This is a genomic window from Nocardia sp. NPDC059180 (genome assembly GCF_042754945.1).
Taxonomy (GTDB): Bacteria; Actinomycetota; Actinomycetes; order Mycobacteriales; family Mycobacteriaceae; genus Nocardia.
This window is the reverse complement of sequence record NZ_JBHZBU010000008.1, coordinates 114,082-226,705: the sequence shown is the minus strand read 5'-3', so window position 1 is coordinate 226,705 and position 112,624 is coordinate 114,082. Positions and strand designations below refer to the sequence as shown.

108 protein-coding genes, 1 tRNA gene and 5 pseudogenes (2 of these 114 running past the window's edge) are annotated in these 112,624 nt (G+C 65.5%); 60 read left to right on the top strand and 54 right to left on the bottom strand.

All coding sequences use genetic code 11. The features are described from left to right. A protein-coding gene (locus ACFXNW_RS23865; protein WP_379419989.1) for a DUF3556 domain-containing protein crosses the window boundary here: on the top strand, positions 1 to 1,716 show its 3' portion. Its footprint begins 90 nt before the window's first position; the window shows 1,716 of its 1,806 coding nt (coding positions 91-1,806); the start codon falls outside the window, past its left edge; the stop codon is at positions 1,714 to 1,716. Positions 1,717 to 1,927: 211 nt separating this feature from the next. Further along, entirely contained in the window at positions 1,928 to 3,343 is a 1,416-nt protein-coding gene (locus ACFXNW_RS23860; protein ID WP_379419988.1) for a phytoene desaturase family protein, read from the top strand. A gap of 122 nt (positions 3,344 to 3,465) precedes the next feature. On the opposite strand, the gene ACFXNW_RS23855 is transcribed toward ACFXNW_RS23860, so the two are convergent. Next, a complete protein-coding gene (locus tag ACFXNW_RS23855; RefSeq protein ID WP_379420104.1) occupies positions 3,466 to 4,662 on the bottom strand; it encodes a cytochrome P450 in 1,197 nt (398 codons plus the stop codon). A 356-nt stretch (positions 4,663 to 5,018) separates the two neighbouring features. Between ACFXNW_RS23855 and ACFXNW_RS23850 the strand changes: the two genes are divergently transcribed. Next, positions 5,019 to 5,999, top strand: a complete 981-nt coding sequence (locus ACFXNW_RS23850; protein WP_379419986.1) for an AraC family transcriptional regulator ligand-binding domain-containing protein — start codon at positions 5,019 to 5,021, stop codon at positions 5,997 to 5,999. 245 nt (positions 6,000 to 6,244) lie between these two features. Next, positions 6,245 to 7,429 carry a phosphotransferase gene (locus ACFXNW_RS23845; protein ID WP_379419985.1) on the top strand — a complete coding sequence of 395 codons (1,185 nt, stop codon included), beginning with the start codon at positions 6,245 to 6,247 and terminating at the stop codon, positions 7,427 to 7,429. Positions 7,430 to 7,813: 384 nt separating this feature from the next. On the opposite strand, the gene ACFXNW_RS23840 is transcribed toward ACFXNW_RS23845, so the two are convergent. After that, positions 7,814 to 8,446, bottom strand: coding sequence for a TetR/AcrR family transcriptional regulator (locus ACFXNW_RS23840; protein ID WP_379419984.1), 633 nt, complete (start codon positions 8,444 to 8,446; stop codon positions 7,814 to 7,816). Positions 8,447 to 8,474: 28 nt separating this feature from the next. Here ACFXNW_RS23840 and ACFXNW_RS23835 point away from each other — a divergent pair, with 28 nt between their 5' ends. The 6 genes from ACFXNW_RS23835 (at position 8,475) to ACFXNW_RS23810 (ending at position 16,580) form a co-directional block, all read left to right on the top strand. Next, positions 8,475 to 11,627 (top strand): carboxyl transferase domain-containing protein, encoded by a 3,153-nt coding sequence (locus ACFXNW_RS23835; RefSeq protein ID WP_379419983.1) that lies wholly within the window; start codon positions 8,475 to 8,477, stop codon positions 11,625 to 11,627. 46 nt (positions 11,628 to 11,673) lie between these two features. Further along, positions 11,674 to 12,180: a VOC family protein gene (locus ACFXNW_RS23830; protein WP_379419982.1), complete on the top strand. Its 507-nt coding sequence runs from the start codon at positions 11,674 to 11,676 to the stop codon at positions 12,178 to 12,180. Positions 12,181 to 12,186: 6 nt separating this feature from the next. Next, positions 12,187 to 13,020 (top strand): MerR family transcriptional regulator, encoded by an 834-nt coding sequence (locus ACFXNW_RS23825; protein ID WP_379419981.1) that lies wholly within the window; start codon positions 12,187 to 12,189, stop codon positions 13,018 to 13,020. Positions 13,021 to 13,168: 148 nt separating this feature from the next. After that, positions 13,169 to 13,663, top strand: a complete 495-nt coding sequence (locus tag ACFXNW_RS23820; RefSeq protein WP_379419980.1) for a hypothetical protein — start codon at positions 13,169 to 13,171, stop codon at positions 13,661 to 13,663. A 119-nt stretch (positions 13,664 to 13,782) separates the two neighbouring features. Further along, positions 13,783 to 14,268: a hypothetical protein gene (locus ACFXNW_RS23815; protein ID WP_379419979.1), complete on the top strand. Its 486-nt coding sequence runs from the start codon at positions 13,783 to 13,785 to the stop codon at positions 14,266 to 14,268. Between the two features lie 89 nt (positions 14,269 to 14,357). Beyond that, entirely contained in the window at positions 14,358 to 16,580 is a 2,223-nt protein-coding gene (locus tag ACFXNW_RS23810; RefSeq protein WP_379419977.1) for an MMPL family transporter, read from the top strand. On the opposite strand, the gene ACFXNW_RS23805 is transcribed toward ACFXNW_RS23810, so the two are convergent. The 3 genes from ACFXNW_RS23805 to ACFXNW_RS23795 all read right to left on the bottom strand — a co-directional run bounded on the left by ACFXNW_RS23805 (position 16,570) and on the right by ACFXNW_RS23795 (position 19,551). Beyond that, positions 16,570 to 17,205, bottom strand: a complete 636-nt coding sequence (locus ACFXNW_RS23805; RefSeq protein ID WP_379419976.1) for a DUF1345 domain-containing protein — start codon at positions 17,203 to 17,205, stop codon at positions 16,570 to 16,572. The two genes, ACFXNW_RS23810 and ACFXNW_RS23805, sit on opposite strands and share 11 nt — an antisense overlap. Before the next feature lie 151 nt (positions 17,206 to 17,356). Next, a complete protein-coding gene (locus ACFXNW_RS23800) occupies positions 17,357 to 18,283 on the bottom strand; it encodes a LysR family transcriptional regulator (protein ID WP_379419975.1) in 927 nt (308 codons plus the stop codon). 35 nt (positions 18,284 to 18,318) lie between these two features. Further along, positions 18,319 to 19,551: an FUSC family protein gene (locus ACFXNW_RS23795; RefSeq protein ID WP_379419974.1), complete on the bottom strand. Its 1,233-nt coding sequence runs from the start codon at positions 19,549 to 19,551 to the stop codon at positions 18,319 to 18,321. A 416-nt stretch (positions 19,552 to 19,967) separates the two neighbouring features. Between ACFXNW_RS23795 and ACFXNW_RS23790 the strand changes: the two genes are divergently transcribed. Together ACFXNW_RS23790 and ACFXNW_RS23785 are read left to right on the top strand one after the other, a co-directional pair. After that, positions 19,968 to 22,286: an FdhF/YdeP family oxidoreductase gene (locus ACFXNW_RS23790; RefSeq protein ID WP_379419973.1), complete on the top strand. Its 2,319-nt coding sequence runs from the start codon at positions 19,968 to 19,970 to the stop codon at positions 22,284 to 22,286. A gap of 513 nt (positions 22,287 to 22,799) precedes the next feature. Further along, a complete protein-coding gene (locus tag ACFXNW_RS23785; RefSeq protein WP_379419972.1) occupies positions 22,800 to 23,147 on the top strand; it encodes a hypothetical protein in 348 nt (115 codons plus the stop codon). Here the strand turns inward: ACFXNW_RS23785 and ACFXNW_RS23780 are convergent. The 4 genes from ACFXNW_RS23780 to ACFXNW_RS23765 form a co-directional block, all read right to left on the bottom strand. Beyond that, positions 23,133 to 23,669 carry a hypothetical protein gene (locus ACFXNW_RS23780; RefSeq protein ID WP_379419971.1) on the bottom strand — a complete coding sequence of 179 codons (537 nt, stop codon included), beginning with the start codon at positions 23,667 to 23,669 and terminating at the stop codon, positions 23,133 to 23,135. The two genes, ACFXNW_RS23785 and ACFXNW_RS23780, sit on opposite strands and share 15 nt — an antisense overlap. A 58-nt stretch (positions 23,670 to 23,727) precedes the next feature. Next, on the bottom strand, positions 23,728 to 25,074 hold the full coding sequence (locus ACFXNW_RS23775; RefSeq protein ID WP_379419970.1) for a diacylglycerol/lipid kinase family protein: 1,347 nt from the start codon (positions 25,072 to 25,074) through the stop codon (positions 23,728 to 23,730). Between the two features lie 109 nt (positions 25,075 to 25,183). Beyond that, positions 25,184 to 25,501, bottom strand: a complete 318-nt coding sequence (locus tag ACFXNW_RS23770) for an amphi-Trp domain-containing protein (RefSeq protein WP_379419969.1) — start codon at positions 25,499 to 25,501, stop codon at positions 25,184 to 25,186. A gap of 48 nt (positions 25,502 to 25,549) precedes the next feature. Further along, entirely contained in the window at positions 25,550 to 25,930 is a 381-nt protein-coding gene (locus ACFXNW_RS23765) for an SHOCT domain-containing protein (protein ID WP_379419968.1), read from the bottom strand. Positions 25,931 to 26,343: 413 nt separating this feature from the next. On the opposite strand from ACFXNW_RS23765, the gene ACFXNW_RS23760 reads away from it, so the two are divergent. The 4 genes from ACFXNW_RS23760 to ACFXNW_RS23745 all read left to right on the top strand — a co-directional run bounded on the left by ACFXNW_RS23760 (position 26,344) and on the right by ACFXNW_RS23745 (position 30,483). Continuing rightward, the gene (locus ACFXNW_RS23760; protein WP_379419967.1) at positions 26,344 to 27,948 is read left to right on the top strand and encodes an MFS transporter; all 1,605 of its coding nucleotides are present in this window, start codon (positions 26,344 to 26,346) and stop codon (positions 27,946 to 27,948) included. A 151-nt stretch (positions 27,949 to 28,099) separates the two neighbouring features. Further along, positions 28,100 to 28,969: an SDR family NAD(P)-dependent oxidoreductase gene (locus ACFXNW_RS23755; RefSeq protein ID WP_379419966.1), complete on the top strand. Its 870-nt coding sequence runs from the start codon at positions 28,100 to 28,102 to the stop codon at positions 28,967 to 28,969. 33 nt (positions 28,970 to 29,002) lie between these two features. After that, positions 29,003 to 29,854 (top strand): LLM class F420-dependent oxidoreductase, encoded by an 852-nt coding sequence (locus ACFXNW_RS23750; RefSeq protein ID WP_379419964.1) that lies wholly within the window; start codon positions 29,003 to 29,005, stop codon positions 29,852 to 29,854. Between the two features lie 188 nt (positions 29,855 to 30,042). Then, positions 30,043 to 30,483 (top strand): acyl-CoA thioesterase, encoded by a 441-nt coding sequence (locus ACFXNW_RS23745; RefSeq protein WP_379419963.1) that lies wholly within the window; start codon positions 30,043 to 30,045, stop codon positions 30,481 to 30,483. A gap of 49 nt (positions 30,484 to 30,532) precedes the next feature. Here ACFXNW_RS23745 and ACFXNW_RS23740 read toward each other — a convergent pair. The 4 genes and pseudogenes from ACFXNW_RS23740 to ACFXNW_RS23725 form a co-directional block, all read right to left on the bottom strand. Beyond that, positions 30,533 to 31,702: pseudogene (locus ACFXNW_RS23740) on the bottom strand (transcription termination factor Rho, short form); the annotation flags it as partial. A gap of 285 nt (positions 31,703 to 31,987) precedes the next feature. After that, positions 31,988 to 32,827 (bottom strand): helix-turn-helix domain-containing protein, encoded by an 840-nt coding sequence (locus ACFXNW_RS23735; RefSeq protein ID WP_379419962.1) that lies wholly within the window; start codon positions 32,825 to 32,827, stop codon positions 31,988 to 31,990. Further along, a complete protein-coding gene (locus tag ACFXNW_RS23730) occupies positions 32,824 to 33,339 on the bottom strand; it encodes a DUF6879 family protein (protein ID WP_379419961.1) in 516 nt (171 codons plus the stop codon). The genes ACFXNW_RS23735 and ACFXNW_RS23730 overlap by 4 nt, the downstream gene beginning before the upstream one ends. Further along, positions 33,317 to 33,646, bottom strand: coding sequence for a hypothetical protein (locus ACFXNW_RS23725; protein ID WP_379419960.1), 330 nt, complete (start codon positions 33,644 to 33,646; stop codon positions 33,317 to 33,319). The genes ACFXNW_RS23730 and ACFXNW_RS23725 overlap by 23 nt, the downstream gene beginning before the upstream one ends. Before the next feature lie 214 nt (positions 33,647 to 33,860). On the opposite strand from ACFXNW_RS23725, the gene ACFXNW_RS23720 reads away from it, so the two are divergent. Next, positions 33,861 to 34,187, top strand: coding sequence for a hypothetical protein (locus ACFXNW_RS23720; protein WP_379419959.1), 327 nt, complete (start codon positions 33,861 to 33,863; stop codon positions 34,185 to 34,187). A 143-nt stretch (positions 34,188 to 34,330) separates the two neighbouring features. Here ACFXNW_RS23720 and ACFXNW_RS23715 read toward each other — a convergent pair whose 3' ends face one another. Together ACFXNW_RS23715 and ACFXNW_RS23710 are read right to left on the bottom strand one after the other, a co-directional pair. After that, entirely contained in the window at positions 34,331 to 34,717 is a 387-nt protein-coding gene (locus ACFXNW_RS23715) for a VOC family protein (protein WP_379419958.1), read from the bottom strand. Beyond that, on the bottom strand, positions 34,714 to 35,001 hold the full coding sequence (locus tag ACFXNW_RS23710) for an ArsR/SmtB family transcription factor (protein WP_379419957.1): 288 nt from the start codon (positions 34,999 to 35,001) through the stop codon (positions 34,714 to 34,716). Before ACFXNW_RS23710 ends, ACFXNW_RS23715 begins: the two co-directional genes overlap by 4 nt. A 171-nt stretch (positions 35,002 to 35,172) precedes the next feature. Between ACFXNW_RS23710 and ACFXNW_RS23705 the strand changes: the two genes are divergently transcribed. Continuing rightward, entirely contained in the window at positions 35,173 to 35,835 is a 663-nt protein-coding gene (locus ACFXNW_RS23705) for a HEAT repeat domain-containing protein (RefSeq protein WP_379419956.1), read from the top strand. A gap of 15 nt (positions 35,836 to 35,850) precedes the next feature. Then, on the top strand, positions 35,851 to 36,825 hold the full coding sequence (locus ACFXNW_RS23700) for a MerR family transcriptional regulator (RefSeq protein ID WP_379419955.1): 975 nt from the start codon (positions 35,851 to 35,853) through the stop codon (positions 36,823 to 36,825). A gap of 204 nt (positions 36,826 to 37,029) precedes the next feature. Here the strand turns inward: ACFXNW_RS23700 and ACFXNW_RS23695 are convergent, their stop codons facing one another. After that, positions 37,030 to 38,211, bottom strand: coding sequence for an NADH:flavin oxidoreductase (locus ACFXNW_RS23695; protein WP_379419954.1), 1,182 nt, complete (start codon positions 38,209 to 38,211; stop codon positions 37,030 to 37,032). Next, positions 38,208 to 38,792: a TetR/AcrR family transcriptional regulator gene (locus ACFXNW_RS23690; protein WP_379419953.1), complete on the bottom strand. Its 585-nt coding sequence runs from the start codon at positions 38,790 to 38,792 to the stop codon at positions 38,208 to 38,210. Before ACFXNW_RS23690 ends, ACFXNW_RS23695 begins: the two co-directional genes overlap by 4 nt. An 87-nt stretch (positions 38,793 to 38,879) precedes the next feature. On the opposite strand from ACFXNW_RS23690, the gene ACFXNW_RS23685 reads away from it, so the two are divergent. Then, complete coding sequence (locus ACFXNW_RS23685; protein ID WP_379419952.1) at positions 38,880 to 39,176, top strand: YciI family protein; 297 nt, start codon at positions 38,880 to 38,882, stop codon at positions 39,174 to 39,176. Between the two features lie 45 nt (positions 39,177 to 39,221). On the opposite strand, the gene ACFXNW_RS23680 is transcribed toward ACFXNW_RS23685, so the two are convergent. The 3 genes from ACFXNW_RS23680 to ACFXNW_RS23670 form a co-directional block, all read right to left on the bottom strand. After that, positions 39,222 to 40,067, bottom strand: a complete 846-nt coding sequence (locus ACFXNW_RS23680; RefSeq protein WP_379419950.1) for a 3-hydroxybutyryl-CoA dehydrogenase — start codon at positions 40,065 to 40,067, stop codon at positions 39,222 to 39,224. A gap of 305 nt (positions 40,068 to 40,372) precedes the next feature. After that, positions 40,373 to 41,533, bottom strand: a complete 1,161-nt coding sequence (locus tag ACFXNW_RS23675) for a hypothetical protein (protein WP_379419949.1) — start codon at positions 41,531 to 41,533, stop codon at positions 40,373 to 40,375. Further along, entirely contained in the window at positions 41,533 to 42,471 is a 939-nt protein-coding gene (locus tag ACFXNW_RS23670) for a metal-dependent hydrolase (RefSeq protein WP_379419948.1), read from the bottom strand. The genes ACFXNW_RS23675 and ACFXNW_RS23670 overlap by 1 nt, the downstream gene beginning before the upstream one ends. Positions 42,472 to 42,617: 146 nt before the next feature. Here ACFXNW_RS23670 and ACFXNW_RS23665 point away from each other — a divergent pair, with 146 nt between their 5' ends. After that, positions 42,618 to 43,250, top strand: coding sequence for a TetR/AcrR family transcriptional regulator (locus ACFXNW_RS23665; protein ID WP_379420102.1), 633 nt, complete (start codon positions 42,618 to 42,620; stop codon positions 43,248 to 43,250). A gap of 25 nt (positions 43,251 to 43,275) precedes the next feature. Here the strand turns inward: ACFXNW_RS23665 and ACFXNW_RS23660 are convergent, their stop codons facing one another. Both ACFXNW_RS23660 and ACFXNW_RS23655 read right to left on the bottom strand, forming a co-directional pair. Then, entirely contained in the window at positions 43,276 to 44,421 is a 1,146-nt protein-coding gene (locus ACFXNW_RS23660; RefSeq protein ID WP_379419947.1) for an LLM class flavin-dependent oxidoreductase, read from the bottom strand. Positions 44,422 to 44,576: 155 nt separating this feature from the next. Beyond that, entirely contained in the window at positions 44,577 to 45,224 is a 648-nt protein-coding gene (locus ACFXNW_RS23655; protein WP_379420100.1) for a TetR/AcrR family transcriptional regulator, read from the bottom strand. 108 nt (positions 45,225 to 45,332) lie between these two features. Here ACFXNW_RS23655 and ACFXNW_RS23650 point away from each other — a divergent pair, with 108 nt between their 5' ends. From ACFXNW_RS23650 to ACFXNW_RS23625, 6 genes are all read left to right on the top strand, one after another. After that, on the top strand, positions 45,333 to 46,169 hold the full coding sequence (locus tag ACFXNW_RS23650; RefSeq protein WP_379419946.1) for an SDR family NAD(P)-dependent oxidoreductase: 837 nt from the start codon (positions 45,333 to 45,335) through the stop codon (positions 46,167 to 46,169). Positions 46,170 to 46,195: 26 nt separating this feature from the next. Continuing rightward, complete coding sequence (locus tag ACFXNW_RS23645; RefSeq protein WP_379419945.1) at positions 46,196 to 47,119, top strand: ferritin-like domain-containing protein; 924 nt, start codon at positions 46,196 to 46,198, stop codon at positions 47,117 to 47,119. Next, entirely contained in the window at positions 47,116 to 47,703 is a 588-nt protein-coding gene (locus tag ACFXNW_RS23640; RefSeq protein ID WP_379419944.1) for an NAD(P)/FAD-dependent oxidoreductase, read from the top strand. Before ACFXNW_RS23645 ends, ACFXNW_RS23640 begins: the two co-directional genes overlap by 4 nt. Continuing rightward, positions 47,700 to 49,184, top strand: coding sequence for a flavin-containing monooxygenase (locus tag ACFXNW_RS23635; protein WP_379419943.1), 1,485 nt, complete (start codon positions 47,700 to 47,702; stop codon positions 49,182 to 49,184). Before ACFXNW_RS23640 ends, ACFXNW_RS23635 begins: the two co-directional genes overlap by 4 nt. A 219-nt stretch (positions 49,185 to 49,403) precedes the next feature. Further along, on the top strand, positions 49,404 to 49,937 hold the full coding sequence (locus tag ACFXNW_RS23630) for a hypothetical protein (RefSeq protein ID WP_379419942.1): 534 nt from the start codon (positions 49,404 to 49,406) through the stop codon (positions 49,935 to 49,937). 209 nt (positions 49,938 to 50,146) lie between these two features. Next, entirely contained in the window at positions 50,147 to 51,100 is a 954-nt protein-coding gene (locus tag ACFXNW_RS23625; protein ID WP_379419941.1) for a DNA polymerase domain-containing protein, read from the top strand. A gap of 434 nt (positions 51,101 to 51,534) precedes the next feature. Here the strand turns inward: ACFXNW_RS23625 and ACFXNW_RS23620 are convergent, their stop codons facing one another. Both ACFXNW_RS23620 and ACFXNW_RS23615 read right to left on the bottom strand, forming a co-directional pair. Beyond that, positions 51,535 to 52,419: a phosphotransferase enzyme family protein gene (locus tag ACFXNW_RS23620; RefSeq protein WP_379419940.1), complete on the bottom strand. Its 885-nt coding sequence runs from the start codon at positions 52,417 to 52,419 to the stop codon at positions 51,535 to 51,537. Further along, positions 52,416 to 53,813: an XRE family transcriptional regulator gene (locus ACFXNW_RS23615; protein ID WP_379419939.1), complete on the bottom strand. Its 1,398-nt coding sequence runs from the start codon at positions 53,811 to 53,813 to the stop codon at positions 52,416 to 52,418. The genes ACFXNW_RS23620 and ACFXNW_RS23615 overlap by 4 nt, the downstream gene beginning before the upstream one ends. Before the next feature lie 189 nt (positions 53,814 to 54,002). Between ACFXNW_RS23615 and ACFXNW_RS23610 the strand changes: the two genes are divergently transcribed. Genes ACFXNW_RS23610 through ACFXNW_RS23600 form a run of 3 tightly spaced genes read left to right on the top strand, consistent with a single transcriptional unit; the run spans position 54,003 to position 56,470 of the window. Beyond that, on the top strand, positions 54,003 to 54,668 hold the full coding sequence (locus ACFXNW_RS23610; protein ID WP_379419938.1) for a hypothetical protein: 666 nt from the start codon (positions 54,003 to 54,005) through the stop codon (positions 54,666 to 54,668). Further along, a complete protein-coding gene (locus ACFXNW_RS23605) occupies positions 54,665 to 55,807 on the top strand; it encodes a radical SAM protein (protein WP_379419937.1) in 1,143 nt (380 codons plus the stop codon). Before ACFXNW_RS23610 ends, ACFXNW_RS23605 begins: the two co-directional genes overlap by 4 nt. Positions 55,808 to 55,816: 9 nt before the next feature. Next, complete coding sequence (locus tag ACFXNW_RS23600; RefSeq protein ID WP_379419936.1) at positions 55,817 to 56,470, top strand: hypothetical protein; 654 nt, start codon at positions 55,817 to 55,819, stop codon at positions 56,468 to 56,470. Positions 56,471 to 56,529: 59 nt separating this feature from the next. On the opposite strand, the gene ACFXNW_RS23595 is transcribed toward ACFXNW_RS23600, so the two are convergent. After that, entirely contained in the window at positions 56,530 to 56,967 is a 438-nt protein-coding gene (locus ACFXNW_RS23595; RefSeq protein ID WP_379420099.1) for an NUDIX domain-containing protein, read from the bottom strand. 322 nt (positions 56,968 to 57,289) lie between these two features. Between ACFXNW_RS23595 and ACFXNW_RS23590 the strand changes: the two genes are divergently transcribed. Next, positions 57,290 to 57,499, top strand: a complete 210-nt coding sequence (locus ACFXNW_RS23590; RefSeq protein WP_379419935.1) for a hypothetical protein — start codon at positions 57,290 to 57,292, stop codon at positions 57,497 to 57,499. A 222-nt stretch (positions 57,500 to 57,721) separates the two neighbouring features. Here ACFXNW_RS23590 and ACFXNW_RS23585 read toward each other — a convergent pair whose 3' ends face one another. The 3 genes from ACFXNW_RS23585 to ACFXNW_RS23575 all read right to left on the bottom strand — a co-directional run bounded on the left by ACFXNW_RS23585 (position 57,722) and on the right by ACFXNW_RS23575 (position 60,597). Next, positions 57,722 to 59,083: a DUF5933 domain-containing protein gene (locus ACFXNW_RS23585; RefSeq protein ID WP_379419933.1), complete on the bottom strand. Its 1,362-nt coding sequence runs from the start codon at positions 59,081 to 59,083 to the stop codon at positions 57,722 to 57,724. A gap of 170 nt (positions 59,084 to 59,253) precedes the next feature. Then, positions 59,254 to 59,844 carry a hypothetical protein gene (locus ACFXNW_RS23580; RefSeq protein WP_379419932.1) on the bottom strand — a complete coding sequence of 197 codons (591 nt, stop codon included), beginning with the start codon at positions 59,842 to 59,844 and terminating at the stop codon, positions 59,254 to 59,256. Between the two features lie 285 nt (positions 59,845 to 60,129). Next, positions 60,130 to 60,597, bottom strand: coding sequence for an NUDIX hydrolase (locus ACFXNW_RS23575; protein ID WP_379419931.1), 468 nt, complete (start codon positions 60,595 to 60,597; stop codon positions 60,130 to 60,132). A 31-nt stretch (positions 60,598 to 60,628) separates the two neighbouring features. Between ACFXNW_RS23575 and ACFXNW_RS23570 the strand changes: the two genes are divergently transcribed. Beyond that, entirely contained in the window at positions 60,629 to 60,751 is a 123-nt protein-coding gene (locus ACFXNW_RS23570) for a recombinase family protein (RefSeq protein ID WP_379419930.1), read from the top strand. Between the two features lie 102 nt (positions 60,752 to 60,853). Here ACFXNW_RS23570 and ACFXNW_RS23565 read toward each other — a convergent pair whose 3' ends face one another. From ACFXNW_RS23565 to ACFXNW_RS23555, 3 genes are all read right to left on the bottom strand, one after another. Beyond that, positions 60,854 to 61,756, bottom strand: a complete 903-nt coding sequence (locus ACFXNW_RS23565) for an MFS transporter (protein ID WP_379419929.1) — start codon at positions 61,754 to 61,756, stop codon at positions 60,854 to 60,856. A 117-nt stretch (positions 61,757 to 61,873) separates the two neighbouring features. Beyond that, positions 61,874 to 62,956 carry an acyl-CoA dehydrogenase family protein gene (locus ACFXNW_RS23560; protein WP_379419928.1) on the bottom strand — a complete coding sequence of 361 codons (1,083 nt, stop codon included), beginning with the start codon at positions 62,954 to 62,956 and terminating at the stop codon, positions 61,874 to 61,876. A gap of 16 nt (positions 62,957 to 62,972) precedes the next feature. Continuing rightward, positions 62,973 to 64,154: an acyl-CoA dehydrogenase family protein gene (locus ACFXNW_RS23555; protein ID WP_379419927.1), complete on the bottom strand. Its 1,182-nt coding sequence runs from the start codon at positions 64,152 to 64,154 to the stop codon at positions 62,973 to 62,975. 691 nt (positions 64,155 to 64,845) lie between these two features. Between ACFXNW_RS23555 and ACFXNW_RS23550 the strand changes: the two genes are divergently transcribed. The 4 genes from ACFXNW_RS23550 (at position 64,846) to ACFXNW_RS23535 (ending at position 69,308) form a co-directional block, all read left to right on the top strand. Further along, on the top strand, positions 64,846 to 65,544 hold the full coding sequence (locus tag ACFXNW_RS23550; protein ID WP_379419926.1) for a hypothetical protein: 699 nt from the start codon (positions 64,846 to 64,848) through the stop codon (positions 65,542 to 65,544). Between the two features lie 315 nt (positions 65,545 to 65,859). After that, entirely contained in the window at positions 65,860 to 66,930 is a 1,071-nt protein-coding gene (locus ACFXNW_RS23545) for an acyl-CoA dehydrogenase family protein (RefSeq protein ID WP_379419925.1), read from the top strand. Next, positions 66,915 to 68,075 (top strand): acyl-CoA dehydrogenase family protein, encoded by a 1,161-nt coding sequence (locus ACFXNW_RS23540; RefSeq protein ID WP_379419924.1) that lies wholly within the window; start codon positions 66,915 to 66,917, stop codon positions 68,073 to 68,075. The genes ACFXNW_RS23545 and ACFXNW_RS23540 overlap by 16 nt, the downstream gene beginning before the upstream one ends. 744 nt (positions 68,076 to 68,819) lie before the next feature. Continuing rightward, the gene (locus ACFXNW_RS23535) at positions 68,820 to 69,308 is read left to right on the top strand and encodes a DUF420 domain-containing protein (protein WP_379419923.1); all 489 of its coding nucleotides are present in this window, start codon (positions 68,820 to 68,822) and stop codon (positions 69,306 to 69,308) included. A 70-nt stretch (positions 69,309 to 69,378) separates the two neighbouring features. On the opposite strand, the gene ACFXNW_RS23530 is transcribed toward ACFXNW_RS23535, so the two are convergent. Next, positions 69,379 to 70,497, bottom strand: a complete 1,119-nt coding sequence (locus ACFXNW_RS23530) for a sensor histidine kinase (RefSeq protein ID WP_379419922.1) — start codon at positions 70,495 to 70,497, stop codon at positions 69,379 to 69,381. Further along, positions 70,490 to 71,194 carry a response regulator transcription factor gene (locus tag ACFXNW_RS23525; RefSeq protein ID WP_379419921.1) on the bottom strand — a complete coding sequence of 235 codons (705 nt, stop codon included), beginning with the start codon at positions 71,192 to 71,194 and terminating at the stop codon, positions 70,490 to 70,492. The genes ACFXNW_RS23530 and ACFXNW_RS23525 overlap by 8 nt, the downstream gene beginning before the upstream one ends. A 290-nt stretch (positions 71,195 to 71,484) precedes the next feature. On the opposite strand from ACFXNW_RS23525, the gene ACFXNW_RS23520 reads away from it, so the two are divergent. After that, the gene (locus ACFXNW_RS23520) at positions 71,485 to 72,555 is read left to right on the top strand and encodes a catalase family peroxidase (protein ID WP_379419920.1); all 1,071 of its coding nucleotides are present in this window, start codon (positions 71,485 to 71,487) and stop codon (positions 72,553 to 72,555) included. After that, positions 72,552 to 73,136, top strand: coding sequence for a cytochrome b (locus tag ACFXNW_RS23515; RefSeq protein ID WP_379419919.1), 585 nt, complete (start codon positions 72,552 to 72,554; stop codon positions 73,134 to 73,136). Before ACFXNW_RS23520 ends, ACFXNW_RS23515 begins: the two co-directional genes overlap by 4 nt. A gap of 178 nt (positions 73,137 to 73,314) precedes the next feature. Here the strand turns inward: ACFXNW_RS23515 and ACFXNW_RS23510 are convergent, their stop codons facing one another. After that, positions 73,315 to 73,914: a TetR/AcrR family transcriptional regulator gene (locus ACFXNW_RS23510; protein WP_379419918.1), complete on the bottom strand. Its 600-nt coding sequence runs from the start codon at positions 73,912 to 73,914 to the stop codon at positions 73,315 to 73,317. Positions 73,915 to 74,108: 194 nt separating this feature from the next. Between ACFXNW_RS23510 and ACFXNW_RS23505 the strand changes: the two genes are divergently transcribed. The 7 genes and pseudogenes from ACFXNW_RS23505 (at position 74,109) to ACFXNW_RS23475 (ending at position 80,890) form a co-directional block, all read left to right on the top strand. Then, entirely contained in the window at positions 74,109 to 74,957 is an 849-nt protein-coding gene (locus tag ACFXNW_RS23505; protein WP_379419917.1) for an SDR family oxidoreductase, read from the top strand. Further along, complete coding sequence (locus tag ACFXNW_RS23500; RefSeq protein WP_379419916.1) at positions 74,954 to 76,051, top strand: hypothetical protein; 1,098 nt, start codon at positions 74,954 to 74,956, stop codon at positions 76,049 to 76,051. Before ACFXNW_RS23505 ends, ACFXNW_RS23500 begins: the two co-directional genes overlap by 4 nt. A gap of 33 nt (positions 76,052 to 76,084) precedes the next feature. Then, positions 76,085 to 77,068, top strand: coding sequence for an alpha/beta hydrolase (locus ACFXNW_RS23495; protein ID WP_379419915.1), 984 nt, complete (start codon positions 76,085 to 76,087; stop codon positions 77,066 to 77,068). Positions 77,069 to 77,439: 371 nt separating this feature from the next. Continuing rightward, a pseudogene (locus tag ACFXNW_RS23490) lies at positions 77,440 to 78,708 on the top strand (NAD(P)/FAD-dependent oxidoreductase); the annotation flags it as partial. 34 nt (positions 78,709 to 78,742) lie between these two features. Further along, positions 78,743 to 79,387, top strand: a pseudogene (locus ACFXNW_RS23485) (DUF1295 domain-containing protein); the annotation flags it as partial. A gap of 128 nt (positions 79,388 to 79,515) precedes the next feature. Continuing rightward, the gene (sigK, locus tag ACFXNW_RS23480) at positions 79,516 to 80,166 is read left to right on the top strand and encodes an ECF RNA polymerase sigma factor SigK (protein ID WP_379419914.1); all 651 of its coding nucleotides are present in this window, start codon (positions 79,516 to 79,518) and stop codon (positions 80,164 to 80,166) included. Next, on the top strand, positions 80,159 to 80,890 hold the full coding sequence (locus tag ACFXNW_RS23475; RefSeq protein ID WP_379419913.1) for an anti-sigma factor domain-containing protein: 732 nt from the start codon (positions 80,159 to 80,161) through the stop codon (positions 80,888 to 80,890). The genes sigK (ACFXNW_RS23480) and ACFXNW_RS23475 overlap by 8 nt, the downstream gene beginning before the upstream one ends. A gap of 254 nt (positions 80,891 to 81,144) precedes the next feature. Here ACFXNW_RS23475 and ACFXNW_RS23470 read toward each other — a convergent pair whose 3' ends face one another. The 6 genes and pseudogenes from ACFXNW_RS23470 to ACFXNW_RS23445 all read right to left on the bottom strand — a co-directional run. Then, on the bottom strand, positions 81,145 to 82,719 hold the full coding sequence (locus ACFXNW_RS23470; protein WP_379419912.1) for a molybdopterin-dependent oxidoreductase: 1,575 nt from the start codon (positions 82,717 to 82,719) through the stop codon (positions 81,145 to 81,147). Positions 82,720 to 82,768: 49 nt separating this feature from the next. Continuing rightward, positions 82,769 to 83,548: an anti-sigma factor domain-containing protein gene (locus ACFXNW_RS23465; RefSeq protein WP_379419911.1), complete on the bottom strand. Its 780-nt coding sequence runs from the start codon at positions 83,546 to 83,548 to the stop codon at positions 82,769 to 82,771. Next, positions 83,541 to 84,227, bottom strand: coding sequence for an ECF RNA polymerase sigma factor SigK (gene sigK, locus ACFXNW_RS23460; RefSeq protein WP_379419910.1), 687 nt, complete (start codon positions 84,225 to 84,227; stop codon positions 83,541 to 83,543). Before sigK (ACFXNW_RS23460) ends, ACFXNW_RS23465 begins: the two co-directional genes overlap by 8 nt. A gap of 146 nt (positions 84,228 to 84,373) precedes the next feature. Further along, on the bottom strand, positions 84,374 to 85,027 hold the full coding sequence (locus tag ACFXNW_RS23455; protein ID WP_379419909.1) for a fasciclin domain-containing protein: 654 nt from the start codon (positions 85,025 to 85,027) through the stop codon (positions 84,374 to 84,376). A gap of 120 nt (positions 85,028 to 85,147) precedes the next feature. Then, positions 85,148 to 85,993 (bottom strand): alpha/beta hydrolase, encoded by an 846-nt coding sequence (locus ACFXNW_RS23450; protein WP_379420098.1) that lies wholly within the window; start codon positions 85,991 to 85,993, stop codon positions 85,148 to 85,150. Positions 85,994 to 86,273: 280 nt separating this feature from the next. Continuing rightward, positions 86,274 to 87,095 (bottom strand): annotated as a pseudogene (locus tag ACFXNW_RS23445) (FAD-dependent oxidoreductase); the annotation flags it as partial. A 241-nt stretch (positions 87,096 to 87,336) separates the two neighbouring features. On the opposite strand from ACFXNW_RS23445, the gene xerC reads away from it, so the two are divergent. Together xerC and tcmP are read left to right on the top strand one after the other, a co-directional pair. Then, on the top strand, positions 87,337 to 88,545 hold the full coding sequence (gene xerC / locus ACFXNW_RS23440) for a tyrosine recombinase XerC (RefSeq protein WP_379419908.1): 1,209 nt from the start codon (positions 87,337 to 87,339) through the stop codon (positions 88,543 to 88,545). 108 nt (positions 88,546 to 88,653) lie between these two features. After that, positions 88,654 to 89,574, top strand: a complete 921-nt coding sequence (gene tcmP, locus ACFXNW_RS23435) for a three-Cys-motif partner protein TcmP (protein ID WP_379419907.1) — start codon at positions 88,654 to 88,656, stop codon at positions 89,572 to 89,574. Positions 89,575 to 90,137: 563 nt separating this feature from the next. Here tcmP and ACFXNW_RS23430 read toward each other — a convergent pair. Both ACFXNW_RS23430 and ACFXNW_RS23425 read right to left on the bottom strand, forming a co-directional pair. Beyond that, positions 90,138 to 90,671: a hypothetical protein gene (locus ACFXNW_RS23430; protein WP_379419906.1), complete on the bottom strand. Its 534-nt coding sequence runs from the start codon at positions 90,669 to 90,671 to the stop codon at positions 90,138 to 90,140. A gap of 237 nt (positions 90,672 to 90,908) precedes the next feature. Next, positions 90,909 to 92,132: pseudogene (locus ACFXNW_RS23425) on the bottom strand (IS1380 family transposase); the annotation flags it as partial. 51 nt (positions 92,133 to 92,183) lie between these two features. Here ACFXNW_RS23425 and ACFXNW_RS23420 point away from each other — a divergent pair. The 3 genes from ACFXNW_RS23420 (at position 92,184) to ACFXNW_RS23410 (ending at position 93,980) form a co-directional block, all read left to right on the top strand. Further along, the gene (locus ACFXNW_RS23420; protein WP_379419904.1) at positions 92,184 to 93,488 is read left to right on the top strand and encodes an ISL3 family transposase; all 1,305 of its coding nucleotides are present in this window, start codon (positions 92,184 to 92,186) and stop codon (positions 93,486 to 93,488) included. Then, on the top strand, positions 93,445 to 93,570 hold the full coding sequence (locus ACFXNW_RS23415) for a hypothetical protein (RefSeq protein ID WP_379419903.1): 126 nt from the start codon (positions 93,445 to 93,447) through the stop codon (positions 93,568 to 93,570). Before ACFXNW_RS23420 ends, ACFXNW_RS23415 begins: the two co-directional genes overlap by 44 nt. A 77-nt stretch (positions 93,571 to 93,647) precedes the next feature. Further along, entirely contained in the window at positions 93,648 to 93,980 is a 333-nt protein-coding gene (locus ACFXNW_RS23410) for a tyrosine-type recombinase/integrase (RefSeq protein WP_379419902.1), read from the top strand. Between the two features lie 43 nt (positions 93,981 to 94,023). On the opposite strand, the gene ACFXNW_RS23405 is transcribed toward ACFXNW_RS23410, so the two are convergent. The 4 genes from ACFXNW_RS23405 to ACFXNW_RS23390 all read right to left on the bottom strand — a co-directional run bounded on the left by ACFXNW_RS23405 (position 94,024) and on the right by ACFXNW_RS23390 (position 97,847). After that, positions 94,024 to 94,097: transfer RNA gene (locus ACFXNW_RS23405), tRNA-Pro, on the bottom strand. 107 nt (positions 94,098 to 94,204) lie between these two features. Continuing rightward, positions 94,205 to 94,501, bottom strand: a complete 297-nt coding sequence (locus ACFXNW_RS23400) for a hypothetical protein (protein ID WP_379419901.1) — start codon at positions 94,499 to 94,501, stop codon at positions 94,205 to 94,207. A 94-nt stretch (positions 94,502 to 94,595) separates the two neighbouring features. Beyond that, positions 94,596 to 95,837 carry an oxygenase MpaB family protein gene (locus ACFXNW_RS23395; protein ID WP_379419900.1) on the bottom strand — a complete coding sequence of 414 codons (1,242 nt, stop codon included), beginning with the start codon at positions 95,835 to 95,837 and terminating at the stop codon, positions 94,596 to 94,598. A 336-nt stretch (positions 95,838 to 96,173) separates the two neighbouring features. Further along, positions 96,174 to 97,847 carry an acyl-CoA synthetase gene (locus ACFXNW_RS23390; protein ID WP_379419899.1) on the bottom strand — a complete coding sequence of 558 codons (1,674 nt, stop codon included), beginning with the start codon at positions 97,845 to 97,847 and terminating at the stop codon, positions 96,174 to 96,176. A 258-nt stretch (positions 97,848 to 98,105) separates the two neighbouring features. On the opposite strand from ACFXNW_RS23390, the gene ACFXNW_RS23385 reads away from it, so the two are divergent. The 5 genes from ACFXNW_RS23385 (at position 98,106) to ACFXNW_RS23365 (ending at position 101,470) form a co-directional block, all read left to right on the top strand. Next, a complete protein-coding gene (locus tag ACFXNW_RS23385; RefSeq protein ID WP_379419898.1) occupies positions 98,106 to 98,312 on the top strand; it encodes a hypothetical protein in 207 nt (68 codons plus the stop codon). A 130-nt stretch (positions 98,313 to 98,442) separates the two neighbouring features. Next, positions 98,443 to 99,264, top strand: coding sequence for a mycofactocin-coupled SDR family oxidoreductase (locus ACFXNW_RS23380; protein WP_379419897.1), 822 nt, complete (start codon positions 98,443 to 98,445; stop codon positions 99,262 to 99,264). 88 nt (positions 99,265 to 99,352) lie between these two features. Then, a complete protein-coding gene (locus tag ACFXNW_RS23375; RefSeq protein ID WP_379419896.1) occupies positions 99,353 to 99,982 on the top strand; it encodes a YitT family protein in 630 nt (209 codons plus the stop codon). A gap of 62 nt (positions 99,983 to 100,044) precedes the next feature. Next, on the top strand, positions 100,045 to 100,887 hold the full coding sequence (locus ACFXNW_RS23370) for an SAM-dependent methyltransferase (RefSeq protein WP_379419895.1): 843 nt from the start codon (positions 100,045 to 100,047) through the stop codon (positions 100,885 to 100,887). Between the two features lie 76 nt (positions 100,888 to 100,963). Continuing rightward, a complete protein-coding gene (locus ACFXNW_RS23365; RefSeq protein WP_379419893.1) occupies positions 100,964 to 101,470 on the top strand; it encodes a GNAT family N-acetyltransferase in 507 nt (168 codons plus the stop codon). 145 nt (positions 101,471 to 101,615) lie between these two features. On the opposite strand, the gene ACFXNW_RS23360 is transcribed toward ACFXNW_RS23365, so the two are convergent. Continuing rightward, positions 101,616 to 102,434, bottom strand: coding sequence for a helix-turn-helix domain-containing protein (locus ACFXNW_RS23360; RefSeq protein ID WP_379419892.1), 819 nt, complete (start codon positions 102,432 to 102,434; stop codon positions 101,616 to 101,618). 49 nt (positions 102,435 to 102,483) lie between these two features. Between ACFXNW_RS23360 and ACFXNW_RS23355 the strand changes: the two genes are divergently transcribed. Then, positions 102,484 to 102,864, top strand: coding sequence for a nuclear transport factor 2 family protein (locus ACFXNW_RS23355; RefSeq protein ID WP_379419891.1), 381 nt, complete (start codon positions 102,484 to 102,486; stop codon positions 102,862 to 102,864). A gap of 75 nt (positions 102,865 to 102,939) precedes the next feature. Here the strand turns inward: ACFXNW_RS23355 and ACFXNW_RS23350 are convergent, their stop codons facing one another. Next, positions 102,940 to 103,551 (bottom strand): TetR/AcrR family transcriptional regulator, encoded by a 612-nt coding sequence (locus tag ACFXNW_RS23350; protein ID WP_379419890.1) that lies wholly within the window; start codon positions 103,549 to 103,551, stop codon positions 102,940 to 102,942. Between the two features lie 160 nt (positions 103,552 to 103,711). Here ACFXNW_RS23350 and ACFXNW_RS23345 point away from each other — a divergent pair, with 160 nt between their 5' ends. Together ACFXNW_RS23345 and ACFXNW_RS23340 are read left to right on the top strand one after the other, a co-directional pair. Next, entirely contained in the window at positions 103,712 to 104,731 is a 1,020-nt protein-coding gene (locus tag ACFXNW_RS23345; RefSeq protein ID WP_379419889.1) for a crotonase/enoyl-CoA hydratase family protein, read from the top strand. A gap of 147 nt (positions 104,732 to 104,878) precedes the next feature. Then, positions 104,879 to 105,736, top strand: a complete 858-nt coding sequence (locus tag ACFXNW_RS23340) for an alpha/beta fold hydrolase (RefSeq protein WP_379419888.1) — start codon at positions 104,879 to 104,881, stop codon at positions 105,734 to 105,736. Positions 105,737 to 105,779: 43 nt separating this feature from the next. Here the strand turns inward: ACFXNW_RS23340 and ACFXNW_RS23335 are convergent, their stop codons facing one another. After that, on the bottom strand, positions 105,780 to 105,986 hold the full coding sequence (locus ACFXNW_RS23335) for a hypothetical protein (RefSeq protein ID WP_379419887.1): 207 nt from the start codon (positions 105,984 to 105,986) through the stop codon (positions 105,780 to 105,782). Between the two features lie 540 nt (positions 105,987 to 106,526). On the opposite strand from ACFXNW_RS23335, the gene ACFXNW_RS23330 reads away from it, so the two are divergent. Next, on the top strand, positions 106,527 to 106,919 hold the full coding sequence (locus tag ACFXNW_RS23330; RefSeq protein WP_379419886.1) for a hypothetical protein: 393 nt from the start codon (positions 106,527 to 106,529) through the stop codon (positions 106,917 to 106,919). 274 nt (positions 106,920 to 107,193) lie between these two features. On the opposite strand, the gene ACFXNW_RS23325 is transcribed toward ACFXNW_RS23330, so the two are convergent. Beyond that, on the bottom strand, positions 107,194 to 108,831 hold the full coding sequence (locus ACFXNW_RS23325) for an ABC-F family ATP-binding cassette domain-containing protein (protein ID WP_379419884.1): 1,638 nt from the start codon (positions 108,829 to 108,831) through the stop codon (positions 107,194 to 107,196). A gap of 167 nt (positions 108,832 to 108,998) precedes the next feature. After that, positions 108,999 to 109,736, bottom strand: coding sequence for a MerR family transcriptional regulator (locus ACFXNW_RS23320; RefSeq protein WP_379420097.1), 738 nt, complete (start codon positions 109,734 to 109,736; stop codon positions 108,999 to 109,001). A 94-nt stretch (positions 109,737 to 109,830) separates the two neighbouring features. Here ACFXNW_RS23320 and ACFXNW_RS23315 point away from each other — a divergent pair, with 94 nt between their 5' ends. Further along, entirely contained in the window at positions 109,831 to 110,295 is a 465-nt protein-coding gene (locus ACFXNW_RS23315) for a DUF6194 family protein (protein ID WP_379419882.1), read from the top strand. 8 nt (positions 110,296 to 110,303) lie between these two features. On the opposite strand, the gene ACFXNW_RS23310 is transcribed toward ACFXNW_RS23315, so the two are convergent. The 3 genes in view from ACFXNW_RS23310 to ACFXNW_RS23300 are tightly spaced (at most 29 nt apart) and all read right to left on the bottom strand, a layout consistent with a single transcriptional unit that may run on beyond the window. Then, the gene (locus ACFXNW_RS23310) at positions 110,304 to 110,834 is read right to left on the bottom strand and encodes a GNAT family N-acetyltransferase (protein WP_379419881.1); all 531 of its coding nucleotides are present in this window, start codon (positions 110,832 to 110,834) and stop codon (positions 110,304 to 110,306) included. Positions 110,835 to 110,863: 29 nt separating this feature from the next. Beyond that, positions 110,864 to 111,772, bottom strand: a complete 909-nt coding sequence (locus ACFXNW_RS23305) for a Ku protein (RefSeq protein WP_379419880.1) — start codon at positions 111,770 to 111,772, stop codon at positions 110,864 to 110,866. After that, positions 111,772 to 112,624, bottom strand: the 3' portion of a protein-coding gene (locus tag ACFXNW_RS23300; RefSeq protein WP_379419879.1) for a lycopene cyclase family protein. 257 nt of this gene lie beyond the right edge of the window; only the last 853 of its 1,110 coding nucleotides appear in the window; its start codon lies off the right edge, out of view — the gene reads right to left on this strand; it ends in the stop codon at positions 111,772 to 111,774. Before ACFXNW_RS23300 ends, ACFXNW_RS23305 begins: the two co-directional genes overlap by 1 nt.

Sequence of the window (112,624 nt, the reverse complement as noted above, 5' to 3'; positions counted from 1 at the left end):
GACTGGGCCGAAAACGGGTTCGGCTCACCGAAAATGGTGCACTGCGTCTATATCGCGAAACTGATCGTGCTCTACGCCATCGGCGGCATCACCTTGGCGACGGCGACCTCCGGACTTCCCGCGTTCTGGCATGTCATGGAATGGTGGAACCAGCCGATCGTCTACCAGAAGCTCATCATTTGGACGGTGCTGCTCGAGGCCATCGGTGTCGCGGGCTCCTGGGGGCCGCTGGCAGGCAAGGTGAAGCCGATGACGGGCGGAATCCTGTTCTGGGCGCGGCCTGGAACCATCCGGCTGCGGCCGTGGAAGTGGGTTCCCGGCACCAACGGTGACCGTCGTAGCCGGCTCGATGTGGTGCTCTACCTCGGCCTGCTGGTTAGCCTGTTCGTTGCGCTGGTGCGGCCCGGCGTGATCAGTGCGTCGTTGTCGGCGGCGCTGCCGGACAACACTTCCGGTCTGGTGTCTCCCGTCCTGTTGATCACTCCGATCGCGTTGCTGATCCTCAACGGCCTTCGCGACAAGACGATTTTCCTCGCCGCGCGGGGTGAGCAGTACCTGCCCGCCTTGGTCTTCTTCGCCGCGTTGCCGTTCGTGGACATGATCATCGCGCTGAAGCTGCTGATCGTGGTGGTGTGGCTCGGCGCAGGATTCTCCAAGTTCGGCAAGCATTTCTCGAATGTCGTTCCGCCGATGGTGAGCAACAGCCCCTCGACTCCGTTCAAGGCGGTCAAACGCGCGCACTATCGGAGCTTCCCCAACGATATGCGTCCGTCGCGGCTGGCCGATGTCATGGGACATGTCGGTGGTACGACCGTCGAGATCGTGACGCCGCTGATCCTGCTGTTCTCCACAAATGTGTATCTGACCATCGCCGCTGTCGCCATGATGGTGATCTTCCACCTGTTCATCTTGTCGACCTTCCCGCTGGCGGTGCCGCTGGAATGGAACCTTCTGTTCGCCTACGCGGCGGTGTTCCTGTTCCTCGGCTTCCCCAACGGAAGCGGCTACGCCCCCTGGAATATGTCGGCGCCGTGGCTACTCGCGGTGATCGTGGCGGCGCTGGTCTTCTTCCCGATCCTTGGCAACCTGCGCCCGGACAAGGTGTCGTTCCTGCCCTCGATGCGGCAGTACGCGGGCAACTGGGCATCGGCGATCTGGGCATTCCAACCGGGCGCTGAAGCGAAGCTCGATCGGGTGACCCGTTCGGCCAAGAACCAGATCGACCAGTTCATCGAGTTCGGGTACGAGCCCGAGTGGGCGGAGATCACCCTGCAGAAGACAGTCGCCTGGCGCAGTATGCACAGTCAGGCCCGCGGGTTGTTCTCCCTGCTGCTCTCGCGCCTGCCGGATGTCGACACCCGGACCGTGCGCGAGGCTGAGTTCTTGTGCAACTCGATCCTCGGGTTCAACTTCGGTGACGGCCATCTGCATGCCGAGGACATGATTCGTGCCGTGCAGGACGAGGCGCGTTTCGAGCCGGGCGAATGTGTCATCGCTTGGGTGGAGTCGGAGGCCTTCGGCAGCGGCGTCCAGCAGTACAAGCTGATCGATGCGGCACTCGGTGTGATCGAGCGCGGCACCTGGAAAGTTGCCGACGCGGTCGCCGAGCAGCCTTGGCTGCCCAACGGACCGATCCCATTGCAGGTCAGCTGGACTCGGGCGACCGCAGACGAATCGCAGCCCTCACATCAGGGCGACTTCGGGGTCGTGGCCTAGTGCGAGAGCGCCCGCCCTGCATCCGGGGCGGGCGCCGTCGACGGGCTCTGTGCAGCAGGGGACATGAACCATAGACGGTGACTGCGGCCGGAATCGCGGTCACGCCGCTGTCGGTCGAGGAGGCCGACGCGTGTGTGGTTCGCTGGGTGTGCACCGCGCGGCCGAGTTCCACAGCGGCGTATGCCTTCGGAAAGACACGAGAGGAACCAGCATGAGTACCGCAGTCGTGGTCGGTGGTGGACCGAATGGGCTCGCCGCAGCCGTCACCCTCGCCGCCGAAGGCGTGCAGGTGACGGTCCTCGAGGCCGCCGACGAGATCGGTGGCGGCGTCCGTTCCGGCGAGGCGATCGTGCCGGGCCTGCTGCACGATCACTGCGCCGCCATCCATCCGATGGCCGTCGGATCCCCGTTCTTGACCGGTCTCGGCCTCGACCGTTACGGGCTGCGCTGGCGGTGGCCGGACATCGACTGCGTACACCCGCTCGACAACGGCCGGGCCGGCGTACTGCACCGCTCGGTCGACGACACCGCGGCCGGTCTCGGTGCCGACGGTGGCAGGTGGCGCGCTGCGTTCGCTCGTCCCGCCGCTCGATTCGACGCCCTAGCCGAGGACATCATGGGACCGCTGCTGCGCCTGCCGCGGCATCCGCTGACGCTGGCCCGATTCGGGATGCCCACCGTGCTACCGGCGTCGACGGTGGCGCGGTGGTTCCGGACCGACGAGGGCCGGGCACTGTTCGGCGGTGTCGCCGCGCACACGTTCCGTCCGCTGCACTATCCGATGACAGCCGCGATCGGTATGGGCATCATCACCGCGGGGCACCGGCATGGGTGGCCGGTTGCCGAGGGAGGTTCGCAGGCGATCACGGATGCGCTCACCACATTGCTGAGCGATCTGGGCGGCAAGATCGAGACCGGTGTGCGGGTCCGCTCGGCATCACAGCTGCCTGCGGCGGACGTCACGATGTTCGACCTCGAACCCGGTGCGGTCGCAAGCATTCTCGGTGATCAGCTGCCGTCGCGCGTCGCCCGCGCGTACCGTCGATTCCGGCACGCACCCGGTGCGTTTAAGGTCGACTTCGCCGTGGACAGCGGAGTGCCGTGGACAAACCCGGCCGCACGGCAGGCGGGCACCGTGCACCTCGGTGGTGATTACGCCGAAGTGGCGGCCACCGAACGTGACGTCCACGCAGGCCGAATGCCGCAACGCCCATTCGTGCTCGTGGGCCAGCAGTACCTGGCCGACCCACAGCGCTCCGTGGGCGACATCCACCCGTTGTACGCCTACGCGCACGTGCCCCACGGCTACACCGGGGACGCCACCGAGGCGATCATCACCCAGATCGAGCGTTTCGCCCCCGGCTTCCGCGACCGAATCGTCGGCCACACACTCCGATCCACCACCGAGATGCAGTCTGACAACGCCAATTTCGTCGGTGGAGACATCATCACCGGCGCCAAGGACATCCGCCAGCTGGTCTTCGGCCCCCGGATCTCGCTGAACCCGTACCGGATGGGCATTCCCGGGCTGTACATCTGCTCGGCCGCGACAGCACCGGGGCCAGGCGCACACGGGATGTGCGGGTACAACGCGGCGCAGGACGCATTGGCCCATCTCGACCGCTGAACGCGGCGCACAAAACCGGCGGGCCGCACAGGTCAGTGCGGTAGGCGATGCACCGGGAAGGAACTCGGCAGTCGGTTCGCTCACCGTTGTGGCTGCGATATGGTCGCAACCATCGGATGGCCCTACTGCAGATTCAGCGTGGCCGAGGGTGGAAATGTGACCGGCAGCCCGGCCAGGGCTCTGTGAAAGGGGCCCGGCCGCCAGACCGGCGTCCCTCCGGTGAACGCAGGCTCCATCTCCGGTAAAGCGTCGAGCAGCTGATCGATCGCGTTCTGGGCGATCACGTAGGCCAGCGATTGCGCGGGGCAGGCGTGCTGACCGATGCCCCATGCCAGATGCGATCGGTTGCCTTGGTTACCCGCAGCTCGGATCGCGGGATCGTTGTTGCAGGCGGCCATACTGACGACAACCGGCTGATTCGCCGGCAACCAGACGTTGTCTACGAGGATCGGGCGGCGGGGGTAGGTACTGAGAAAGTTCGCCAGCGGGGGATCGTCGAACAACACCTCGTCCAGTGCGTCCAGGGTGGACAGGCTTCCGCCGAGGACGTTGCCGCCGAATCGATCGGCGGTCAGGATCAGCAGCAGGGTGTTGGCGATCAGGTTCTGCTGGAACTCGATTCCGGCACCATAGTGGCCGGCCACCTGGTGGACCATCTCCTGGTCGTCGAGCTTCGCCGGATGGTGCAGGAGCCTCGAGGTGATGTCATTGCCTGGTTCGGCCTGTTTGAGCGTCACCAGTTCCAGCATCGCCTCGCTGATCATCGTGTTGCCGCGCTCGGCCTCGACTCCCTCGACCAATGCGGCCATACCGGTCGCCACGCGCTGCCCGATCTGGGAGGGACAGCCGAGCAGCGCGTTGACCACCTGGAACGTCAGCGGATAGGTGTATTGGGCTATGAGATCGGCGGAGCCGGCTTCACAGAAGCTATTGATCAGCGGGATCGCGATCTGTTCCACCGTGCCATGTAGCGCATGCATATCGACCTGACGGATGCCGGCGGTGATGGCCTGTCGGTATCGCTGAAAGTCCGTGCCGTCATTCCGGCTTGCGGTGGGACGCCACTGCATGATCGGCAGGACCGGGCAGTCGCTGGGGATGTCCTTCTGCCACGGGCGCGGATCGGCGGGAAAACGCTCCGGATCGTTGAGGATCCGCAGAGCGGCGCTGTATCCGATCACCAATGTCGCCGGCACACCTGGTGCCAGGTCCACCGGGACCAGCGAGCCATAGCGAGCCCGCATGTCGCGGTAGCAATGGTGCGGATCCGCGGCGAACGCCGGTGAGTGCAGGGATACCCGGGCAGATTCGGAAGGCATCGGCAAGCGGTGGTCGCTCGGCCCGGCCGTGGATTGCTCGGGGTCCCGCTGCGTCACAACGCTTGTCCTCACCTCTTGCGTCCACCGGTTGTGCTCGTACCCGGCGGGTCGCGGTCGAGCGACACGGCGGGCCGGCCCGGACGATGTTGTCATCGACACAGGCGAAGCGGTAGTGCAGATCACGCCGCCGAGCGAGCAAATCGTGCCAACATCCTCAATCGCTCTCGATGGGGGGAGCCATATCAGTGCCTCCGTCCTATCTCCACCGGTGGTGAGCGGCCGGATCCGGCTATCGTCGTTGGTGCTGGTCATCGGGCGCGGGTAACGGCCCCCTGTTTTTGAATAGGTGTTCGCAAGTGCAAACGGTGGATCATATTTCGTTTTCGAATTTCATCCTGGACACCGCCGGTGTGACCGGGTCGCCGCGGCAACGGCTTGCGCGTGCGGCAGAATTACCGGACTGGGTGCTGGCCAGCGGTGACACCATGGTGCCGAGCACGCACCAGCTTCGGCTGTGGGAACTGGTCGAACACGAGGTGGGCGATCCGGACGTGGCGCTGCGGGTCGGTAAGACGAACACGATGGGGCGATTCGGAGTCCACGACTACCTGTTCAGCACCGCACCCACCCTCGGCGATGGTCTGGCGCTGTCGGAGCAGTACGCCGACCTGATCACCACCAATATCGGATTCGCCGTGTCGGGAGAGTCCGAAGAGGTCGCCAACGCGGATGTCCGGGTTCTGAACGGTCACGGACGTGGGCAGCAGCTGGCGATGCAATTCGCGCTCGCGGCAGTGGTGACGCGGGCACGAAACGCCACCGGTCGCGATGTTCATCCGGTCAGGATCCGCTTCCGCCAGCGTGCGCCGCGGCGCCATGACCGTTTCGTCGAGATGTTCGGCACCCGCCGGATCGAATTCGGCGCGCCGACCGATCAGATCACCTTCCGTGTCACGGATCTGGCTCTGCCGATGCGAACAGCCGACCCCGTCCTCGCCGATATCCTGTGCCGCTACGCCGCGATGCAGCCGCCGCCACTACGACTCGCTGTCACCTGGTCCGGTCAGGTGCATCAAGTACTGATCGCACTACTGGGCGATGGCCGGGTGACGATCGATCGGGCGGCCCGGATCATGGCCACCAGCACACGCAGTCTGCAACGACGGCTCGCCGACGAAGGAACCACCTGGACGCGTGAACTCGATCGTGCGCGAAGCGCCCTGGTGGAGCAGCGTATTCGCACCGGCCTGGACGGCACTCAGGCCTCACTGGCCAGGCGGGTGGGTTACTCGGATCCGGGGACGCTCCGCCGTGCGCGGCGCAGGTGGTCGAACTAGAAGACGTAGACCGCTTCCGTCGGTCGGTATCGCGCCACCCGCCGGGCAAACCACGCCATATTGTGCGACCCGATGGCATTCAGGAACAGGGCATTGCGGCACGTCAAGGCGGTGAACGGTCGAAATGACCGCATTCACCCGGCCTGTCGCATTTCCGCGGACCGACCGCCTGGGCCGAATTCGCTGCCGCATACTGCCTCCCGTCGAGCAGCCGCGAGACGCGAGGAGCCGAGGAGGGCGAGTGGATGGGCGAAACAACCAACGGTGCACCAGCGGATGGAGTGCTGGCCGGGGCGGTGAAACTCGGTGGACACGTGCTGGCGGAGAGGCTCTTCCGGCGCGCGGATCGCGAGATTCCGATGAAGACGAACGAGGTCGACGCCGCATGGCTCACCGCGGTGCTGGCATCCGGTCATCCCGGGGCGGAAGTGGAGTCCTACGACATTGCCGATGCCAGCAGCGGGACGACGAGCCGATGGAAGGCGACGGTCCGCTATAACGAGGCCGGCCGCCGTGCGCGGCTGCCTGAGCATCTGTTCGCCAAAACCACCCTGACCTTCACCCAGCGCCTGACGCAGTATCTCGCGCACGCGCTGCCGGGCGAGCCCGGATTCTTTCAACATTTGCGCCCGGAGCTCGATATCGAGGCGCCGTACGGATATCTCGGCACCGCCGATGTGCGCACCGGCCGATCGATCACGCTGCTCGAGGACGTCGCGGTGACCAGGCAGGCCCGATTCTGCACACCGTTGGAGCGTATTACCCGCGAGCAGATCCAGGACCTGCTGGCGAACATGGCTCGCTGGCACGGTCACTACTGGGAATCACCCGAACTGACGCGTGATTGGCTGAAAACTCCGGGCGCGCACTTCCGTAACTTCGATCGCCTCCTCGGTATGAAGAAGCGCGCAATTGTCGGGCTCAGGCGCGCCCCCGAACTCGTGCCCGAAAGCCTGCCGCCCGTGCAAGACGAACTCTACGAGGCATGCGCCAGGTCGCTACAGATCGCCGAGCAAGCTCCGCACACCCTGCTGCACGGGGATCCCCATATCGGAAACGCCTACGTGTGCTCCGACAACAGCATGGGTTTCACCGACTGGCAGCTGGTCATGCGCGGCAGCTGGGCCTTCGATGTGGCGTACACGATCACCTCCGGGCTGGAGGTCGACGATCGCCGGGCCTGGGAGATCGATCTCATCGCGTTCTATATCGACCGCCTGCATGCGGCGGGCGGGCCGGCACTGACTTTCGACAGCGCCTGGCTCGCCTACCGGCAACAGTGCCTCTACCCCTATTTCGCCTGGATGATCACCATCGGACGCGGTGCGCTCATGCCCGAATTCCAGCCCGCCGACATCTGCCGTGCCATCGTGCATCGCACCGCCACCGCGATCATGGATCTGGACGCGCTCGAGGCCGTCGACAGATAGCGGACCCGTGTCGACCGCGACCCGATCGCGGTCCGCCCGGACTTCGACGTCGACCCGGTCATCGTCGATTGCGCCCCGGCGCGCCGTCGGCGATCGCCGAAGCCGTGGTCGGCATCGAGGTCCGGGCTCCCGGTGTCCCGCAGCTCATTCGCGTTGTGCGCCCGCACTGTCAACGCGGTCGTGTGAGCCAGGAGCACCGAGTGTGCAGCGCCGGTACCTCGCGCTGTCGCCCGATGGCCTGACCCAACGGTGCCCCGGTGGAGAGGGCGAATCACGCGTAGCGGACTACTCGTTTGGGCGGACCACCCCACGCAGGTCGATTGGCCTCGGCTCTCAGCGCAGGTATCGGACAGGGTGCGACGCCGTCAGCGGTAAGCCGATCTCTCAGTCGAGACCGAGTAGCTTGTCCGCCATATTGCCCAGCTCATCCAGGTAAGTAGCCCGCGTACGCGGATCGCTCTCGCGCCGCGACAGCATCCCGTAGGTGATTGCGTAGCTGAGGGTTTCGGCGATCACGTGTGCCGACGCGACAGGCCGGACCCGCCCCGCGCGGGTTTCGCGGTCGAGGTAGCGGGTGAAGCGGCGGATGGGACGGTCGGTGATTTCGGCGGCGATGGTGGCTACGCGGGCGTCCACGGCGCCGCGTTCGTCGATGAGGCGCAGCAGGGGGCCTGCGGCGAGGACGGCGGCGGCGACCGATTCGAAGGTGGCGCGCAGCATCGTTCGGGGGTCGTCGTCGGGGAGTTCGGGCTCTTGGGCCGCGAGGAAGCTGTCGCGAGTGCGGATGGCCAGGGCGAGGAAGATCTCGTCCTTGGAGGCGAAGTAGACGTAGAGCGTAGCGCGGGAAACGCCTGCTTCGGCGGTGATGTCGGCGACGGTGGTGTTGTCGTAGCCGCGCGCGTCGAATACTCGCGCGGCGGCGTCGAGGAGCGCTCGGTGCCGGTCGGTATCGGATCGTTCGCGTGCTTCGCGCACCGACCAGCTGGACTGGGTCACGCCGCCGATTCTCGTTGACATTGACGTCAATGTCAACGACGATGGCGGCATGGATGTCGTCGTGGCGAACCGGGGCGAAGTCGCCGTCCGAATCGTTCGTGCCGCTCGTGAGCGCGGGTTTCGCACGCACGTGCTGCATACCGATGAGGAAGCCGAATCACTGGCGGTCCGGCTGGCCGATCACGCGGTGCAGCTACCCGGCGAAGGCGCCGCGGCCTACCTCGACGTCGCGGCGGTCGTGCAGGCGGCGCTGACTGCCGGACCGGGCGCCCTCATCCATCCCGGCTACGGATTCCTCAGCGAGAGCGCGGATCTGGCGAGTGCGTGTGCGGCATCTGGGTTGACCTTCGTCGGCCCGTCCCCAACAGTGCTGCGCATCTTCGGCGACAAAGTGGCGGCGCGGGCGGCGGCGGAAAGGGCAGGCGCGCCGGTGCTGCCCGCAACGAAGGTGGCGCGTCCTTCCGATATCGCGAACCTGCTGGAGCGCCACCCCGATGGCGTGATGGTGAAAGCCGCTGCGGGTGGCGGTGGCCGCGGCATGCGGATGGTGCACGAGCCGGACGAAGTCCACTCGGCCTACGAACGCTGCCGTGCCGAGGCCCTCAGCGCGTTCGGCGACGCCACCGTCTACGCGGAAGCGCTCATCGCGAATGCACGGCATGTGGAAGTGCAGATCGTCGCCGACGGTACACATGCGGTCGCGCTCGGTGATCGTGATTGCAGTGTGCAGCGGCGTCATCAGAAGCTCATCGAGATCGCCCCCGCCCCCGCACTCGACTCTGCCCTGCGTGAACAGCTGCATCGCCACGCGGTGCAGCTGGCCGAGTCGGTGGGTTGCCGCGGGGTGATCACGGTCGAATTCCTCGTTGCCGACGATGCGGGATGGTTCCTCGAGGTCAACCCCAGGCTCCAGGTCGAGCATACGATCACCGAGGAAGTCACCGGTGCCGACTTGGTAGATATCCAGTTCGACCTCGCGCTGGGCCGCGATCTCGCCGACCTGGATCTGGGCCATGAGCCGAGCGGCTACGCCGTCCAGGCCCGCGTCAATGCCGAACTCGTAGCGGCCGACGGAGAGCTGCTCCCGACCAGCGGCACCATTACGCAGTTCTCGGCGCCGACAGGCACCGGCGTCCGGGTCGACACCGCATGCCACCTCGGTATGCGGCACGGCACCCGATTCGATTCGCTGCTGGCGAAGGTGATCACGCGCGGCCCGTCGTTCGACACCGCGGTGCGCCGCTGTTCGGACGCACTCGCGGAAATGACGGTCTCCGGCGTCGACACCAATACCGCTGTGCTGCGTGCGGTGCTCGACGCACTCGGCGGCCCGGTGTCCACGTCGTGGTTCGAGCAGACCACCGGCGAACTTCTCACCCGGGCAGCGGATTACGCGTCACCGACTGCCGCCGATCAGCAGCAGGACTCTCTCGAGCTCGGCGCGGACGAATGGGTGGTGCGTTCGCCAATGGGCGCGACCGTGGTGACGTTGGCGGAGCCGGGGACGGTGCTGCCCGCCCGCGCCGAGGTGGCGGTGCTGGAAGCCATGAAGATGCAGCACGTGGTGCGCACCGAGCGCCCCCTTCTAGTGCTGCGTCACGCTGTTTCGGCCGGGGCGGTCGTCGACCCACACGCCGTGCTGCTGGTCGTCACCGACGCCGACCACGACGGTGCCGCCACCGAATCCACGGTGATCGACCTCGATGCGGTGCGCGCCGACCTTGCCGAAGTACGCCTGCGGCACGCAACGATCGACGACGATGCCCGCCCCGACGCCGTCGCGAAGCGCCGTCGACTGGGCCGCCGCACCGCCCGTGAGAACATCGCCGACCTCGTCGACGCCGAGAGTTTCGTCGAATACGGGGGATTGGCAGTCGCCGCGCAGAGCCGCCGCCGCAGCGCTGAGGACCTCATTGCGAACACCCCAGCGGACGGACTGGTCGCCGGTATAGCGACCATCAACGCCGACCGATTCGGTACGCAGAACTCTCGCGCCGTGGTGATGTCCTATGACTACACGGTGCTGGCCGGCACGCAAGGTATGCGCAATCACGCCAAGACCGATCGGATGCTCGAACTCGCGCAGGAGCGCACGCTGCCGGTGGTGTTCTTCACCGAAGGCGGCGGCGGACGGCCGGGCGACACCGATTATGCGGGCGTGTCCGGGCTCGACGTCACCACCTTCCGCGCCATGGGCGCATTGTCGGGCCGAGTCCCGTTGATCGGCATCGTGTCCGGTCGATGCTTCGCGGGCAATGCGGCCCTGCTGGGGATGTGTGATGTCGTCATCGCCACCCCGGACGCGAATATCGGTATGGGCGGTCCGGCCATGATCGAGGGTGGCGGTCTCGGCGTCTACAAGCCCGAGGACATCGGGCCCATCGACGTGCAGCGCCGCAACGGGGTCGTGCACGTCGTCGCGGCGGATGAGGCCGAGGCGGTCGCGATCGCCCGGGGCTACCTGGCCTACTTCCAGGGCACCACCGAGGAGTGGGAGGCGCCCGACCCGCGGCTCTCACGCCACGTCGTACCCGAGGACAGGTTGCGCGCCTTCGACATTCGTGCGGCGATCGGTGCGATCGCCGATATCGGTTCGGTCCTAGAGCTGCGCCGGGACTGGGGCGTCGGCATCGTCACCGCCCTGGTCCGCGTGGAGGGCAGGCCTTTCGGGCTGGTTGCCAACAACTGCCACCATCTCGGTGGCGCCATCGACGCACCCGCCGCCGATAAGCTCAGCGCGTTCCTCCGGCTCTGCGGCACTCACGGCCTCCCCATTGTCTCCCTCTGCGACACACCAGGTTTCATGGTCGGCCCCGACGTCGAGAAGGACGGGGTGGTCACGCGGTTCGCCAAGTTGTTCATCGACTCGGCCGCCCTCACCGTCCCCTTCGGCACGATCATTCTGCGCAAGGGTTACGGGCTCGGCGCGCAAGCGATGGCGGCAGGCTCGTTCCGCGCACCACGGTTCGTGATCGCCTGGCCGACCGGAGAAATCGGCGGCATGGGTTTGGAGGGAGCGGTGCGGCTCGGATTCGCCAAGGAACTCGCCGCGATCGACGATCCCGACCAGCGCCGCGAAGCCTTCGACAACCTGGTCGAACTCGCCTACGCCAACGGCAAGGCACTCAACGCCGCCACCCTGCTCGAGATCGACGACGTCATCGATCCCGCCGACACGCGCCGCTGGATCGGCACCCTCTGAGCCGACGACTTGACCCCGACGTTACGTGAGGCTCGACGATGACGTCATGACCGACACCTTCTCAGCTTTCGACATCAGCTCCGTTCCGCTTCCCGGGCCCGACGCCGTGGCACCGGAGCCGTACCGTGGCATCTACGCGATGCCGATGTACGTCACCGTGCCGACACCGGATTTGGCGGCATCGGCGGATTTCTGGGTCCGCGGCCTCGGATTCATCGACTTCTTCACCACTCCAGGACACGTCACCCACCTGCGCCGGTGGGCTTTCCAAGACGTACTGCTCGTGCCTGGCGTACGGCCTGCCGATGCGCCGATGATGACGGTCGGCTTTTCGTGCGTGCTGAACCAGATCGACCAGATCGCCGCGGCATGTGAGGCGCTCGTCCCCGGATCGACCACCGGACCGCGGCTGATGCCGTGGAACACGATCGAGTTGGAGGTCCGGACGCCGGAGAACCTCCGGGTCATCATGACAGCGGCGCGACCCTATGACCCGGACAGCACTGAGGCTGCCTTCCTGCGCGCGCAGGGAATCACTGCGCCCGAGGAGTGATCGAGTGTGAATGTCAGACTGGCCGGTGTGCCGAATCGAGTCGCTCACGATCCAGAGGACGGCGTCACCGTCGGTGCGGCCGCCGCGCGGGTGGGCGTGACGATCCGCACATTGCACCACTGGGAATCCGTCGGACTGGTGAGCCCCTCGGAACGCACCGACGCCGGATACCGGCTCTACACCGCAGCCGACCTCGCCCGCATCCACCGGGTGCTCGTCTACCGGGAGCTGGGCGTGCCGCTCAACGAGATCGGTGACCTGCTCGACGCGCCGTCGGCCGACGCGACTGCGTCGCTGCGCCGGCAACGCGACCAGGTGCGCGAACGTGTCGCGCACCTGGAACGGGTGGGTGCGGCGCTCGATCGCCTGATCGAAGCCAGACAGTCCGGCATTCTGCTCACGGCCGAAGAACAAGTGGCGATCTTCGGCAGCCAGTGGCAGCCGGACTGGGTCGCACAGGCTCACGAGCGTTGGGGCGACACGGCCGAATGGGCCCAATACGCCGAGCGGGCCGCCGATCGCACTCCCGAACAGTGGCAGCAGATCGCTGACACGGTCGACGCTCTCCATGCCGATCTGGCCACGGCTTTCCGCCGGGGCGTAGCGCCCGGCAGTTACGAGGCGGACGCACTCGCCGAGCGTCATCGGGCGTCGATCGGCGTCTACTTCGACTGCACCCACTCGATGCAGGTGTGCCTGGGTCGCCAGTATGTCTCCGACCCCGGGTACACCGCCTTCTTCGACGGGCTCGAGCCCGGCCTGGCCGTCTGGCTGCGCGACGTCATCGCCGAGAATGCGCGGGCCAATGGCGTCGACCCGGACACCGCGATCTGGGCTTGACGCATACGGCTCCGGACCGTCCAGCGGCTTGGCAGGCCTTCCCGCTCGCGGCTCTCGGGTTCACGCCAGGAGCCCGATCGACCGACGCCCGTTTTGTCCAGGTTTCGACCATCGGTAGGGTCCGAGGTGCATCGATACGGAGGATGACATGGACGCGAAGCAGCCGGTGGCGACACAGACGCCGTGGCTCGACCTGGAGCAGGTCGTGGATCGCGCAATGTCGCGGCGGATAGTGCAGACCTTCCTCCGGTCGGTGATCGGCTGGCCCGTCCTCGCCGCCCTCGTCGTGATCTGGCTCGGGATCTGGCTGGTCGTCGCGCCGGTGGGCGGGTTGTATCTGCCGGTCTTCCTGTCGGTGCTGATGACGTTCATGGCGGTCGCGTTGCCGTTGGGGCCCGCACTGCGCAGTACTACGCTGCGCGCCGAGTCGGGCGCCACCTACCGGGCGCGCTACTTCGAGGGCTACTTCACCACCGGTACCGAGGCAGAGGCGGACAGTCACCGCTACGACCAGATCGAATCCGTCGACGTGGGCGATGCGGTCGTAGTGGTTCGCTACACCGATCATCGCCGCGAGATGCTGCCGCGTGAGCTGGTACCGGATGCGGCGCTCACCATCCTGCGCACTGGAGCACCTGTCTGACCGGAGATCGACCGGTGACGCGTGCGGACGTGCGGCATCGACTGCTGATGTGCTGGTGCCGCGCGCTGGATGCGTGGGATCGTGGGACTCAGGTGAGTAGCCGATCGGCGGGAGGCAGGGTGAATCGATCCGGAGTGCCCGACCGCCGACGTGCCCGATACCGTCGAGCGGGCGTCATCGGCTGCTCGTTGCTGCTGATCGGGCTGCCCGCCTTGACCGGGTGCGGCGAGACAAAGGGTGAGGAACCTCCCTTGTCGGTGACCGCCGCGCTCGGGCAGCAATTCACGCTCGCGCCGGGCGCGACCGGCCATATCGACGATGACCGGATCCGGGTGACGTTCCACGAGGTGCGCGACGACAGCCGCTGCCCGACCGACGTCCAGTGCGTGTGGGCAGGCGACGCGATCGTCGTCGTCTCGGCAGCCACCGGCGGTGGCGATGCCGCTCGGTACGAACTGCACAGCAACGGCGGTCCCGACCGTCCCCGAACCGTCCGTGTCGCGGACTACGAGATCGAACTCATCGACCTGACACCGCGGCCGATCTCCACCGGTCAGATCGCCAAGGACGACTACCGTGCATCCCTTGTGGTCGATCGGCTTTGACCGAGCGGTGACCCGACGTAGTATCGGGACGGCGGTGCGCGCGGTCCCTTCGTCGAAATCTCGATGGGTGGTTCGGTGAGAAGGCACGCATGTCTCGATATCTGTTCGCTCTCGGTCAGGCGGTAGCCCGTCGCCGATGGTGGGTGCTGGCAGTGTGGATTGCGCTGCTGGCCTGCGCGATCGGCTTCGGTCTCGGCACCGGCGGTAAAACGAATGACAACTTCACGGTTCCGGGGACGGAATCGCAGGACGCCGTCACATTGCTGCAAGAGCGGATGCCCGCGTTCAGCGGCGCGCAGATGCAGGTCGTCTTCGCCGCACCAGGGATGGCGCAGGTCACCGACCCTCAGGTGAGTGGCGAGATCGAGCAGGTCATGGCCGGGCTACAGGGGCTGTCGCAGGTCGCCGCGGTCGTCGATCCGTTCCAGTCGCAGGCGGTATCACCGGATCAGAAGGTCGCGCTCGGCAGTGTGCAGTTCTCGGTGCCGGCGGGAGAAGTCACCGAGCAGACCCTCGACCAGGTGGATCAGATCGCGGAACCGGCACGCGCGGCCGGACTCGACGTGGAGTTCGCGGGCGGGGTCTATCCGGGATTCACGGCCGAGATCCCACACATGCCGGAGGTCATCGGTGTCATCGCGGCATTCATCGTTCTGCTGATCACGTTCGGGGCAGTGGTCGCCGCGGGTTTACCGATCGCCACCGCACTGGTGGGTGTCGGCATCGGGCTGACCGGAATACTCGGTATCGCCGCGTTCGTCGATGTGCCCTCTGCGGCGACGTCGCTGGCACTGATGCTCGGCTTGTCCTGCGGTATCGATTACGCGCTGTTCGTGCTCTCGCGGCATCGAAGCCAGATCGTGCTCGGCATGTCCGCCGCCGAGTCGATACCCCTCGCGGTCGGCACCGCGGGGAGTTCGGTGGTCTTCGCTGGAGTCACGGTGATCATCGCATTGTGCGGGCTGGCGGTCGCGGGCATACCTTTCCTCACGGTGATGGGCCTGACCGCCGCGGGAGCGGTACTGATCGCGATGCTCGTCGCCCTGACACTGCTGCCCGCGCTGCTCGGATTCGCGGGCGACACGGTCGCGAAGTTCATCTCCACACCGCTGCGTCCGGGGAAGGCAGAGGAGGTCGCACGCACCGCCGCGTACCAGCCGGAACGTACCTTCGGCCATGCCTGGGGACGATTCGTCACCCGGTTTCGGATCCCGCTACTGGTCCTGGGAATCGGGGTGCTTCTCACCCTGGCGATTCCGGCCACGCGGATGGAACTCGGGCTGCCCAGCGGTGCCACCCAGCCGGAGTCGAGCACAGCCCATAAGGCTTACGACCTGGTCGGCCAATCCTTCGGTCCCGGTTTCAGTGGCCCGCTGATGGTGGTGGCCGACCTGTCGCAGGCAACCAGCCCGGATGCCGCGCAAACGCTGATGGGCCGGATGCAGCAGGAACCGAATGTCGCCGCCGTGCAGCCCGCTGGCAGCGGAAACGGAATCCTGCTGATCCAGGTCGTTCCGAAGACCGGGCCCGATGATCCCGCGACCAAAGATCTGGTGAACTCGCTGCGCGAGGATCGCGACAGCATCGAAAGCGGCACCGGCGCTACGTACTTGGTCGGCGGCACCACGGCCGCCAATATCGATACCTCGGACCGACTGGCGGATGCCTTGCCTGTCTTCCTCGCGGTGGTGGTCGGCCTCGCGCTGGTCTTGCTGACGATCGCGTTCCGCACCGTGCTGGTTCCGCTGTCGTCGATCGCCGGCTTCATTCTCTCGGTCTTCGCTGCCCTCGGTGCACAGGTGGCGGTTTTCCAATGGGGTTGGGGTTCCGGGATTTTCGATGTGACCACCGCGCCGACGCTGAGCTTCCTGCCGATCATCGCCCTGGCCATCATCTTCGGGCTGTCCAGTGACTACCAGATCTTCGTCGTCTCCCGGATCAAAGAGGAACACACGCGCACCGGCGATGCCAGGGAGTCGGTGCGCAACGGCGTCGCCCACGCGGCCCGCGTGGTCACCGCCGCCGCGCTGATCATGTTCGCGGTCTTCGCCGCTTTCGCCACTGTCGACAACCCGATCGTCAAACCGCTGGCGTTCACCCTTGCCGTCGGCGTGCTGCTGGATGCCTTCATCGTCCGGCTGACGCTGATACCCGCCTTCATGGCACTCATCGGCAACCGCATCTGGTATCACCCACGCTGGTTCGGCCGGTATGTGCCCGATCTCGATGTCGAAGGCGCCGAACTGGAACGCCGATTCGCCCCGGTGACCGACACCGAACCGGCACCGCGGTCCGACCAGGTCAGCCGGTAGCGATTCCCATGACGAGGTTGATCGTCGTCGCGAGGATGACGGTGCCGAAGGCGTAGGAGAGCAGATTGTGGCGTAGGGCGATGGCCCGTATGCGACGGTCGGAGACATCGGTGTCGGAGACCTGGTAGGTCATGCCGAGGTTGTAGCTGAAGTAGAAGAAGTCGCGGTAGGCGGGCGCCTCATCGGAGTTGAAATCGATACCGCCCTTGGGGGAGTCGTAGAAGAGGTAGGCATAGCGCGCGGCGTACATGAGATGCAGCGCGGCCCAGGCCATGAAGACGCCGCCGAGGGCGACGGCGGCGGCCGCTTTTCGCGCTCCGGTGTCGCCGAGGACCAGGATCACCACGATGCCGATGAGCGCACTCGACGCCGCGGTGACCACGGAGAGTTCTTCGATGACCGGCCGGAAATCCTCGCGTCGCGCGTTCGCCTTCGTCTGCTCGGCGTCCATCGGCCACAGGACGAGCCAGCCGATGACGACGAAAATGGTGTCCGCCGCGGCGATGCCGGCGATCACCCCGAGCGGCCACTCGGTGAGCATGCCGACGGGCACCCCGATCAGCAGGCCTGCGATGACCGAGCCGATGAGTCGACTGACAGCGGAATGCAGGAGCCGGGTGCTCATGCGGGTTCACTGTACCGATCGGTTGCCGCGATGTAGCTGATTCGGCCGCCGTCGACCGCTTTGGTACGGGCAGCGGGTGCCGCACTACGTATATCGCGCTGTCGATGACCGTCCGATGCGCGATTGCTGTCGGCACCGGCTCAGCGGCCGATCAGTCTGATCCAGGAGTTGGCGTTCGGCGGAGCGCGTCGTCGATTCCGGCGGCCCGCGCGGTCGCGGTGAGTGCCCGGGTGAGCACCGAGCCGGGCTCGCCGGCCTGGGTGAGGAGAACGATCTGCGCGGTGACCGGCGGGTCGTCGAGCCGCAGCACCCGAACCCCCGCCGGCGGGCGCAGCGTGTGTAGCCAGGGCTGCGGGACGACGCAGGCCCAGCGTCCGGTACCCGCGTGCGCCACCATGGCCACCACCGAATCGCTGTCGAGCTGCGGTGTGGCGGTGAGTCCACGGGTGGCGAGGGCGTCATCGATGAGCTGACGGCCGTGCATCCCCTTGTGCAGCAGGCACATCGGCATTTCCATGGCGTCAGCCCAGCTGATGGTCTCCGACCGTCCGGCGAGCAGCTCCGTACCCGCGAGCAGGACATGCCGCTCCTCGTACAGCGGAGTGATGGTGAGCTCGCAGGTATCGATGCCCTGCAGATACACGATCCCGGCGTCGAGTTCGAACCGGCGGATGCGTTCGACGATATCCGGCGAGCGCAGGCTGGTCTCGAGTCGCACCCGCACCAGCGGGTGTTCGGTGCAGAACGGGTCGGTCAGCAGGGCGACGGTGCCGGACGCGGCGGGAATAACCCCGATTCGCAGTTCGCCGGTCAGGCCGGTGCGCAGTGCGGTGACCTCGTGCTCGAGTGCGTCGCGGTCGGCGAGGATGCGGCGCGCCCACAGCACCAGCCGCTCGCCTTCGGGGGTCAGGCCCTCGAAGCTGCGTCCGCGGCGGACCAGGGGTACTTCCAACTCGCGTTCGAGCTTGCGGATCGCCTCTGACAGCGCGGGCTGGGAGACGTAACACGCCTGGGCCGCGCGGGCGAAATGACGTTCCCGCGCGAGCGCGACGAAGTACTCGAGCTGGCGAAACAGCATGAGCTATTCGACCACGCCGTCAGTGCTGTGGTTCTTCAGTCCTCGTCCTGTGCATCGGCGATGCGATTGCGGGCCTGCGCGATCTCCAGTGCTTTCTCGGCCGTCGCCTGGTCGGGATATGGCCCCATCCGGTCACCGACCCAGCAGTTCTTGCCCTGCTCCGCGCGATGGTGCTCGAGGCAGTAGTACCAGGCATCGTTGTCGGAAGTCATGGCGCCAGTATGCGCGAATTCGCACACCGCCTGCTCGACGGCGGGCGGTGTGGCGGCGGGTTCGTGGATCAGCAGCGCCACCGCGACCCCGACTGCGACCCCGATGAGTGTGTCTATGGCACGGTCGCTGAGCATCGTCATGGGGTCGGCCGGGTCCGCAAGCTCGGTCATGAGCATGATCAGCGGTGTGAAGAAGCCCAATGCCACCGCGTAGTGGCGGGCCATGAACAGCTCCGTGGGATACAGCAACGCGATGATCGCCAGCGCGAGCACGGTCGGGCTCGGCCCCGGCAGCAGCAGGGGAGCGGTGACCGCGAGGCCGGCGAAGGTGCCGACGACCCGGTGGGCTCCACGCTTGATCCCACCCTTGCGGTCGGCCGCCACCAGCGGCACCGCGGCCCCGGCCATCGCCCAATTCGCATGGCCGACACCGAGCAGCAGCCCGATCCCGCCCGCCACCGCGATGGCTGCCGCATATCGGCTCGCCTGCACCAGCGATGCGGTGCCGGTCCGGTGCGGTGCGGTCGCCACCGTCTCGCCGTGGCGGGGATGGCGGATCGCGTCGAGATACCCGACCGCCACACACAACCCGGCCGTCCCGGCACTGATCAGGAACGCGGGCACCGGGTGGGCCTGGGTGCCCGCGACCATCGCGATCGCGCCGAAGGCGAAGATTCCGAAGAACGGGCCTTCCGGACGCAACCCGAGCCGGTCGGTGATCGGCGACCAGACCGCCGCGAAGATCGCCACCGCGACCACCAGCACCCACGAGGGCGCATGGATGCGGGCCAGCACGATTCCCGCACCGACCCCACCGACCAGCAGTACCGCTGCTTCGAGCTGGTGGATCAGCCGCTGCCGCGACGACTCCGCGAACCCGTACATGCCGGTGAAGGACCCGAATACCGCATAGATGAGCAGATCGGTCCGACCGAGGGCGATCAGCACCAGCCCGGGAATCGCCAGCCCGGCGAAGACGCGGGCGGCGGGCAGGTGATCGATCTCGGTCGTGATCTGCCGGATCAGCGGACGCGGCCGTAGTCGCGTGGTGGGCAAGGGTCCTCCGAACCTCGGTCGCGGGGTGCGATGACAACAAGTGGCGCCCGGTCGCGACGCGTGTGCCTTGTGGGCCGGGTGACAAGGGTGCATGAGTACGGCGTGGCCGGTCAACCTGCGGAAATGGGTGCGCCGGCGTGATTTGTCGCCCCTGCCGGGCGTGATAAGCGCGGCCTATCGGACGGTCGGAAGTTCGTCTTGGACAGTCCCGGCAACGGTCGAGAAGACTGGTGGCCGTCGCCGCGATCTCACGGGCGGACGGCCGGACGCTACCGGTGTCCGCATTCGACCGTGTGTCGCTGTTGTTGCCACGCAGGGTCGAGACGAGGATCGTGGTCTGAGGATCTGAGGGCCTCAGCAGCTTCGCCATGCTCGAACGCGTGACAGCCGGTGTCGAACCGTCGAAGGGATATGTCATGGCTGAAAGTGGGCACGCAGAGTTCGATCCGGACGAGGGCCCGAGCGCAGGCCGCGACAACCATGCCGAGCCCGGGTTCCGCCCGTACCACCATCCGGCCGCCGGGTGGGGCGCCGCCAAGAGCGTGACCCGATTCCTGGCGCGTGAGGGCGAGGGCATCACGGGGCCGCGCGCGATCCTGAAGATGAATCACGAAGACGGCGGCTTCGACTGTCCCGGCTGCGCCTGGCCCGACGATATGAAGGGCCTGCATCTCGATATCTGCGAGAACGGCATCAAGCATGTCGCCTGGGAAATGACGCACAAGCGCGTCGACCGCGAGTTCTTCGCCGCACACACGGTGACCGAACTGTCGAGGTGGAGCGAATTCGACCTGGAGAACCAGGGCAGGCTGACCGAGCCGATGAGCTACGACCCCGCCACCGACCGCTATGTCCCGATCAGCTGGCAGGAGGCGTTCGAGCTGATCGGGCGCACATTGCGTGAGCTCGACGACCCGAATCAGGCCGCCTTCTACACTTCCGGCAGGCTCGGCAACGAACCGACGTTCCTGTACCAGCTGCTGGCTCGCGAACTGGGCACTAACAATTTGCCGGACTGCTCGAACATGTGCCATGAGGCGAGTGGCCGCGCGCTCCAGGCCGCGCTCGGTACCGGCAAGGGGACCGTCGACCTCGAGGATTGGGAAACCACCGACGCGCTGTTCATCCTCGGCGTCAACGCGGCATCCAATGCGCCGCGGATGTTGACCGCGCTGGTGGAGGCGCATAAGCGTGGCGCCGAGATCGTGCACATCAACCCGCTGGTCGAGGCGGCCGCGCGCCGCGCGATCATTCCGCACGATTTCCTGCAGATGGCCACCTTCCGCGCCACCCCGACCAGTTCGCTGAATCTGCAGCCACGTATCGGCGGTGATATGGCGCTGCTGCGTGGTATGGCGAAAGCCGTTCTGGAGGACGCACGTTCGAATCCCAAAGCGCTCGACATCGAATTCATCGACCGCTACACCGCAGGCTTCGAGGACTACCGCGCGATCTGCGCGGCGACATCGTGGACCGATATCGAACGCCAGTCCGGGGTCGAGGTCGCCGATATCCGGAAAGCGGCGCGGGTGTACTGCGATGCCGACCGCAGTATCGTCAGCTGGTGCCTGGGCGTGACTCAGCATGAGCACGGCGTCGACACAGTCCGCGAAATCGTGAATCTGCTGTTGCTGCGCGGCAATCTGGGTCGGGAGGGGGCGGGCCCGTCGCCGGTGCGCGGGCACAGCAATGTCCAGGGCAACCGAACCTGCGGTATCGACCATCGCCCCACCGCCGCGTTCCTGGATCGGCTGGCGCAGGTGTGCGGGATCGATCCGCCACGGGCCCACGGGCTCGACACCGTGTCGGCGATCGATGGGATGCAGGCGGGAAGGGTGAAGGTGTTCGTCGGGATGGGTGGGAATTTCGCCATCGCCGCACCCGACACCGCCTACACCTTCGAAGCGCTGCGGAAATGTGAGCTGACGGTGCAGGTCAGCACGAAACTCAACCGCAGCCATCTCGTGCACGGCAAGCGCGCGGTGATCCTGCCGTGTCTGGGCCGCACCGAGAAAGACGAGCAGCGCGGGGGTCTCCAGGAAACCTCGGTGGAGGACTCGATGAGCATGGTGCACCTGTCCAAAGGCATGAAGAAGCCCGCCTCACCACACCTGCTGTCCGAACCCGCGATCATCGCCGGGATCGCCCGTGCCGCATTGCCCGCCAGCGCGACACCCTGGGAGTACTACGTCGAAGACTACGACCGAATCCGCGACACCATGGCCCAGGTGCTCGACGGTTTCGAGGACTTCAACCGCCGCGTCCGGCTACCTCTCGGCTTCCGAATCCGCCAGCCCGCACGCGAACTGGTCTTCCGCACCCCCTCCGGCCGCGCCGAATTCTCCGCCGCCGCGCTACCCGACCTGACCCACGAACCGGGCACATTGACCCTCGCGACAATGCGCTCCCACGATCAGTGGAACACCACCATCTACTCCGACAACGACCGCTACCGCGGCGTGAAGAACCTGCGCACGTTGATATTCATGAACGCCGACGATATGCGCGAACGCGGTCTGCGGCAGTTCGACGAGGTCGACATCACCAGCATCGCCCGCGACGGCAGCACTCGATCACTGCACAAGTACAAGGTTATCCCGTACGACATTCCACCGGGCTGCGCCGCCGGTTACATGCCAGAAATGAATGTGCTGTGCGCGATAGGGGATTTCAGCACCCAGAGCGATCAGCCGATCATGAAGAACTTGAAGGTGAAGGTCGAGCGGTCGGCTTGACTACGCGGGACAGCTGCACAGCTACGCAAGGCAGGTCGCGTATCCGACCGCAATCCTATAGCTATCAATGCTGATCGGGTGATCGAGATGGGCGCCCTTGTCGGCGCTATCTGCACACCGATCTCTCGATGTGACGCGTAAATACACACTCTATCTGGCGTTCTGTCCGCTCATGCGCTGTCGGTCGCGCTACCGGATTGGCTGGGCCAGCGCGTCGAAGGGGGGCTGTGTGCCGAATTCGCGATTGCGCACACGGCTCAATGAGCTGTCAGCTACTATCTAGCGAACGCCAGTCGAAGTAGTGCCGCGGCACCCGCACCGGGACCGCACTCGGCTCCGCGGACCGATGGACCTCAGTATGCCATCGCTCGCGCCCGCCGCCCTGTTCGTGAGTTTCTCGACGACAAACGCTCGGACGCGCGCTCTTTGTCCTTGCGGGAGAGGCCGTTACGACATGCCGACCTCGGCTACACACAGTTCCCATAGTGAGCGCGACCCGGCAGGTGGTGGTCAGTGGACGAGCTAGGACCGCTCGACCGCTCCGCCCCCGACATGACACACCGGCTCACCGACCCCACCTACGAACGCTGCCATGAGGCCCCGCTCTACCTCACCGACCGGCACGCCCGCGGCATAGTCGGCATTCACGAACGCATCGGATGCAGCTTCGATACGTGTATCCGCCTGCGCGCCGCCCGATTGCACCTGGCGATGGCCGAGGAGCCCGAGCCACAGAGTTGGGTGCAATGGTCGGACGGCTCGTGGGCGCCGGTGTACGCCGACGGCTGGACAGGAGATCCGGTCACGTTCGCCGGAATGCTCGGCGCGGCCGTCCGGGGCGCAATCTCAATGGGTGAGTAGGACCTTGACGACCACCACGGTCGCAGCGATCACCGCCAGCAGGACAGCGCCGTACATCGTCGCTCGGGTAGGACGCTCACCGTTGAGCCGGCCGATGACGAACATGATGCCCCCGATGCGGAGCAGGACAGCCAGTTCCGCGACGATCTGCGCGGTCCTCGGCTCCAGCCATCCGAACCATCCGGTCGCGAGAATGACGCAGGGAAGTACCGCGGAACTGAGAATCGGGACCGAATTGCGCAGTTCGTGAATCTTTTCGGACATGGTGAGCGCACCGTGCCGACGCACACTGCGCCCGACTGCTTCGGCGAAGGAATGCGCGACGAAGGTGGACGCTGTCGCCCCGAGGACCACCAGGATTCCCACATACTTCTCCGCCGTGACGACCGGCACCAGCGCCGCGAGCACCAGCACATTGCCGTAGATATAGGCGCTGATGCGGCTGGCCGCATTGTCACGGTCCAGCGGCATCCTGCGCGAGAACAACGGGCGGTGCAGCAGTGACTGCGGACCGGTGTCCATCACAGCTCCTCTCGGCCGGGCTCGTCCGGTTGTCGATGGCAGTCGCACCCCGACGACATCATCGGCGCCGCTCACGCTTCGCCGAGGACAACGCCAACTGCCGCAGCCGTACCCAGTCCACCGGTCGCTTCGCCGGACGGACTCCGGGGCGATGGCGAGGCACCCGCACGCGCAGCGCCTCAGGTGTGATGGTGCACCGGACAGGTGTCGTGAGCATCAGCGCCTCGCCGTCGACCCCGACCGGGATTTCGGGAGCGTCGGCATCGATGAGGACCTCGAGGCCCGTGCCCTGGGTCAGGCCGCGCTGATGTGCGCGCCGCAAGAGGCCGACCGCTTGTCGTGCGCTGCTCACCGTTATCGTCACCACGCCGAGCATGCCGCGATCCAACCGTGCCCGATGTCCGAGGCCCGCCAGGTCATGGGTTTCATAGGGCCCGTTGCTCACCAGCACTGCCTGCGGTTCGACGATCGTGGCCCCGCCCGTGTGGGCGACCAGCTGTATACCGATGCGACCGTCGAGCATGTCGGGCAGCATCTGCAGAATCGTTCGGGCCTTGTCCTGCCGGTACGCCGGGCTCTGCACCACCTGGGCGTAGACGCCGAAGGAAGCATTGTTGACAAAGGTGCGCCCGTTGACCGTCCCCAGGTCGACACGCAGCTCGGTGCCATCGGTGAGCGCGTCCAGGCATCGGGACGGATCGGCGAGGTCCAGACCGAGATCCGCGGCGAAGTGATTGCGGGTCCCGGCGCTGATCACCAGGAACGGCAGATCGTGCTCGGCGGCGATACCCGCGACCAGGGCCTGCGTCCCGTCACCGCCTGCCACGCCCAGCAGGTCGGCGCCCTGTGCCACCGCATTCCGGGCCACCGCGTCGATATCGACCGTCCCGGGCCCTTCGAGCATGACCACCTCGGCGCCGAGCGCTTCGGCTCGCTGCTTCAGATCGAACTGCCCAACCTTCCCTCCGCCCGAGCGCGGATTCATCACCAGGAAGGCCCGCCGAGGTGGTGGCTGCGGCTGTTCGGGCGCGATCGCTTTCCCCCGGTCGTCGTCCAGTGCGGTCCGAGCGCAGGCCACGGCGAGCACCGCCAGCCCGAGCGCGAGCAGCACCGCCCACATCAGATGTACGCGAACAAGAACGGTGATGACGACCACCGGCGTCAGCACCATCACGCCCAGCGATATCCACCGGAGCGCGCCGCGGCTGGTGAGGAACCAGAACGCGGCGGCGATCCCCACCGTGAGCGCACCGGCGATCAGTATCAGCACCATCAGGGTGTGCAGCCCGGCGACCGCCACCAGTACCGCAGCCGAGCAGAACGCAGCCAGAAAAGCCGCCCGAGCCAACCAGCGCGAGCGGCTGTTCGCGGGTTCTCCCGGTTCGTACCCACGGTCGGGTGTCATTCCCGTACCTCGCTGAACAAGCGGAATTCAGGTCGACGACATCACCGGCGCGGCTCGCGACGTCGTCGGCCGAACGCGTGAAAGGGCACAGCGGGAGCGCACTCGACGATCACTTCGCGGTGGTCTTGCGCGGGCGTGCCTGGCGGGCGGGTTTGGCGCGAACCGGCGTCTCGGATTCGGCCGGGCTGTCGGCGCCGGACGGGCCATCGCGCCAGCTGATTTCGATCTCGATCTCGGTCTCATCACCGTCGACCTCGATCTCTAGCTCCCACCGCACCTGGTCGGCGACGTCGATCGAGAGCGTGTCGCCCTCCGAGCCGAGTTCGACCTCCGAGCCGCCTGCCAGGGCCTGCCCGAGTGCGATCAGCCGCTGCGACACTTCGTCGCGGGAGAGCGCGGACGTTCTCTTCAACTCCAACTTGGGCACGACGACTCCTGACCTCGGTGGTTCACCGCGACTGTCGCGATATCGGCGTCAGCTCAGCGCTTTCGCTTTGAGGATGTCGAACTCGGCCTGGGTGATGGTGCCCGCGTCGAGCATGGCCTTCGCGTCCGCGATCTGATCGGCAGACGACTTCCCGGCCACCTGCTGGATGTAACGGTCTGTCGCCTCCTTGGCCTCGGCCTGTGCTTCCATCTGCCGTTCGGCCATGCCGCGACCGCGGGCGATGATGTAGACGAACACCGAGATGTATGGCAGCAGGATCAAGAAGATGATCCATACGGTCTTGACGATTCCGGACATGCCGCGATCACGGAAAAGGTCCGCGATGACATGGAACAAGAGAATCAGGTAGGCGACGAACGCGAAAATGATCAGCGTGTACCACAGCAGTTCCCAGAAAGAATCCAACATGGGGTGACCATCCTTCGAAGCGGCAATCCAGCATGTGGGGTGCGTCGGTCCTGACCAGCGCTGACGTGCACGCCGGCCCGGATTACCTCCGCTTGTCGAGTCTAGGATTTTCGTGTGGGTCCTAGGCTCACCCGCTACGGGTGAGAAAGAGCCCGAGCCGTTGCCGGCGGACGCCGAAATCCGGCTCTTCCGGCGGTCGGAACTCCTGAATCAACCCAGCGTCGATATCAACCCGTGACCCTGAGCGGAGCCGTTGTCGTTTCGTGTGTTGATCTGTCTCAGTTGCGGGACAGACGATGGACGAGCGCCGGTTCGTCGCACACTGCCGTCCGACGAACCGTCCGCCCCGGGCAGGAGGCCGTAACTGGGCGGGTATGCGCCCAGGAGGTGGTCGTGATGTCACGGGCCGGCCGATGACCGAGGAACCGACGACCAACGATCCCGCACAGCGGGTGGTGGGCCAGAAACGCGTGCTCGCGCTGCTGCTGGCGATGGCAATGTTCGTGCTCGTCGTCGATACCTCGCTGATGAATGTGTCGATCTCGTCGGTGGTTCGCGATCTCGACACCACCGTGAGCGGCGTCCAGGGCGCGATAGCGCTCGAGGCGCTGGTCTCCGCCGCGTTCATCCTGATCGGCGGCAAGGTCGGTGATCTCATCGGTCGCAAACGCGCCTACGTGCTCGGCCTGCTCGGTTACGCGGTCGGGGCGTCGGCGATGGCAGTCGCGCAGAGTCTGTTCGCGATCATCATCTTCTGGGCCCTGCTCGGTGGGATCGGCGCGTCCCTGTTGTTGCCCGCCATGCAGTCCCTCATCCACGGCAACTTCGAGGGCGCGGCGCAGCAGAAGGTCTACGCCATGGTCGGGGCGGCCGCGGCAATCGCCGCTGCCGTGGGACCACTGCTCGGAGGTTTCATCACCACCTTCCTGTCCTGGCGGGTCGGTTTCGTCCTCGAGGTCGTCGTCATCGCGATCGTGCTGTCCGGCATCCGGCTCGTGCGCGATGTGCCCTACGCCGGACCTCGAGGTGTCGACGCGGTGGGCGCTGCCCTGTCCGTTCTCGGCATGGGCGGAATCGTGCTGGGAATCCTGGTGTGGCAGGAGGGCGGCGAATCGGTCGGAGCACTCATGGCGCTCGGTGCGCTTGCCCTGGCCGGCCTCGCCTACTGGCTCGTGCGGCGCAAACGCGCGGGCAAACCCGGCCTGCTGGACCCGGATCTGTTCCGCTCCAAGGCCTTCAGGCTCGGTATCTCCGGGCAGATGCTCCAGCAGATCGCCCTCGGCGGCATCATGATCGCGCTGCCGATCTACTTGCAGATGGTGCTCGAGTACAACGCGATGCAGGCAGGGCTGTCCCTCGCCCCGCTCTCGCTGAGTATGTTCGCAGTGGCGGTTCTCGCGGGCAAAAAAGCAGGAGATCGACGCCCCAGCAGCATCATCCGCTGGGGATTCGTGCTCTTGACGATAGGGATCGCGGCGCTGATCCCGATCGTGCCGCTGGCGCAGTTCGGCTGGGGGCTGGTGATCCCACTCGTGGTGGCGGGATCAGGATTGGGGCTGTTGGTATCTCAACTCAACAACTACACGCTGGCCCCGATCGAGGAGGAGCGGATCAGTGAAGCCGCAGGCGTGAATTCGGCGGCGGGGTCCTTCGGGTTGTCCTTCGGGCTGGCGTTCGCCGGCGCCATCATGCTGGCGACGTTGTCCATCACCTTCACCACCATGGCGCAATCGAGCACCGTGCTCCCGCCCGCCGAACAGCAGCAAGTGGCGCAGGTACTCGAAGACGACGCAGAAGTCATGAGCAACACCCACCTCGAACAACTAGTCGTCGACCAGCCCGCGGCGATCGAGGACGAGATCATCCGCATCAACACCGACGCACGACCCATCGCTCTGCAGGTCGCACTGCTCATTCCACTGCTCGCAGGACTCCTCGGCGTAGTCACTGCCATCCGCATGGCGCGCACCTCGGCATCCGCACGACAGAGATCCGGCGAGGAGCCAGATGCGCACTGACACGCTGACGCTCACCGTCGCGTAGCTGTTCGCATCTTTCATGGCCGAAGGTCGTCTCCCGTCCACCGGGACATGGCGCACGCGGCATCCGGGGAAACCGGTTCAGTAATCGGATCTAGGCCGCACCTTCGGGTGCGGTGTCCGGCGGCGGATGGAGTGGACTGTGGGTTCGGAACGGATCGTTGTGGTCACCGGAGCGAGTCGCGGCGCGGGGAAGGGCATCGCGTTGGCGTTGGGGGAGACCGGGGCCACGGTGTACGTCACCGGTAGGACGCGGACCGAGGGCGATGCACCGCTACCCGGCACGGTGTTCGCGACGGCCGAGGAGATCACCCGGCGCGGCGGACGCGGCGTCCCGGTGGTGCTCGACCACAGTGACGACGCGCAGGTCGAGGCCTTCTTCGCTCGGCTGCGAGATGAGCACGGGCGCCTCGACATCCTGGTCAACAACGCCCTGACGATTCCCGATGGGCTGACCGATAAGGGCCCGTTCTGGGAGAAGCCGCTGACGCTGCTCGACCTGCTGGATGTCGGCATGCGCTCCAGTTATGTCTCCAGCTATTACGCGGCGCCGCTGCTGGTGGCCAACGGGTCAGGGCTGGTGGTGAACACCTCGTCGTTCGGCGGCACCTGCTACATGCACGGCCCCGCGTACGGTGCGGGCAAGGCCGCGGTGGACAAAATGGCCCACGATATGGCGGTCGACTTCCGTCCCCACAATGTCGCGGTCGTCTCGATATGGATGGGTCTGCTCAAAACCGAGCGCACGCTTGCCGGATTCGCGGCGGACCCGGGCGCCTATGAGGGGTTGGCGGCGACCGCCGAATCGCCGGAGTTCACCGGCCGCGTCATCGACGCCCTCACCCGCGACCCCGAGTTGATGAAGCGCAGCGGGCAGGTGCTCGTCGGTGCAGAGATCGCGCAGGAACTCGGCGTGCAGGACACCGAAGGGCAACGTCCGCCGTCGCATCGGCCGTTCCTCGGTGATCCACCGGTGTTCTCCGACGCGGTCATCGACTGATCCCGGCACCCCTCGACTATCGGTAGGAGCACCATGAAGTTCGGTCTGTCGCTGTTCACCAGTGACCGCGGAATCTTCCCGGCCGACGCCGCGAAATCGGCCGAGGACAACGGTTTCGATACCTTCTACGTCCCCGAGCACACCCACATCCCGGTGGCCAGGACCTCCGACCACCCGGCCACGGGCGACGAGACCCTGCCCGACGACCGCTACATGCGCACACTCGACCCATGGGTAGCGCTCGGCGCGGCGGCCGCCGTCACCACCCGGATCGGGCTCGGAACCTCGGTCGCCCTTCCCCTCGAACACGACCCCATAGCCCTCGCCAAAACCATTGCGACGCTTGACCATATGTCCGGTGGTCGGGTCGTCTTCGGCGTCGGCTACGGCTGGAACCTCGAAGAACTCGCCGATCACGGTGTGCCACCGAACAAACGGCGCACCGTGCTGCGCGAATACCTCGAAGCCATGGGCGCGCTGTGGACCGAGGACGAAGCAGCCTACGAAGGCGAGTACGTCCGGTTCGGGCCGAGCTGGGCCTGGCCGAAGCCTGTGCAGCAGCCACGTCCACCGATCCTGGTCGGTGCAGGCGGCACCGAGAAGACCTTCGCCTGGATCGTGCGCTCGGCCGATGGCTGGATCACCACACCCATCGAGCAGAATATCGACGCCGGGGTGCGCCGGCTGGAGAAGATGTGGCGCGATGCAGGCCGAACCGGCGACCCGCGGGTAGTCGTTCTCGCCGACGAGCCAGACCGCGAGAAGCTGAACCATTGGCGCGATATCGGCGTGGCGGAAGTGGTGTTCTCGCTGCCCGACGCCGACACCGCCAAGGTCCGGTCGTTCATCGCCGGGCTCGCCGAGAAACTGGAGGGGCAGGGCTAGCCGACAGCCGCGCGTGCTGCGAGGCCCCCAAGCCTCCCGGCGTCGTATTCGGCGATCGCCACCCGGATCGCTGATCGTCGCCCGCCTCCCATTCACCGGGAGGCGGGGACTCGGGGCGGGTGGGGGACAGGTGTCATGGGGGGTGGGCAGCTGGGTCAGCTGTGTCCTCGTCGTGGAAGGGATCGCCCGTGGAGTCGAGCAGTAGCAACCTGAGTTTTCAGATCTCCTACGGTGACTGTGACGCCGCGGGGATCGTGTATTTCGCGACGTATTTTCGGTGGATGGAGCGGGCGTACACGTCGTGGTTGTTCGCCAACGGGATACGTGGGGGAGAGCAATCGGAGGATCTCGGTGGGTTGGCTGTCGGTGTGAGCACCGGGGCCGACTACCTGCGGATGGTGCGGGTATTCGACATGCTCGATCTTCAGGTGGTGCTCGACCGTGTCGGCACCAGTTCTTACACCTTGGGCTATGAATTCACCCGCGGCCAGGAACTCGTCACCCGGGGCCATATCGTCTATGCGTTCCGGGACCACGAGTTCGGGAAACAACCACTGCCGCAGCGGCTTGTAGAGCTCTTGCAGACTCTCCCGGAGTCGCGGCACGAGTTTCGGCGGCAACCTGCCTGAGCGGCGGCTGCGTGGAGGAATCCTGTCCTAACCGATTGGGCTACCGGTATCAGCCGGCGGTGCGGATCTGGGTCAGGAACTCGTGGTTGGAGTCGGTTTGGACGAGGCCGGTGAGTAGCAGCTCGAGGGATTGCTGGGAGTCGCGGCCCGAGAGGGTATTGCGAAGCGATCGTGTCGCGACGAGCTCATCAGTGGACAGCAGCAATTCCTCCTTTCGTGTGCTGGATCGGTCGATGTCGATCGCGGGGAACAGACGACGGTCGGCGAGCTTTCGATCGAGCTTGAGCTCGGCGTTTCCGGTCCCCTTGTATTCCTCGAAGATCACGGTGTCGGCAACCGAACCGGTTTCGACCAGGGCAGTGGCGATGATGGTGAGCGAGCCGCCGTTCTCGATATTGCGGGCGGCGCCGAGAAATCTCTTCGGCGGTGCGAGCGCCCCGGCATCGACGCCACCGGAAAGGATACGACCGGACCCGGTGGCGGCAAGGTTGTAGGCGCGAGCAAGGCGGGTGAGCGAGTCCAGCAATACGACCACGTCACGACCCATCTCGACCAGCCGTTTGGCATGTTCGATCGCCAGTTCGGCGAGCGCGATGTGCTCGCGGGCAGGTTGATCGAAGGTCGCGGCGGCAACCTCTGCAGGCACCGCACGAGACAGGTCGGTCACCTCTTCTGGGCGTTCCCCGACCAGCACCAGCATCAGCTGGCATTCCGGATGATTCTTGGCGATGCCATGTGCCACGGATTGCAGCACGGATGTCTTGCCCGCCTTGGGCGGCGCGACGATCAGCGCGCGCTGACCTTTACCGATCGGCATCACCAGATCAGTGACGCGAGTGGTCATTTCATGCCGCTCGGTCTCCAGTCGTAGGCGATCCTGTGGGTAGATGGGGACCAAGTCCGAGAAGTGTGGTCGTGCTGCGGCATTGCCAGGCGGCAGTCCGTTGACACTGTCGACGCGAACCAGCGGCGTGAGCTTGACGTCCTCGCGCTTGGGTCCGACCGCGCCGGTGACGGCATCGCCACGGCGCAGACCGTATTCGCGGATCAACCGCGCCGGTACATGGGCGTCGCGAGGGCCGGGAGTGTAGCCGTCGACTTGCAACGTGGCGTGCTTGTCGGTGATGTCGAGGATGCCGGTGACCGAGGTCGAACCGGGCTCTTCGGTTGTATTGTCTTGGAGTTGGATAGTGTTGTCTTGCATGGTGTTTCTCCTGCGAAGTGATGTGAGAATGTAGAGCCGCGTCGATGTCGCGTGCTGCGAATGACGGCTGAATGCGTTTACGCGCGATGTGGCTGGAATCCTGTTGGCCGATCACGTCGTGGTGCGCGGAAGGCCGCCGTGGTGAATCTGAGGCTCTTGTGGGAGGGGACGTCACCTGCGTCCACAAGATGGAGACACGCCTACAGTAGCGGCACTAGGCATAACACGCAACAGGGGCCGGTTCATTCCGGTGATGCTGAAACGTCACCCGCGCCAACCCGGCAGACCTGTCCGCCGCCGTCACGAACCGTTTTCGCGCCGTTCCAGTTCGGCGGCTATCAGCGCTCGAGCGGCGCCACCGTGCACGGCCTGTTCGGTCAGGGCCGTGAATACCTTCTCGTAGAGGGCGATCTCACGGGGTTGGGTAATGGCGGTCTCGGCGGTGATGGTCTCCACAAGTACCTTCCGCCGGTCGTAGAGCACGAAGTCGGTGGTACGACGGAAGAACGCACTATCGGCGGGGACGATGCCGAATACCAGGCGGGGTAGGTCCATCAGAGTGAGCACATGATGCAGCTGAGCGGCCATCACCTCGTCGGAGCCGACCGTGGTTCGTAGCGCCTGTTCGCCGATCAGTAGATAGATGCGGTGGCGACCCTTGTGGAGGACCCGTTGGCGTTCCATTCGTGCGGCCACGGCCTGATCGAGGTCGCGGCTGGTTTTGAGGAATGCCATGCCGGCCGCCATGAGCGCGCGGGCATAGTCGGCAGTCTGTAGCAAACCGTGGAAGACTTGCGGGTCATACCCGCGCAGGAGTTCGGTCCGTTCTTCGATTCCGTTGATCTGGCGTTGGTGGCTGGTGTAGCCGTGCCCGACGATACGTCGCCACTCGACCCAGGCGGCGGAGATATTGCGCACCGTGGCCAGAAGGTCCGGATATTCATCATCGGCTCCCGTTATGCGGCACCAGACCGCGAGGTCGTCCTCTGATGTCGACTGGGCGCCGTTCTCGATGCGGGAAACCTTCGCCGGATGCCAACCGGCCTGCTCGGCGAGTTGATAGCCACGCAGGCGCGCCGCGACCCGTAGCCCACGCAGGCGGGCTCCGAGATCACGGCGCGCTTCCCCTACATTGGTCACGTCGGGTATGCGGTATGTGGGATGGCTTTGCCCCACAGGTCGTCTCGCCGACGTGCGTAGTGCGCGACTATCGCCGGATCGGTGGTCGTCACCCAGCCGGGCAATGCCGCACCGTCGCCCGTGAACACGGTGTAGGCGGCCATATCGTCATCGAAGAGCCACCAGTCGTCATCGGGTAGATCGGGCGGCGCGTGCTGGCGTGGCAACCATCGGATCTCCTCGCCCACTTCGAGATTGGCGGCGGTAGTGGCGAGCGAGAATCGAGCGTATTCGCCAGGTGGTTCGGCGATCAGTCGGACTCGCTGCACCGCGCAGCCCGCCGCGGTCACTTCTCGCATGAGCGTGTGCCAACTTGCGCTCGCCTTCGGATCTTGTGGTTCCCCGGCGAGGAAGCGCCGCACGCGGTCCGATTCCCCGGCTACTCCGCTGTAGTCGTCGCGCACCTCCAGATGGAACGCCCGGCGGTGGTGACGGAAGGCATGGGCGAGGTCATCGAATGATAGGTGCCGCATCTCGTCTCCGCTCCGTCCCGATTGTCACCTCCACTGCGGATTCGTGCTCGGGCAGCCGAATCTGCTCCAGCGCCTCGGTATCGGTGACCGGATCGCCGGTGAGCATGAATGTGCCATGGCCGGTGTCGCGAAGCAACGCGCCGAGGCAGGTTCGCGGCTCCAAGTGACGGATCAGCCGATGCGGAATTTCGATGGTGTCGGGGGAGTCGGTGCTCCATCCCTGCACGACATAAGTCCTGCGATCACTGCGGAACAAAGTGGGACTCTGTCCATCGGTGCTGTCGCCGCCGAGTCGTTCGAGCTTCATGGTTCCTCCCGTGATGTGCGTGAGCATCCATCTTCAGCTTTCCGTCGATACGCCGCGCCGAAATCGAGCGCAATATGGCGCAATTTCCTGTCGGCCGTGAACTGAGCACTCGTAGCGTGCTTTTCAGCCCCGCCGCCCGGTTGAGATCTGGCTGAAGCTCCGATGACTCCCTGGCGGCGGGTGCTGACCAACGACACAGATAAGGGCGGTGCATATGGCGGTCGGGGGCACAGCAGCGATCGGTGTGATTCGCCGTGGAATACCAGGCGGGGCGGCCGACCTGTCCACGCTGGCGCAGTCGCATGGCTGCGATCTGCGGTTCACGGTCATTCTGGATGTCGGGCCGCTGGTCGCCGGGCTGGTTGTCCGGCAACACATCTACGAATTCTCTGCGGTCGCCGTTGTGGTGCCCGGGTTCGAGCACGTCGACTCGGTGCGGCATGTCGTGACCGAACTCGCCGCACTGATCACGCCGATGCAGCTGTATCCACGTGGGTACCGGTGGGCGGTGCTCCCGGACGCTGGTCAGGCGCGATCATGATCGACGCTGCGGTTCTTGGCGCTCTGGTGGTCGGGCTGATCGGCTTGACCGCGTGGCTGTTCTGGCCTGAGCGAGACGAATGAGCATCTGGCTCCGATGAGTATCGAGATAGACCGCATCGCCGGGCGTCGAGCGACCCGCGCTCAGCTCGGGGTGACGATCTGGACCAAGTTCCCGCAGGTGTCGTCGAACACCGCGGTGGTGACGGGACCCGCCTCCATCGGCTGCTGGGTGAATATCACGCCCAGGCCACTGAGGCGCTCAAACTCCGCCTGGACGTCCGGAACCTGGAAGGAGACCGCCGGGATACCGTCGGCGACCAGCCCTTCCTTGTACGGCTTGACCACGGGGTGGCCGCTGGGCTCGAGCAGGAGTTCGGTGCCTTCTGGGTCCTCGGGGGAGACGACCGTCAACCAGCGAGCCTCGCCGAGGTCGACGTCGTGCTTTGTGATGAAGCCGAGGACGTCGGTGTAGAAGTCGTGCGCCTTCTTCTGGTCGTCGACGAACACGCTGGTGATGTAGATCTTCACGTTGGCTGTCCTTTCCTGGTGGCCGGCCACCGTTCGTAGATGGCGGCCAGGGGAGTGGTGTCGAGGTGATGGAACTTGTAGCGGCCTTGCTTACGCGTCGTGATCAGCCCCGCATCCTCGAGCACCGCCAGATGCTGGGATACGGCCTGTCGAGTCAGGTTCAACTGATGCCGATTGGTGAGCCGGACGCATATCTCGAACAGGGTCTGCCCGTCGCGCTCGGTCAGTTCGTCGAGAATGGTCCGCCGTGTGGGGTCGGCGAGGGCCCTGAAGATATCGCCCATGGACCGAAGATAGGCAAGTGGCGGCTTGCCTGTCAAGCGGCCTCGCGGATATGGATGTCGATGCGTCATTCGGCGGTTTCGATACCGGCGTGCACGGCGCGCCGCGGAGCTCCGTGACCTCACGACTTGACCTTGACACTGTGATAGGGACTTGAGTGGTCGGCGAAGGAGGTGGTTGTCGTGAATACAACCAACCATGAGGTGGATGCTCGCCTCGTCGAGGCTCTTGCCGGCCCCGATTCGTCGGCAAGGTTGCGGGCTGCGCTCTCGGCGGGCATGCGCGGCGATCCGCGTCTCACCGAGACCTTGGTTGCGCGGTGCGCGGTCGAACCGGACTTTTTCGTCCGGGACATGCTGACCTGGTCGTTGTGCAGGCTGCCTGCCGAGATCACGGTGCCGAGGCTGCTCGCCGAACTCGGGTCCGACACGGTGCAAGCCCGCAGTCAGGCGCTGCACACCTTGTCCAAGATCGGTGATCGGGGCGCCTGGCCTGCGGTGTCGGCACTGCTGCACGATGAGCACGACGAGGTCGCGCTCAGCGCGTGGCGGGCAGCCACGGTGCTGGTTCCGCCCGGCGAGGAGGGCGAACTCGCAGGCAATCTGGCGACTGCCCTCGGCCGCGGTGACCACCAGGTGCAGCGAAGTCTCAGCCGAGCCTTGGCGGCACTCGACGAGGCCGCGGCACCGGTGCTCGATGCTGCGATGGCGCACCCCGATCCACGGGTTCGCGCTCATGCCGAAGCCACCGAGCGGCTCCGTCTCGATCCCGACAGCGGGTTCACCCTGTCGCTCGAGATGGCCAAGCGCGTCGCTGCCACGGGCCCGGACGCATAAATGGAAGGCGACGGAATGTTGATCGGTGAAGTCTCGCGGCGCTCCGGCGTCAGTACCCGCATGCTGCGTCATTACGACGCACTGGGCCTGGTGACACCGTCGGTCCGCACGGCGGGCGGCTACCGTGAGTATTCCGCCGACGACATCCGTCGCCTCTTCCATGTCGAGTCTCTGCGCACCCTCGGCTTATCGCTGAGCGAAGCCAAGCGAGCGCTGGACGAGCCCGGCTTCACACCCACCGACCTGGTGGGGCAGTTGATGCGGCAAACGCGCGCACGGATCGCCGCCGAGGAGGAGCTGCTCAGAAAACTCGAGCAGGTCGACGCGGCCGCGCCGGCGCAGTGGGGCGAGGTGATGAGCATCGTCACCCTGTTGCGCGCGCTCGAATCGGAATCCGGCGCCCACCGTCAACAAGCGGTGCTCACCCACGAGGCGTCGCTGCCGATCGATGCGCTGGTGGAGGCGGCGCTGTCGGAGGAAGACCTGAATGTCGCAGGCGCGCTGCGATGGTCGTTGGCGAGAGCGGCAGGCGAAGGGTTGACGGATTTGGCCGCAGGCCTGGATTCGCCGAGGGGTGAAGTCCGGCGCCGTGCGACGATCGCGATCGCGGCCGTGCCCACCGCGGAAGCAACGGCGCTGCTGCGCAGAGCGCTCGACGACCAGGACGTGACGGTGCGCGACCGCGCGGCCCTGGCACTCGGCTCCCGCCGGGTCAGCGCCGCGATACCAGCACTGCTCGCGATGGTCGTCGAGGGCCGCTCCGATATCGAGGCTGCCGAAACGCTGGGCCTGCTGGAAGACGCGGCCGACGATATCGTCCGCGCCATGCGGGATCGGCTCGACAACACAGACGATGGGCCGACCCGTTTGCGGATCACGCAGGCGCTCGCCGAAATCCCCGGCGTTGCCGCGCGGGAGGTGCTCACCGAGCTGACCGGCGATGCCGATCGGACGATCGCGGCGACGGCTTCCGCAATCCTGCGATACTGACGCACTGGCGAATCGTCCTGTCCGAGTTACGGTCCCGAGTGCGGGCATGCTGTGATCGTGCACGTGGGGTTCGTCCAGATCGCGCCGAGAGCACTCGGCTCTTGATGAGGCGGTAGGCACGCTGCGCTGCGATTCACCACCTGGCTTCGTGAGGCCTACTCGGACGGCGTCCACTAGCAGGATGTTTGCGACGCCGGAGGGCGATCAGGTCAGGGCCGGCTCATCGGGTCGCGCGAGTACGCAGGTGGTGCGGCTGAAGATCGATGGCATGCACTTGTTGCAGTGCGTACACAGCGACGGCGTGTGTTCGTTCTCCTGAATGCGGAGAAGGAGATCGGGCTGGCGCAACAGGGCGCGGGCCATGGCGACGAACTCGAACCCTTCATTCATCGCCAGCTGCATTGTTTCCGCAGTGGTGATACCACCGAGCAGGACCAGAGGCATGTTCAGTTCGTACCGGAACTGGCGGGCCAGGTCGAGCATGTACGCCTCGCGGTAGGGATATTCGCGCAGGAAGAAGCGTCCGCCCAGGCGCATTCCCCAGCTCATCGGGCCGTGAAAGGCTTTCGCGAAATCCTTGCGTGGGGCGTCGCCGTGGAACAGGTACATCGGGTTGAGCAGGGAGCTGCCGATGGTCAGTTCCAGCGCGTCGAGGGTGCCGTCTTCCTCGAGCCAGCGCCCGATCTGCAAACTCTCCTCCAGATGGAGACCGCCGACCACGCCGTCGTCCATGCTCAGTTTCGCCAGTACGGCGATCCGGTCGCCGACCGCGTCGCGCACCGCTGCGGCCACCTCTCGAGCCAGGCGTGCGCGATTGGCGAGACTGCCGCCGTAGCTGTCGCGTCGATGGTTCAGCAGCGGGCTGAAGAACGAACTGATCAGATAGTTGTGCCCGAAATGTAGTTCGACAGCGTCGAATCCGGCTTCTTCGGCGGTCAGTGCTGCGTCCGCGAAGGCACGCACCACACGCTGTAGTTCGGCCGCGTCGGGCCGGACGGTGCGCGCCATTCCGAGGGGGCTGAACATTCGACCCGGTGCGAGCGCGGGTAGCCGGTTCGACGCGGCGTTGGCCACCGGTCCCGCATGCCCGATCTGCGCGCTCGCGGCGGCGCCTTCCGCGTGGATGGCCTCGGTGAGTCGCCGCAGGCCGGGCACTGCTTCCGGCCGCATCCAGATCTGGTGGCGGTCGGTGCGTCCCTCCGGGGAGACGGCACAGTACGCCACGGTCGTCATCCCGACACCACCTGCCGCGGGCGCGCGGTGGTACTCGATCAAGTCGTCGGTGACAAGCGCGTCGGGTGTGCGGCCTTCGAATGTCGCGGCCTTGATCACCCGGTTGCGCAACGTGACGGGGCCGAGCCGGGCAGGGCTGAAAACTGTGGTCATCGGGACTCCACTGGTGCGGACAAACCCGCGGTCACGAACGCATGCAGCGTCGTCACCGCGCGGGGGGACAGGAGGTGGTCGCCGGCGAGCGGTGCGCCGAACTGACCGAGGATCAGATCGAAGGCGAGCATCCAGCGCCCCCGTGCCTCGTGATCCGGCATATCGGGATGCTGTCGGCGCAGTAGATCGACGAACGGGTCGAGGGAGAACCAGCGGGCGGTCCAGCCGATATCGTGCCGACCGAGTACCAGCCGCGACAGCAACCGGATGTGTAGCCGTCCGATCGGATCTTCGGCCAGCGTCGCCAGCGGATCGATCACCGCGGATACGCATTCCGCGACCGTCGCGTCACGGCCTTCGAGGCTGTCCATCGATGATTCCCACAGTGGACCGAGCCGACTCTGCAGCAGCGCGGCAACCAGCGCTTCCTTCGATCCGAAGTGGTAGTGCACCGCGGCCGGGTTCGCCTCGGCCGCAGCACATACCGCCCGGATCGATACCCGCTCGTAGCCCGACTCGAGCAGCAGCCGCTCGGCGGCCGACAGTAGCCGCTCGCGGGTGGTGAGTTCAGCTTGTCGCACACAGCTAGTAGAACACGTTTCAATCGGTGATTCAATCACTGATCGAACGGTGGGTTCGGTACGGAGCCCGACGGTATCGACGCCGATATGGCCGAACATGCCGCCCTGATAACGCAACTCGCCGACGACGGTCGCCTGATCCACTGCTCGCCACTGACAGAGCCGGGGGACGCGCTCACGGTCGCGGTGCGTGACGGCGCCGTGGAAATCGGCCCGGAGCCCGTCGCGGACGGCGGGTCCCATCTCGCGGGCTACTACCTCGTGCGCTGCCGCAGCCGGCAGGAAGCGATAGATATCGCCGCCCGGATCCCCGACGCCCGATCGCATCATGTCGTCATCCGAGCCTTGATGCCGCTGGCCGGAGTCAACGACACCGTGTCATGAATCGCACCGGCCGGGCCGCTCGAGGCGGCCCGGCCTGACGAGACGTCAGTAGGTGTAGAAACCTCGCCCGGCCTTGCGACCCAGGTATCCGGCGTCGACCATGCGACGCAGCAGCACCGGCGGCGCGTACTGGGGCTCGCCGAATTCGGCATACAGCGATTCCGCCACCGCGAGGGTGACATCGAGTCCGACGGTGTCGGTCAGGCGCAGCGGACCCATCGGGTGCGCGCAGCCGCTGACCATGCCCTCATCGATGTCCTCGGCACTCGCGAACCCCGTCTCGAACATGCGAATCGCATGACACAGGTAGGGGATCAGCAGCGCGTTGACGATGAATCCGGCCTGATCCTTCGATTCGATCGTGCGCTTGCCGAGCACGTCGCGGGCGTAGGCGGTGACTGCGTCGGCGACCTTCCGATCGGTCTTCAGCGTCACCACGACCTCGACCAGCGGCAGCACCGGAACCGGGTTGAAGAAGTGCAGGCCGACCACACGCTCCGGGTGCGCCGTGGCATTGGCCAAACGGATCACCGGGATGGAGGAGGTATTGGTGGCCAGGATGGTCTGCGGCGACACGATGGCGTCGAGCTTGGCGAAGAAGTCGGCCTTGAGCGACTCGATCTCCGGCGCCGCTTCGATCACCAGTTCCCGATCGGCGAAGTCGCCGATATCGGTGGTCAGGACGATCCGCGCCCGCGCCTCATCGGCCGCCGACTGCTCCAACCGCCCCGATTTCACCGCGCGCGCCAGCGACTTCTCGACCCGTTCCACGGCGGCGTCGGCTGCCGCGCTGTCGCGCTCCAGAATCAGGACCGATCCGCCCGCCCGCGCGGCCACCTCCGCGATGCCCGCACCCATGGTGCCGCCGCCGATCACGCCGATCAATTGCATTCTCGATCTCTCCTCGTCCTCAGATGTCTCGCAGCCATCATCGTCGACCGGGTCGGCCTACCATCGGCTGGGCGGGCGTTGTGAGGTCGGGTGGGCTCGGCCCGGTGGCCCGGGCTGGGAGCCTCACCAGTCGGTATGGGCGGCCACGGTCTGGCACATCGGACGAACCCCCGGGCTGACCGGCGATCGAAAGGCCGCGCCGCCGTTCATATCGCCGTTGCGGCTCATTCGCGCGAGGAAAGTCGTGAACTCCCGCCGCGCCCGAGGCGAGACACGTCGATGAGGGTCTCGCCCCGGGGCGACGGCTACGGAGCGGTGGATGCTGCCGTTTGCGTGACGGGTGCGGCGTCGTCGGCGTCCGAGCCGCCCCGTGGGACTGTGAACGTCGCGAGCACTGCCGCGATCGCGACGACGAAGCAGGAGATCGTGTACCAAAGGTTGCCGAGGGGGTCGCCGTTCGCGGTTACTCCATCTTCCGCCGCGAAGAAATCGGGAAGCGCCGTGGCCCAGAGCAGTGCCATCACCGCCAGGTAGATCAGCGCGTACCACTGCACGAGGCCGTTGCGGTAGGCACGCACCTCGGAGGTCCCCGCGCGCAGTGCCGACCACTGGCGGACCGTCAACACCACCGCAACCACCGACAGCACGACAAGCTCCGCCGCGTACAGGAATCCGCGGACGGTGTCGCTGCCCATCCCGAAGACCGTCGCGGGAAGCGGAAGCACGAAGGTGCCCACCGAGGCGAGTAGTCCGATCACCACGGTGCGCCACACCAGCTGCAACCCGGTGAAACGCGTGCCCGCGTCGACGTGGCGGCCGACGAAGTACTGCACGCACAGCGCCAGCGACATCGGCCACAGGGCGGCGAAGACGACCACGCTCGGCAGTGGCACCGAATCGAACATCGGCTGGTTGATCGGATTGTCCACCGACCACTCCCACCAGCGCAGCTGCGGGCCGATCTGGTCGAAGATCTCGTAAAAAGCGTGGTGCACGAAGCCGACGCAGACCGCCCCGAGCAGCACTCCGTAGCGACGGAAGATGCCGAGCATCCGGACGAGTTCGAAGGCAAGCGTCGCCATCAGTGGATAGATCGCGATGATGTAGAGCGGGAGCCTGCCCCACATGAAATCGACGGTGAACACGTTGTGCGCGAACATCGTGTCGACGTGTTCGGCGATACCGAACGCCGACGGGAAGTACAGCGGCGGTTCGATCACGAACAGGTAGGCGGTGGCGCCGAACCAGAGCACCAGATTCGTCGGATCACCGTGCCTGCGGAGCCGCACGATCGCGTAGATCAGTGCGAGCACCGAGCCGAGCACGATGGTCAGCTCCAGTACCGGCAGCGTCCAGTTCTCCAGTGCGGCCGGGTTGCGGAACTCGACCAGCCCGCCGGCCTCCTCGCACGAGAACCCCAGTCGCGTAGCGAGATCGGCGAAAGTAGGTGTACACAGATCAGACATCAGTTCACCACCGATTCCATCGGCTGGTCCTGGTCCGCGGTGTACCAGCGAGTGCAGTCGTAGCCCGCGTCATAACGCTCGAACCACCTACCGGCGAGCGCGGGCAGGTTCTCATGTGTCGGATCGTGCTTGGGCATCTGACTGCGGAAGACGCCTGCGAGGGCGGTGAGCTGCTCCCGGCGCGAGAGTCCGTCGAACGCGCGCGGCATGGGGCCCTTGGTGAGGTACGGCGCGAAGGTTGTCAGCACCTTCTGCTTCGCCCGGTGCCTGGCGAACATCGCCATCGCGTCGACCTTCCGGTCCGCGAGCGGGACATGCTGATTGAAGCCCGCGCAGGCGATCCGGATCACCTTCATCACGTGCGCGAAGATCGACGGCGCCATCCGCATGCGGTAGAGCTCGTCTCCGACAATGGAATTGAACAGAATCAACGCGGAGCTGCGGTGCTCGACCTCCTCCACGAAATGCCAGATGAACAGCGACGCCACCCGATCGTCGCCCGGGCGGAACAGCGTCGCCTCGTTGTCGAGCATCAGCTTGAAGACCGGGGTGAAGGTCGCTTCGAGGTCGGCGGTGTAGGCGAGCCGGTAGTTGTGCGAGGTCGCCTCGGTGAGCAGGTCGAACTCGCCGATCACCGCGTCGAGGGTGTTCTGCAGCCCGGGATATTGCTTGATCAGTGCCTTGACGTGCTGGCGGTGGGCGGTCGAGTGGTGACCTTCCTGGCGCATGAACGCCGTGGCTTCCTCGGCCACTTCTGGGTCGGTGAACACGGGCTTGAGCTGCATGATCAGCTTCACGATCATCTTCTCGAAGCCCACTGCCAGGAACGACACCGCATTGGACATGCTCGACCAGGCCGGGTTCTGCGGGTTCCACAGGAACGGGACATCCGCGTCGTCGAATCCGAAATCCATCTTTCGGGGCTGAAGGTTGGTCACAGTGCGTTACCTCGCGTCGGGAAAGTAGGGCTGTCGTGTGCGTGGGGAAGCACACTGACAACGCACCATACGCATGTGCTGCTGCTTGTATGATTACTTTCGGCGAGAACGACCGGCACCTGCTGCGCAGTGGTAACGTCCGCCCGGTGGCGCGCAGACGTGGGTGGGGCGGGACCCCGCCGAAGGATGACGAGGAAGCGCACCGGCGCATCGTCGCGACCGCGGTCGAATTGATCGGCCGGACCGGCGCGGCCATCAGCATCGCCGACGTCGCCGAAGCGCTCGGCGTCATCCGCCAGACCGTCTACCGCTATTTCCCCAGCTCCGACGCGCTGATGACGGCGGCGGCGATCGCCTCGGTCGACGGTTTCCTGGACCGGTTGACCGTGCACGTCGCCGGCCTCGACGACCCGGTCGAGGCGATGACCGAAGGCGTGGTCTACACCCTCACCGAAGTCCGCCGCACCCCGCACCTTGGCATCCTGCTGTCGAACTCGTACGCCAACGTCGACCCCGACAGCCTCACCTCGGTCCAGGCCAAAGCCTTCGGCATGACGATGATCCGCCGCTTCGACGTCGACTGGGACAAACACGGCTACGACGACGCGGCCCTGCACGAACTCGTCGAATACGTCCTGCGGACGATGCACTCGTTCTTCGTCTCCCCGGGCAACCCACCCCGCACCGACGACCAGCTGCGCGCCTACCTACGCCGCTGGATGGGTTCGGCCATCGCCGCCCAGAGTGAGTTCTCGGCGCGGACCGAGCCCAGCACATGATCGCGTTGCGCGGGGAAACCGGTGGTCACAACCGGCGCACCCCGCGCAAGACCTTCGCAAATGACGCCGCGGTCCGCAGGCCTGTGCTGAGCCTGGGATGACTTGCGCCGAGGTCGAGCATCACCGCGTAGGTCAGGCCGTAGTCGCGGCGTTCGGCGATCTGGTCGCAGACCTCCGCGGGTGTGCCGGCCACAAACGCGTCGTACAGCAGTGCTTCAGGCGCGCGTTTGCCGTACTCCAGCGCGGTCGCCTCGTCGATGGTTTGCGGGAGAATGTCCTGTGCGCCGGAAAACGTCGGGCCCAGTGGATGCTCGACACCGTGGCGTGCCCACAATTGCGCCGAGGCGGACAGCGCATAGGCGCGGATCATCGGAGAGTTCAGGATCTCCTCGACGATCGGCCGTGATTTCGCGGTGACTACGAACATCCAGCCTGCCGCTCGCACTGCTGAGGGGTCGCGACCTGCGTCCGAAGCCGCGGACCGGATCGTATCGAGTTTGTCGCGGTAGTCGGTCAGGCTGCTCGGGAACGCCGGTAGCCAGGCGTCGGCATAGCGGCCGGTCACCTTCAGCATGCGCGGCCCATGTGCACCCATCCACAGCTCTGGTCGCGTGCCGCGGTGCGGCGGGAGCGCGAACACCGCGTCACGTAGCGGAAAGAACTCCGAGTCGCGGGTGATCGGGCTGCCGTCGGACGCCCACAGCGCGCGGATCGTCGCGATCGCTTCTTCGAATCGGGCCACCGGGCGCGACCAGTCGATGCCATAAGGCTCGTTGTTCTCGCGCTCTCCTGGCCCGATCCCGAGTATCGCGCGACCACCGCTGAGCAGGTGCAATGTCGCGGCGGCCTGCGCGGTGACGGCGGGATGACGGCGACCGGTATCGGTCACCCCGACGCCGAGGCGCAGCCGGCCGAGTCGGTTGCGGGCCGCGGCGTAGCCGAGCATCGTCCATGCTTCGTAGTAGGCGTCCGCTGCGGGGGCGACCCGCGCGGCGCCGACGTGGGTCGGCGTCCACACCGAGGAGGGGAACAACCCGATCAAGTGGTCAACGGCCCACAGAGAATCGGCGCCTGCGGCGGTAGCCAGGAATTTGGCGTTGCGGTGGGTGAAGTCCGCGACGAACCGACTGTGCAGGCCCGGATCGACGACTCCGGTTTTGATTCGCGCCATCAGCGGCTCCCGCAACTCGACGCATCCGTACAGATCTGCCGTATATACCGAGTCAACTCTCGACTGAGACTACGAGCCGACCGGCGGTGGAGTGCGGCGCGGTGACACACGAGATGCGCAACGGAGACAATGCCGAGATCTCCGGATCTGCGCACCTACTGGCCGCCGATGAGCTCCGCGGGCAAGAACATCGTCCCGAGTTGGGCCGCGATCGCGCTGGTGTGCTCGACGATGCGGTCGGTGTCGACGTCGAGGACGCCGGTGCGCCAGGCCGACAGCAGTTCGATGAAGCCGCCGATACCGGCCAGAGTGCTCATGCGGATGGCGGTCTCGTCGACGCCGGGGCGCAGGTAAGGCCATGCGGTGGCGATGAGCAGGTCGGTGGCGTCGGTGAGCATCGTTTTTCGGCGCTGTTCCAGGACTGCGCTGCCTGCATGGTCGGCCAGCAGGATTCTGGCGTGGCCGCGCGGATCGGATTGCAGCTCGACGGAGCGGGCGATGGCGGCGCGCATGATCTCGAGCGGCGTGCGGTCGGCGTTCTCGGCGACGACGCTTGCCAGCTCGGCGAACACTTCCGCGCACACTTCGTCCCAAACCACGGCCAGCAATTCGTCTCGATCTGCGAAGTGCTCGTAGAAGTAGCGGTCGTTGAGCGAGGTGCGCTGGCAGACCCCGCGCATGGTCACCGCGGCCCACCCGTTGTCGATCCAGATGTCGAGGGCGGCCTCGACCAGGCTGGTCCGCCGCTGTGCTCTGCGCTCGTCGGTGGTCAACCCACCCCAGGTCCGTGCCGGTGCGCGCACATCCATGGTTGACAAAGTACTCCGTCGCGAGCCTAATTGGTGTCAGGTGCGGCCAATGGTGGCAGTTGCCACCAATTCGAGCCTCGCCGGGTCGACCCGGGAGTTGCCATGCGACTGTTTCCCTTCGGCGGAGACCGCCGGACCGCGAACGCCGACGCCGTGGTGACCGGCGCGGGCAGCGGCATCGGGCGGTCGTTCGCCATCGAACTCGGCAGGCGCGGCGGCCGCGTCGTCTGTTCCGACATCGACCACGACCGTGCAGCGGACACCGCCGGATTGGTCGAGGCCGCCGGCGGGAAGGCGATCAGCACAGACTGTGATGTCACCGCGATCGGCGAGGTCGACCGGCTGGCGGCCACCGCGCAGGACTGGTTCGCCGGTGCACCCACCCTCGTCGTCAACAATGCGGGCATCGGGGCCGGGGGACCCGTGGTCGGCGAGTTCGCCCTCGACGACTGGCACCGCACCCTCGACGTCAATCTGTGGGGTGTCATCCACGGCTGTCACGTCTTCGCGCCGATTCTGCGGACGGCCGGGCGCGGGGCGATCGTGAATGTCGCCTCGGCGGCCGCATTCGGCGCCGCGCCGCGGATGGCCGCATACAACGTCAGCAAGGCAGGCGTGCTGGCACTGTCGGAGACACTGTCCGCCGAGCTGGCGGGCACCGGAGTCGGCGTCACCGTGCTGTGCCCGACCGGTGTCAAAACCAACATCATGCAAGCGGATTCACCGATGGACGAGACCGCCGAGCGGTTCGGCGGATTGCTCCTGCGCTGGACCGGTCGCGCACCGGCGACCATCGCCCGCACCACCCTCGACGCCGTCGACCACGGCGAGCTGTACGTGGTCCCGCAGCTGGAGGCCAAGATGCTGTGGCAGGCCAAACGGTGGATGCCCGCGACCTACACCCGTTCGGCCGGCCTGCTGCAGCGGGTCGTGCGCTGATCCACCACGTCGAAGGAGTTCGAACAATGACGTTCGCCTATCCCGATATGCTCGCCACCATCCGCGCCAAGCAGTGGGCGCTGGCCGATATCGACTGGGACGCACCGGGTGCCGACACGATCACCGACGAGCAGCGACCGCGGCTGGCCACCTTCATGGCCGATCTCGTATGGATCGAGCATGTGGGAGCCCGCGGCTTCGCCGCACTCGTGCACCAGGCGCCACCGGGACCACTGCGGGAGATCTACCGGTACTTCCACGCCGAGGAGCAGAAGCACGCCAATGCCGAACTGGCGCTGATGCGCAGGTGGGGGATGCTCGACGGTGACGCGATGCCGTTGCCCAACAAGAACATCCGCCTGGTCATCAGCTGGCTCGACCGCTACGCCGATCAGCTGTCGCTGCCGGTGCTCGGCACCGTCATCCCTTCGCTGGAGACCGCGCTCGATGGCGCGCTGGTGAAGTTCCTGCTGGACGAGGTCGAGGACCCGGTGTGTCACGAGGTGTTCCGGCACATCAACAGTGACGAATCCCGGCACTTGGCCGTCGGTTTCCAGGTTCTCGAACAGCTCGGCGCCGGGCCGCTGCGCCGGATCGCCATCGAGACAGCCGGTTTCGCGGTGCGGCCGTCGTTCGTGCTCGGCGCGCTGCTGTACGCGCCGCTGCTGTCGCGGATGTCGACCAACATCATCGCCCTCGGGCTCGACGAGGAGAAGCTGTGGCAGGCGGTGCGCCGCTACGAGAACGTCGGCGAGCGTAGCCCGTCGATTCGGCGGATGCCGCTGTATCACGTGGTGAAGATGCACGGTAAGGCCACGATCCATCGCCGTCAGCCGTTCCAGCTGCTGGCCGATGTGTCCAATGCGTGTATCGACCGGTTCCCTGTCCGCGTGCTCGGCCGCAAGCCATCCTGGTCGGACGAGCTGACCTATGAGCCGGTCGCGAAATGACCGCGCCCCGGTTCGCGGAGACTTTTACCGGCCCTCAGCTGAGCTGCACGGCTTTCGTCCCGCGCAACCAGTTCACCGACCGGCGGGTTGCGATCATCGGCACCGGTGCGGCGGCGGCGCGGCTACTGCCGGGAATCGCTGCGGAGGCCGCGCGGGTGACGGTTTTCCAGGCCGATGCGGTGTGGATTCTGCCGCGGGCGCCGATGCCGGGTGCGGCGGTGCTGCGGCGAGCCCCCGATTGGGTCGTGCGGCTGATCGCGCACGTTAATCTGCGTGTTCAGGTGCATGATTCGTGGATGCGGGACCGGCTCACGCCCGATGACACCGCAGGCGTCGCGGTGCACAACAGCTACTACCGCACACTGCGGCAACCGCACTGCACCCTGGTGACCTGGCCGGTTGCGCGGTTGGTGCCGCTGGGTGTGCGCACGGTCGACGGGATCGAACACCGGGTCGACACCATCGTCTACGCCGAGGACGCCGGACATGTCGTGCGAATGGTCGCCCGGTCGGGCCGCACGCACAACCCGCCCGAACTCGCCACCGCCGCTGACATTCGCACTCGGCCGAAGGAGATTGCATGACCACCAACGGAATCGACCACGAGATCATTATCGTCGGCGCCGGGTTCTCCGGGATCGGTGCGGCGATCGCGTTGCGCAACGCCGGATTCGACGACTTCCTGATCGTCGACGACGCCGACGGTGTCGGTGGAACCTGGCATTGGAACACCTATCCTGGTGTCGCCGTCGATATTCCGTCGTTCAGCTATCAGTTCTCCTTCGAACAGCGCACCGATTGGTCGCGGGTCTACGCGCCGGGGCGCGAACTCAAGGCCTACGCCGAATCGTGTGTCGACAAGTACGAGCTGCGGCCGCGTATTCGCTTCGGCACCACCGTATCCGGCGCGGACTTCGACGAGGACGCCCATCGCTGGGTCCTGCACACCGAGGACGCAGGCGATCTCACGGCGCGTTTCGTGATCAGCGCGACCGGCGTGCTCACCCGTCCCAAGCTCCCTGATATCCCCGGGATCGACAGTTTCGCCGGCGTCACGATGCACACCTCGCGCTGGGACCACCGCCATGATCTGCGGGGTAAGCGGGTCGCGATCATCGGTACCGGTGCGTCGGCCGTCCAAGTGATTCCCGAGATCGCACCGCAGGTAACGCATCTGACGGTGTTCCAGCGCACGCCGATCTGGTGCCTGCCCCGCCCCGATATGCCGCTGCCGCTCCCCATGCGCCTGGCGATGAAAGTTCCAGGTGGGCGCACGCTGACCCGGCTGGTGAGCCAAACCTACGTCGAGTTCACTTTCCCCCTCGCCGCCCACTATTACCGTTCCCTGCCGACCGCCGCGCTCGGCGAACGCGCAGGGCTGGCCCACCTCCGTCGACAGGTGAAAGACCCGGTCGTACGGGAGGCGCTGACCCCGAAATACGCGCTCGGCTGCAAACGGCCCAGCTTCTCCAACGACTACCTGTCGACCTTCAACCGCTCCAACGTCACGCTGGAAACCACGGCGATCAGCGCGATCACACCCACCGGTGTGCGCACCGACACAGGTGCCGAACACGCCGCCGACGTACTTATCCTCGCCACCGGCTTCAAAGTGATGGAATCGGGCAACATGCCCACCTACGACCTGCACGGCGTCGCCGGCCGCAACCTGGAGACCTGGTGGGATGAGAACCGCCTGCAGGCCTACGAGGGCGTGAGTGTCCCCGGCTTCCCCAACTTCTTCTCCATCATCGGCCCCTACGGCTACAACGGCGCGTCCTACTTCACCCTGATCGAGAACCAGACCCGCCACATCCTTCGTTGCCTGCACCACGCCCGCACCACCGACTCCGACCGCATCGAGGTCACCGAAGAAGCCAACGACCGATACTTCCGCGAAATGCTCGCCCGCCGCGGCGGCCAGGTGTTCTGGCAGGACAGCTGCGCGAGCGCGAACAGTTACTACTTCGACAAGCACGGCGACGTCCCGCTTCGCCCCGCGTCTACCGTCGAAGCGGCGTGGCGCAGCGGGCACTTCCCGCTGGCCGATTACGTTTTCACCTGACCGGTGCGCGCCGGTTCGAACCCTGCGGCCTTCAGCCGAGCTGCGGCGGGCGGGCCATCGACCGAGGAGAGAAATGCGCAAGACCATCATGCGGGCGGTCATATCTGGCGGTGCCGCATTCCCATCGGGTATGTCCGGGTAATGGAAGCTGCCGATAGCCGGCTATCTGGACTCGCACTCGCACTTCTACCCGCGTTCCCCGCACCTCTCGCTGCCGATGTGTGGGTCATCGCGCAGATACTGCCACCTGCACACCTCGAACCTGCGGGGTCCTTTGCCGTCCGGGTCGAGGGCGAGGACCTCACCATCCCTTACCGTCTGTACAACGCTGAACTAGCCGAGGATGTCTTCGGACGGCTTTCTGCGAGGCAAACCAAGATCCTGCACTGTCTCTACACCCGCCACCACGACGGGCGCGTTCGTCAACACCACCTCAACCGGATCATCGAAGCCACCGACCCGTGGATCGTCCCCTACGTTGTCCAACTCGTCGGCGAATACGTGCTCGACATCGTCATCAGCATTCAGCAGAGACTCACCGCCCTCGACGAACCCGGCACACCCCACCGCCTGGCCTACGGGCGGTTTTGCGTTGCCAACACCGAGTTCCTCCATCTGACCAGCCAACGTGTCTCCAGCTACTGGGACTGCTATTACCGAGACCGTTACCTGCGCCGTGACTACCCGGGCCGCCTGTTGATCGACTCTCTGCAGGACGCCGCAGCCGCCTACCGCAGTGGTTCAGCAATGTAGCTGGGCGGCCAGAGTCGACCGCAATGGCTGGACGCCGCCGCCCGATGAACGAAGTCACGGAATCACCTTTCCGATGATGACCTGCCCGACAACTGTGCTCAGAATCTGCCGATGATGTCGTCGGCGAAGCGATCGGCTCGGTCTCACTCGGCTCGGCATTGTGGAAAACACCGATTGACGGGCGCCCGGTGGCGGGGGAGTGTGGAGCGATGTCGGGAGACGGGTTGCGTCACGGTGTCGAACTGTCCAATCTCGATCAGCCCTTGTTCGACCGGGCCGAGGCGACCAAGGCGGATCTGGTGAACTACCTGGAGTTCGCCGGCGAGCGGTTGCTTCGGGTACTTCGCGGACGGCCACTGTCGGTGGTGCGGGTTCGGCCGGGGCAGGAGCCGTTCACACAGAAAAATCTCCCGAAGTACACGCCGGAGTGGGTGGCGAGGACGACGGTATGGGCGCAGAGTTCGCGGCGGGAGATCAGCTACGCGCTGTGCGACGACCTGCGCACGTTGATCTGGTTCGCCAATCAGCGCGCGGTCGAATATCACCCGACCCTGTTCCACGCGGATTCCGCACCCGAACCCACCCATCTCGTGCTCGATCTCGATCCCTCGCCGGGCCAGAGCTTTGCCGACGCGGTGGCCGGTGCACGGCTGATCCGGGAGGCGCTGGCCGCCGATGGGCTGGCGGGGGCGGTGAAGACGAGCGGTTCCAGAGGGCTGCACGTCTTCGTGCCGGTCGTGGCGGGTATCGACGTCGAGGATGCCGCCGCGGCCACGCGGGCGATCGCGGCCCGCGCCGAACGGATCGATCCCTCGGTCGGCACGACCGCTTTTATCCGCGAAGACCGGCAGGGCAAGGTTTTCCTCGATGCCACCCGCGCGGGCGGCGCCACCGTGGCCGCGGCCTACAGCCCGCGCATCCGGCCGGGCGCCACCGTGTCCTTTCCGCTGCGCTGGTCGGATCTAGACGGCGTATCACCGGCAGATTTCACGCTGCGGACCGTGCCCGAGCTGATCGGCGACAACGATCCCTGGCAGTCGGAAATGCCTGCCCTGCAAGAACTTCCCCGAGACTTGATCGAGGAGGGTCACACGATTCCGGTGGCCCGGGTGCAGGCCATGCACGAAGGAAAGCGCCGAGCGCGGGCCCGACGAGAAGAATGACCGCGTACGCCGGCTCGGTTGTTGAAACTGACCTCGGATGCAATTAACGCCGTAGGGTGAAAGCCAGGCCTTCCGCGAACACAGTCGAGATCTCAATAGGCGATCTTGATCCGCAAGATCGACGCTCAGGGTTGTACAACGACAAGTCTGGAGGCGACTGCTGGCTTTGGTCGCGCCCCGACGGCCGGAATAGTACACAGTTCGAATACTTTTGCTCCGCCAGTGACCGCCCCTTCCTATAGGGCGTCCTTGGCCGGGGCTGCGGGAACTTTGCGGTCGCCCGCCCATCAGGCACCGTAAGAGCGTCGATGCGTGCAGAACCAGCTCCTTCAGCGCTCGGGCTCGAGAAGCTGGTGAAGTTCGCGCCCGAGCATGGCTTGGTCAGGGCAATGCAAACATCGAGCGCTCCGACGTTCGCCTAGACCAAGTTTCGGCTAGGGGATGGGTTCCCAACCGGCCCACGGACGCGGGCCGCGACGGCCACGTAGGCAATCAATGCGCAGTTGCGCCTGATTGACATGAGTGGGATTGGAGGCGGCAGCCTGTGCGGCCATGCAGGTCATCCGCATCTCACGGATGTCTCGGAGCAGTGGGAACCCGGTCCAGTCGGTGACATCAAAGCCGTAAGCCTGCTCGAAGCGGGTGTATCGCTCTCGGGTGATCCAGCCGAACGAGGTGTGTTTGATGGCTGTCGAGACCAAGTCCCATTCGGGCGCGCCGATGGATGTGCGTTCTAGATCGAGGAATAGCGTCGTGCCGTCGTTAGTGGTGACGACATTGCCTTCCCAGGCGTCGCCGTGGATCGGGCCCCAGGATAGTCCGTCAGGCTGTTCGGCCCAGTTTTCTCGCAGTGTGTCGAGGTGCTGGCGTAGCCACTGGCCGTCGTGGTCGGCCACGGTGGAGGCGGCGTCGATGCGTTTGTCGAGTCGGACGAATGGGTCCAGTGCGGAGAGGAACGGCGGTGATTCGAGGGCGTGGAGTCTGCGCAGGGCGAGTGCGATTTCTGTTGCGGTGCCGCCGCGGTGTTCGGATAGCTCCTTCCAGAAGGTCACCGGCCGATCCTCGATCATGACGAACGGGGTCGCGATGTCTGCCGGTTCGACGGCTGGCACGTTCGAGTCTCGGAGCCAGTCGGCGATGAGTAGCTCGCGTTCAGCGGCGCCCCGCTGGCCGGGCTTCGCGATGCGTATGACGATTCGCGAATTCGGAAGTCGGTAGATCGCGTTCTCGGCTACCTTGATCGGCTCCAGGTCAGGCGCCGTCAATCCGGCGGCCGTGCAGGCAGCGCAGGCGATGGCGTCGAGGTCCTGGCTGCTCACCGGTTCGCTGCCTGCGGGAGGTTCACTCCAGCACGGCGCGCGAATGAGCGCAGCTCGTGGAGATCCTCGGCCGCGCGCATGGATTTGAGGGTCGATGCGCGTGCGACTGCACGGGCGCCGATAGCGGCCGCTTCTTCGGGGTCGGCAGTCTTCATCGTGAGGGAGGCGAGTTTGATCGTCGAGATCGTGCGAGAGCGTTCGGCGGAGGCGGTGTGGCCTGTGACGGCGGTTTCTAATCTCTTTCGTGCCTCGCCACCGAACTTTCCGCGTACGGCGATGTCGAATAATGCGTGCCCGGTGTCGCCTGCGTGCTGGGCGGCGTCGTAGTAGGCCATCCAGGATGGGTCCTCGCAGGGTGTTGCGCGACCGAATTGTTCGTCAGCGCGCCCGACTGCAGCGACAACCGCCTCCACGTCACCGAGCTTGCCGTAGGCGCGGGCCTGTGTGGTGTAGAGCATTGCCCGCTCGGTGGGGGTGAGCCGGTCCGAATAGAGGAACGCCCGGTCTGCGAGGCGAAGCCCTTCCTTCGGCTTGCCGGTCCAGATTGTGTGGCGTGCCATCGAGGAGAGAACCTTCGCGCGCAGGTGCCACGCATCGGCCTCCTCGGCGCATTTCAATGCCAAAGAGAACATCTCGGTGGCGTCATGGTGCACGCAGGCATCGAATGCCATGAACCCTGCTGTGTGACTGAGCGACCCCACCGCCAGGTATAGCTCGTCGCGGTGCCGTGGCGCGCATCCTGCGCGCAGATACGACGTGGCGACGCGCAGCTGGGCCGCGACAACGTCGCGGACCAATCCACCGCCGTACCTCGCATCCCAGCCGGCAAAGAGGCTCGATGCCGCACGCAGCTGTTCGATCTCCACTGGGCCGACGCGTGTGGGTATCTCAGTGAGTCGAGTGTCGTTCAGCAGTTGCTGGAGACCGTGCGGCGCGGCGACTGCTGTCGCCGTGACCGCTGCTGCCGCGGCCCGCAGGAATTCGTTGCGGTTCACTTCGTCGAGCGTAGACGCGACCGGCAACTTGAACCACAGCAGTTCGCCGGGGATTCGCATGATCGTCGCCCACCGGATCAATTTGGTCAGATGCTCGGGAGCTGGGCCTTTCTCGATTCGACTCAGCTGCGCCTGAGTCAGGTCGAGCCAATTGGCCAGCCGCTCCTGCGGTATCGGCCGACCATGGACTGGGTGGGTGCGGTAGGCGTAGATGACCCGCCCCATATGCCAGCTGGACAGTGCTGCGAGCATGTGCTCGCTCCACCAGAACTGGGCAGGCATCTCGACCGGCTCATCGGTGGGTGTCGTCGTACACGTCCCGCACCACATCCCCGGGTTATAGCGGCTGAGGTGGCCGCCGCAATGAGCGCAACGGCGCTCCTCGGTCGTGCGCGTCATCTTCCCCGCTCCAACGATGTCGCAACCATGAGTAGATCAGCTGACGCTATCACCCGGCGGCGATCGAAATATGCGTCTGACGTATGCCCGCAATGCATTTCGCGCGTGGCCACCCGCCCGGCACGACAGGGATGGTTATCGAATCCGCGTAGAAACTCTGAAAGGAGCGATATGGCGCTATCCATCCTGGTGCCCATTCTCGGGCCGCCGGCGGTCGGGAAGACGACGCTCACCCTCGCGCTCGAAGCCACACCGATGCGCCAGGTTTTCCGCCTGCGTGAGCATGTGCCTGTCGATATCCTCGCCGCCACGACATCAGCGGTCGATCGACTTGGCTGGATCGACGACAGCGTCATCGAGCCGACAGTCCGAAACTACCTCGAACGCGCCACTGAAGACCCGCTCGTCCATACCGTCCTCCTCGACAATTTCCCGGGCACGAGTAGGCAAGCCAGGATGCTGATCGACGCCCTTACCGACATCGCTCCGCAGTGCAAGCTCGAGCCGGTCGAGTTGGTACTAGATGAGCGCGCTCGCAAGAGTCGTGCCCGAAGGCGGCGCGTGTGCCACCACTGCGAGAAGGATCCGATTGATGATCCGCGAATTCCCGCCGTAGCGGCCGCGTCGAACTCGTGGAAATGCGGGCGCTGCGGAAGCCTCCTGCATCCGCGCCGCAGTGACGCACCGTCGCTGTTTGCCGCACGGAGTCGTCGACACGAGGACACCACCGGTGCGATCCGCGAAACGTTCGCTCAGGCCGGCTATCCGATAACCACTCTCGACGCCGACATCGCGCCGACCGTCATGGCCCGTCGGCTCGAGCCGATGCTGATCAGCAGGAGCCGCACCGCATGACCACCGTTCCTCTTCCCACGCCCTCGATCACACCCGACAGCTATGGCCACGCTCGAATGCCGCGCGCCCACATGGCTCCCGAACCGGAGCGCGTCGATCGAATCGCATACGGCCGCTTCCGAAACGTCTACCTCTACATCACCGAAGCCTGCCAACTCCGGTGTGAACACTGCTACATGGGCGAGCGGCTGGACCGCGCCCTGAAAATGACGCCCAAGCAGATCATCGAGACCCTCACGGTGTGGCGGAAGATGGGCGGCGACAAGCTCACCATCCTGGGCGGCGAACCCACACTCCACCCGTTCTACGCTCACTCCATCCGGGCTGCCCGGAAGATCGGCTACGACCACGTCATCACCACGACCAATGCCCAAAAGCCTGCCCGCCGAAAGTTCGCGCAGCTCGATCCGGCCGACTTCGCCTACATCCAAGTCAGTCTCGACGGCGGCAGCGCAGACACCCACGACGCGGTGCGCGGGGCAGGCACATTCGACATCGCGATGGAGACCAGTGCCGAACTGTGCGACCGCGGCTTCGACACCCGCATCATCTGCACAGTCAACAAGGCCAACGAGACCGACGCGCTGAACCTTCTCGGTATCGCCGATGAAATTGGTGCATCGTTGGTCAAGTTCCACGTGTTCAGCACGATCGGAACCGGCCACGGCAACCAGGACATGGCCATGACACCACCAGAATGGGTGAACTTCTGCACGCGCCTTGAAGCGATCGCCCCTGAGCACAAAACCAGAGTCTGGTTCCAGCCCACCTACGCTCGCCGTGACCAGATGGACCGCTACGCCGCGGAGGGCTACCAAGGCTGCATCGGTCGGACGCTGGACCGCATCAGCATCTTCCCCGACGGCCGCGCCTACGTCTGCTCCTACCTGTTCGACACCGACATGTACCTCGCGCGGATGCAGGGCAATCACGTCGTGCTCAACCGGGACACCACGGCCAACGAGTTCGACCTGTTCACCCTCCCACTCATCGACAACGCCTGCTCCGGATGTAACACGACGGCCTGCTTCGGCGGCTGCCCTGCCGAGAAGATCGTGATGGGAGCCAGCTCCTGCGCCGAGTACCCCGACATCGTGCCCGTCTGCCGCCTGTGGAAGTCCAGCGCCAAACCCGAATAGGAGCTCCCATTGATCACCTTCGAAACCCTGCGGGACCCCCTACGCAGCGTGGACTGGAACGACGTGGAAGCGGTCGATTCCGCGACGCGAAAGATCTTCGCCCACATGGCCGGCGGCCGATATCTGCTACGGCGCGGGTTGGTTGCGATCCGCCAAGACCCGCGGCTGATGGCACTGTGCGAGCACTACGACATCCTCGACAAGCTCGTCCTGTTCGACGACCCCGAATCGGGGATCCGGGTCAGGCTGCACATTTTCGGCCCCGGCTACCACGACCGACCCCACAACCATCGCTGGACCTACTCCAGCCACATCCTGCGCGGCGAATACCGACACCGGATCTATAGCCCCGTGGACCTTCACACCGACCTCGACCCCGCGACCCTGCACGCGATGCATGTCCGCCAGGAGCAGGTCGGCGTGAGCTACACCCTGCACCACAGCGCGATCCACGCAGTCGTCGCCGAGCCCGGAACCGTGTCAATCGTCGTGCGCGGCCCGGCGATGGCCGACCGATTCCTGGTCATGGACAACGCGACAGGGCAGGCATGGTGGCAGTACGGCGCCGCGCGGGAAACCCCCGAAGTCGCCTACCGCAAACGCATGACGCGGCAGCATTTCGAGGGGCTTGTCTCCTCGCTCACCGACTGGAACGTCATCTGAGCGAGGTCGTCGGCTGCGGGGTGCCACCGAGAGAGGCGATCGCACCCGCAGCCGAACCACTACCAGCCGTACACCGAGAACTTACGTTCTGCTGCGATGTGCCGCAACGCTTCTCGACAGTAGGGGATCGTCCGGTCTGGGAGCGTGTCAAGGGAGAACCAAGACAGGTCATCGCACTTGTCCGGCTCCATGTTCGACGGGCCGTCCTGCCATTCGCGGACCTCGAAGAAGAACGCCACCCGCCCGCCGGAAGACGAGTTGTGCATGACGTGCACGAACTCGATGTCGGAGTGGTCGATCGTCACCCCGATCTCTTCTTTCGCCTCCCGTGCGAGCGCGGCCACCAGGGATTCGCCGGCCTCGAGGTGCCCTGACGGCAAGTGGTAGGCGCCGTCCTCGTAGCCAGTATTCGCCCGCCGGCCGAATAGGACACGCCCCTGGTCATCAGTGAGCAGTAGGTGGACGTCCCCGATCAACATGTGTCGTGCCTCGGCCATCACCAACCCCGATCTCTCATACGTGCCCGACCTGAGCGACGCGACAAAGACCGTATGCCTACCGCCGCTGAACACCTATGCGTTCGACGTATACCGCCCAAACCGCCCACCGACGTTGGAGAAAACATGCAGGACCTACCCGAACGCCTGGCCGAGACCAAGCACTGCTATCCACCGCCACGAACGCCCGTTGAGCGGATATCCAGCGATCTGCTGGTTCGTGCAGCTGCGGCAATGCGCAAAGCATGGCCAGCGCTCGACGCCACGGCAGCGGCAGAAGAGACCGACTTCGGCTACCCACTCGACGAACAAGGAGGACAGCATGACACGCCCGTACGTTCCGCCTGAGGACTTCGAGGTCTCGCATGACGCGCCCCAACCTGGCAGCGGCTGGACCTGGGGCGAAGTCGAGTCGATGCTGTGGCTACACATCGAATGTCGCCGCAGCGGCTGTGCAATGCGGGCCGCCATGGTGAGGCTGCGGCGTGAGATGGAAGCCACCAGCACGTCGTTCACTCGTGTTTCGAGCTGAATGAAGTAGTCAACATTGCGATCCGAGACTGTAATCCACAATGCGTTCTGAAAGCAGAGCTGCCGACTGCGTTGGGCGAACACCCCAAATGATTCGCGATCCTCGGGGCGGGTGGCAAGCCCCCGAATGGCCGCAGCGCACCGTACTAAAGGTGCGGCCTATTCGAAGGGTTCACTCCCGAGCAGGTTGAGTCCTCGGCCCCGGCTGCAGTGGCTTCTCACTTCAGCGACGCTCGAGTTCGACCTGCTCGGCCTCGCGCGCAACGACTTCTGGACGTTGCGGAACGAACCATGTTCGGTAGAACACGACCGACAGTGCGGTGAGGATGCCGAGGATTGCGATACCGAAGGGGACCGGGTAGGTCGCCATCGGCATCGCGAAGTAGCGGATGCACAGCAGCACTCCCGCGAACGTGGCGATCCCCATCGCCACCACTCGCACGCGCGCACGGTCCCAGCCTCGGCCGGGGTCGCGCAGGGCGGACTCGATCGTCAGGCAGAATGCGGCGCCCGCGACGAGGTCGATGCCGTAGTGTGCCCCGAGACCGAGCGTCGCGATGAGGGTGCACACCAGCCAGAAAGCGCCACCCCAGCGCAACCAGACCGGTCCGCGTCTGGAGTGGATGAACAGCGCGAGTGCCCACGCCGTGTGCAGCGACGGCATACAGTTGCGCGGTGTGATGTCGTCGAAGGGCATCGATTCGACCGAGGCGGGGATTGCCGGAACGATGTTCGGCCAGACGTTGGCGAGTTCCATGCCTTGTCCCCACGGCCCGAACGCGAGCACGGGCCCCACCACTGGGAAGAGTACATAGAAGATCGGGCCGATAAGGCCGATTGCCAGGAAGGTGCGTACCAGGTGGTGCTGCGGCCACGAACCCGTGGTCACGTTGCGTAACTGCCAGATGGCGACGACGATGGCCGCCACCGGAAGCTCGAAGTACACCCAGCGCACCAGCCCAGTTGGTATCGGCCCGGCCAGGTCTAGCGCATGCCCGACGATCCACGACGGATTGCCGAGCGCTCGATCGGCCAGTTCCACGTACGGGTCCAGGACCTGCGGGCAGTACCAGGCCGTGATGTCCAGCCAGATTTCGCCGACCTTCGTCGCGAGGATGAGCAGCGCTCCGAGCGCGATCGTACGCAGTGCCGTTTGCCGTCGCGCACCGCTCCACCGCAGGGCGGCGATCACCGCCAGCGCCGTCAGCACGATGGTCGGTCCGTTGCCGACGGTGAACGGCCGGCCGTCGAAGGTCCGAACCGCCACGAAGATCAGATCTATGGCGACCGCGGCAGCAAGGGCGCTCACCCGTACCCGGGCGGTGACACCGATCAGTGCCAGGAGGAAGCCGGCCCACGGTGTCGTCGCCGACTTGGGTGTCCCGGCGTAGTCGCGAAAGAGGCTGGTCAATGGACCGAGAGCATGGATGTGAACGGCCATGAGCTGACCAGCGACAAGCACAAGCACCGCGGCGGCAATGCCGCCCCACACCACGAACGGCCGAAATCGACGCTCCCGGAGCCGTTCAACTCTGGCCGGCTCCGGGGGTGAGGTCGAACTGCCGTGCGTGTCGTGAATAAGCATTCGGATATCGTAAATACCCCGTGAACACGGCTTGACGGGGCACTTAACACAGACCGACGCCGGGCGATCGAGTGCGAAAACGCGTGGGCGCCATAAGGGAAGGCCGTTGCCCCGGCCGCATCCGGCCATTGTGGGCACGAAATCCCGCTCCCCTGCGGCATCGAACCGGGTCATCCGGTGCGGCGACGCCGGTAGTAGGCGAAGGTGACGGCGGCCAGTAGTGGGCCCCACAGCAGGAGCGGGGCATAGCAGAGGTAGTAGAAGGCCGTCTCCCAGCCGCCGGCTCGGGAGGGGAAGTCCGCGGGAACCGGGTCGCCGCGCAGGGTGACACCGGCGAATTCGGTGGCGAAGGCTGCGGTCCACATGATCGTCAGTATCACGGCGCCGAGAGCGGCAGGGACCACAGCGACCGGTGTCGGGATTCTTCGCCCGTGTAGCCATGGGAACCAGCGCGGGAACCGTTCACCCCAGGCCGCGACCAGTCCGACGGCGGTGAACGCCAGCAGTTCCGACACGATCGACAAGGCGATCACGTACAGCTCGCCGGGAATCCAGGTCGGGAGATCTCCGCGCTTGCCCGCGGCGTCGTCGTCGAGGAAGGCCACGCCGATCCGCCAGAGGCTGGACGGGAGCGCCGTCAACGGAACGGCGAGGGCAGCGATCATGGCCCACTGCGGAACTCCCGCCACCGGAGTATGAACGGTCCGCCACACGGTGCGCAGCCGCCCGGTGAGCACCGGCGGATCGGCCAGAGTGGTCATCGCCTCCCCTCCGTCACCGCGGTGACTATACGAACGTGCCGCGTGCGCAACCGGCACTCGGGCAGCCAGGCGTCGAACATGATGGCCTCCATTACGAAACTATTGCTTTCGTAATCATAGTTACATACACCTGGCCACTTCGCTCGGGCTGGCTGGCGGACGGTGTGCTGACCGTGGTGCATCGGGCCGAATCACCACAGGTCTTCCGCTACCCACTCATCCGCTCTGCAACTGCTGCTCGTTCGAGTTGCGACCGGGTGATAGCCGGGTGGCTGTCGGGAGCGTTCAGTGCTGGATCAAACCGCCGACCGGAGTGGGCATGACGTGACCGGTTGCCGGAAGGGTCTGTGCCAGAGCCAGGCCGTTATCGACAAGCGATGCGCGGCGCAGCGAAGCCACCTCGCCGATCGGGGTCCAGGTCGGCTCCACAGTTGCCCCATTCAGTTCGGCTCGAAGCCGGCCACCGGTAATGCGGACGCGGTAGAAGATTCCAACGTTCTGATGTTCGAGTCCCGCACGGGCTACGGCCGCGGGGATCACCCTCGAATCCACGCCGAGCAGGCGTTCGACAACCCCGTCGTAGCCGGTCTCTTCAGTGAGCTCCCGGGTCACCGCATCGTAGGGATCCTCCGCATGCTCGACCCCACCGCCTGGAAGTGTCCATGTGCGCTCGCCGCATGCGGCCACATGACGAGCGAGCAACACCCGGCCCTGTTCGAGGCAGACGGCGTAGGCCGCGATTCTGAAACTCACCCACTGAACCTTAATTCCGCCGTTCGAGCGGATGTTCTTCCAGATCCTCGGTTACAGCGCCGAATTCGAACACGCGCTGATGCCGGAACGCACCCGCGACGGACTGGCCGCCGACAGAGCCCGCGGCCGTACCGGCGGCAGACAAGATTCCTGAAATTCGGGTGGCCTCGTCCACCTCGCCTTTGCCGACCCGACGGTCATGGCTTGGTCCCGTTGAGCCCCGCCTCGCGGGAGGGCGAGGCGGGACTCGGTGGGTTCAGACGTGTGCCGGCGTCGGAGCGTGGTCGTCGTCGCGTGCGGCCGATTGTGGGATGAGGGCGGTGGCGACCAGGCCGAGTAGGACGAATCCTGCGGCGAGGTAGCCGCCGAGCTCGATACCGTCGGTCATGGCGAGTCGGCCGGCGTCGGCGATGGGCTGGGTCTGTGGCTGTGCCGCGTACCCTTCGATCGCGGCGCCCGCGCTGTCGGTGATCGTGTGGGCGTGCTGTTCGGCCTGGGTGGTGTCCATTCCGTCGGCGGTGAGGCGGTCGGTGACCTGCGATCCAAGCGTGGTGAAGAACACCGTGGTCAGGATCGCGATACCGAGGGCGGATCCGAGTTGGCGGAACGCGCTCTGGATGCCGGAGGCCTGTCCGTTGTCGTTGTCGGGGATGTCGGCGAGCACGACGTTGGTGACTTGTGCGGTCGCGACGCCGACGCCGATGCCGTAGAGGCACAGGATCAGTGCCAGTGACCACCACGAGTTCTCCGGTGAAGCGAACAGCGCGAGGGCGCCGAGGTCGACGACCTCGAAGGCCAGGCCGAGTCGGACCAGGTTCACCGGCGAGACATTCTTGTCGGCCAACCCGAAACTAGCGCCGGAAGCGATGAAGCTGCCGATGGCGATCGGCACCAGCGCCAGGCCGGACTGGACCGCGCTGTATCCGAGGGCGAACACCGCGACAGGCGTGTCGTAACCCTGCGCAGCAGCCCCGACATCCACGGCCTCGCCGATGAGTTCTTCCGTCCGCTCGGTGCGGAGGTCGCGGCGGTCATGGCCCGATACAGCCCCGAACAACTCGCCCAGTTCGAGGGATTCCTGACCGAGCTGACCGAAGCGATGAACAACCGCCTCGCCCAGCCACTTCCACCCCCACCCGACCGGAATCCCGTGGGCCACTGAGTATCACCCCGGTCGCGACCACCGGTTGCTGGGGAGCCGTAAGCCTGCAGAAGGTCGGTGTATCGCTCTCTGGTGACCCAGCCGAACGAGGTGTGTTTGATGTGCCGCAACCCGTTACGTACGCGTGGTCGAGGTGATAGCGCTTGCCAGTGTTCGCAGCTGCTCGGTGGCCGCCCCGAAGAGGAACTCCGTGCGTTTGGCGGCCAGGAAGTACCGGTGGACGGCGTACTCCAGAAAGATGCCGATGCTCGCATGTATGTGGATCATGGTGTGCGCCACCCTGTGGCCGGCCTCGGCCGCCCAGAACTTGGCGGTGGCGATCTCGGCCTCCGCCGGCAGTCCCTGTGCCTCACGCCAGGCTGCCTGCCAGAGCGTCAGGCGCACCGCTTCGACGTCCAGGTGGGCGTCGGCCAGGCGCTGCCGGACGGCCTGGAACGCGCCGATTGGCTTGTCGAACTGCTTTCGGGCGAGTGCGTATTCGGCAGTGAGTTCCAGCGCGCGCTCGACGACGCCGAGTTGGTAGGCGCAGGCGGCCACGGTCGCGCGGCGGTGTGCCCACTGCGCGCCACCGTCGCCCGGTGTGCCCAGCACATTCGCGGCTCCGACCAGCACCGCCCCGAGCTCGAGCAGCGCCGCGTCGGTGCCATCGACCACCTGCTGTTGGCTGGTGTGCAGTCCTTCGATGTCGCGGTCGAGCACGAGCATCAGCGGACCGTCGGTGGTGTGCGCCTCGATCAGGAATCCATCGGCGAAAGCCGCTGCGGGAACTGCACTGTGGCGACCACTGACCTGCCAGCCATAGGCGGTCCGCGTCGCGTTGAACCGATCGTCCTCGGTCGCCAGCGCCACTGCGAGGGTGGTCTTTCCCTGGGCGACCGGAGCCGCCCACCGTTGCCGCTGCGCGTCGTCGCCGAATGTGGCTATCATCGAGGCCGCCACCGCGACACTCGTCAGGTAGGGGACCGCCGCCGCGGTCCGGCCGATCTCGGTGAGCACGCTGCACTGTTCCAGCAACCCGAAGCCGCCGCCCACCGGAGCGGGCAGCGTCGCCTCGACGATTCCGGCCTGCACCATCGCCGACCACAACGCACGGTCGAATCCAGTGCCGTCCGGAGTGTTCTTGGCTGCCCAGTCGGTGAGCAGGGTGCGGGTGAGGCCGGACAGATCGTCCTGCGCCTCGGTGAAGGTGAAGTCCATGAGGGTTCCTTTGCGATCAGCGGGTGACGGGCAGGCCGAGGGCGGTTTTGGCGACGATGTCGCGCTGGACCTCGTTCGTACCGCCGCCGAAGGTCAGGATCAGCGACGAGCGGTGGAAGCGTTCGATTCGGCCTCGCAACAGTGCACCAGGCGAATCCTTGCGCACGACCGCTGCGGATCCCAGCACCTCCATCAGTAATCGGTACGCCTCGGTGGCCAATTCGGTGCCGAACACCTTGGTGGCCGAGGCGTCGGCGGGCCCGAGCTCACCGGAGTCCGAGGCCCAGGCGATGCGCCAGTTGCGCAGCTTGAGATATTCGATGTGGGCGTGTATGCGGGCCAGATGCAGTCGCACCCATTCGGCGTCGATCACCCGGGAGCCGTCGGCACGGGTGGTGTGCTCGGCCCAGTCCCATACCTGACGTAGCGATTCCTGCAGTGGCGCTGCGGAGGTAAGCGCGACCCGTTCATGGTTGAGCTGGTTGGTGATGAGCGGCCATCCGGCGTGGACTTCTCCGACGACGCTAGAGACGGGCACCCGGACGTCGGAGTAGAATGTCGCACTGGTGCCCGGCCCCGCCATGGTGCGAATCTTGCTCCAAGAGAAGCCGGCCGCCGTGGTGGGCACGATAAGGATGGACAGGCCGCGATGCCGGGATGCTTCCGGATCGGTGCGAGCCGCGAGCCATATGTAGTCGGCATACTCGATGAGGCTGGTCCACGCCTTCTCTCCGTTGATGACGTAATCACCGCCGTCGCGCACCGCCCGCGTTCGCAGCGCCGCCAGGTCGGTCCCCGCCTCCGGCTCGGAGTAGCCGATGGAGAAGTGCAGTTCGCCCTCGGCGATTCGCGGTAGAAAGAACGATTTCTGTTCCTGCGTACCGAATCTCATAATCGTGGGAGCGACGGTGTTCACAGTGAGGAACGGAAACGGGACTCCCGCGGCGGCCGCCTCGTCATTGAAGATCAGCTGGTCGATGGTCGGCCGATCCTGCCCGCCGAATTCCTTCGGCCAACCCAGAGTCAGCCATCCCTCGTGCCCGAGGGTGCGCACGACCTGTTTATAGGCATCAGGCGCGCCGTACTCGCCGCCCGGTCCGGCCAGCGCTTCCCGTACTTCGGGAGTCATGATCTTCGCAAAATATGCGCGAATCTGCTTGCGTAACTGTTGTTGTTCCTCGGTGAAATCTATGTGCATCGCGATCCCTCGACCTACTTGTGTCTCCTGGTTCGAAATTAGAACACGTTCCTTCGGTTCATAAAGCCGAGAGAGCGGCAGGAAAATGTCATCGGAATGCAACAACTTGCCAGATTCGCGCCCGCGCGGAGTGGCACGCCATCCGGCGGCTTCGCTCGGATCAATCCTGTGCACCCGGGTGGTTGCGACGATCAGGATGTTCCGTGATTCGGGCGGCTGTCGGCTGTGTCATCGACGGCTGCTGCGTGATTCGGTCCCGAACTGCGATTGCCGGGCGCGGGTCCGGCCGGCTGGGCGACCCGCTGGCGCAGCAGTGGGGCCGAGCCCTGGCCGGGCCGGTTGACCGGCTCGCACGCTCCTTGACTGCGCTGAGCTCCATCGAATTCGCGCTCGGCGGCATTCTCTTTGTCATGTTAGAACTTGTTCTATAGGGTGAAAAGGTCTTGTATTGAGGCAAGAACTTGTCGCCCGAATGGCAGTGAAGGGCCGGGCATGCCGGACAATTGCGGCGATTATCACGCCGTCGACACCGGCCGGGGTGAGGTGGCCGTACCGTCGTTCTCAGGAGAGACATCCGTAGGGAGGGGTAGTTGTGAACCATGATGTAACGGAGCCCATTCGGTCTGTGGGGTTAGGGCTTCCGGTGGACGGCCGGGCCGATGTCGGCGAACTGCTTGCGGAGTCGCGACGGTTGATCGATCGCGCAATCGACGAATCTCAGCGAGATCGCGGCGGTGCGGAAAACATGATCCACCTCCGTCCGGGCGATGGATGGGAACTAGAGTTACAGCAACTACTGCGCCGCGTCCGCAAGGAGGCGATGCTGGTGGTGTCCAGCCCGCTGCGCATCCAGCCGCACTACCAGGCGAGCCGGGTGCTGGTCGCGGATCTTCTCGCCACCGGCCGTCAGGTCAGGTTGCTGTATTCACGAAGCTACGTGGAAACCCGTGATCCAGCGTTATTGCTGGAGCATCCACAGATTCATGCGCAGACCAGGGTTGTCGACGCGGATTTTTACAATATGGCCATCATCGACACACAGATCGCGGCGGTGTGGGGAGGCATGAGCGAGCAGCGTCCGCACGGATTCGTGGTGCGGGATCCGATATTGCTTCGAGTAATTCGTCAGTTTGCCAGAACCCTGTGGGGATCGGCGTGTGATCTGTCGGTTCACCTCGGTTTCGAGCTGACCGAGTTCGACGAAACGGCATTGGCCGTTCTGGAGGCCCTCAATCATGGCCTGAAGGACGAGGTTGCCGCGAGGCGACTCTCGGTCTCGTTACGGACCTATCGCAGGTATGTCGCCGACATGATGGCCCGCCTCGGCGTCACGACCAGATTTCAGCTCGGGTCGCGGGCCGCGGAACTCGGTCTGCTCGAGTCCTCCTGACGATCGCGGGGCTGCGCCGTGCGGTCGATTCGATACCGCGCCGTTCCCGAACGACGGACGGGAGTGCGGTTGCCGCGGCGATGGCCCCGCTTCCGCCGCGCCAGACGCCGCATTCGACGTCGCCTCCAGGGACCGATTCCGGCCGGGCGGTGCTCCGGTTAGCAGGAAGATGTCGCCGGTACCGGGACGGGCGGCCGTCCGGGTGGCCACTAGGTGCCAACCGACGCGCGGGGTTCGCCGGCGCACATAACGTCATGACCACCCGGATCCGTGTTCATCCGGCCGTGAAGCTCGAAATTGGTCGGGAGGAGAGGTATGCATGTTGCGACCCAGAAACCAGGTCATGTGATGGATTTCGAGTTCGACGAGACACAACTCGCGGTCGCTGAGGCCGTCCAGGGCGTTCTTTCGCGCGGACCCGCCCAGGCGGACGCGTGGGGGATGCTGCAGGACGGCGGCGTGCACGTGCTGGCCCTCCCCGAGGAGCGCGGGGGTGCCGGCCTCGGCGCGGTGGAAGTGGGGATTGTCGCCCAGGCGCTGGGCGAGGCCGCGCTGACAACTCCGTTCCTCGGCACCGGAATCGCCGGGCTGGTGGCATCCAGGTCGGTGGGGGTCGACATCGACGACTGGTGCAAGAGTATCGCCGACGGTGCGGTGACCGCTGTCAGCGTGCGCGCCGCCGGGCAACATGAGGTTCCTGGGTCGGTGTCCGAATCATCCAGCATCACCGGCGTGTTCGGGTCCGCTCAGCATGCCGAGGGCGCCCGGTGGTTGCTCGCGCCCACCGCCGATGGGCCGGTGCTGATCGATCTCGCCCAGGATGGGGTGGCGGTGACGTCGGTCGAGTGTTCCCTGGGGACCGAGGCACCCGAGACACCCGTGGACGGCCGGTTCGAGCTCACCGATGTCCGGTGCACGCCGCTGCTCACCGACTGCCCTGATGCGTCCGGGCGGTTCACCGACCTCTACCGCGCGGTTTTCTTGTCTTATGCGAGCGGGCTGCTCAAAGGGGCGCTGCATCTGACTGCCGATCACCTCGGGACCAGGAAACAGTTCGGCCGGCCCCTGGCAACCTTCCAGGCGGCCTCGCAAGAGATCGCAGATATCTACGTGCTGTCGACCGCACTGGAATCGGTGTCGCTATACAGCAATTGGACGATCGACAGCGGTGGCAGCCCGGGCGCCGAACTGGATGCGGCGCTGTTCATGTTCGCCGGTGAGGGCCGCGCGGCGATGCAGATGTGTCACCACCTGCACGGCGGGCTCGGTGTCGACATCACCTATCCGATGCACCGGTACTTCTCGGCGGCAAAGGATGTTGTACGCCACTGCGGTGGCGAGAGACAGAATCTCAGGAGGTTGGGTACGCGATGTTCATTGGACTGACTCCTGAACAAGATTCGCTGCAGCACGAGATCCGGTCCTATTTCGACTCTCTCGTGAACGACGACGACGCGTTTGCCCTGTTGCACGACCGACACGGCCCGGTAGCGCGGCGCATTATCCGGCAGCTGGGTGAGGACGGCTGGCTGGGCGTCGGCTGGCCGAAGGAGTTCGGCGGGAGGGGCTTCGGTCCGCTGGAGCAGCAGATATTCGAGTCCGAGGCGGTGCGGGCGAGCATCCCGCTGTCGTCTGTCACCTTGCAGACGGTTGGCCCGACCCTGCTGCGGTACGGCTCCGACGAACAGAAGCATCGCTTCCTTCCAGGAATTCTGCGTGGAGAAATCGAATTCGCGATCGGCTACACCGAGCCAGACGCGGGAACCGACCTGTTCTCGCTATCAACCACGGCGAAACGGCTGGACGACGGGTCCTACGTCGTCAACGGCCAGAAGACATACACGACCGGTGGGCACACAGCCGACTACATCTGGCTGGCCGCACGAACCGGCACCCCGGAATCGCGGCACCGCGGCCTGTCGATCCTGATCGTCGACACCGACGATCCGGGATTCACCTGCACTCCGATCATTTCGCTCGACGGCGCGCACCACACGAACGCCACGTACTACCAGGACGTGCATGTTCCGGCAAGCATGCTGGTCGGCGGGGAGAACGAGGGTGTGAAGTACCTGATCTCCCAGCTCAACCACGAGCGCGTGATGCTCAGCCCGTCCGGTCGCATCGCCGCCATCTACGACCTCGTGCACACATGGGCCGCCTCCGAAGGGCTGCTGGATCGGGACGACGTCCGCGAAAGCCTCGGAGAAATCCTCGCGGTCCTGAAGGTCAACACCGTGTTGAACTGGCGGGTGGTGGCGTCCACCGGCCCCGGTGGCCCCAGTCAGGCGGACGCGTCCGCCTCCAAGATCTTTCACACCACGCGCGTGCAGCGCGTGGCCCGGATCGCGGAAGACATCATCTACGCGTGGGGCGACCTCGGTGATCCCGGCACGGCGCGAACACTGAAGTCGTTGGATGTGCACGCAAAACGGAACGCGGTGATCACCTTCGGCGGCGGCGTGAACGAGGTGATGCGGGACATGGTCTCCGAGGTCGCGCTGGGCCTGCCGAAAGTCGCTCGAAGGTAAGGTTTCAGGATTCGACATGCGGCTGCCGAGTTGAGCGCGCTCCTCGAGGAGGGTACCGAGGCTGTTGGTCCCCTCGGGATGGCAGGCCCCGCAGTCAGGTGTCCGCGAGGGCGGTATTTCCAACGTCAAAGCGCTCCAACGTTCGCCTAGACCAGGTTTCGGCTAGGGGATGGGTTCCCAACCTGCCCAGGGACGCGCGCCACGCCGGCCGCGTAGGCAATCAATACGCAGTGGCCCCTGGCCGGCGTGGCGGGGATTGGAGGCGGCAGCCTGTGCGGCCATGCAGGTCATCCGCAGCTCACGGATGTCTCGGAGCAGCGGGAACCCGGCCCAGCCGGTGACGTCTGGACCGTATGCCTGCACGAAGTCGGTGTATCGCTCTCGGATGGTCCAGCCGAACGAGGTGTGTTTGATGGCTGTGGAGACCAGGTCCCATTCGGGCGGGCCGACGCACCGGTCGTCCGGGTGAGCGAGGCACGAGCGAGGCCGGTGCGGTCGTAGTGCGGCTGCGGCGCGCAGCGCTGTCGCCCAGGACTGGTGCGTTCAGGTCCACGCATACATCCATCGAAAGTTGGAATCACGCCCCAACTTTCGCGTTGCGCACCTCCATCTTTGTGGCGTAGCGCGCCACCGCAGGGACAGAAATGATGAGGCCTGACGGCGGGTCACACACCCGCACTATCGGAACCAGACCCACCTGGGCTTCGGCACATGACACGCAGGGCTACATGAAGGAGGAGCGCATTGAGTGAGTTCGGAGGTGTCGACGGATTCCTCGGCACACGAGCGTCAGTGATGATGGACGTGTTGATCATCGTGATGGCGGCAGTGGTTGCGGCCCTCGCTTGGAGCGTCTACCAGGTCACGTACAGGCGGCGGTATGAGTTGCACAAGCGGGTTCAGCTACCGTTGGGGCTGGCCTTGCTTGCCGCGATAGCGGTATTCGAGGCCGATATTCGTATCAACGGTTGGCAGGATCGTGCCGCAGGGGTCCTAGGGGGGGAAGTCTCAGTTGCTGTATGGACGGCACTCGCGGTCCACTTGGTGTTCGCCGTTACCACGGTGGTGCTCTGGCCGGTCGTCATAGTCCGCGCGGTTCGCGGATTCGGGTCACCGCCTGAGCCTGGACGGCACAGTCGCGCGCATGTGCCGTGGGCACGGCTGGCGGCAATCGACCTCGTCATGACCGCCGTCACGGGCTGGGTGTTCTACTGGGTGGCTTTCGTTCAGTAGGCGGGCGCCGGTTCGGCTGTCGTGTCGAAGGCGGGTGTGGGATATGGCTGGCTATGTGCGGGGTAATGGGCTACCGATCTTCGCGGTGCGGGGCGTGCGCAAACGGGCCCAGCGCTGACCACGCATCCCGGTTGAGGGTCCCGATCCCTGCTCGCTGGTGGGCGGTGCCATCGGCGGCCGCCGGAATGCGCATTTCGAATCGGCAGCCCCGGTCCCTGTTCACAGCGGTGATCACTCCGTGGTGTGCTTGCACGAGCCCGGCCGCGATGGCTAGTCCCATGCCGCTGCCGGTGGGGATGCCGTCCGACGCGGTGGGAGTGCGAGCGGAGTTTCCGCGGTAGGCGACCTCGAAGATGCGTGGCATATCGGAATCGGCGATACCGGGCCCGATGTCGTCGACTCGGATCCATACGTCGTTGTCGCCGTAGCCGACCGCGACAGTGACCCGGCTGCCGGATGGGCTGTGCGCGATCGCGTTGGTCACCAGATTGGTGAGCGCGCGGCCGAGCGCCCGGTCGCTGGCCGTGGCGATCACCGAGGTATCGGGTTGCTCGACCACGAGTTCGATCCGCGCACGATCGGCGTTGGCGCGGTTCGCGGCGAGTACTTCGTCGATCAACTCGCGCAGATCTATCGGCTCGAGGTCCAGGTGCAGGGTTCCGGCGTTGATCTTCGACATCTCGAACAGGTCATCGACCATGGTGGACACGCGATCGGTCTCCCGCATGATCTGCTGGGCGTACCGGGTCACGTCGATGCCGCCGACGACGCGGTCGGAGAGCGCTTCGGCCATCGCACGAATGCCCGCCAGCGGTGTTCGCAAATCGTGGCTGACCCACGCCACCAGCTCCCGCCGCGAGTGCTCGGCCACGCGTTCCTGCTCGCGTATCTGATTCTCCCAGACGGTCTTGCGTGCTTGGTGGCGGCCGAGTAGCACCGCGGCAGGCAGGGTGACCATGGCCACAACCACGAGCACGGTCGCGGTGCGCTCGAACTGGTGGCCGAACATCATGCCGCCTACTCCGGTGACGCCGGCGAGGGTCGACAGTGTCGGGATGAGGACGAGTACGGCCATGCTCGCGGTGAGTGATCGATTACTGGTCGCACGCAGGATCCATGCGCCGACCAAGACGACCGGTATCGATCCGGCCAATGCGTACGCCGCCAGTTGCAGCGTGTCCTCAGGCACTCTGATCTCCAGAGTTGCCGCTGTCGCGGTCCCAGACGTAGCCACGGCCCCAGACAGTCTCGATTCGGTGATCCTCGCCCAGCTTCGCGCGCAGCCGTTTGATGTGCACGGTGACTGTCGAGAGATCGCCGAAATTCCACCCCCACACCTTCGCCAGCAACTCCTCGCGGCTGAAGACCCGATGCCGGTGTCGCAGCAAGAAGACGAGCAGGTCGTGCTCGCGGGCGGTGAGGTCGACAGGAACGCCGTCGACCAGCGCCATCCGTGACTGCTCCCGTACTTCGAGACTGCGGTCGCTCAGTGTCGGCTGTGCTGGCTCGGGATCACGCTGTGAGCGCCGCAGTACCGAGGCAGTTCGTAGCGCCAGTTCCCGAGGGCTGAATGGTTTGGTGACGTAGTCGTCGGCCCCCGATTGCAGGCCGAGGATGCGGTCTTCCTCGTCGCCGAGCGCGGTCAGCAGGATGATCGGCATCTCTGGAGTACTGCCGTGGCGAATCGCCCGACAGATCTCGACACCGTCCGGTGCGGGCATCATGACGTCCAGGATGGCCAGGTCCACCGTCTCACCTTCGTCGGTCAGCGCGGTCATGGCCGTGGGGCCATCGGCGGCCTCTACGACAGTCAACCCGTCTCGTTCGAGGTAGCGTCGCACCACCTCGCGCACTACCGGATCGTCGTCGGCGATCAGGATGGCCATCTGTTGGCTCCTTTTCGTCCTTCGTGGTGCATATTTCTCACCATAGTGCGGTTGGCGGGCACGGCGTCCGGGCGTGCGGGTCGACGTCAGTGTTTCGTCATTATTTCCGACGTGCCCCGCCAGTGATCGCCGACTAGCGTCGTACATCGAAAGGCTGTGGCGTGCATGCCTGTTTCCGGCCTGCACAGCTGTGGCGCCGAGGCCGTCGATGTGTCCGGATTTCTGGTGAACCGGAGGAAGTCCATCGGAGTCGCTCAGCCGATGTCCATATCTCGACTACGGAGGATTACATGCGCAATTCGGGAAAGGTAACGATGGATCGGCGAACGCTGCTCGGTGCACTGGTGGTCGGTGGTGCGGGTGCGCTGAGTATCGGCGGATTTCTCTTTACCGAGAACATCATCGGACCGTCCAGGCTTACTGCGCGCGCGATCATCGACCGCTTCCAGAATGTGAACGGCGTCTTTCCCGGATTTCGTCGCAATCACGCGAAGGGCGTCGCTGTCGACGGCTATTTCGAAAGCAACGGGCACGGGGCCGAGCTTTCCTCGGCATCGGTTTTCCGAGCCGGAAAGTACCAACTGAGCGGGAGATTCTCGTTGTCCGGCGGAAACCCTCATGTGGCCGATTCCGTGGGTATAGTTCGCGGGCTGGGTCTGCGGATCCAGCTACCCGCGGGCGAGCAATGGCGCCTGGCGATGATCAATCTACCCGTCTTCCTCGACCCGACACCGCAGGACTTCTACGACAGGACATTGGCTTTCGCGGTGGACCCGGCCACCGGCACACCGGATCCGGAGACGGTGTCGGAGTATCTCGCCACCCACCCGCGAACGGTAGCCGCAATGGCGATAACGAAGTCCGCGCCGCCGGCTGATACGTTCGCGGCAACTACCTTCAACAGTATCAATGCTTTCGAGTTCACCAACGCGGACGGTGTGACCGTCCCGGTCAGGTGGACGTTGGTTCCCGAGACGGGCAACCCGGCGCGGACGGCGGGGCGCGGGCCCAACTATCTGTTCGACCAAATCGTCGCCGACATCGAACAGCTGCCGAGGCGTTGGACGATGATGATCGTCGTGGGTGTGCCGGGGGAGGACCGCACCGATGACGCGACCATCCCCTGGCCCGCCGATCGAAGGACGGTGGTCGTCGGCTCGGTGGTGCTCACCGGTATCTCCACTGAGACGTCGGAAAATGTCCGCAATGTCAATTTCGACCCGCTGGTGCTGCCGGACGGTATCGCACCGTCGGACGATCCGTTGCTCTCGGCGCGTTCGGCGGCGTACGCGGAGTCGTTTCGCCGTCGTGCCGGGGAAACCGATGGTCGTGGCACGGTGGAAGTCGGGGGCCGGGCATGAGTACATCGACCGGGGGCGTGGATGAATCCACAGGATCGGGGCGGGTGCGGTTCGACGTCCTCACGCGAATCCTGCACTGGGTCATGGCGGCTCTGATCGTTGGGATGTTGTTTCTCGGGGCAATGTTGGTCGGTTCGATCGGCAACTACCATCGCGCGCTGGTCTTGCACGAGACCGTAGGTGTGGCAGTGCTGGTGCTGGCCCTGGTGCGGATCGGTAATCGACTGCGCCATGCGCCGCCGCCGCAGATCTCATCGATCGGGCGTCCCGAGCGCATCGTCGCCACCGGCTCCGAGGTGCTCATGTACGTACTCTTCGTCGCACAGCCCATCGTCGGGTGGGCGCTCGTGTCGGCCTCAGGTGTACCGATTCGGATACTCGGCGGAGTCCACCTGCCCGCCATAGCCCCGACGAACGCTCACCTGTATCACACACTGAGAGACCTGCACACAGTCCTCGCGTTCGGCCTCCTCGCGGTGTTCACCGCACATATGTGTGCGGTGCTCGCACACACGTTACTGCTGCGCGACAAACTGCTGACACGGATGACGTTCACCCTCCAGCGCGGCGGAACCCCTTGAGGCTGTCGCGCTGCCGGATTCGGTAGGTGACCAGTCCCTCGATTCGGGCGTTCTCCGTGGCGTTGGTGGCTTCGTCTCGCACATATGCGGCGCCGCAGGCCGCCATGAACAGGACAAGGCCGACCGCCGACAGTGCCCAATGGTCCTGGACCGCGCGCCGTGACGGTGGAAACTGTCTTCAGGTGTGGGGGTGTTGCGAGGCGGCGGCGTCCCATTGCGTGCGGGCGGCGGCGAACAGGTCCACGCAGACCGCAACGAGTTCGGCGGGGTCGTCACGACGCCCGTCCATCAACCAGTCGACCAGCAGATGGTTGACGCCGCCGACCAGCGCAGTCGCGGTCAGTCGCTCGACTCGCGCGAGGGCGCGGGGGCTGTCTGTCGCCCACGTGGCCATCACCGTGTCCACGAAGTCGCGCAGTACCCGATGGCGGCGCTGTTCCATCTCCGATGAGACGCCGACGACTTCGATGAGCACTACCCGCGCGCGGCGAGGGTCGCTGGTCAGGTACCGGATGAAGGCATCGAGTCCGGCTGCGGTGAGTGCGTCGAGATCCGGATCGGCCTGCGCGAGCGCGGTGACGGTCGCCGCGCGCATCGCCTCGGCCAGGCTGTCGTACAGCGCGGCGAGGCATACCTCCCGGTTGGGGAACGACTCGTAGAAGTAGCGCTCGGTGACGCCGGCGCCGCGGCAGAGCTGCTTGATCGATGCGGCCGCGTAGCCGGAGGTGCCGAACTGCTCCAACGCTGACTCGAGGATCGCGGCACGACGTTGGCGCACTCGCTCCTCGGGCGCGACGCCCGAGTACCGCCGGCCGGATGGCTTCGGTCCGGAAGGTGCCGGGCCGGGTCGCGTCATGAGCCTTTCCTTCCTGCCGGGGAAGTGCAATACTAGCCGGACAATTTCTGACAATCGGGATTGCCCAATATCGCATCGCGGCGGTCAGCACCGATCCGAGAGGCAGGTCGCACGCCATGACACGAACACTGGCCGGACGCATCGTGGCGGTCACCGGCGGCGCCCAAGGCATCGGGCGTGAAATCGCACGCCGGCTCGCCGAGGCCGGTGCCAGGGTTGCGATCGGCGACCGCGACGCCGAGGCTGCCGAGACCACCGCGCAAGCGCTGCCAGGGCACGTGCGCGCGTTCGCGCTCGACGTGACCGACACCGCGTCGTTCAGCCGATTCCTCGGCGAGGTCACCGACCTGTGGGGCCCGCTCGATGTGCTGGTCAACAATGCCGGGGTGATGTGGGTCGGACCCTTCGACGAGGAACCCGAGACAGCGACCGAGCGCATGCTTGCGGTGAATCTGCACGGGGTGATCCGTGGTGTGCGGCTGGTCGCGCCGAGGATGCGCGCCCGCGGCAGCGGTCACATCGTCACCGTTGCCTCGGCCGCTTCCAAACTGGCCCCGCCCGGAGAATCCACCTACGCCGCGACCAAACACGGTGTCCTTGGTTACCTCACCGGGGTGCGTGAGGAACTGCGCGGCAGCGGCGTGGATGTGTCGGTGATCATGCCCGGTGTCGTCGATACCGAGCTCGCGATCGGCACCGACAGCGGCGCGACCGCCCGGTTGCAGCCAGGCGACGTAGCCGCCGCCGTCGTGAAGGTCTTGCAACGCCCGCGCTTCGAGGTGACAATCCCCTCCTCGATCGGTCCGCTGGTCCACATCATCGGACTGCTACCGCAATCGTTGCGCGACCGAGTACTGCGCCGCGCGGTGCCCAACCAAGTCGAGGCAGTGCGGCGTTCGAACACCCGTCAAAGCTACGAGCACCGGGCCCTGGCCGAAACCACCGACCCGAGGAAGAACCGATGACCAATACAGAATCCACCACACTGCGTCCGATTCCGGAGTTCGACGGCGTCCATGACATCTGGCCGCGCGGCAAACGCCTCGACGCCGTCCGCGAAGCCGCGCTGAGCTACCGGGAACGGTTCCTCACCCAGGGGCAGGTAAAAGCGGTCAAGAGCTTCGACATTGCCGCCGCCCCGTATCCGGCGCAGTACGCGTTCCAGAACTACTCGGTCAATCTCAACCCCTTCATCTCGATCATCAACCGAATGTTCGTGATCCAGTTCGAGGGATTCGACGGCAAGCTCCAGACCCTGGTGTGGGAACCCACCGTGGCCGCGGGGTCGGCTGAAGCCCCGTTCTACGGCAAGTTGCAGCGCTTCGCGCGCCGGCTTCGGCTGGAATCGGCGTTCGTCGGCTACTACAACGATCCCGATCAGGTGCTGCCGCGTCTCGGGTTGACCAATGACGACGTGGATTACATCAGCTTCGACCACCTCCATGTGCAGGACCCGCGCATGATCCTCGGCAGCAGTGAGCCCATCGACGGTGAGAGTGCGCCGCGCAAGCCGTTGTTCCCCAACGCGAAACTGCTCGTGCACCGCAGGGAGCTGGGGACTTTCGAGTCGATGCATCCCATGCAGTGGGCCTGGTACGTCGACGGCGGCATGATCGGGGTTTCCGAGGATCGGCTCGACATCTTCGACGGCGACGTCGAACTCGGCGTCGGCGTCAGTCTGTTGTGGACGCCCGGCCACACCGACGGCAATCACTCCCTGGTCGTCAACACTCCCGACGGGGTGTGGGTGTCCTCGGAGAACGGCATGGCTGCCGACAGCTGGCAGCCCGAGCTGTCGAAGATCCCCGGCGTGCGCCGTGGCGCCGAGTTCTACGGGCGCGAGGTCGTGCTCAACGCCAACACCCTCGAGGACTCCCTCGACCAGTACGACTCCATGGTCAAGGAGAAGACATTGGCCAGCCCGTCGCCGCGAAACCCGCAGTGGCGACAAATCATTCCGTCCTCGGAGTGCGCGAACTGGAAGCGGCAGTGGCCGGTCGTGCCGACATTCAGCCACGGCGGTCTGGACTACGGCACCATCACCGTGCCCACTCGATAGCGGCCGGATACGACAGATCGAGGACGGATCGACATGGCTGCACATACCGGCGCCGATGATCACGTGATCACTGTGCAGCGTTCGTTCGCCGCACGGGCAACCATCTGGGCATCACGGATCTTCGTTCGGCCAACCCTGTGGCTGCTTCCGCTGCATTCGTTGGCCGGAGTGCTCGGCTATCGCTTCACCCAGGTCGTGGCATGCCGGATGTGGTTCGCCGCGATGCTCCCGCACACCAAGGTCGACACCACAGGACCCCGAGGCCGGACCATCGGAGAATGGGTGGGCGGGCAAGCAGAACCCGGCCACCAGCTGATCTACTACATCCACGGCAGCGGATACATCAGTTGCAGCCCGGCGACCCACCGCGGCCTGGTGTCGGAACTGTCGCGCCGGCTGCGGCGCCCCGTTTTCTCGGTGCGCTATCGGCGCGCACCGAAGTACCGTTTCCCGGCCGCCCACGATGACGTTCTCAACGGGTATCTGTGGTTGCTCGAACAGGGACACCGAGCCGACGACATCGTCGTGATGGGCGACTCGGCCGGCGGCCACCTCGCGTTGGGATTGTGCGTTCAGCTACGCGAACTCGGCGTCGAACAGCCTGCCGCGCTGGTCGGATTCTCCAGCCTCGTCGACCCGACATGGCAGCTGGCCGACGCCCACAACACACTCGTATGGGACCAGTTCGTCTCCGCCAAGACCGGCCGACGAATCACCCATACCTACCTGGTGGCAGCAGATTTCAGCGATCCACGCCTGGATGTGCTCAGCTCGGTCGGTCCAGACCTACCGCCGATGCTGCTGCAAACGGGCGGAAGCGAAATTCTCGGCTCGGACTCCGAGCACTATGCCGCTGCACTGCGCTCAGCAGGCGGACGATGCGAGCTCGAGGTGTGGTCCGGAATGTTCCATGTGTTTCAGATGGGATACCCGCGAATGTCGGAGGCACGAAGCGCCCTCGACAGCGTCGAGCGGTTCATCGAGAGCCTCGACGCGAACAACGACCTGGCTGCCTGACGGTCCACGGCTACCGTCCTGCCACCACGTTGGTTGGCCGACACCCACAGTGAATCCGACATCGCCCCGCTGGAGCAGATGCTGGCGTTCATTCGCGCGGTTGCGAGCCCGTCGAGGCGGCGGCGCGCCATTGCTGACGGCAGCTTTCGAGTTCGACGCTCACGCGATGGCCGATCTGCTGCCGGCTGGAAGCGGCGCGGGCCGCGCTCGCCGAACGCGGCGTGCGCGTCCGACATGGCCGACCCGGTGTGTGCGGGTCGACCGGGTGCCGCTGCGCGATCGGCCGAAACTCTGTCGCACCAAACCGGCGAACCGCGCGTATCGAAGTCCTCGCATGTCTCGAACCGACAACCCTGCGGGGAGCGCCACTCATGCCTGACCGCGCCGGTATGCGTGAGATCGCGATTGTCGGCAGCGGTGTCGCCGGTCTCACCGCCGCCTACACCCTGAGCGACGTAGACCGGGTGACCGTGTACGAGAAGGACACCCGGCTCGGTGGTCACGCGCACACCCATGATGTGGAGCACGCGCCCGGACGGTTCGTTCAGGTGGATTCCGGCTTCATCGTGCACAACGATCGCACCTACCCGACGCTGCTGCGGCTATTCGACGAGCTCAAGGTAGCGACTCACAGCACCGACATGTCCATGTCCGTGCGCGCTGATCGCATCGGTGTCGAATATGCCGGGGCGAAGGGATTAGCGGGATTGTTCCCTTCGGTCCGGAACCTGGGAAAACCCCGCTACCTGGCGTTGCTGGCGGAGGTGCCGAGGTTCCACCGGGCGGCGTCCCGGTTGCTGCGGTCCGCCGACTCTGGGATCACGCTTGCCGAGTTCGTGCGCATGCATCGCTTCAGCGGCTATTTCCGCGACTATTTCCTCACGCCGCTGGTCGCTGCGGTCTGGTCCTGCGATCCCCGGGTAGCGGGTGAGTACCCGGCGCATTACCTGTATCGGTTCCTCGACCACCACGGAATGCTCACTGTGTACAGGTCGCCGACCTGGCGGACGGTGGTCGGGGGTTCGGCCCGCTATGTGGAGAAGATCGCCGCTGGGATCGCTGAGGTTCGTACGGGTGCGCACGTGCGCACCGTCCATGAGGTCGAATCCGGGGTGGTGGTTACCGACGACGCCGGGCCGCGGCGTTTCGATGCCGCGGTGATCGCCACCCATCCGGATCAGGCGCTGGCCATGCTCACCGAACCGTCGGCATTCGCGCGCGCTGTGCTGACCGCGATGCCCTATTCGGTGAATCAGGCGCAATTGCATACCGACGAATCGGTCCTGCCTATCGCGAAACGGGCGCGCGCCTCGTGGAACTACCTTGTGCCAGGCGGTGATCGGGACGCGGCGGGGGTGGTCGTCACGTACGACCTCACCCGGTTGATGGGCCTCGACCTTGTCGTCGATCGCCGTTTCCTGGTAACCCTCGGCGGGCGGGACTTGATCGATTCGAGCCGGGTAATCGCGAACATGACCTACGAGCACCCCATCTACACCCCGGAATCGGTCGCCGCGCAACGCCGGCTACCGGAACTCGACACCGACCGGCTCTCCTTCGCCGGCGCTTACCACGGGTGGGGATTTCACGAGGACGGGGCCAGTTCAGGCCTGCGCGCCGCTCGTCGAATCAGCCGCGACCGGCTACCGCACACCGACCCTGCCTCGATCGGCGATCCGCAGGCTGCTGGTGCTCGCGCTGGTAGGGGTTTGGGGCTTGCGATTGAGCCTGCACTTGTATCGCCGCACCGTCGGTCGAGGCAAAGACCCGCGCTACGCGGCGCCGCTCGACCGGCGCGGACATCGGCCGGGTGTCGCCGTCCGGCGGATCTTCCTGTCCCAGGGACTGGCGCAGTGGGTGATATCGCTGCCCGTCCAGGTCTCCGCCACGGCGAACGCGACCACCGGATCGGGCCGGGCGGTCCTCGGCCTCGGCGTGCTGGTGGGGGCGGTGGGGATCGTCTTCGAGGCCGTCGGGGACCATCAGCTCGCATCCTTCCGCGCCGATCCAGGAAATCGCGGAACAGTGATGGACCGCGAGCTCTGGGCGTGGAGCAGACACCCGAATTATTTCGGCGATTGCTGCGTCTGGTGGGGTATGTGGCTGATTGCGGCAAGTTCCTGGCCCGGAGTACTCACCGTGGTCGCACCGATGGCGATGACCTATGTTCTGGTTTACGGCACCGGCGCGCGATTGCTCGAACGAACCATGAGTGAACGCCCTGGCTACCGCGACTACAAACGCCGCACCGCCTACTTCTTCCCGAGGCCCCCACGGCGACGCGGACATGCTCGTTCCGATCACGGCAGGTCGATATGAAGCATCTGCTGAATACGGACGATGATCGAGTAGCATCCTCACCGATCGGCGAAGGCACCGGACATGCAAGCGGTTCCTCGGCCACGGACCCGCCCTCGGGCGCTCTCAACCCAGGAAGACGGACATCGATGGAGGACGGATCTCGTTTCGGTAAGGAACCGGACGCCGAACCCGACCCGCCCGCGACGTGCCCGGTGGTCAGGCCCTCGGCCGAACAAGAACTCATGCGTCGGCTCGAGGGTTGTCTGCGCAGGATCGCCGCCCGCGACCGTGCGGCCTTCACCGAGCTCTACCGTTCGACCCACGATCGTGTGTTCGGGCTCGCGCTGCGCATCGTTCGCCGGCCGACCGCGGCAGAAGAGATCACCCAAGAGGTCTATCTCTATGTGTGGAACGCCGCCGACAAATACGACGAGCGGTTGGCCAGTCCGATCGGCTGGCTGATGATGATCACCCACCGGCGCGCCGTCGACCGAGTACGCGTCGAATCATCCTCGGCGACAAGAGACCTCGCCTATGGTCAGCGTAACCTCGGGCGCGACCACGACACCGTGGCAGAGGCTGTCGGTCAGCGTTACGAGGAGCAGGCGGTGGTCGAGTGCCTGGGCACACTGACCGATCGGCAACGCGAGACAGTCGCACTGGCCTACTACGGCGGCCGGACGTATTCCGAAGTCGCCGACCATCTGGGCATACCACTGTCGACGGTGAAGACCCGTATCCGTGATGGGCTCAAGCGTCTGCAGAGCTGCCTCGCAGGAGCCGTGAGTGATGTCTGACGATTCCCGGCGCAGCGAACTGCTCGACCTCGCCTACCCGTATGCGCTCGACGCCCTGTCCGATGCCGACCGGCGTGAAGTCGAGCGTCTGCTCGACGAGGCGGATGAGCCCACCGCAGCCGAATTCCGCGGCACGGTCCGGGCTGTGCGCGAGACATTGGCGAGTATGACGGTGATCGACGCGGTTCCGGCGCCGCCGAACGTCGAGGACGCGTTGCTCCGGGCGATCGATGAGCAGTCCGCCACGGTCGAGGTGCTGTCCGAACGGCGCGGTCGAGTGCGGCGGGTGCGGTGGCTGGCCGCGGCTGCGGCATTGATTGTCGCGATCGCTGTCGGTGCGGGCGTCGCTTCCTATCTGGGACGGCCGGATGATGCGGGCCAGGTGACTGCGCAACAGGTGATCACCGAACCCGATACCCGTAATCGGGTCGTCGAGGCGGCCAACGGCGCAACGGTGTCGGTGTTCTCCTCTCCGGGATTGGCTGCCGCCGCAGTATCGTTCGACGATATGCCGCCCCCTCCGCCGGGCAAGGTCTATCAGGTGTGGTTGATTCCTGCTGGGGGGCAACCGTATTCGGCAGGCGTTCTGGATACTGTGCCGACTTCGGATGCGCCACGGGTCATCCGGACCGGCGATGCGGCTCAATTGGCGCTGTCGGTCGAACCGGAAGGTGGTTCTGCGCAGCCCACCACCGATCCGGTCGTCGCGGTGCCGCTGGGTTGATCGTCAGCCGCCAGGCTCGGCCACGTCCAGACCGGAGTCCCTGTCCGGACCGCCGCGGTGGCGCTCGGACCGGGTGCGAACGGTGGCCACCGACGGTGTGCGGCCGAGAGGATCGCCGGACCGGCGCTACCGTCACCGTGAGCGGTGTATCTGCGCCGACCTGCACCGGAGGGTTCGTATCCGCCGACGATTTCCAGAGCTTCCAGGTTGCCCTGTCGATGGGCTGAGACGCCGAAGCGCTCCCGCTGCAACGGTCAGGTCACGGTCACCAGGATCGAGTGCCACCCGGTCGCACCATCCGGGATCGGTCGGGCCCGTTGATCTGTCTGCCGTTGCCCGGTCGCGTCGGTCGCCCGCACCCGGAGAGTGTGCCTGCCCGGTTCGGCGTCCCACTGCCACGTCCACTGCCGCCAGGTATCCACGGAGTATTCGGGAACGAGGCGGGCGGGGGCCCAGGGCTGGTTATCGACCTGAACCTCGACCAAGGCGATTCCGCGATGTTGTGCCCACGCCACACCCGCCACCATCGTCGGGCCGGCCGCCAGGGCGGCGAACGCCCCGGGCACATCGATCCGCGAGGCTACCTTGATCGGTGCTCGTTCCGCCCACCCACGCTCGGTCCAGTACGCCCGCGCTTCGTCGAAACGAGTGAGTTCCAGGTCGACGACCCATTTCGTCGCGGAGACGAATCCGTACAGCCCGGGCACCACCAGGCGAGCCGGGTATCCGTGCTCGAGCGGCAGCGGTTCGCCGTTCATGCCCACCGCGAGTAGGGCGTCGCGGCCGTCGGTGATCGCGGCGACCGGTGTGCCCGCGGTGAATCCGTCCGCGCTGCGCGATAGCAACATATCGGCCTCGGGTGCGATTGCTGCCATCGACAGCAGCTCGGCCAGTGAATATCCGGTCCACACCGCGTTACCGGCCAGATCACCACCGACCTCGTTCGAGACGCAGGTCAGCGTGATCATCTTCTCTATCGCGGTGAGTTCTTCGAGATCGTCCATCGACAGCTCCACCGAGCGACCCACCCTGCCATGGATCCGCAGCCGCCAATCCGCCCGCGTGACCGTCGGGATGCGCAGGGCGGTATCGATCCGATAGAAACGGTCGTTCGGAGTCACGAACGAGGTCAGGCCGGGCACCGGCGGATCGGTGCCCCGAGGCGGCTTTGCCGCCGTGACTCGGGGAATCGGCAGTCGGAAGTTCGCGCGGTCTGTGGTGATCGCGCGCAGGCGTTCGCCCAGCCACTGTCCCGTGGCCGCGGCGCCGGCCGCGAGTACCGCCGCGCCGCCGGCGAGCACCAGGAACCTGCGACGTGAGAGGGGTGAGGGGGTGTCCCCGGGGCGGGGAGCGCGCACGATCAGCCAGCGCAGCGTCGCGATCCCCGCGGCGGCGCCGAGCAGCGTGGGAATCACGTCCGTGACTTCAGCGTTCGGTCGTTGGAGGACTACGACCGCCACTACGACACCGAGCACTCCCAAGCTGACGCTGCCCCACGGTCGTCGACGCTCGAGGAGGCCGACACTTACCGCCAGCACTGCGATCACCACAGCCATCGACAGGAAGAGCACCTGCTTGTCGCGGGTGCCGAACTGTTCGATTGCGAACTCGCGCAGCGGCTCCGGTGTGTGATCGACGACCGTAGCGCCGATCGCGACGAACGGAGCTGCTGCTGGGTTCATCACCGCGGCAACGAGCTCAGCAACGCCGACCACCATCGCGGCTGCGACCACACCCGCGAGCGCTGATGAGCCTGCTCCTGTCGGAGGTGCGGGCTTTGACGGAGCGTCCGAGTCGGAATGATCATTCAGGTCATTCGTTGTGTTCATAGCGCCCTCATATCGAGACCTGGCGAGAATGTGCCCTTTCGGCGATCGGTCACGCTGATCGGTCCAGGGCCAGTTCCGCGATCGGAGTGGTGGTTGGTGCAGGCGATCCGCCGTCGGGTTCTACCGTGAACGCGACCCGATCGGAGCCCGTGATCACGGCGAGGTAAGGCGCCGATGTGGTCGGCATTGCCGATAGCACACCCCCGGAACGTGGCACTCCGTCAGCACCGATCAACCAGATCTGCAGGTCGTATCCGGCTGAGGACGGCGTGCTCGAATCGAAAGCGACAGTGGCGAAGCCTAGTTCGATCGAGTAGTGCATGATGACAACGCCGCCGGATCGGGAAATTGAACTCGTCATCTGTGAATCCGGCTGTCGTTGGACCTGTTCGGCAGTTACCGCTGTCGGGGGAGCGTGGTTCGTCTGCTGATTGGCTATGCCCACTGAGATGCCGAACGCAACGGCCGTCGCAGCGGCAGCCGTCGTCGCCCAACCAATCCGACGCATATCGCGTCGCCGAGTGCGTTCCAGCGCAGCCACCGTGGCGATCACGGATCGCTCGGAGGGCGAATCCAATGCGACGAGAATGCGCGATTCCAGGGCGGCCGGAGGTGGGAGTGCATTGAGCACAGCTAACCTGCCCATGGTCTCACGGGCTTCGTGCACGATCCTCCGGAACTCTGCGGCCTTGCTGGTATCGAATGTCAAGAGCTGTTGTTCAATACGGTGCTGCTCATCGATAGATATCAGGTCAAGGGCATACGCGTGGGCGACATCCACGAGGTGACGATGATTGATGAGAGCGGGAGGTTTCAGTGAATCAGGCATCGTCGGCTTCTTCGGACAGAAAGGATTGAAGGCGTTGTAGGCCGTCTCTGATGCGGCTCTTCACAGTGGGCAAGGGTGTTCCGAGGTATTGGGCGACCTCGCGGTAGGTCAATCCGTCGTAGTAGGCGAGCGAGAGCGCTTCCCGCTGGACGTCGGTCAACTTTGCGAGGCACCCGCGCACCGTCTCCTCGTCCAATATCTGGCCGACGGTTTCAGCAACGATGTCGTGGTCGCGACCCAGGTGGGTTCTGCCGAAAACGATGTCTCGTCCTGCGGCGGATTCCTCGCTGCGTACCCGATCGACCGCCCGCCGATGGGTGAGCATCATCAGCCAGCCGACCGGGCTTCCGAGTGCGGGGTCATAGCGGTTAGCCGATGACCACACTTGGAGATACACCTCTTGAGTGACCTCTTCGGCAACAGCCGCGCTGCGCAGAATTCTGCGTGCCAGCCCGAAAACCCGGCGGCTTGTTTCACGGTAGAACTGAGTGAATGCCTCACGATCTCCTCCCGCACTCGCCGCAAGGAATCCGGCGAGCCGGACCTTTGTTGTGTGGGTGTCGCCATTACCGCCGAGGTGGAGAGCGCAATCTGTTTCGCCCTCCACCTCGGCGATGATCGTGTCTGGCCGCTTGTTGTCCCGTGTCGTGTGCGTCAGCATCTGCGGATCAACGATCATGAGCGGGCCACTATGCATGGGCAGGAGTTCGTGTGGCTTCAGCGATCGGACGGGTCGAATCATCGGCGATTGTCGGCTCCCGATCTCCGTGAACTGGCGAGGCCGCGCATTCAATACCGTTGCACTACAACTCGGAACCTGTGCGGTCAGGCGGGCGGCATCAGCACACCGTCGATCATGTAAACGGTCGCGTTGGCGGTGGAAACCCCACCGCAGATGACCGATGCGTTGCCGACCGTGATGTCGTCTCCGGAGCGAGAGACGCTGACCGTGCTTCCTTGCACCGTCGTCTGCTCGCCCGCGATATCGGAGGGCGCGATTCGACCGGGAACGACGTGGTAGGTCAAGATGCTGGTGAGGGTGTCGGAGTCGGTCTCGAGCGACTCGATTGTCGCTGGATCAATCTCGGCAAATGCAGCATCGACCGGCGCGAACACGGTGAACTCACCGCCGTTGAGCGTGTCGACAAGATTCACCTGCGGGTTGAGCTGCCCGGACACCGCTTGCACCAGCGTCTTCAACATCGGATTATTCGAGGCTGCCACGGTCACCGGGTCTTGCGCCATGCCGCTGACCGACCCAGCGCCGGTCGGTACCTGTGCTGCGTACTCGTCGCAACCCGGGCCGACCAGATCCGCCGCTGCACCCTCATCGGTGGGCCCGGTGGTTCGCATGGCGGACGGCGACATCGTCACCGCAGAAGTGGATTCGGTCGACGCATCGTCACCACACGCCGATGCGCCAAGCAAAGCCGCAGTCGAAATGACCGCGATCGCGAGAGTACTGCGATTGATTCTCATCGGATTCCATCACTTTCGTTCTGAGGACCTGGACAGTCGCTCAGTTCGGATTAGTCGTACGGAGTTCGTTTTGCCGCTCGAGTCGGACGGGTGCCGTAGATGTTTGGTTGCGCGTCTATTTCATCGGAGGCCGACTGTGTCGGCCAGGAACGGCCACGCGCGGTGCAGGTCATCCTCCCAATAGCCCCAGGAGTGGGTCCCGACGGGACGATCATCGAATGTGACCGGTATATCGAGCTCCTGTAACCGCCGGGCCAAGTTCACCGTGCAGGAGTGGACGGCGGCCTCGATCGGTGCGCCGAACAGGATCTGTACCGGTAGCGGAATTCGTCCTTCCGCCACCCGTCGATCCGCCGGGGTGTCGTGCGGCGCCGCGGGAATTCCGCTGCCGGCGCTCAGGTAGATCGCCGTCCCGCGCAGTTTCTCCGCGTTGAGCAAGGGGTCGTTGGCGCGCCAGAGCGGACCGTTACGAGGACCCCACATATTCTCGACGCTGCTGGCGCCGCTCCAGTTCTCCACCGTGATGCGGACGAACTCTTGGCCGATCGGATCCGAAGTCTGAGCGCAACCACTATAGGAGGCGACACTCTGCCAGAAACCCGGCTTGGCGATGGCCAGGTTCAATACCGAAGTGCCGCTCATGGATACACCGGCCAGCGTACGTTGTGTGTTGGCGCCGAGGAACTGCTCGATCGCCGGAGGTAGCTCCTCATTGATGAAGGTCTGCCATTTGTTTCTGCCCAGGGCGGGATCGTCGCGTATCCAGTCGGTGTAATAGGAGCCGGCTCCGCCGACTGGGGTGACGACATTGATGTTCTTATCTCGCAAGAACGTCATCGCATCGGTTTGCGCGTCCCAGCCACTCTCGTTCGGGCCGCCCTGAGACCCATTGAGTAGATACATCGTCGGGCGCGGAGTCCTGGTGTCCGCGGCCCGGAGAACCTGCACTCGGATGGCCCGACCCATCGCCGACGAGTAGACCATGACATTCTGCTCACGACTGTTCACCTGCTCAACCGCAACGATTCCGGGTACCCCGGGAGCAGCGGCGACGGTACTGGTCGCGCCGACCAAACCTGCCGCGGCCAGCGTGCCTGTCAATATCCAACGGACAGCCGCTGTTCGCGACGATCGCGATATTCTCATTGCCGAGCCCCTTTGCCTGGATGATGGATGCTGTCGAAACGCACAGCAGGGGCTTCGTGCTGCTGATGCCTGCGGTTTGGTCCAGCTTTCGGCGACGACTTCACCGAGGACTAGAAGCGGTCACGATCCCGGTGATGCGATCGGCAGCCAGGCGACCCGACAATAGGGCCGTGGGCACCCCGACGCCGGGTACGGTGCCGCTTCCCGCCAAGACCACATTCGAGGCCCCGCGCGGCAAGTTCGCCGGCCGGAACGACCCGGTCTGGCTGAAGGTGTGCGTCCACGCATCGCCGAACAACACGGTGTGGTGTGCGGTCGGCGTCGTGGCGGGCATGTCGGCGTGAAGCACGACCGCTGACGGTGCCGGCCGCGGCCGGATGGCGCGCTTCGGTCGACGGCTCAGCAGCCGGTAGGCTGCGTCGAGTTCGGTGGCCAGGACGACGGCATCGCAGGGGATTCGTTGCCCCTGCTCGGTGTGTACCGCGGAAACGCGGGCGTGGGACGCTCGAGGGTGGTAACTGTCTGATTGTAGTGAAACACTACGCCCGAGTCGTGGGCCGCGGCAGCCAAAGCGTCTGGTAGTGCCCGAATCCCGCCCTGTGGAAAGTACACGCCGCCGACGGTGTCCATGTAGGCGATCACTGCGTACAACGCCAACGCGTGCTGCGGTGACACACCGGCGTATAGGGATTGGAAAGTGAACACACGCCGCAGTCGTGGATCGCGGAGGAACTCGCCAATGACCTTGTCCAGGCTGCGGAATCCGCCCAAGGCGACGAGCCGGGCAAGGGCGGGGGCTGAGCAAGGATAACGGCGAATCGAAGTTGGTGGCGATGAACCGATCGAACTCGATGCGGTACAACTCGCTCAGCCATGATCGGAGTTTTCGACGAACGAGTGCAGCGCCGGTTGATCGTCGGCGTCGACCGCGGCCATCCATCGCTCGAGGTCTCGACCTCGCCGCTCGCTCATGATCTCGGCGACGCATCCAGAGCGCTGCGGCGCGCGGTGTCAACCCGCAAGCGGCGACAGCCACATTGAAGGAGTACGGAGATAGCAACTGGGATATCGCGATGCGCGGACTCGAGCCCAAGTCACTCGACCCGTACCGCGCCGGGTGGCGCCGACGCCTGGTTCCGACTCTTGGGCACCTACCAGTCACGATGATCACGGCGGGCATCGCGGATCGCGCGGTAGGCGCCTGGATCGCCGACGGCGCCGGTCGCTCGACCATCAAGAACACCCTTGCTGCTCTGGGGCCGCTTCTCGATCAGGCTGTGCAGGACGAAATCATTGATCGGAACCGAGGAGAAGTATCCGGGTGGCAAAGCCGGCTCGCCAAATACGAAGATGAACTCGACGACCCGCGGGCACTCGCTCTTCCGGATCGGGCCACGCTGCAAAGCTTCTCGGAAGCACTCGTCACCGCGTCGGCTGACAACTATCGGGGATGGGGTGACGTCGTCATTCTCGCCGCGTGCACCGCAACCAGAATCGGTGAGGTTTCCGGTTGCCTCGTCAGCGACATTGACACCGACAGTTGGTTGTGGACCCTCCGTAGGCAGACCACTCCGGGCCCAGGAGGGCTGAAGGACAAGGGAACCAAAGGTAAGCGTGCCAGAAGGGTTCCGGTCATCGAGGAGATCCGTCCGCTGGTCCTGCGACGTATCGACGCAGCCGGTGCACGCGTTGCCAGCCGAATGAAGGACGCGGCAGAAGAGGATCGCGCCCAGGCGGTCCTGAACGAGCGCCTGTTCGTCGGACCGCGGGGCGGACGCATCGCCACCGGTGTGCTGCGACGAGCGACGAACTGGGACGAAGTCGTCGCACAGCTCGGTTACGAACACCTGCGGCGCCATGACCTACGGCATACGGGACTCACCTGGTTCGCGGACTCGGGTGTGCCGCTACACAGGTTGCAGGTCATCGCCGGCCACACCGACCCGCGGATCACGCAGAAATACCTGCACCCGGACATAGACGGAATACGCGCGGACGGCGACAAGTTGTCCAGGCACCTCCGTGGCGAAGGTGGCCCCAGATTGGCCCCAGCTTTCGACGGCCAGCGCAATGCTAACGGCAGGTTTCTGGTTCGAGTCCAGATGGGGAGCAAAATTACCAGGTTAGGGACAGTCAATGTGCCTGACCTGGTTTTGTATCTTCGCTGCGACCAAGAATATGCCAAGACTTCCGGTGCGAATTGTTCTGCACTGCAGCCGTTTCGTCTGGCCAATCGGCTCATTACGTCCGGCTCGACGATTGAACGTCGCTGGTTCCTGCTATCGGCGGGGCACACCGAAGATGGGAACGCGGGTGGCATGGGCATCCGCTCCGGTCAGCTGGTAGTCGAAGCAGATTTCGCGCTTGGTTGACGGCAAGGGGCGGTGTTCCGGGCTGTCCGTCACGGTGATTACGGCAGTTCGCTAACCTGTGGGCCGCGCGCTATCAGCCGCGCTCATTTTCGGTTCAGGAGGTGATCGGTGCCGAGGGGTGACAAACTGCCCACCGTGTGGGAGCGACCCCCACACACGAAGGCCAAACACGACATCCTCACCAGGTATCTCGGTGCATGGTTCGGCATCTTCGGGTCCAGCAGCCAGTACCAGCGAGTCAATGTGCTCGACGGTTTCGCCGGGCCCGGCCGCTATGACGATGATGAGCCAGGCTCGCCTGTCCTGGCGCTAAACACGCTCTTGGGCCACCAGTCGTTCGCCAAGTTCGGCAACACGCAGTTCAACTTCATCTTCAACGAGTGGGACGCTGAGCGGTTCGCATCGCTGCAAGGTGTGCTGGCAGACGTCAAGACGGAGCGCGCACCTTGGCCGGCTACTGTGCGGATGATTGAGCGTAACCAGAACTTTCAAGACCTGGCCAGCGACCTGCTGACCTCCATCCCTGCTGGCCAGAAGCTCGCTCCGACCTTCGCGTTCATCGATCAATTCGGGTACAGGGATGTCCCGATGGCCCTTATCCGCGACCTGGTCAGTCACCCGTCGTGCGAACTCTTCATCTATTTCGACTTCAACAGCGTCAACCGATTTGCGAACGCAGGCAACGTCGACACGCACTTCACCGCAGGGGATTTCCAACGAATGGAGGACCAGATGGTCGCCGAAGGAACGGTACGGGAATGGAGAGTCGAGGAAGGTTGGGGCGTCATTGACTCGGCCTCCACGCCAGGAGGATGCTGGGCCTTTTTTACGAGCGTCAAGTCCGACAAGCGCCACCTCGTAACTGGTGAGCGCGTATCGTTCGAGTGGGAGCCTGCCGACCAGGACGGCTACCGATTCCGTGCAGTGGGTGTTTGGCCATCACGAAGCGAACCAGTGGATCGGAAACCACGCCGGAGTGGCACTGACGCCGATGGACGCACAGCTGTGCGTGACATTCGACCTGAGTGAGATTCTTCGATACCTGAGCCAGCTGAATCCACGAGCTGCATGAGTATGACCGCTGTGCTTGCCTTCTAGCCGCTCGAAGCCACTCACCGCGGGGCCGTCGGCCTGGCGGCGCAGGCTCCCATCGTCGCGTCCTGCGTCGAGTGCAGGTCGCGCGTCACCGGGGCCTGGCTGAACTACATCGACCAGGACCATCTGCGGCTGGAAGGCGAGACCGGGCGAGATGGGTCAGCGTCCGGGAATGGTGCGGCGCGGATTGTTTCGGTAGTTCTCCTGCTTCTTCGCCCGCCCGATCTGCGACTTCTTGGGACGACTACTCACAGAACTCCTTCCACGTTGGAGGTGCCAGTTTCGCAACAGGTCGTCGAACCGTATGGGGCTGGAACTCGGGCGCGGTGACCCATTACGGGGGCTGACCGGGCGCACCGCGCTGGCGCGGCTCGGGTTGGGTTGGGCGGGTTCCACCAGGCGGGCACCGGGTTGGCCTCCGGTACCGCGCAGCAGCCCCCATTCACAGCTGGCGCGGTGACACCCGGGGCTGTGCTGGGATGGCACCGCCGGTCGAATCACCACACGAGAGTTGGACTCTTGTAGACCTCGACTCTGCCGTCGCCCCATTTCACCGCCAGCTCGGAGTGGTACTTGCGGCCCGCGGTGGGGTTGCCCAGGGGCTTTGGGCGATACGACTGGGCCGGCTTACACGGTCCCTCAGTCGGCTGGAAGACCGGCCCGAGGTAGTCGCTGACGTCGTCGTACAGACCAATCGTGATGGTGCAGTCGTCCGAGACATTCGTGGTGGTCCAATAGCTGAGACTGCCGGAGTTGTTCTTCATCACGCAGATCCGCAGATTATTCGGACCATCACACAGCTCCTGTCCAGGAGGCGTGGTCGACGAGACCGGGGGTGCGGGGTGTGAGTTGATGACCGGTGTCCCACCACTGCTGGTATCGGCAGTGGTGGGGGTCGAGTTGGTGGCGCACTGCACGACGATCGCGAGGATCGCGATCGGGATTGCGACGACCGCGGCTATCCCGCCGATCTTCGGCCAGTCGGGGCCGGTAGGCCTGCCGCCTCCGAAAGGCGTCAGGTCAGCCGTCATTGTTCTGTTCTCCCCCTGGGTATTCCGCGAAGTCGGCTCGGTGTCCGCTGAGGTCCCATGCTGTCATGACGACAGGTTAGCCTCAATTTTTCGTGAGTTGTGGGGTTCGTTCGGCCGGGTTCGGGTTGGTTGTTTTGCTGGTCGGGCGGCGTGAGCCCCCCGACCAGCGGGTGAGCTGCCGGGTTCCACGGGCCCGGAGGGAATCTTTCCTGATTCATAGTAACGGGTTGGTACTCGTCAGGGAGCTGCGAGGCGTGTGAAGGCCGTGAGAGCGAGGCTGGTCCATGGGTTGTGAGCCGAGAGACGCAGGTGGATCCGTCGGGCATGGCGAGCCAGCCGTGCGGGGATCGAGAACAGCCGCAGTCGTAGTGTTTTCGCCTCCCAGCGGCGTGCGGGATCCGAACCGAAGGCCAGTGTCTGCATCCAGGTCGTCAGGTCCATGGCGAGCGCGACGATCGCGACCCAGATGCGGTTGGCGGCGAAGCTGTGGAACGGGAGATTGCGCAGGCCGGTGTCTTTCGCGGCGCGAATATGGTCCTCGCAGCGGGCGAGGCGGCGGTGCCGCAACTCCAGATCCGGCAGTGCACCCGATACGGTGTTGGTGACGAATGCAGTCAGCCGGAGCCCGTTGTGGTCGGTGAACCGCAATTGGGCACCGGGATGCGGCCGTTCCTTGCGCACGACAAGCCGCATTCCGGGCGGCCAACTCGATAGATCGACCAGATCGGTGGCCTCGGTGACCCATGCGCCGGACCGGATCTCCCCGCCGGAATCGCAGGCGGGGCTCCAGTTGTCGTCGGTGAGATCGTCGAGGACGGCGGCGATGTCGTCGGTGAGCGTGAATCCGATCGAGTACTGGACTCTGCGGCGGTGGCAGTAGTCGAGGAATTCGCGGGTGCCGCCTCCGGAATCGGTGCGGACCAGCACTTTACGCCCGACCCGCCACCTATCGACCTGCGGTATCTGCGCCAAAGCATCGGCCAGTAGTTGTTTGTGGTCGTGCGCGGTGTTCGAGCCGGCGTCACCTGGGCGCAGCATCACCGCGGCCGGTTCCCCGGTCCCGGTCTCGCCGTGGTCGATGAACGCCCACAACGGGTGGAAGTCGAAACCGCGTTTGAATGTCGGTGCCGCGTGTTCCTTGTCCGAGTGTGCCTAGGTCAAGGTGGCGTCGAGATCGATCATCAACGGCGCCGCCGCGTCGATCCCGTGGTCCGGGGCGGCTGTTTCCGCCGATTCCCACGCCTGGGCTCGCGCCTAGGCACGAGCGGAACCGATGGCCGCCAACGCGGTACGCGAATCACCGGCCAGCGCTGTGATCAGCCGCGATACCGTCGGGTCCGAGGCCACCACACCGAACACACCGGGCTCGGCCCGCAGCAACACCAGGTTCGATACACAGTCCCCGCCGAGTGCGAGCATCACCGCCAGATCGGCCACGACCTTGCCCGGATTTTCATGGGCTCTGGCCCACTTTCGGTGGTGCCTGTGAGGTGACGGCGGCACGATAGCCGGGTGGCTGAGGTGAGTGTTGTTGTCGGCGTGGTGTTTTCAGGTTTGGCGTCACTGGTTGTCGAGGATGTGGGTGTGGCGGGTTCGCGGCTGGTGGTCCAGGCCCGGACTCCCGGCGGTGTGGCTGAATGCCCGGGCTGTGGTGCGGGATCGGCCCGCGTTCATGGAGTTCATGAATGGCGGCTGGCCGATCTGCCGGTCGACGGCCGTAGCGTGGTGGTGCGGGTGCGTGTCCGGCGCCTCTACTGCCAGACCCGGGGATGCCAGCGCACCTTTCGGGAACAAGTCCCCGGCGTGCTGGAACGCTATCAGCGGCGCACCACGCGGTTGACCGGGCACGTGCGTGCGGCGGTGCGTGAGCTGGCCGGGCGGGCCGCGGTCCGAATGCTGCGGCGGTGGTCGGTGCGATTGTCGCGGCAGACCGCGGTGCGGGTGCTGCTCGGCATCCCGCTGCAGACCCAGAAGGTGCCGAGGGTGCTCAGTGTGGATGATTTCGCCTTGCTGCGCCGCCACCGATACGGCACCGTGCTGATCGACGGCGCGACTCACCAGCGCCTTGATGTCCTGCCCGACCGCCGCTCCACCACCCTGGAAACTTGGTTGCGTGAGCATCCCGGCGTGGAGTTCGTCGTGCGTGACGGGTCGGCCACCTATGCCGAAGCCATCCGCCGCGGAGCCCCTACCGCGATCCAGATCGCCGACCGCTGGCACCTGTGGCACAACCTGGTGCGAGCAGCGGAGAAGGTAGTCGCCGCCCACGCCCGATGCTGGGCCGCTGCTGGCCCGAAACGCCGCAAGTTGACCCGCGAAGCCACCACTCTCGCCCGCTGGCACGCTATCCACGACCTCCTCGACCACGGAGTAGGACTCATGGACTGCGCCCGCCGACTCGGCGTGAGCTTGAACACCGTCAAACGGTATTCCCGCGTCGGTGAACCCGAGAAGCTGCGCCGACCTCCGCAATACCGGGCCAGTCTGGTCGACCCCTACCGTGATCACCTGCGTACCCGCCGCGCCACAGAACCCGGCGTGCCTGTCACTACCCTGCTGGCCGAAATCACCGATCTCGGCTACACCGGCAGCCTGAACCTCCTGCACAAGTACCTGAACGAGGGCCGCGCCGAGTCCGACCGGGTCATGCCCTCGCCCCCGGCGGCTCACCGCCTGGATCACCACCCGCCCCAGCGAACTGGGCGAGCAACGGCACGCTCACCTCACCGAACTGCTGGCTGCCTGCCCGGACCTGGCGGCGCTCGCGGAGCTGGTGAGCAGATTCGCCCGCATCGTCACCGAACACCACGGCCGTGACCTCGAGGACTGGATGACCAGCGCCCGCGCCGCGGCGCTACCAGAACTCGACCCGTTCCTGCGCGGCATCGACCGCGACTAGGCCGGATCGACGCGGCCCGCGCCCGCGTCGATCGCGGCCAGGAGGAAGCGAGCGAGAAGCAGTGGCGAGAAGCGCTGTTGGATGCTCGATTGTTCGTCGGGCCTCGTGGAGGTCGCATCCAGACGGGTGTACTGCGGGATGCAACCCACTGGGACGAGGTTGTGACGAAGCTCGGATACGAGCATCTGCGGCGTCACGATCTCCGGCATACCGGGCTGACCTGGTTTGCGGATGCGGGGGTACCGCTGCATCGGCTTCAGCTGATCGCCGGGCACACCGATCCCAGGATCACGCAGCGGTACCTACACCCGGATATCGCGGCATTGCAGGAGGATGGCAATCAGCTGTCGCGGCACCTGCGGGGTGAGTCTGGCCCCAGATCGGCCCCAACTCTGCGGGTGGCCCAGTAAGAAAAAATCCCCTCCGGTGCAGGTCGGAGGGGATTTTTGTGTGTCGGGCTGACAGGATTTGAACCTGCGACCACTTGACCCCCAGTCAAGTGCGCTACCAAACTGCGCCACAGCCCGTTGCGCCCTTTGTGGGCGCTCGAAGAGATTACCTCAGGGTGTGTCGGCAGAGCTAATCCGCTGGTCAGGGGGTATGTGGCGGGCGTTGTGCGGCCCTCACCCACTCATCAGTACCTCGGAACGCAGGGGTTGGGGAGGGCTGACAATGTGGCGAGGTCGCAGATGCCGCTGGTGAGCATCTGGAAGGGGGTGACGCCTAGGAGGACTATTACTCCGATGATGTCGCCTTGGCCGGCGAGTTCGACGGCGGAGCGGGCGGCTGCTGATCCGGAGTCTGCGGCCGATGATCCGGTTCCGGCCTCGGCGGTGGGTACGGGGGTGGGGGCCGCGGTCCCGGGGGCGGCGGTGCAGATGAGGCCCGCTGTTGCGATCGATGCGGCGGCGAGGTGTAGGGCGGTACGCATCAAGGTGCTCCTTGGTGGTGTGGGGTAGTTGTCGAGGGGATGTGCTTGTGCGCAACGTGATCGAGGGCGTGCGGCACCGGAGGCGCGCCGGAATTCAGCGTGGCGGCTTACTCATATCGCGGTTCATCGTCGGGAGTTCGATGCTGATCGGCATGCGCAGTTCGGACAGGTAGATCAGGGCGGCTTTGCGGAGGAATTCGTCGAGCAGCCAGTAGGGGTCGGCCGCGGGCGGGACGGCGGTGAGGATGCCTTCGCGGACTGCGATGAAGGGGCCCCAGCTGAATCGGAGCAGCGGATCCCACACCGGTTCTCTCGGGATGGCAAGGCCGTCGGCGATTTTGTCGCCGAGCAAGAAGCGGGTGAATGCGCCGAGGACCCCTCTGCTGAGGATGGCGAGGTCGATATTGGCGCCGAGGCCGAGGAGTCGGTCGGCCAGCTTGGCGCCTTCGGGTGTCGCCGCGAGGATGGGGTCGAGGACCTGTGCCGCTTGGGAATTGGCTTCGGGCCACGAGCTGGGGATGTACTCGTCGCGGACGCCGAGCATGTGCCCGGCCACCTGCCAGGAGTGCAGGAATGCTTCCGATTCGTGGGGCGGGATCGGTACTTTCCATGAGGTCAGGTGCTTCATGACGGTGGTGGGCAGGCTGTGCCAGGTGACCATGATGTCGTTCTGGCTGATCGGGATGTCTTCCTGGGCGGAGTGCACCCAGTGCGGGGACTGTGGCAGCAGGTGCCGGACCGCCGCATGGACGAGCCGGGTCTTGACGCAGGTGACGACCATTTCCCCGTCGGGGGCGTAGGCGTTGTTGCTGCCGATGTCGTAGCCGAGCTTGGCGGTTTTGGAGATGCGGTCCTTGAGGTCGTGACCGCCTTTGGAGTAGTAGACCGCCCGCGCTTCCTTGGGAATGACGGTGCTCATCATGCCGCTGGCGAACCCGTACAGCACGCCGAGATACAGTCCGCGCTTCTTGTTGAACTCGATCGCGGTACCCAGTTTGGCCGGGTCGGTCCACTGCGGCAGCTGACGGGCGTATTCCATGAAATCCCGCAACTCCGTGGGCAAACCGTCGGGCACGGGTTGGCCGTTCCTGGTCCAGGTCCGCAACAACTCGTTGACCCGGGGGACTTCACCTCGGTCGATGAGTCCGGCGACCAGATCGTCGGCCTCCGGATCCCAGACGGTCATCGGGTCGGCGCCGGAACCTGATCCGGCGACCGAACCTTCGGGCGACCAGGACCAGGGTTCCGCACGCGCAGGCGAGGCCACCGCAAAGGCGCCGAGCGCGCCCAGGATTCCGCCGGTCTTCAACGCATTACGTCTGTTGAGTCCATCCATGACGTCACTCCTCATCGAGTACGAGCACCCCCGGATTGCGCGGAGGAAGCTGTGAGCTCCGTCGCATTGCGGGAGGAATGGTGAGTAACTTAACAAGGATGGAGTCGTACTGTCAGCATTTTCCCGGAACTAGATGGTCACGTTCGGGAGTCATGGCTGTTGCCTCGAATGCGCACAGGTAAGCACCTGATCTTGGTTGATTCGGTCGCTGCTGTGCCGCGCCTGGTACCGGCTCGTTCGTCGCATTGATTGCGACGAACCGTCCGGTGGGTTGTCCGAGCGGTTCGGTAGAAATCAGTGGTAACTTATCGCTGGAAGGGATTCGTCCCGTTTCACTCAGCTCGCTGGCCCCGCCTTCGGAGATGAGTCCGGCGACTCCACGACCAGCTGCCGGCGCAGCAGCTTTCCGGTCGCATTGCGGGGCAGTTCGGCGATCACGCTGACGTCACGGGGTACCTTGTGCCGCGCCAGGCTCGCCTTGACGTAGTCCTTGATCTCCTGGGGATCCACAGGGGCATCACCGGCCGGGACGACGAACGCGTGCAGGCGCGTACCGAAGTCGCGATCGTCGACACCGATGACCGCCGCCTCGGCGATGTCCGGCCGATCGGTCAGTAGATTCTCCACCTCGAGCGGATAGACGTTCTCGCCACCGGAGACGATCATGTCGTCGTCGCGGCCGTCGATGAACAGGCGTCCGTCGGCGTCGAAATGTCCGACGTCACCGCTGGAGAGGAGTCCGTCGACCATCTCCTTGTTCCTGCCGTCGGTGTAGCCGCTGAAGCTGAGGCCGCTGGAGACGAAGATCGTGCCGATCTCGCCGGGTGTGGTTATCCTGGTGCGGCTTTCGTCGTAGATCGCGACCCGGCATCCCACCGGCGGGCGGCCGACCGTACCGGGGGCGACCCGCATGTCGAGCGGGGTGGCGACCGCGGCGACGGCGACCTCGGTCGAGGCGTAGAGGTTGTAGAGCACATCGCCGAACGCCGCGGCCGTGCGCCGGCTCAGATCGGGTGACACCGACGAGCCGGCGGCGAAGATCACCCGCAGCGAGGACGTGTCGTACCGGGCGAGCACGTCGGGACCGAGGTCGACGATCCGTTGCAGCATGGTGGGCACGAGCACCAGGATGGCCGCGCGATGAGCGGCCACCGCGGCGATTGTCCGTTCGGGATCGAACTTGCGCTGCTGGAAGACGATCGTGTTGCCGAGCGCCCATCCGAGGGTGAACTGTGACAGTCCCGTGCCGTGGAAGATCGGGGCGGCCATGATCATGGTGTTGTCGCGTGGGAGCGGGATCCGGTCGAGGAACTGCGCCGATTGCAGAGGTGAGACCTTTTCGCGGGGAGCGCCTTTCGGTGTTCCGGTGGTCCCGCTGGTCAGGATGACCATGCCGCCCGGTTTTTTCGGCGCGGGCAGTGCGGCGGTCGAATGGCCTGCGATCAGCGAGTCGATGGTTGGCGTGGCGAGGTCGGCATCGGTCGAGTCGACCCATGACAGGAACCGTGCCACCTCGTCGGGAACCGCAGCGAGTGTTCCGAGGAACTCTTCGTCGTGCACGATGGCGCGGATGTGTTCCCGCCGTGCCACGTCGGCGAGTTGAGGTGCGGCGAAGCCGGTGTTGAACAGCACGATTCGGGCGCCGAGTTTGCCCGCCGCGAGCAATGTGAGCACCATGCCGCGGTGATCGCGGCACATGGCGGCGACGGCGTCACCGGGCCCGATACCGGTGGCACCGAGGCCGTTGGCGAAGGCATTCGATTGCGCGTCCAGCTCGTCGAATGTCAGCGGGCCTCGCTCGTCGATGATCGCCACAGCCGTGCCATCCCGGCGGACTCCATGGGCGAGGGTTGTGACAAACGGTCCGTACACCGCCGCATCGCGCATGGTTCGGACGATCTCCCCGGGATGGCGGGGATCGACCATGCCGCGCTTGGTCAGGACGGCGAGTGCGGACAGCGCGTCGGTGACGGTGCGCAGTGCGGTCTGAGACATACCGGGTGTCGCCATCGGTCTTCTCCTTGGAATGTGTACGAAGATTCTTCACTGGTTCAGCGGACATGCAGCTCTGTTTCGTGATTATGTTAATCGTTATTCTCCAATAATGTCGGAGGTTGTCGCGATAGCCGCGCAGTTGGCCGGCATTCGTCGACTACTTCGAGGAAGCCTGCGCGGCCCCAGCTACGGCCGAGTGCGCACAGCGCGGTTCTGGAATCGCAAGTCCTGCGCCCGGATTCCTGGATACCGGCGCATCTGCCAGGTTTCGCGGTGCGGGCCCGGCTGCACGATCGGGCGGCGGATCTGCTCGGTGTGCACCGAACTCGAACCGACCGGCTCGCCTTCCGCGCGTACGCGAAGACGGTCACAGCGGGCACCGCCTTCGCACCACGATCGATGCGGTACCTACCGGGGGCGCGGCTGGCGGCCAAGAACGACCAGACCTATATGGACACCACCTCCGTGACGACCCATTGATGACCGGACCGGCACGATTCCGGACCTCCAACCGGTATCCCCATCCATGGGCGAGGTGCGTTTCGTTGCCGATACCCGTCGTGTCACGATGGCATGACCGGAATCCTCAGCCGAGCTGACAGGGGTCGGAATGGGCAAGCTCGATGGCAAGGTCGCAATCGTCACGGGCGGGGCCCGTGGTCAGGGACGCGCGCATGCGGTGGCTTTGGCTAGCGAGGGGGCCGACATCGTGGTCTGTGATGTCGCCGAGCAGATCGGTAGCGTGCCCTATCCGCTGGCCACGGCTCGGGATGTGGAAGACACCGCTGAACTCGTGGATGAGGCCGGGCGCCGGTGCCTGACGGTGCAGGCCGACGTGCGGAGTCAGGAACAGATGAACGGAGTCGTCGAACAAGCCCGTTCGGAGTTCGGCCGCGTCGATATCTTGATCGCCAACGCAGGCATTGCGTCGAGTGCGCCCATCGCCGAGATGGATGAGCGGATGTGGCGCGACATGATCGAGGTGAACCTCACCGGCGTCTTTCACAGCTTCCGTGCCGTAGTGCCGCACATGATCGAACAACGCAGTGGCCGCATCGTGGCGACATCGTCGATCGCGGCGCGGATGGGGACCACCAACGCCGGGCACTACGCCGCGGCGAAATGGGGTGTGCTCGGGTTGGTGAAGTCGTTGTCGTTGGAGGTCGCGCAGTTCGGCATCACGGTCAACGCTGTCCTGCCCGCCGGGGTGCAGACCGACATGATCATGAATCCGGCCACTTACCGGCTGCTGTTGCCCGACATCGAGAATCCGACCGAAGCGGACGCGATGGCGATGTTCGAGGCAGGCGGCGGACTCATCCAACCCGAGGATGTCGCCGAGGTCATCCTGATGCTGGTCGCCGACTCCGGACGACATTTCAACGGGGAGGCGATCACCATCTCCGATGGCCTCAGCGCCAACACGACCTGAAGTTTGCGACAGCTGGTCTGCCAGAAAGAAGTCCAGATACTTCCTACTGGATATGGAAAGTAGGTCCAGTTCTGGCCATGCTGGGCGAATGGTTCGTCGTCTGGTCGCGTTGTACGCGGGGTTGTGGCTGTACGGGTTTTCTATGGCCGTCATGGTGCGGGCGGGGCTCGGATTGGATCCCTGGGATGTCTTCCATCAGGGCGTGACCGGGCATGTGCCGCTGAGTTTCGGTGTGGTGACCGCGCTGACGGGCCTCGTGGTGTTGCTGGCGTGGATTCCGTTGCGGCAACGGCCGGGCCTGGGCACGGTGAGCAATGTCGTGGTGATCGCGGTGTCGGTGGATGTGGGGCTGTGGATGCTGCCGTCGTGGGAATCGCTGCCGGTGCGGGTCGGGGCCATGGGCGCGGCGGTAGTGCTCAACGCGGTGGCGACGGTGCTCTATATCGGTGCCGGGATGGGGCCAGGGCCGCGGGATGGCCTGATGACGGGTTTGGTTCGGCGCACAGGATTGTCGGTCCGGTTGGTGCGGACGGCGATCGAGGTCGTGGTGCTGTCCACAGGGTGGTTGCTCGGCGGCTCGGTCGGCATCGGCACCCTGGTGTACGCGTTCGGCATCGGTCCGCTGATTCAGGTGTTGATACCGGTTGCGGATCGCTGGTTGCCGGGGTTCGGGGAGGCCCGCGCCGACGAACCGGAACCGGTCCCATCGACCGCGTAATGGGTTGTGCGTACACGAGGTTGGCCGACGGCCTACGATGTGCGCACGGGAGATCTGCGTCGATGGGAGACGTGATGTACGACAGTGCGGGCGTGGTGGATCCGAACACGCCGAGTATCGCGCGGGTATACGACTACCTGCTCGGCGGTAAGGACAACTATCCGGTCGATCAGGAGATCGGCGACCACTTCAAGATCAACCTGCCCGGTTCGGTGGCCATCGCCTTCGGCAACCGGCAGGCCTTGGTGCGTGGAGTGCGCGATATCGCCCGCAGCGGCGTCAAGCAGTTCATCGACCTGGGCAGCGGGCTCCCGACCGCCGACAACGTGCACCAGATCGCGGCCCGATACACCGACGGCGCGAAAGTGGTCTACGTCGACAACGATCCGATCGTCCTCGCACACGGTCGTGCCCTGCTGGCCACCGATAACAACACCACCGTGGTGCAGGCGGACGTGCGTGAGCCGGAGCGGATCCGCGATAACGACGAAGTGGCGCGGCTGATCGATTTCGACGAGCCGGTCGCTGTCGTGTTCAGCGCGATCCTGCACCACCTCAACGACGACGAGGACCCGATCGGCATCGTGTCCTACTGGCGCGACCAGATCCCGTCCGGCAGCCAGGTTTTCATTTCGCATTTCCGCTCCGGCGGCAATGCGGAGACCGAAGCGGCCGAGCAGAAGTTGCAGTCGACGTTCGGCCGTGGCCGCTGGCGCACCGACGACGAGATCCGTACCCTGTTCGCCGATCTCGAGATCCTCGAGCCGGGGATCGTGCCCGCGGTCACCTGGCGTCCGGACACGCCGGACGAGTCCGATACTTCGATCAGCACCATCGGTACACCGGAAAGAGAACTGACGGTATGGGATCAGCTGATCTCGGCCGGCCTCGCCCGCAAGCCCTGAGTCTTTCGGCACTTCTCGAGGCGGCGCGCCGACTCGGCACTTGTCCGAGCGGCGTGTCTGTGCTGATCATGATCAGGTGTTGATTTCTGATGGGGCGATCGGGCTACGGCAGATCACCGTGGCCGATGCGCAGGCGCATCTGGCGGGGGAGGACGCGGAGTCGGCCCGATGGCGTGATGCCGGCGCAGGCACGATCCACACCGTGACCACGCATTTCCGGCATTGTGTCGCCCAATGGGAGACCAACGGCTCGAGTAAGACCTTCGCGGTGGTGACCGCCGAGGACGGCGTCCTGGTGGGGACGCTGGACATCCAGATTGCCCAGGACTATCTGGCCGTCGGGCAGGCGAACGTGGCCTACGGCATCTACCCGCAGTTCCGCCGCCGTGGTCTTGCGGCCCGTGCGGTGGTGCTGGCCTGCCGCTATATCGCCGCGCACGATCTCGCCGACGAGGCCGTGCTGCGAATCGACCCCGCGAACAAGGCCTCGGTGGCGGTGGCGCACCGAGTCGGCTTCGCCTATCACCACACCACCAACGATTCGGATGAGGGCACGCTCGACTGGTTCATCCAGGCGGTCTGAGTCGGTCCCGGCGGTGATCAGCGCCGCAGCGCTGTGCGCGCCAGACAGCTGCCTAGAAACTACAGCACGTGCCTTTGCCCGCGCCGGAATAGCCGATCACGCCGAAGATCTCACCGCGTTCGGTTTCAGGTTGCCGGGTGGACTGTCATCCGGACTCGGCGAGCGCACGCAGATGGCTCGCGGTGCCGGGATCGGCGGGGAAGTATGCCTCCACAGCGATGTCGTCGAGCGTCACGTCGAAGGCCGCGCCGAAGGTGGTGATGGTATTGAACAGGCGCAGCACGGTGCCGCGGTGCTCGAGCTCGATGGGCAGTGCGATATCGGCGGTATCGATGCGAACGGGACCCGGCTCCCCGAAGGCGGCCAATTCCCGGTAGAGGTCGGTCAGGTCCGCGTCGCCGGTCTGCGCGGCCTGCCGGGCCAGGCGGGGGAGCAGGAACGCGCGTACTCGGTCGAGGTTGCGCAGCCGGTTGGCGAAGCCCTTCGGATGCAGGCCCACGCGCATCATGTTGATCGGGGGCGACAGCAGTTCCGGGTCGACGCCGTCGAAGAAGACCTCGGCCGCACTATTGGCGAACAACATGTTCCACTTGTGGTCGACCGCCAGCGCCGGATACGGCATATGACCGTCGACGATGCGCCGCAGCGCGGTATGCGCGGCGGCGAGCTCCGGATCGTCGAGGGAGTGCTGCCGGTAGGCCGGTGCGTGCCCGGCGGCGATGAGTAGCCGATTACGTTCTCGCAGTGGGATGTTCAACTGGTCGGACAGCCGCAGCACCATGGTCGAGCTCGGCACGGTGCGTCCGGTCTCGACGAAACTGACATGCCTGCTCGAGACGCCTGCCCGCACCGACAACTCGAGCTGGCTGAGCCCGCGCCGCAGGCGCCACTCCCGCAGCAGCTCACCGGCTCCGCGCTGATCGTGCACCGGATCAGTATCGCCCGGATCCCCGGGCGTGACCATTACATGGCAGGTAATCGACAGGCTCCGGCTGCGGTGCGACGGTGGCCGCATGACCAACAGCGACATCGCCCTGCGAAACAAACAACTGATACTCGACGGGTTGGCGCGCTTCGCCGCCGGTGATATCGAGGTGCTGCGCGAACTGCTGCACCCGGATTTCATCGAACACAGCCCCGGCAATCCTTCGGGCCGAGACGCGTTCGTCGATTTCATCGGCGAGGCGCCGGTGGCGTCGGCGCACCTCGACATCAAACGTGTTATCGCGGACGCGGACTACGCGGTCGTGCACTATCACATGGTCACGGCCGATGATCCGCGTGGCGTGGCGGTCACCGATATCTGGCGGATGGTGGAGGGTCTGATCACCGAGCATTGGGATGTGGTCCAGGCGGTGCCGGACGCGGGGGAGATTCCGCACGGCATGTTCTGAATGCGGGTGGTGTGAGCGGGGCTGCCAGGTGGCAGGCGGGCACAGATTCCGTGCCGACTGCGACACCCGGGAATGTCAGCGGGAGTCGACGGCGGCGTCCGTGGTGAGCAAGGTCCGGATCGTGTCTGCCCAGTAGTGGATTGTGCGTGCCTCGGTTTGAGCGGAGGTTCGCAGGGGGCGTGCGGCCGTCACTCCGCGGAGCATGGCGATGGTGAGGTCGCGGATGGCGGGGTAGCGCGAGTGGGTGGTGATCTCCTGGCCGAACAGGGTGTCGATGACGCGGTCGAGGTCGCGGCCGGCGCGGCGTTCGGAGTCTCGCAGGACTGTCGCCAGGGCCGGGTCGGTGCGTGCTGCGGCCCAGAGCTCTAATTCGGCCTGCGCCGGAGGGCGCGTCATCGTTTCGAGTAGTGCTGTCAGGGTGCGGTCGACGGGGTCTGCGGAGGCTCCGATGGTCTCGGCGGCTTCGCGGGCCGCGAGCTCGTTGAGCTGAACCAGGTGCTCCACCAGGGCTGCGATGAGGGTGTGGATGGTGGGGAAGTGGTGCAGCAGGGCGCCTCGGCTGAGCCCGGCCGCCTCCTGTACCGCAACGGTCGACAGCCCGGCATAACCCCGTTCGACCAGGAGATGTGTCGCGGTATCCAGGATCCGGGTACGGGTGGCTGTGCGTTGTTGCTCGCGGGTAGGCATCGCGATAACCCCTCGATGATCGGCGACGACAGAGTTTCACAGTCACTATTGACTGTCAATGGTGTGATGGGACAGGCTGCTCGGTAGCGACGCAGCGGTCCTCGGTGTGGGCAGTGTTCACCTGGCCCCGGTGGCGAGTCCTTCCGTGAAAGGAAAACCAATGTCCGACAAGCAATCACATTCCGGTACCCGGCCTGCGGCGTGGTATGAGAACTGGACCGAAGGGCCGCAGTCGCCCTGGCGGGATCGGCCGGATCCCGCCGACGAGCACGAATACGCGACATTGACCTACGTGCGTGACGGACGTATCGCGCGGCTGACATTCAATCGGCCGGACAAGGGCAACACCATCACGCCGGACACCCCACGCGACCTGGCGCATGCGGTGGAACGCGCCGACCTCGACCCGCGCGTGCATGTCATTCTCCTCTCCGGGCGCGGCAAGGGCTTCTGCGGCGGATACGACCTGGATCTGTTCGCCGAACAGGGTTTCGCCACCACCGACGGCCCTGACGAGGTCACCGGCACGGTGGTGGACCCGGTCGTCAACGCGATCAACCACAACCCGTGGGACACCTGGGATCCGATGATCGACTACGCGATGATGAGCCGATTCAACAGGGGTTTCGCCAGCCTCATGCAGGCGAACAAGCCGACCGTGGCGAAGCTGCACGGCTTCGCCATCGCGGGCGGCACCGATATCGCGTTGTACGCCGACCAGATCATCTGCGCCGACGACACCAAGATCGGCTACCCGCCCACTCGTACCTGGGGGATACCGGCCGGCGGGATGTGGGCGCATCGGCTCGGCGACCAGCGCGCCAAACGGCTGCTGTTCACCGGAGACTGCCTCAGTGGCAAGCAGGCCGAGGAGTGGGGGCTTGCTGTCGAATCCTGCCCGGCCGACGAGCTGGACGAACGCACCGAGGATCTGGTCGGACGGATCGCGCGGATGCCGGTCAATCAGCTGATGATGGCCAAGCTCGCCCTGAACTCCGCATTGAACTCGCAAGGCGTGACCAACTCCGGGATGATCAGCACCGTCTTCGACGGCATCTCCCGGCATACACGCGAAGGTTATGCGTTCCAGCTGCGGGCCGCCACCGTCGGCTTCCGTGAAGCCGTCCGTGAGCGTGACGAGCCGTACGGCGACTACAAGCGCGCTCAGTTCGAGCGCTGAACGCTGTTCTCGGCGATCGAACTCTCGACGCATCTGGATGATCGCTCAACCGCCGTCAACGGTGGTATCGGCGTCGGGCGGCAGCGTTCCCGCGGGATGCGATGAGTTTCCGGTGCAGGTGTCGTCACTGCATATATGGAGACACGTGTGCTCGAGACCGCCGAAGCCGACATCGCCTACGACGTGTACGGTCCGGTACCCGCCGCCGACGGGCGCCCGCCGTTGCTCATGATCGGCCAGCCTATGGATGCCAGCGGGTTCGTCGCGCTGGCGTCGCATTTCCCCGACCGAACGGTGGTCGCCTACGACCCGCGAGGTCTGGGCCGTAGCGTCCGCAAGGACGGGCGGGTCGACAATTCTCCGCTCGTGCAAGCCGAGGACGTGCACGCGCTGATCGAGGCGCTCGGCGCAGGCCCGGTCGAACTCTTCGCCAGCAGCGGCGGCGCGATCACGGCGCTCGCGTTGGTTGCGGCCAATCCGCTGGATGTGTCGACCCTGGTCGCCCATGAGCCGCCGCTGATCACTGTGTTGCCCGATGCGAAAGCGGCCGGTCGTGCGCAGTCCCGGACGCACGATGCGTATGTGGCCAGGGGGTTCGGCGCCGGGATGGCGGAGTTCATCGCGATGACGTCGTGGCGGGGCGAGTTCACCGAGAAGTACTTCGCCGAGCCTGCGGCCGACCCGGCCCAGTTCGGTCTCCCCGCCGCCGACGACGGTTCCCGCGACGACCCGTTGCTGTCGGACCGCTCATGGGCGGTCACCAGCTATCGGCCGGACGCGGCCGCCCTGGCCGCGGCGCCGACTCGCATCGTGATCGCCGTCGGCGAGGAATCGCTCGGCGTCATGACCGGACGCACCGCAGTCGCCACCGCCGAGTTCCTGGGTCAGCAGGCGACGGTGTTCCCGAGCCACCACGGAGGTTTCCTCGGCGGCGAGTACGGCTATGCCGGGCAGCCGGAGGCGTTCGCGCACACGTTGCGGGAAGTGCTCGACGATAAGCACTGACGCGATCGATCATCGCGCGCACGGCCCAGTGGCCGGGCGCGCCCTACTCCCACAGCGGGTCGGGTAGCAAGCCTTCGGAGGCGCGGAAACGCCGGGCGAATCCGGCGAGCAGATCTTGTGACTCGGGGGACAGGTCGACGGCCAGCTGCATCAGCCGCCGAAAATGTGGGTCGGAGAACTCGCTGACCAGATCCGGCTGCGCCGCGTCGGGGCGTGGACCAGTGGCATAGGAATCCGGCACTGCACCCACTTCAACGCTCCCGATCGTCTAGTTGCTGTAAGTAACATACCGGCAAACCGGGCAAAATGCCGGAGATATCGAGTTTTCAGCGTCGGTGCGTTGCCTGAGAAGTATTGGCCATAGCACTGTTTCGCGTTCACAACCTCCCCATCCGTGGTGATGGCTGCGCCTGGGGCAGCCAGCTCGATTGATGCGCGGGGCGACAGCGGCGGCGATGCGCGCGGCGGAGAGCGCGGGTTTGCCGCGCGGCCAGCATACGATCGGCTACCGAGTGGCGGTTCGGGTCGGCGATGTGGTCGGCGGCAGTGCGTCGACTCCGGCTAGCCGGCACACACGCCATCGGCGTTTGGCCGGACAGTCGACGCCGCAGATGGATTCGGAGCTTTGTGCCGATGAATGCGACAACTGGAAGCGCGCGGTCGCGCTCACCTTCGGCTGGTCGCGTTCGAAGCGGGCCCGGGGTACTGACCGCTGAGAGCGCCGATGTGGCCGGGTCACGGGTTTGTTAGCGTTCCTTCTTTGTCGGTACTGCTCTATCGAAGGACAAACGTGCACAAGCTCCTCTTCGTTGCCGCGGTCGTCGCTGCCGCGCTCAGCATGACCGCATGCAGCGATGACAACTCGACTGCCGAATCTCCCGCTACCTCGGAAATCTCGCCGAGTAAGGTTGCCGAGTCCACCACTGCGTCGACCACCTCGCCGAGCGCGGTTGCCGGCGGCGAGGTGATCCTCATCGACCCCGATGGCAACGAGTGGGATCGGTCCCGAGCAGTGAGCGAATCCGCGGAAATGGCGAAGGCGATCAAGCAGAGCGGTGGAACTCTCGACGAGAGCTTCTGCGAGCAGGGCTACACCGAGGGCATCAAGGACGGCGGCAAGTTCCCATCCGGCAAGCAGGCGTGGATGGACGCCTGCCAGGAGGGTGTGCGCCAGGCAGGCTGACCGGCGTTGCGCGGGCGGATCGAGTGCGCGGGAGCCTGCGAAGGCTGAACTGGCAAAAGATGCTGCCGGACAACCGATTTCTCGTTGATGCGACGGTGGAGGGCAGGGTGCCATTTCTCAGCGCCGCAGGTATCACGCTCGCCGTATTGATCGGGTCTGGCGGCCACAAGGAGAGCGGCGGCGAAAACGCCAGAGGCGTTGCGGGCCGAGCTCGCTGCCTGAGGCGAGGGTACGGCGCCGACGGCCGTACCCTCGGGTCCTCGCTACCCGGCGATCAGCTCGGTTCGGGTGCGGCGACCTCGCGGAGACGGCCGTCGGACAGCTCCAGCCAGCGCTCGACCCTGATATCGGCGAGGAAGCGTTCGTCGTGGCTCACCACGACGAACGCCCCGCGATAAGCGTCCAGCGCACTGACCAGCTGGCCGACGCTGACCAGATCGAGATTGTTGGTCGGCTCGTCGAGCAACAGCAACTGTGGCGCCGGATCGGCGAACAGCACACACACCAGAGTGGCGCGCAACCGTTCACCGCCGGACAGGGCGCCGACGGGCAACTGGACGCGGGTGCCGCGGAACAGAAAGCGCGCCAACAGATTCATTCGCTGCGCATCGGGCAGGTTCGGGGCGAACGCGGCAAGATTATCGGCGACGCTGCGGTCCAGATCGAGCAGGTCGAGTCGCTGTGACAGGTAGGCGACTCGACCTTCGGCGCGGCTGATCGACCCGGCTTCGGGAACCATCTCGCCGTGAATGAGGCGCAGCAGGGTGGATTTGCCCGCGCCGTTGGGGCCGGTCAAGGCGATCCGTTCGGGTCCGCGGATGGCCAGATCGGCGCCGTCATCGGCGAAGATCTCGCGGTCGCCGAACCCGAACCGCATCCGTTCCCCAAGGAACACGGTCCGCCCGGCCGGTACATCGGTACCGGGTAGTTCGAGGGCGATCTTCTGTTCGGCCCGCAGCGTCCGCCCGGCCTCGTCGAGCTTGGATTTGGCGGCGTCCACCCGGGCGCTGTGTGTTTCGTCGGCCTTACCCGCCGATTCCTGGGCGTTGCGTTTCATTGTCCCGGCGAAGATCTTCGGCAACCCCGCATTACCGATGTTGCGGGCGGCAGTGCTCGCCCGGCGTGCGGCGCGCTCCCGCGCTTGCTGCAACTCGCGTTTCTCGCGCTTGACCTCCTGTTCGGCGGTGCGGATGTTCTTCTCGGCGATCTCGCGCTCGGCCCGGACGGCTTCTTCGTAGTCGGTGAAATCGCCACCGTAGAAACGTATGTCGCCGCTGTGGAGCTCGGCGATGCGATCCATCCGGTCGAGTAGCGCGCGGTCGTGACTGACCAGCAGTAGGCAGCCGTTCCAGTCACCGAGCACGTCGTAGAGCTTGCGCCGGGCCGCGAGGTCGAGGTTGTTTGTCGGTTCGTCGAGCAGCAGAACATCGGGCCTGCGCAGCAGCTGCGCCGCGAGCCCGAGCGAAACGATCTGACCACCGCTGAGCGTGTGCAGACGGCGGGTGAAAGGGATGTCGCCGAGACCGAGCCGGTTGAGCTGGGCGCGGGTGCGTTCCTCGATATCCCAGTCGGTGCCGATCGTGGTGAAGTGCTCCTCGCCGGTGTCGCCGGATTCCACGGCGTCGAGGGACGCGAGTATCGGTGCGATACCGAGGATTTCGGCGACGGTGAGATCACCGGTCAGCGGCAGGGTCTGCGGTAGATAGCCGAGCACGCCGTCGACGGAGACACTGCCCCCGACCGGACGAAGGTCTCCCGCGATCAGGCGCAGCAGGGTGCTTTTACCGGCGCCGTTCGGCGCGACGAGGCCGGTCCGGCCGCCAGGAACGCTGAACGACAGGTCCCGGAACACCGGGGTGTCGTCGGGCCATGTGAAAGTGAGGGTGGAGCAGACGATATACGCATCGGACATAGATGAGACCTCAGCTGTCGGCGGGCGCGTGTTACGCGGCTTCCGCGGATGGGTAGACGAACGACGACATGGCCACGACAGCGGCGCCGCGCGCCTGCTGGTGGCCGTCAGAGCCGGGTAACCCCGGAAATGTCGAGTTCACCTACCATGCCGGTACTCCTCTGCGATTACTCCCGATCGACGATAGCAGCCGAAACTGCGTCCTCCGCAGATATGCGGGTCAGCAAAAGGACGACGCTGAGCGCGACGGCGGCCTCGAGCAGGGCATGGGAACGGTCTGTGATGCTCGCCTCGCGTGCCGCCAGTGCCGCTGCGATGTCCTCGGATCGGTGGCCGCGCGGCAGGTTCGGGACCAGGGCGCGCAAGGTGTCGATGCGGTATCCGGCGCTACGCAACTGATGGATGATGCGGGCATCGCGTACTTGGGCGGGGGAGTAGCGCCGGGCTCCCCTGGCGGTGACGCGGTCGGGAACAACCAACCCTTCGGCGTCCCAGTGTCGCAAGGTCGACGGGCGCACGCCTAGCGCCGCGGCCAGCTCCGACACGCTCATCGCATCCGTCGGCCGGACGTCGGTGATCGGTTCGGCGGAGATCGCCGCGGCGGCGTCCTTCGCCAACCGCAGGTCGGTGCGTTCGCGGTCGAGCCGGGCGTGTGCGGCGTCGAGCCGGGCGAGTGCCTCGCCGACCGGAGCCCGGTGGACCGCGCGCATGATGTGTTTGGCCTCGACCGGCCCGACGCCCGCGGCCAGTGCACGATAGGCAAGCGCGCACCGCAGATGGATCTCGCCGTAGCTGCGGTAGCCCGCGGTGGAGCGGGTCGCCGGCGGCATGACGCCGCTGCGCTCCAGGTTGCGTACCTGCTGTACGGAATAACCGGCCGAACGCGCGACATCGACCGTCCGCATCGATGAATGGAGAGTTGACACCTACAGTTCCTCGACTACCTGCGGAATTCTCTGACAAAGTCTCCACAAGCACTTTAATGAAACGCTGGAGCACATGACCATCGACGAGATCATCGACTTCGTAGCGAGCCTCGACGGCGTACTCACCCTCCGCCCGGGCCCCGGCGACGGATCACCCGAGATCGCATGGGGCGATAGCTTCTTCTACTACTCACCCAGCGGGGTCGTCCCGACCACGACGCAGCCCTTCGCCACGATCGTGACCAAGAACTACCCGGGCGATGAGAAATCCGGACTCGACCGGCCGGAGGCGTACCGCGTCAATATCGCGGCGGGTAGGGAGCTGTTCATCCGCTGGACCGGCCACTCACCGCGCGAAACGGACGCGGGCGTCGACTTCGCGGTTACGGATGCCGTGCTGGCCCATCCTGTCTACGGCACCGCAGGTTGGCTTGCGGTGGTGAACCCCGGGCCACGGACCGGTGAGACGGTGTATGAGCTGCTGCGAGTCGCCTACGACCGCGCGCGTTCGCGTCACGAACGCCGCGCCGACAGCTGAGTGGTCTGTCAGCGGCGCAGACGTCCGGTACGGGCGAGGTTGCGTTTGATCGACGGCGACAGGTCGGGGGATTCGGCGTCGATGTCGGGTTCGGCCGGATCGGCGCGGACGAACAGCGTGATGGTGGTCGAGGCGCCGAAACCGTTGCGCGACATCAGTTTCGCCGACGCCTCATTGCTCGATTCGACATCGGTGACGATGCGGCGGGCACCGCGTTCGAACAGCGCGTTGCAGCAGGCTTCGACGAGCCTGCCCGCGATTCCGTGGCCCTGCATATCCGGGGCGACGGCGATCCATTCCAGATAGCCCCAGTCGTCACGCAGTTCGAATTCCATGGATCCGAGCACGAACCCGACCACCCGATCGGAGTCGAGCGCGACCCAGCACGCGTTGTCGGGGCTGTCGAGATGCTCGGCGACCGAGGTCAACGACCAGGAGGTGTAGGGCTTGACGGTGGTGTCGTAGACCTCGTGACCGAGGTCGAGAACCTGGCGGAGATGGCCGAGGCCCATGGGGACGATCGCGATGGCGGGGTCCATGCGAACAGTTTGCCAGCGGTGTGCGCGATTCAGGCGCCTTTGCGGGTGGCTGTCTTCTTGGCCGTCGTTTTCTTGGCGGGGGCGCGTTTGCTCGCGGTCTTTGTCGCTGCGGTTTTCTTCGCCGGTGCCGCACGCTTCTTGCCGTCGTCGGAACGGCGGCCGCTGGCTTCCAGGCTGCGTTGCAATGCGGCGACCAGATCCACGACTTCGGCGTCCTGAGCGGCGGGTTCGGCCTCGGGCTGTTCGGCGACCTTGCCGGTGCCGCTGGCAATGGCCTCGTCGAGCACCCGTTTGAGCTCGATCTGATATTCGTCGGTGAACTCGCCCGGATCGAAATCCTCCGACATGGAATCGACCAGCGTCTCGGCCATCTTGATTTCCTGCGGGCGAGGCGCGGTCGCATTCTCCAGCGATTCGAACGACACCGAGCGCACCTCGTCCGGCCACAGCAGCGTCTGTAGCACCAACATGCCTTCGCGTACCCGCAGTGCCGCCAGACGCGTCTTCTGCCGGAGCGTGAAATGCACCAGTGCGGTGCGTTCGATGCGTTCCAGGGTGGCGGCGAGCAGCACGTAGGCCTTGGGGGTGGTCGAATCGGGTTCGAGATAGTAGGTCTTGTCGAACAGGATCGGGTCGATCTGATCGCTCGGCACGAATTGCAGCACCGGGATTTCGTGTTTCTCGGCGACCGGCAGTTTCGAGAAATCCTCGTCGGTCAGGATCACCTTGTCGCCATCGGGTGATTCGTAGGCCTTGTCGATATCGGCGTACTGCACCGAATTCCCGCAGACCGAGCAGACACGGTCGTATTTGATCCGGCCGCCGTCCTTGGCGTGGACCTGATGGAATCTGATGTCATGATCCTCGGTGGCGGTGTAGACCTTCACCGGGACGTTAACCAGCCCGAACGCGATCGAGCCTTTCCAGATTGACCGCATCACTCCATCATGGACGAACCTCGCCGACCGCGCTCGCTAACCGGTAACCGGAGTGTCGCTGCCGCGATCCGGATCTGTAGTGGGCGCGGTAGTCGCGCGAAAAGTGTGCGCATGGCGGAGATGGTGCCCGTCGCGTCGGTGCGGCCGGACAGATATGCCCGCTGCAATTCGGGCGGGAGGTCGAAGAAGGCGTCGAAGAATATGGGCAGATCGGCCGGTGGGAGTGTCAGCAGGGCGCGCAGCCCGGCTTCGCGCAACCCGTGTACGACGCGGGACTTCGGCGGCCACGGCGAGTCTCCCGCGGCGACGGTATCCGCGGCGGTGAGGGCGGCGGCGACGCTATAACCGGTGGCCTGATGAATGAATCCGCCGGCCGCGCCGAATCTGAATCTTCCCGGCCTGCCGCCGGTGACCGGGAACCGCACCCGCTCGACGCGCTCGCTTCCGCCGACGGGGATGCCGCGCGCACGTAAACGCTGGTGCAGGCGGTCGGCGAGTTCGGTCGGGCCGAGTGCTGGGCGCCCGGCCAGGCAGGTCTCTTCCAGCAGCATGGAGTCCTGGCCGAGCGGTACCGCGTAGAGAAACGACCGTGGCGCCTCGGCCGGGGCGCCGTTGTCGAGGCACCAGTCCATGAACAGCGATGTCATCCCTGCGCACCGGTCGGCATCGACAACGATGCCGTAGGCGGTCTGCTCGGCGCGCGAGGGTGAGCGGGCCAGCCCACGTGCATCGATGACACGCTCGGCCCGGAGCACCGCTCCGGACGCCAGGGTTACCCCGTCGCGAGTGAGGGCTATCGCGCGATCGGTGTACACCTCGGCACCGGCGATATCGAGTGACTCCCGCAGCCGT

Coding starts and splice junctions, on each gene's coding strand:
- ACFXNW_RS23400 (WP_379419901.1), bottom strand. CDS start 94,501: ATGCGTACCGCCCTACACCTCGCCGCCGCATCGATCGCAACAGCGGGC.
- ACFXNW_RS23315 (WP_379419882.1), top strand. CDS start 109,831: ATGACCATCGACGAGATCATCGACTTCGTAGCGAGCCTCGACGGCGTA.
- ACFXNW_RS23835 (WP_379419983.1), top strand. CDS start 8,475: ATGGATGTCGTCGTGGCGAACCGGGGCGAAGTCGCCGTCCGAATCGTT.
- ACFXNW_RS23605 (WP_379419937.1), top strand. CDS start 54,665: ATGACCACCGTTCCTCTTCCCACGCCCTCGATCACACCCGACAGCTAT.
- ACFXNW_RS23830 (WP_379419982.1), top strand. CDS start 11,674: ATGACCGACACCTTCTCAGCTTTCGACATCAGCTCCGTTCCGCTTCCC.
- sigK (WP_379419914.1), top strand. CDS start 79,516: ATGGAGGACGGATCTCGTTTCGGTAAGGAACCGGACGCCGAACCCGAC.
- ACFXNW_RS23310 (WP_379419881.1), bottom strand. CDS start 110,834: ATGGACCCCGCCATCGCGATCGTCCCCATGGGCCTCGGCCATCTCCGC.
- ACFXNW_RS23760 (WP_379419967.1), top strand. CDS start 26,344: ATGACCGAGGAACCGACGACCAACGATCCCGCACAGCGGGTGGTGGGC.
- ACFXNW_RS23305 (WP_379419880.1), bottom strand. CDS start 111,772: ATGCGGTCAATCTGGAAAGGCTCGATCGCGTTCGGGCTGGTTAACGTC.
- ACFXNW_RS23475 (WP_379419913.1), top strand. CDS start 80,159: ATGTCTGACGATTCCCGGCGCAGCGAACTGCTCGACCTCGCCTACCCG.
- ACFXNW_RS23355 (WP_379419891.1), top strand. CDS start 102,484: ATGACCAACAGCGACATCGCCCTGCGAAACAAACAACTGATACTCGAC.
- ACFXNW_RS23430 (WP_379419906.1), bottom strand. CDS start 90,671: ATGACGGCTGACCTGACGCCTTTCGGAGGCGGCAGGCCTACCGGCCCC.
- sigK (WP_379419910.1), bottom strand. CDS start 84,227: ATGATCGTTGATCCGCAGATGCTGACGCACACGACACGGGACAACAAG.
- ACFXNW_RS23840 (WP_379419984.1), bottom strand. CDS start 8,446: ATGTCAACGAGAATCGGCGGCGTGACCCAGTCCAGCTGGTCGGTGCGC.
- ACFXNW_RS23800 (WP_379419975.1), bottom strand. CDS start 18,283: ATGCTGTTTCGCCAGCTCGAGTACTTCGTCGCGCTCGCGCGGGAACGT.
- ACFXNW_RS23675 (WP_379419949.1), bottom strand. CDS start 41,533: ATGTCTGATCTGTGTACACCTACTTTCGCCGATCTCGCTACGCGACTG.
- ACFXNW_RS23545 (WP_379419925.1), top strand. CDS start 65,860: ATGCATGTTGCGACCCAGAAACCAGGTCATGTGATGGATTTCGAGTTC.
- ACFXNW_RS23820 (WP_379419980.1), top strand. CDS start 13,169: ATGGACGCGAAGCAGCCGGTGGCGACACAGACGCCGTGGCTCGACCTG.
- ACFXNW_RS23700 (WP_379419955.1), top strand. CDS start 35,851: ATGTTGATCGGTGAAGTCTCGCGGCGCTCCGGCGTCAGTACCCGCATG.
- ACFXNW_RS23730 (WP_379419961.1), bottom strand. CDS start 33,339: ATGCGGCACCTATCATTCGATGACCTCGCCCATGCCTTCCGTCACCAC.
- ACFXNW_RS23325 (WP_379419884.1), bottom strand. CDS start 108,831: ATGTCCGATGCGTATATCGTCTGCTCCACCCTCACTTTCACATGGCCC.
- ACFXNW_RS23455 (WP_379419909.1), bottom strand. CDS start 85,027: ATGAGAATCAATCGCAGTACTCTCGCGATCGCGGTCATTTCGACTGCG.
- ACFXNW_RS23720 (WP_379419959.1), top strand. CDS start 33,861: ATGGCGGTCGGGGGCACAGCAGCGATCGGTGTGATTCGCCGTGGAATA.
- ACFXNW_RS23805 (WP_379419976.1), bottom strand. CDS start 17,205: ATGAGCACCCGGCTCCTGCATTCCGCTGTCAGTCGACTCATCGGCTCG.
- ACFXNW_RS23615 (WP_379419939.1), bottom strand. CDS start 53,813: ATGACGCGCACGACCGAGGAGCGCCGTTGCGCTCATTGCGGCGGCCAC.
- ACFXNW_RS23780 (WP_379419971.1), bottom strand. CDS start 23,669: ATGGACACCGGTCCGCAGTCACTGCTGCACCGCCCGTTGTTCTCGCGC.
- ACFXNW_RS23375 (WP_379419896.1), top strand. CDS start 99,353: ATGGTTCGTCGTCTGGTCGCGTTGTACGCGGGGTTGTGGCTGTACGGG.
- ACFXNW_RS23860 (WP_379419988.1), top strand. CDS start 1,928: ATGAGTACCGCAGTCGTGGTCGGTGGTGGACCGAATGGGCTCGCCGCA.
- ACFXNW_RS23635 (WP_379419943.1), top strand. CDS start 47,700: ATGACCACCAACGGAATCGACCACGAGATCATTATCGTCGGCGCCGGG.
- ACFXNW_RS23515 (WP_379419919.1), top strand. CDS start 72,552: ATGAGTACATCGACCGGGGGCGTGGATGAATCCACAGGATCGGGGCGG.
- ACFXNW_RS23505 (WP_379419917.1), top strand. CDS start 74,109: ATGACACGAACACTGGCCGGACGCATCGTGGCGGTCACCGGCGGCGCC.
- ACFXNW_RS23710 (WP_379419957.1), bottom strand. CDS start 35,001: ATGGGCGATATCTTCAGGGCCCTCGCCGACCCCACACGGCGGACCATT.
- ACFXNW_RS23525 (WP_379419921.1), bottom strand. CDS start 71,194: ATGGCCATCCTGATCGCCGACGACGATCCGGTAGTGCGCGAGGTGGTG.
- ACFXNW_RS23540 (WP_379419924.1), top strand. CDS start 66,915: ATGTTCATTGGACTGACTCCTGAACAAGATTCGCTGCAGCACGAGATC.
- ACFXNW_RS23810 (WP_379419977.1), top strand. CDS start 14,358: ATGTCTCGATATCTGTTCGCTCTCGGTCAGGCGGTAGCCCGTCGCCGA.
- ACFXNW_RS23750 (WP_379419964.1), top strand. CDS start 29,003: ATGAAGTTCGGTCTGTCGCTGTTCACCAGTGACCGCGGAATCTTCCCG.
- ACFXNW_RS23625 (WP_379419941.1), top strand. CDS start 50,147: ATGTCGGGAGACGGGTTGCGTCACGGTGTCGAACTGTCCAATCTCGAT.
- ACFXNW_RS23380 (WP_379419897.1), top strand. CDS start 98,443: ATGGGCAAGCTCGATGGCAAGGTCGCAATCGTCACGGGCGGGGCCCGT.
- ACFXNW_RS23640 (WP_379419944.1), top strand. CDS start 47,116: ATGACCGCGCCCCGGTTCGCGGAGACTTTTACCGGCCCTCAGCTGAGC.
- xerC (WP_379419908.1), top strand. CDS start 87,337: ATGATCACGGCGGGCATCGCGGATCGCGCGGTAGGCGCCTGGATCGCC.
- ACFXNW_RS23765 (WP_379419968.1), bottom strand. CDS start 25,930: ATGTTGGATTCTTTCTGGGAACTGCTGTGGTACACGCTGATCATTTTC.
- ACFXNW_RS23695 (WP_379419954.1), bottom strand. CDS start 38,211: ATGACCACAGTTTTCAGCCCTGCCCGGCTCGGCCCCGTCACGTTGCGC.
- ACFXNW_RS23590 (WP_379419935.1), top strand. CDS start 57,290: ATGACACGCCCGTACGTTCCGCCTGAGGACTTCGAGGTCTCGCATGAC.
- ACFXNW_RS23465 (WP_379419911.1), bottom strand. CDS start 83,548: ATGCCTGATTCACTGAAACCTCCCGCTCTCATCAATCATCGTCACCTC.
- ACFXNW_RS23555 (WP_379419927.1), bottom strand. CDS start 64,154: ATGCACATAGATTTCACCGAGGAACAACAACAGTTACGCAAGCAGATT.
- ACFXNW_RS23495 (WP_379419915.1), top strand. CDS start 76,085: ATGGCTGCACATACCGGCGCCGATGATCACGTGATCACTGTGCAGCGT.
- ACFXNW_RS23390 (WP_379419899.1), bottom strand. CDS start 97,847: ATGGCGACACCCGGTATGTCTCAGACCGCACTGCGCACCGTCACCGAC.
- ACFXNW_RS23685 (WP_379419952.1), top strand. CDS start 38,880: ATGGCCGAACATGCCGCCCTGATAACGCAACTCGCCGACGACGGTCGC.
- ACFXNW_RS23580 (WP_379419932.1), bottom strand. CDS start 59,844: ATGACCACTCTGGCCGATCCGCCGGTGCTCACCGGGCGGCTGCGCACC.
- ACFXNW_RS23775 (WP_379419970.1), bottom strand. CDS start 25,074: ATGACACCCGACCGTGGGTACGAACCGGGAGAACCCGCGAACAGCCGC.
- ACFXNW_RS23790 (WP_379419973.1), top strand. CDS start 19,968: ATGGCTGAAAGTGGGCACGCAGAGTTCGATCCGGACGAGGGCCCGAGC.
- ACFXNW_RS23585 (WP_379419933.1), bottom strand. CDS start 59,083: ATGCTTATTCACGACACGCACGGCAGTTCGACCTCACCCCCGGAGCCG.
- ACFXNW_RS23595 (WP_379420099.1), bottom strand. CDS start 56,967: ATGGCCGAGGCACGACACATGTTGATCGGGGACGTCCACCTACTGCTC.
- ACFXNW_RS23520 (WP_379419920.1), top strand. CDS start 71,485: ATGCGCAATTCGGGAAAGGTAACGATGGATCGGCGAACGCTGCTCGGT.
- ACFXNW_RS23450 (WP_379420098.1), bottom strand. CDS start 85,993: ATGGGTCGGGCCATCCGAGTGCAGGTTCTCCGGGCCGCGGACACCAGG.
- ACFXNW_RS23320 (WP_379420097.1), bottom strand. CDS start 109,736: ATGCGGACGGTCGATGTCGCGCGTTCGGCCGGTTATTCCGTACAGCAG.
- ACFXNW_RS23725 (WP_379419960.1), bottom strand. CDS start 33,646: ATGAAGCTCGAACGACTCGGCGGCGACAGCACCGATGGACAGAGTCCC.
- ACFXNW_RS23500 (WP_379419916.1), top strand. CDS start 74,954: ATGACCAATACAGAATCCACCACACTGCGTCCGATTCCGGAGTTCGAC.
- ACFXNW_RS23395 (WP_379419900.1), bottom strand. CDS start 95,837: ATGGATGGACTCAACAGACGTAATGCGTTGAAGACCGGCGGAATCCTG.
- ACFXNW_RS23645 (WP_379419945.1), top strand. CDS start 46,196: ATGACGTTCGCCTATCCCGATATGCTCGCCACCATCCGCGCCAAGCAG.
- ACFXNW_RS23845 (WP_379419985.1), top strand. CDS start 6,245: ATGGGCGAAACAACCAACGGTGCACCAGCGGATGGAGTGCTGGCCGGG.
- ACFXNW_RS23350 (WP_379419890.1), bottom strand. CDS start 103,551: ATGCCTACCCGCGAGCAACAACGCACAGCCACCCGTACCCGGATCCTG.
- ACFXNW_RS23650 (WP_379419946.1), top strand. CDS start 45,333: ATGCGACTGTTTCCCTTCGGCGGAGACCGCCGGACCGCGAACGCCGAC.
- ACFXNW_RS23560 (WP_379419928.1), bottom strand. CDS start 62,956: ATGGACTTCACCTTCACCGAGGCGCAGGACGATCTGTCCGGCCTCACC.
- ACFXNW_RS23660 (WP_379419947.1), bottom strand. CDS start 44,421: ATGGCGCGAATCAAAACCGGAGTCGTCGATCCGGGCCTGCACAGTCGG.
- ACFXNW_RS23470 (WP_379419912.1), bottom strand. CDS start 82,719: ATGAACACAACGAATGACCTGAATGATCATTCCGACTCGGACGCTCCG.
- ACFXNW_RS23370 (WP_379419895.1), top strand. CDS start 100,045: ATGGGAGACGTGATGTACGACAGTGCGGGCGTGGTGGATCCGAACACG.
- ACFXNW_RS23680 (WP_379419950.1), bottom strand. CDS start 40,067: ATGCAATTGATCGGCGTGATCGGCGGCGGCACCATGGGTGCGGGCATC.
- ACFXNW_RS23755 (WP_379419966.1), top strand. CDS start 28,100: ATGGAGTGGACTGTGGGTTCGGAACGGATCGTTGTGGTCACCGGAGCG.
- ACFXNW_RS23855 (WP_379420104.1), bottom strand. CDS start 4,662: ATGCCTTCCGAATCTGCCCGGGTATCCCTGCACTCACCGGCGTTCGCC.
- ACFXNW_RS23570 (WP_379419930.1), top strand. CDS start 60,629: ATGTTCTTCCAGATCCTCGGTTACAGCGCCGAATTCGAACACGCGCTG.
- ACFXNW_RS23360 (WP_379419892.1), bottom strand. CDS start 102,434: ATGGTCACGCCCGGGGATCCGGGCGATACTGATCCGGTGCACGATCAG.
- ACFXNW_RS23345 (WP_379419889.1), top strand. CDS start 103,712: ATGTCCGACAAGCAATCACATTCCGGTACCCGGCCTGCGGCGTGGTAT.